This window comes from Pacificibacter marinus, from assembly GCF_900109555.1.
Lineage (GTDB): Bacteria > Pseudomonadota > Alphaproteobacteria > Rhodobacterales > Rhodobacteraceae > Celeribacter > Celeribacter marinus_C.
In genome coordinates this window covers 1-113,068 of record NZ_FNZV01000012.1, presented here as the reverse complement: position 1 = coordinate 113,068, position 113,068 = coordinate 1, and the positions used below count along the sequence as shown (strand labels likewise).

At 51.8% G+C, this 113,068-nt stretch carries 115 protein-coding genes, 3 tRNA genes and 1 riboswitch (1 of these 119 cut by a window edge); of the genes, 56 read left to right on the top strand and 62 right to left on the bottom strand.

Going from position 1 to position 113,068, the window contains the following annotated elements:
- Together truB and BM025_RS14775 are read left to right on the top strand one after the other, a co-directional pair.
- Positions 1 to 41, top strand: the end of a protein-coding gene (gene truB / locus BM025_RS14780) for a tRNA pseudouridine(55) synthase TruB (protein WP_085850298.1). The gene continues 865 nt to the left of window position 1, outside the view; the window shows 41 of its 906 coding nt (coding positions 866-906); the start codon falls outside the window, past its left edge; its stop codon occupies positions 39 to 41.
- A 33-nt stretch (positions 42 to 74) separates the two neighbouring features.
- Positions 75 to 584, top strand: a complete 510-nt coding sequence (locus BM025_RS14775) for a DUF1643 domain-containing protein (RefSeq protein WP_085850297.1) — start codon at positions 75 to 77, stop codon at positions 582 to 584.
- A 7-nt stretch (positions 585 to 591) separates the two neighbouring features.
- Here the strand turns inward: BM025_RS14775 and BM025_RS14770 are convergent, their stop codons facing one another.
- A complete protein-coding gene (locus BM025_RS14770; protein ID WP_090875405.1) occupies positions 592 to 2,034 on the bottom strand; it encodes a calcium-binding protein in 1,443 nt (480 codons plus the stop codon).
- Between the two features lie 158 nt (positions 2,035 to 2,192).
- Here BM025_RS14770 and BM025_RS14765 point away from each other — a divergent pair, with 158 nt between their 5' ends.
- Together BM025_RS14765 and rpsO are read left to right on the top strand one after the other, a co-directional pair.
- On the top strand, positions 2,193 to 2,477 hold the full coding sequence (locus BM025_RS14765) for a DUF5665 domain-containing protein (RefSeq protein ID WP_085850296.1): 285 nt from the start codon (positions 2,193 to 2,195) through the stop codon (positions 2,475 to 2,477).
- A 151-nt stretch (positions 2,478 to 2,628) separates the two neighbouring features.
- Entirely contained in the window at positions 2,629 to 2,898 is a 270-nt protein-coding gene (gene rpsO, locus BM025_RS14760; RefSeq protein ID WP_085850295.1) for a 30S ribosomal protein S15, read from the top strand.
- Between the two features lie 238 nt (positions 2,899 to 3,136).
- On the opposite strand, the gene BM025_RS14755 is transcribed toward rpsO, so the two are convergent.
- Entirely contained in the window at positions 3,137 to 3,847 is a 711-nt protein-coding gene (locus BM025_RS14755) for an SGNH/GDSL hydrolase family protein (RefSeq protein WP_085850294.1), read from the bottom strand.
- A 363-nt stretch (positions 3,848 to 4,210) separates the two neighbouring features.
- Between BM025_RS14755 and pnp the strand changes: the two genes are divergently transcribed.
- The 3 genes from pnp (at position 4,211) to BM025_RS14740 (ending at position 7,797) form a co-directional block, all read left to right on the top strand.
- Positions 4,211 to 6,346, top strand: a complete 2,136-nt coding sequence (gene pnp, locus BM025_RS14750; RefSeq protein ID WP_085850293.1) for a polyribonucleotide nucleotidyltransferase — start codon at positions 4,211 to 4,213, stop codon at positions 6,344 to 6,346.
- A gap of 132 nt (positions 6,347 to 6,478) precedes the next feature.
- Positions 6,479 to 7,348: a glycosyltransferase family 2 protein gene (locus BM025_RS14745; RefSeq protein WP_085850292.1), complete on the top strand. Its 870-nt coding sequence runs from the start codon at positions 6,479 to 6,481 to the stop codon at positions 7,346 to 7,348.
- Positions 7,349 to 7,494: 146 nt separating this feature from the next.
- A complete protein-coding gene (locus tag BM025_RS14740; RefSeq protein WP_139204584.1) occupies positions 7,495 to 7,797 on the top strand; it encodes a hypothetical protein in 303 nt (100 codons plus the stop codon).
- Positions 7,798 to 7,908: 111 nt separating this feature from the next.
- Here the strand turns inward: BM025_RS14740 and BM025_RS14735 are convergent, their stop codons facing one another.
- Together BM025_RS14735 and BM025_RS14730 are read right to left on the bottom strand one after the other, a co-directional pair.
- Positions 7,909 to 8,562, bottom strand: coding sequence for a peroxiredoxin (locus tag BM025_RS14735; RefSeq protein ID WP_085850290.1), 654 nt, complete (start codon positions 8,560 to 8,562; stop codon positions 7,909 to 7,911).
- A 110-nt stretch (positions 8,563 to 8,672) separates the two neighbouring features.
- A complete protein-coding gene (locus BM025_RS14730; protein ID WP_085850328.1) occupies positions 8,673 to 9,320 on the bottom strand; it encodes an RluA family pseudouridine synthase in 648 nt (215 codons plus the stop codon).
- A 181-nt stretch (positions 9,321 to 9,501) separates the two neighbouring features.
- Between BM025_RS14730 and BM025_RS14725 the strand changes: the two genes are divergently transcribed.
- Both BM025_RS14725 and BM025_RS14720 read left to right on the top strand, forming a co-directional pair.
- Complete coding sequence (locus BM025_RS14725) at positions 9,502 to 9,846, top strand: STAS domain-containing protein (RefSeq protein WP_085850289.1); 345 nt, start codon at positions 9,502 to 9,504, stop codon at positions 9,844 to 9,846.
- Complete coding sequence (locus tag BM025_RS14720; RefSeq protein ID WP_090875403.1) at positions 9,836 to 10,327, top strand: ATP-binding protein; 492 nt, start codon at positions 9,836 to 9,838, stop codon at positions 10,325 to 10,327. Before BM025_RS14725 ends, BM025_RS14720 begins: the two co-directional genes overlap by 11 nt.
- Before the next feature lie 27 nt (positions 10,328 to 10,354).
- On the opposite strand, the gene hspQ is transcribed toward BM025_RS14720, so the two are convergent.
- A complete protein-coding gene (gene hspQ / locus BM025_RS14715) occupies positions 10,355 to 10,681 on the bottom strand; it encodes a heat shock protein HspQ (protein ID WP_085850287.1) in 327 nt (108 codons plus the stop codon).
- Between the two features lie 85 nt (positions 10,682 to 10,766).
- Between hspQ and BM025_RS14710 the strand changes: the two genes are divergently transcribed.
- Both BM025_RS14710 and BM025_RS14705 read left to right on the top strand, forming a co-directional pair.
- Positions 10,767 to 11,648 (top strand): AEC family transporter, encoded by an 882-nt coding sequence (locus tag BM025_RS14710; RefSeq protein ID WP_085850286.1) that lies wholly within the window; start codon positions 10,767 to 10,769, stop codon positions 11,646 to 11,648.
- A gap of 87 nt (positions 11,649 to 11,735) precedes the next feature.
- Entirely contained in the window at positions 11,736 to 12,320 is a 585-nt protein-coding gene (locus tag BM025_RS14705) for a transglycosylase SLT domain-containing protein (protein ID WP_085850285.1), read from the top strand.
- 3 nt (positions 12,321 to 12,323) lie between these two features.
- On the opposite strand, the gene BM025_RS14700 is transcribed toward BM025_RS14705, so the two are convergent.
- From BM025_RS14700 to BM025_RS14685, 4 genes are all read right to left on the bottom strand, one after another.
- A complete protein-coding gene (locus tag BM025_RS14700; protein WP_342027563.1) occupies positions 12,324 to 12,977 on the bottom strand; it encodes a LolA family protein in 654 nt (217 codons plus the stop codon).
- Between the two features lie 37 nt (positions 12,978 to 13,014).
- Positions 13,015 to 15,948: a DNA translocase FtsK gene (locus tag BM025_RS14695; RefSeq protein WP_085850284.1), complete on the bottom strand. Its 2,934-nt coding sequence runs from the start codon at positions 15,946 to 15,948 to the stop codon at positions 13,015 to 13,017.
- 12 nt (positions 15,949 to 15,960) lie between these two features.
- Positions 15,961 to 17,142: an aminotransferase class I/II-fold pyridoxal phosphate-dependent enzyme gene (locus BM025_RS14690; protein WP_085850326.1), complete on the bottom strand. Its 1,182-nt coding sequence runs from the start codon at positions 17,140 to 17,142 to the stop codon at positions 15,961 to 15,963.
- Between the two features lie 129 nt (positions 17,143 to 17,271).
- Positions 17,272 to 18,600 carry an amidase gene (locus BM025_RS14685; protein WP_085850283.1) on the bottom strand — a complete coding sequence of 443 codons (1,329 nt, stop codon included), beginning with the start codon at positions 18,598 to 18,600 and terminating at the stop codon, positions 17,272 to 17,274.
- 97 nt (positions 18,601 to 18,697) lie between these two features.
- Between BM025_RS14685 and BM025_RS14680 the strand changes: the two genes are divergently transcribed.
- The gene (locus BM025_RS14680; RefSeq protein ID WP_085850282.1) at positions 18,698 to 19,921 is read left to right on the top strand and encodes an FAD-dependent monooxygenase; all 1,224 of its coding nucleotides are present in this window, start codon (positions 18,698 to 18,700) and stop codon (positions 19,919 to 19,921) included.
- Between the two features lie 6 nt (positions 19,922 to 19,927).
- Here BM025_RS14680 and BM025_RS14675 read toward each other — a convergent pair whose 3' ends face one another.
- From BM025_RS14675 to BM025_RS14655, 5 genes are all read right to left on the bottom strand, one after another.
- Entirely contained in the window at positions 19,928 to 20,116 is a 189-nt protein-coding gene (locus BM025_RS14675; protein ID WP_085850281.1) for a Trm112 family protein, read from the bottom strand.
- A complete protein-coding gene (locus tag BM025_RS14670; RefSeq protein WP_085850325.1) occupies positions 20,116 to 20,751 on the bottom strand; it encodes an LON peptidase substrate-binding domain-containing protein in 636 nt (211 codons plus the stop codon). The genes BM025_RS14675 and BM025_RS14670 overlap by 1 nt, the downstream gene beginning before the upstream one ends.
- 26 nt (positions 20,752 to 20,777) lie before the next feature.
- Complete coding sequence (locus BM025_RS14665; protein WP_085850280.1) at positions 20,778 to 21,683, bottom strand: thioredoxin family protein; 906 nt, start codon at positions 21,681 to 21,683, stop codon at positions 20,778 to 20,780.
- A gap of 55 nt (positions 21,684 to 21,738) precedes the next feature.
- A complete protein-coding gene (locus BM025_RS14660; RefSeq protein WP_085850279.1) occupies positions 21,739 to 22,527 on the bottom strand; it encodes an exodeoxyribonuclease III in 789 nt (262 codons plus the stop codon).
- Between the two features lie 101 nt (positions 22,528 to 22,628).
- Positions 22,629 to 23,012, bottom strand: coding sequence for a VOC family protein (locus tag BM025_RS14655; RefSeq protein WP_085850278.1), 384 nt, complete (start codon positions 23,010 to 23,012; stop codon positions 22,629 to 22,631).
- A 78-nt stretch (positions 23,013 to 23,090) separates the two neighbouring features.
- Here BM025_RS14655 and soxR point away from each other — a divergent pair, with 78 nt between their 5' ends.
- Entirely contained in the window at positions 23,091 to 23,525 is a 435-nt protein-coding gene (soxR, locus tag BM025_RS14650) for a redox-sensitive transcriptional activator SoxR (protein WP_085850277.1), read from the top strand.
- Between the two features lie 67 nt (positions 23,526 to 23,592).
- Here the strand turns inward: soxR and BM025_RS14645 are convergent, their stop codons facing one another.
- The 4 genes from BM025_RS14645 to BM025_RS14630 all read right to left on the bottom strand — a co-directional run bounded on the left by BM025_RS14645 (position 23,593) and on the right by BM025_RS14630 (position 26,682).
- Entirely contained in the window at positions 23,593 to 24,378 is a 786-nt protein-coding gene (locus BM025_RS14645) for a transporter substrate-binding domain-containing protein (RefSeq protein WP_085850276.1), read from the bottom strand.
- Between the two features lie 36 nt (positions 24,379 to 24,414).
- Positions 24,415 to 25,110: an amino acid ABC transporter permease gene (locus tag BM025_RS14640; RefSeq protein WP_085850275.1), complete on the bottom strand. Its 696-nt coding sequence runs from the start codon at positions 25,108 to 25,110 to the stop codon at positions 24,415 to 24,417.
- The gene (locus tag BM025_RS14635) at positions 25,107 to 25,784 is read right to left on the bottom strand and encodes an amino acid ABC transporter permease (RefSeq protein ID WP_085850324.1); all 678 of its coding nucleotides are present in this window, start codon (positions 25,782 to 25,784) and stop codon (positions 25,107 to 25,109) included. The genes BM025_RS14640 and BM025_RS14635 overlap by 4 nt, the downstream gene beginning before the upstream one ends.
- Before the next feature lie 211 nt (positions 25,785 to 25,995).
- Positions 25,996 to 26,682 carry a response regulator transcription factor gene (locus BM025_RS14630; protein WP_085850274.1) on the bottom strand — a complete coding sequence of 229 codons (687 nt, stop codon included), beginning with the start codon at positions 26,680 to 26,682 and terminating at the stop codon, positions 25,996 to 25,998.
- Between the two features lie 168 nt (positions 26,683 to 26,850).
- Here BM025_RS14630 and ribA point away from each other — a divergent pair, with 168 nt between their 5' ends.
- On the top strand, positions 26,851 to 27,939 hold the full coding sequence (gene ribA, locus BM025_RS14625) for a GTP cyclohydrolase II (RefSeq protein ID WP_085850273.1): 1,089 nt from the start codon (positions 26,851 to 26,853) through the stop codon (positions 27,937 to 27,939).
- Positions 27,939 to 28,436: a L,D-transpeptidase family protein gene (locus BM025_RS14620; protein ID WP_085850272.1), complete on the top strand. Its 498-nt coding sequence runs from the start codon at positions 27,939 to 27,941 to the stop codon at positions 28,434 to 28,436. Before ribA ends, BM025_RS14620 begins: the two co-directional genes overlap by 1 nt.
- 29 nt (positions 28,437 to 28,465) lie before the next feature.
- Here BM025_RS14620 and BM025_RS14615 read toward each other — a convergent pair whose 3' ends face one another.
- On the bottom strand, positions 28,466 to 29,128 hold the full coding sequence (locus BM025_RS14615) for a YggS family pyridoxal phosphate-dependent enzyme (RefSeq protein WP_085850271.1): 663 nt from the start codon (positions 29,126 to 29,128) through the stop codon (positions 28,466 to 28,468).
- 216 nt (positions 29,129 to 29,344) lie between these two features.
- Between BM025_RS14615 and BM025_RS14610 the strand changes: the two genes are divergently transcribed.
- From BM025_RS14610 to BM025_RS14590, 5 genes are all read left to right on the top strand, one after another.
- The gene (locus BM025_RS14610) at positions 29,345 to 30,442 is read left to right on the top strand and encodes a porin (RefSeq protein WP_085850270.1); all 1,098 of its coding nucleotides are present in this window, start codon (positions 29,345 to 29,347) and stop codon (positions 30,440 to 30,442) included.
- Positions 30,443 to 30,601: 159 nt separating this feature from the next.
- Complete coding sequence (locus BM025_RS14605; protein ID WP_085850269.1) at positions 30,602 to 31,165, top strand: DUF3576 domain-containing protein; 564 nt, start codon at positions 30,602 to 30,604, stop codon at positions 31,163 to 31,165.
- A gap of 111 nt (positions 31,166 to 31,276) precedes the next feature.
- Entirely contained in the window at positions 31,277 to 33,838 is a 2,562-nt protein-coding gene (gene leuS / locus BM025_RS14600) for a leucine--tRNA ligase (protein WP_085850268.1), read from the top strand.
- Positions 33,825 to 34,310, top strand: coding sequence for an LPS assembly lipoprotein LptE (locus BM025_RS14595; protein WP_170842200.1), 486 nt, complete (start codon positions 33,825 to 33,827; stop codon positions 34,308 to 34,310). Before leuS ends, BM025_RS14595 begins: the two co-directional genes overlap by 14 nt.
- Positions 34,307 to 35,332: a DNA polymerase III subunit delta gene (locus BM025_RS14590; RefSeq protein ID WP_085850266.1), complete on the top strand. Its 1,026-nt coding sequence runs from the start codon at positions 34,307 to 34,309 to the stop codon at positions 35,330 to 35,332. Before BM025_RS14595 ends, BM025_RS14590 begins: the two co-directional genes overlap by 4 nt.
- On the opposite strand, the gene BM025_RS14585 is transcribed toward BM025_RS14590, so the two are convergent.
- The 3 genes from BM025_RS14585 to BM025_RS14575 are packed head-to-tail and all read right to left on the bottom strand — an operon-like array spanning position 35,298 to position 37,866.
- Positions 35,298 to 36,503 (bottom strand): TIGR03862 family flavoprotein, encoded by a 1,206-nt coding sequence (locus BM025_RS14585; protein ID WP_085850323.1) that lies wholly within the window; start codon positions 36,501 to 36,503, stop codon positions 35,298 to 35,300. The two genes, BM025_RS14590 and BM025_RS14585, sit on opposite strands and share 35 nt — an antisense overlap.
- Entirely contained in the window at positions 36,503 to 37,117 is a 615-nt protein-coding gene (locus BM025_RS14580) for an enoyl-CoA hydratase/isomerase family protein (protein ID WP_085850265.1), read from the bottom strand. Before BM025_RS14580 ends, BM025_RS14585 begins: the two co-directional genes overlap by 1 nt.
- Positions 37,114 to 37,866: an SDR family oxidoreductase gene (locus tag BM025_RS14575; protein ID WP_090875409.1), complete on the bottom strand. Its 753-nt coding sequence runs from the start codon at positions 37,864 to 37,866 to the stop codon at positions 37,114 to 37,116. Before BM025_RS14575 ends, BM025_RS14580 begins: the two co-directional genes overlap by 4 nt.
- Before the next feature lie 114 nt (positions 37,867 to 37,980).
- Between BM025_RS14575 and BM025_RS14570 the strand changes: the two genes are divergently transcribed.
- From BM025_RS14570 to BM025_RS14560, 3 genes are read left to right on the top strand one after another with little or no spacing between them, the layout of a single operon-like run.
- Positions 37,981 to 39,492, top strand: coding sequence for a hypothetical protein (locus BM025_RS14570; protein WP_085850263.1), 1,512 nt, complete (start codon positions 37,981 to 37,983; stop codon positions 39,490 to 39,492).
- A 57-nt stretch (positions 39,493 to 39,549) separates the two neighbouring features.
- Complete coding sequence (locus tag BM025_RS14565; protein WP_085850322.1) at positions 39,550 to 40,896, top strand: TldD/PmbA family protein; 1,347 nt, start codon at positions 39,550 to 39,552, stop codon at positions 40,894 to 40,896.
- Positions 40,889 to 41,668 (top strand): inositol monophosphatase family protein, encoded by a 780-nt coding sequence (locus BM025_RS14560; RefSeq protein ID WP_306455995.1) that lies wholly within the window; start codon positions 40,889 to 40,891, stop codon positions 41,666 to 41,668. The genes BM025_RS14565 and BM025_RS14560 overlap by 8 nt, the downstream gene beginning before the upstream one ends.
- On the opposite strand, the gene BM025_RS14555 is transcribed toward BM025_RS14560, so the two are convergent.
- Positions 41,665 to 42,894 (bottom strand): glycosyltransferase family protein, encoded by a 1,230-nt coding sequence (locus tag BM025_RS14555; protein ID WP_085850261.1) that lies wholly within the window; start codon positions 42,892 to 42,894, stop codon positions 41,665 to 41,667. The two genes, BM025_RS14560 and BM025_RS14555, sit on opposite strands and share 4 nt — an antisense overlap.
- Positions 42,895 to 42,897: 3 nt before the next feature.
- Positions 42,898 to 43,704 (bottom strand): HAD-IIB family hydrolase, encoded by an 807-nt coding sequence (locus BM025_RS14550; RefSeq protein WP_085850260.1) that lies wholly within the window; start codon positions 43,702 to 43,704, stop codon positions 42,898 to 42,900.
- A 161-nt stretch (positions 43,705 to 43,865) separates the two neighbouring features.
- Between BM025_RS14550 and BM025_RS14545 the strand changes: the two genes are divergently transcribed.
- The 3 genes from BM025_RS14545 to lpxK are packed head-to-tail and all read left to right on the top strand — an operon-like array spanning position 43,866 to position 46,399.
- Positions 43,866 to 44,111 carry a DUF4170 domain-containing protein gene (locus BM025_RS14545; RefSeq protein WP_085850259.1) on the top strand — a complete coding sequence of 82 codons (246 nt, stop codon included), beginning with the start codon at positions 43,866 to 43,868 and terminating at the stop codon, positions 44,109 to 44,111.
- Between the two features lie 12 nt (positions 44,112 to 44,123).
- Positions 44,124 to 45,410 (top strand): 3-deoxy-D-manno-octulosonic acid transferase, encoded by a 1,287-nt coding sequence (locus BM025_RS14540; protein WP_085850258.1) that lies wholly within the window; start codon positions 44,124 to 44,126, stop codon positions 45,408 to 45,410.
- A complete protein-coding gene (lpxK, locus tag BM025_RS14535; RefSeq protein WP_085850257.1) occupies positions 45,407 to 46,399 on the top strand; it encodes a tetraacyldisaccharide 4'-kinase in 993 nt (330 codons plus the stop codon). Before BM025_RS14540 ends, lpxK begins: the two co-directional genes overlap by 4 nt.
- Before the next feature lie 3 nt (positions 46,400 to 46,402).
- On the opposite strand, the gene BM025_RS14530 is transcribed toward lpxK, so the two are convergent.
- Together BM025_RS14530 and BM025_RS14525 are read right to left on the bottom strand one after the other, a co-directional pair.
- Positions 46,403 to 47,074: a DsbA family protein gene (locus BM025_RS14530; RefSeq protein WP_085850256.1), complete on the bottom strand. Its 672-nt coding sequence runs from the start codon at positions 47,072 to 47,074 to the stop codon at positions 46,403 to 46,405.
- On the bottom strand, positions 47,071 to 47,562 hold the full coding sequence (locus tag BM025_RS14525) for a DUF721 domain-containing protein (protein ID WP_244515786.1): 492 nt from the start codon (positions 47,560 to 47,562) through the stop codon (positions 47,071 to 47,073). Before BM025_RS14525 ends, BM025_RS14530 begins: the two co-directional genes overlap by 4 nt.
- A gap of 176 nt (positions 47,563 to 47,738) precedes the next feature.
- On the opposite strand from BM025_RS14525, the gene mutY reads away from it, so the two are divergent.
- Together mutY and BM025_RS14515 are read left to right on the top strand one after the other, a co-directional pair.
- Positions 47,739 to 48,788 (top strand): A/G-specific adenine glycosylase, encoded by a 1,050-nt coding sequence (mutY, locus tag BM025_RS14520; RefSeq protein WP_085850254.1) that lies wholly within the window; start codon positions 47,739 to 47,741, stop codon positions 48,786 to 48,788.
- Between the two features lie 42 nt (positions 48,789 to 48,830).
- A complete protein-coding gene (locus tag BM025_RS14515; protein ID WP_085850253.1) occupies positions 48,831 to 49,970 on the top strand; it encodes an alkane 1-monooxygenase in 1,140 nt (379 codons plus the stop codon).
- A 245-nt stretch (positions 49,971 to 50,215) separates the two neighbouring features.
- Here the strand turns inward: BM025_RS14515 and BM025_RS14510 are convergent, their stop codons facing one another.
- The 3 genes from BM025_RS14510 to BM025_RS14500 form a co-directional block, all read right to left on the bottom strand.
- Positions 50,216 to 51,316: a site-specific DNA-methyltransferase gene (locus BM025_RS14510; protein ID WP_085850252.1), complete on the bottom strand. Its 1,101-nt coding sequence runs from the start codon at positions 51,314 to 51,316 to the stop codon at positions 50,216 to 50,218.
- A 135-nt stretch (positions 51,317 to 51,451) separates the two neighbouring features.
- Positions 51,452 to 52,063, bottom strand: a complete 612-nt coding sequence (locus tag BM025_RS14505; RefSeq protein ID WP_085850251.1) for a ribonuclease HII — start codon at positions 52,061 to 52,063, stop codon at positions 51,452 to 51,454.
- Between the two features lie 128 nt (positions 52,064 to 52,191).
- Complete coding sequence (locus BM025_RS14500; protein ID WP_085850250.1) at positions 52,192 to 52,704, bottom strand: hypothetical protein; 513 nt, start codon at positions 52,702 to 52,704, stop codon at positions 52,192 to 52,194.
- Positions 52,705 to 52,880: 176 nt separating this feature from the next.
- Here BM025_RS14500 and BM025_RS14495 point away from each other — a divergent pair, with 176 nt between their 5' ends.
- Positions 52,881 to 53,183: a hypothetical protein gene (locus tag BM025_RS14495; protein WP_085850249.1), complete on the top strand. Its 303-nt coding sequence runs from the start codon at positions 52,881 to 52,883 to the stop codon at positions 53,181 to 53,183.
- Positions 53,155 to 53,856 carry a winged helix-turn-helix domain-containing protein gene (locus BM025_RS14490; RefSeq protein ID WP_085850248.1) on the top strand — a complete coding sequence of 234 codons (702 nt, stop codon included), beginning with the start codon at positions 53,155 to 53,157 and terminating at the stop codon, positions 53,854 to 53,856. Before BM025_RS14495 ends, BM025_RS14490 begins: the two co-directional genes overlap by 29 nt.
- A gap of 76 nt (positions 53,857 to 53,932) precedes the next feature.
- On the opposite strand, the gene BM025_RS14485 is transcribed toward BM025_RS14490, so the two are convergent.
- Positions 53,933 to 54,009: transfer RNA gene (locus BM025_RS14485), tRNA-Arg, on the bottom strand.
- Between the two features lie 316 nt (positions 54,010 to 54,325).
- Here BM025_RS14485 and BM025_RS14480 point away from each other — a divergent pair.
- Together BM025_RS14480 and ilvD are read left to right on the top strand one after the other, a co-directional pair.
- The gene (locus BM025_RS14480) at positions 54,326 to 55,375 is read left to right on the top strand and encodes a LacI family DNA-binding transcriptional regulator (RefSeq protein WP_085850247.1); all 1,050 of its coding nucleotides are present in this window, start codon (positions 54,326 to 54,328) and stop codon (positions 55,373 to 55,375) included.
- Positions 55,376 to 55,539: 164 nt separating this feature from the next.
- Positions 55,540 to 57,381 (top strand): dihydroxy-acid dehydratase, encoded by a 1,842-nt coding sequence (gene ilvD / locus BM025_RS14475; RefSeq protein ID WP_085850246.1) that lies wholly within the window; start codon positions 55,540 to 55,542, stop codon positions 57,379 to 57,381.
- Between the two features lie 191 nt (positions 57,382 to 57,572).
- Here ilvD and BM025_RS14470 read toward each other — a convergent pair.
- Positions 57,573 to 57,648, bottom strand: a tRNA-Lys gene (locus BM025_RS14470).
- A 103-nt stretch (positions 57,649 to 57,751) separates the two neighbouring features.
- On the opposite strand from BM025_RS14470, the gene dapF reads away from it, so the two are divergent.
- The 3 genes from dapF to BM025_RS14455 are packed head-to-tail and all read left to right on the top strand — an operon-like array spanning position 57,752 to position 60,527.
- A complete protein-coding gene (gene dapF, locus BM025_RS14465; RefSeq protein WP_085850245.1) occupies positions 57,752 to 58,600 on the top strand; it encodes a diaminopimelate epimerase in 849 nt (282 codons plus the stop codon).
- Entirely contained in the window at positions 58,600 to 59,862 is a 1,263-nt protein-coding gene (gene mtaB / locus BM025_RS14460) for a tRNA (N(6)-L-threonylcarbamoyladenosine(37)-C(2))-methylthiotransferase MtaB (protein WP_085850244.1), read from the top strand. Before dapF ends, mtaB begins: the two co-directional genes overlap by 1 nt.
- Entirely contained in the window at positions 59,859 to 60,527 is a 669-nt protein-coding gene (locus BM025_RS14455) for a glutathione S-transferase (RefSeq protein ID WP_085850243.1), read from the top strand. The genes mtaB and BM025_RS14455 overlap by 4 nt, the downstream gene beginning before the upstream one ends.
- 10 nt (positions 60,528 to 60,537) lie before the next feature.
- Here BM025_RS14455 and BM025_RS14450 read toward each other — a convergent pair whose 3' ends face one another.
- Entirely contained in the window at positions 60,538 to 61,203 is a 666-nt protein-coding gene (locus BM025_RS14450) for an outer membrane protein (RefSeq protein ID WP_085850242.1), read from the bottom strand.
- Positions 61,204 to 61,453: 250 nt separating this feature from the next.
- On the opposite strand from BM025_RS14450, the gene petA reads away from it, so the two are divergent.
- Genes petA through BM025_RS14435 form a run of 3 tightly spaced genes read left to right on the top strand, consistent with a single transcriptional unit; the run spans position 61,454 to position 64,163 of the window.
- A complete protein-coding gene (gene petA / locus BM025_RS14445) occupies positions 61,454 to 62,017 on the top strand; it encodes a ubiquinol-cytochrome c reductase iron-sulfur subunit (protein ID WP_085850241.1) in 564 nt (187 codons plus the stop codon).
- Between the two features lie 11 nt (positions 62,018 to 62,028).
- Positions 62,029 to 63,354 (top strand): cytochrome b, encoded by a 1,326-nt coding sequence (gene petB / locus BM025_RS14440; protein WP_085850240.1) that lies wholly within the window; start codon positions 62,029 to 62,031, stop codon positions 63,352 to 63,354.
- Positions 63,355 to 63,371: 17 nt separating this feature from the next.
- Complete coding sequence (locus BM025_RS14435; protein ID WP_085850239.1) at positions 63,372 to 64,163, top strand: cytochrome c1; 792 nt, start codon at positions 63,372 to 63,374, stop codon at positions 64,161 to 64,163.
- Positions 64,164 to 64,217: 54 nt separating this feature from the next.
- Here the strand turns inward: BM025_RS14435 and BM025_RS14430 are convergent, their stop codons facing one another.
- Genes BM025_RS14430 through thiB form a run of 3 tightly spaced genes read right to left on the bottom strand, consistent with a single transcriptional unit; the run spans position 64,218 to position 67,400 of the window.
- The gene (locus BM025_RS14430; RefSeq protein WP_085850238.1) at positions 64,218 to 64,913 is read right to left on the bottom strand and encodes a thiamine ABC transporter ATP-binding protein; all 696 of its coding nucleotides are present in this window, start codon (positions 64,911 to 64,913) and stop codon (positions 64,218 to 64,220) included.
- Positions 64,900 to 66,450 carry a thiamine/thiamine pyrophosphate ABC transporter permease ThiP gene (locus BM025_RS14425; RefSeq protein WP_085850237.1) on the bottom strand — a complete coding sequence of 517 codons (1,551 nt, stop codon included), beginning with the start codon at positions 66,448 to 66,450 and terminating at the stop codon, positions 64,900 to 64,902. The genes BM025_RS14430 and BM025_RS14425 overlap by 14 nt, the downstream gene beginning before the upstream one ends.
- Positions 66,426 to 67,400: a thiamine ABC transporter substrate binding subunit gene (thiB, locus tag BM025_RS14420; protein ID WP_085850236.1), complete on the bottom strand. Its 975-nt coding sequence runs from the start codon at positions 67,398 to 67,400 to the stop codon at positions 66,426 to 66,428. The genes BM025_RS14425 and thiB overlap by 25 nt, the downstream gene beginning before the upstream one ends.
- 43 nt (positions 67,401 to 67,443) lie before the next feature.
- A riboswitch (TPP riboswitch) is annotated at positions 67,444 to 67,545 on the bottom strand.
- Positions 67,546 to 67,646: 101 nt separating this feature from the next.
- Between thiB and aroC the strand changes: the two genes are divergently transcribed.
- Entirely contained in the window at positions 67,647 to 68,750 is a 1,104-nt protein-coding gene (aroC, locus tag BM025_RS14415; RefSeq protein WP_085850235.1) for a chorismate synthase, read from the top strand.
- Position 68,751: 1 nt separating this feature from the next.
- Here the strand turns inward: aroC and BM025_RS14410 are convergent, their stop codons facing one another.
- From BM025_RS14410 to BM025_RS14400, 3 genes are all read right to left on the bottom strand, one after another.
- Positions 68,752 to 69,612, bottom strand: coding sequence for a DMT family transporter (locus BM025_RS14410; RefSeq protein WP_085850234.1), 861 nt, complete (start codon positions 69,610 to 69,612; stop codon positions 68,752 to 68,754).
- Between the two features lie 80 nt (positions 69,613 to 69,692).
- Complete coding sequence (locus BM025_RS14405; RefSeq protein ID WP_085850233.1) at positions 69,693 to 69,980, bottom strand: HU family DNA-binding protein; 288 nt, start codon at positions 69,978 to 69,980, stop codon at positions 69,693 to 69,695.
- A gap of 130 nt (positions 69,981 to 70,110) precedes the next feature.
- Positions 70,111 to 71,589 (bottom strand): AMP nucleosidase, encoded by a 1,479-nt coding sequence (locus tag BM025_RS14400; protein ID WP_085850232.1) that lies wholly within the window; start codon positions 71,587 to 71,589, stop codon positions 70,111 to 70,113.
- Between the two features lie 137 nt (positions 71,590 to 71,726).
- Between BM025_RS14400 and BM025_RS14395 the strand changes: the two genes are divergently transcribed.
- Complete coding sequence (locus tag BM025_RS14395) at positions 71,727 to 72,590, top strand: SDR family oxidoreductase (RefSeq protein WP_085850231.1); 864 nt, start codon at positions 71,727 to 71,729, stop codon at positions 72,588 to 72,590.
- Here the strand turns inward: BM025_RS14395 and dxs are convergent, their stop codons facing one another.
- From dxs to BM025_RS14370, 5 genes are all read right to left on the bottom strand, one after another.
- A complete protein-coding gene (gene dxs, locus BM025_RS14390) occupies positions 72,591 to 74,519 on the bottom strand; it encodes a 1-deoxy-D-xylulose-5-phosphate synthase (RefSeq protein WP_085850230.1) in 1,929 nt (642 codons plus the stop codon).
- Between the two features lie 14 nt (positions 74,520 to 74,533).
- Entirely contained in the window at positions 74,534 to 75,400 is an 867-nt protein-coding gene (locus BM025_RS14385) for a polyprenyl synthetase family protein (RefSeq protein ID WP_085850229.1), read from the bottom strand.
- Entirely contained in the window at positions 75,400 to 75,642 is a 243-nt protein-coding gene (locus BM025_RS14380) for an exodeoxyribonuclease VII small subunit (protein WP_085850228.1), read from the bottom strand. The genes BM025_RS14385 and BM025_RS14380 overlap by 1 nt, the downstream gene beginning before the upstream one ends.
- A 103-nt stretch (positions 75,643 to 75,745) precedes the next feature.
- Positions 75,746 to 76,441 carry a response regulator gene (locus tag BM025_RS14375; protein WP_085850227.1) on the bottom strand — a complete coding sequence of 232 codons (696 nt, stop codon included), beginning with the start codon at positions 76,439 to 76,441 and terminating at the stop codon, positions 75,746 to 75,748.
- The gene (locus tag BM025_RS14370; protein WP_085850226.1) at positions 76,438 to 76,944 is read right to left on the bottom strand and encodes a MarR family winged helix-turn-helix transcriptional regulator; all 507 of its coding nucleotides are present in this window, start codon (positions 76,942 to 76,944) and stop codon (positions 76,438 to 76,440) included. Before BM025_RS14370 ends, BM025_RS14375 begins: the two co-directional genes overlap by 4 nt.
- Before the next feature lie 168 nt (positions 76,945 to 77,112).
- Here BM025_RS14370 and BM025_RS14365 point away from each other — a divergent pair, with 168 nt between their 5' ends.
- Complete coding sequence (locus BM025_RS14365; protein ID WP_085850225.1) at positions 77,113 to 77,982, top strand: branched-chain amino acid aminotransferase; 870 nt, start codon at positions 77,113 to 77,115, stop codon at positions 77,980 to 77,982.
- A gap of 66 nt (positions 77,983 to 78,048) precedes the next feature.
- Complete coding sequence (locus BM025_RS14360) at positions 78,049 to 78,543, top strand: hypothetical protein (protein WP_085850224.1); 495 nt, start codon at positions 78,049 to 78,051, stop codon at positions 78,541 to 78,543.
- A 15-nt stretch (positions 78,544 to 78,558) separates the two neighbouring features.
- Here BM025_RS14360 and queG read toward each other — a convergent pair whose 3' ends face one another.
- The 5 genes from queG to BM025_RS14335 all read right to left on the bottom strand — a co-directional run bounded on the left by queG (position 78,559) and on the right by BM025_RS14335 (position 87,372).
- On the bottom strand, positions 78,559 to 79,590 hold the full coding sequence (gene queG, locus BM025_RS14355; RefSeq protein WP_085850223.1) for a tRNA epoxyqueuosine(34) reductase QueG: 1,032 nt from the start codon (positions 79,588 to 79,590) through the stop codon (positions 78,559 to 78,561).
- Positions 79,591 to 79,618: 28 nt separating this feature from the next.
- Positions 79,619 to 80,284 (bottom strand): FtsZ-binding protein FzlA, encoded by a 666-nt coding sequence (fzlA, locus tag BM025_RS14350; RefSeq protein ID WP_085850222.1) that lies wholly within the window; start codon positions 80,282 to 80,284, stop codon positions 79,619 to 79,621.
- Positions 80,285 to 80,335: 51 nt separating this feature from the next.
- On the bottom strand, positions 80,336 to 81,106 hold the full coding sequence (gene mtgA / locus BM025_RS14345) for a monofunctional biosynthetic peptidoglycan transglycosylase (RefSeq protein ID WP_085850221.1): 771 nt from the start codon (positions 81,104 to 81,106) through the stop codon (positions 80,336 to 80,338).
- Positions 81,107 to 81,227: 121 nt separating this feature from the next.
- Entirely contained in the window at positions 81,228 to 85,763 is a 4,536-nt protein-coding gene (gene gltB / locus BM025_RS14340; protein ID WP_085850220.1) for a glutamate synthase large subunit, read from the bottom strand.
- A gap of 175 nt (positions 85,764 to 85,938) precedes the next feature.
- Positions 85,939 to 87,372, bottom strand: coding sequence for an NAD(P)-dependent oxidoreductase (locus BM025_RS14335; protein WP_085850219.1), 1,434 nt, complete (start codon positions 87,370 to 87,372; stop codon positions 85,939 to 85,941).
- A 228-nt stretch (positions 87,373 to 87,600) separates the two neighbouring features.
- On the opposite strand from BM025_RS14335, the gene BM025_RS14330 reads away from it, so the two are divergent.
- A complete protein-coding gene (locus BM025_RS14330; protein ID WP_085850218.1) occupies positions 87,601 to 88,407 on the top strand; it encodes an undecaprenyl-diphosphate phosphatase in 807 nt (268 codons plus the stop codon).
- 55 nt (positions 88,408 to 88,462) lie between these two features.
- Here BM025_RS14330 and BM025_RS14325 read toward each other — a convergent pair whose 3' ends face one another.
- The gene (locus tag BM025_RS14325) at positions 88,463 to 89,449 is read right to left on the bottom strand and encodes a complex I NDUFA9 subunit family protein (RefSeq protein WP_085850321.1); all 987 of its coding nucleotides are present in this window, start codon (positions 89,447 to 89,449) and stop codon (positions 88,463 to 88,465) included.
- Positions 89,450 to 89,590: 141 nt separating this feature from the next.
- Between BM025_RS14325 and BM025_RS14320 the strand changes: the two genes are divergently transcribed.
- Positions 89,591 to 89,677 (top strand) — tRNA-Leu (locus BM025_RS14320).
- A gap of 342 nt (positions 89,678 to 90,019) precedes the next feature.
- On the opposite strand, the gene BM025_RS14315 is transcribed toward BM025_RS14320, so the two are convergent.
- From BM025_RS14315 to BM025_RS14285, 7 genes are read right to left on the bottom strand one after another with little or no spacing between them, the layout of a single operon-like run.
- The gene (locus BM025_RS14315; RefSeq protein ID WP_085849798.1) at positions 90,020 to 91,222 is read right to left on the bottom strand and encodes an NnrS family protein; all 1,203 of its coding nucleotides are present in this window, start codon (positions 91,220 to 91,222) and stop codon (positions 90,020 to 90,022) included.
- Positions 91,223 to 91,241: 19 nt separating this feature from the next.
- Entirely contained in the window at positions 91,242 to 91,484 is a 243-nt protein-coding gene (locus tag BM025_RS14310) for an NnrT protein (protein WP_085849797.1), read from the bottom strand.
- Positions 91,481 to 91,654 (bottom strand): protein NnrT, encoded by a 174-nt coding sequence (locus BM025_RS14305; RefSeq protein WP_085849796.1) that lies wholly within the window; start codon positions 91,652 to 91,654, stop codon positions 91,481 to 91,483. The genes BM025_RS14310 and BM025_RS14305 overlap by 4 nt, the downstream gene beginning before the upstream one ends.
- A 1-nt stretch (position 91,655) precedes the next feature.
- Complete coding sequence (locus BM025_RS14300) at positions 91,656 to 93,563, bottom strand: nitric oxide reductase activation protein NorD (protein ID WP_085849795.1); 1,908 nt, start codon at positions 93,561 to 93,563, stop codon at positions 91,656 to 91,658.
- A 17-nt stretch (positions 93,564 to 93,580) separates the two neighbouring features.
- Complete coding sequence (locus BM025_RS14295) at positions 93,581 to 94,381, bottom strand: CbbQ/NirQ/NorQ/GpvN family protein (protein ID WP_244515780.1); 801 nt, start codon at positions 94,379 to 94,381, stop codon at positions 93,581 to 93,583.
- On the bottom strand, positions 94,378 to 95,733 hold the full coding sequence (locus tag BM025_RS14290; protein WP_085849794.1) for a cbb3-type cytochrome c oxidase subunit I: 1,356 nt from the start codon (positions 95,731 to 95,733) through the stop codon (positions 94,378 to 94,380). Before BM025_RS14290 ends, BM025_RS14295 begins: the two co-directional genes overlap by 4 nt.
- Positions 95,734 to 95,744: 11 nt before the next feature.
- Positions 95,745 to 96,197, bottom strand: a complete 453-nt coding sequence (locus tag BM025_RS14285; protein ID WP_085849793.1) for a c-type cytochrome — start codon at positions 96,195 to 96,197, stop codon at positions 95,745 to 95,747.
- Positions 96,198 to 96,331: 134 nt separating this feature from the next.
- Between BM025_RS14285 and BM025_RS14280 the strand changes: the two genes are divergently transcribed.
- Positions 96,332 to 96,598: a DUF1858 domain-containing protein gene (locus tag BM025_RS14280; RefSeq protein WP_085849792.1), complete on the top strand. Its 267-nt coding sequence runs from the start codon at positions 96,332 to 96,334 to the stop codon at positions 96,596 to 96,598.
- Here BM025_RS14280 and BM025_RS14275 read toward each other — a convergent pair.
- On the bottom strand, positions 96,546 to 97,247 hold the full coding sequence (locus BM025_RS14275; protein WP_085849809.1) for a Crp/Fnr family transcriptional regulator: 702 nt from the start codon (positions 97,245 to 97,247) through the stop codon (positions 96,546 to 96,548). The two genes, BM025_RS14280 and BM025_RS14275, sit on opposite strands and share 53 nt — an antisense overlap.
- Before the next feature lie 186 nt (positions 97,248 to 97,433).
- On the opposite strand from BM025_RS14275, the gene BM025_RS14270 reads away from it, so the two are divergent.
- From BM025_RS14270 to BM025_RS14220, 11 genes are all read left to right on the top strand, one after another.
- Positions 97,434 to 97,862: a pseudoazurin gene (locus tag BM025_RS14270; RefSeq protein ID WP_085849791.1), complete on the top strand. Its 429-nt coding sequence runs from the start codon at positions 97,434 to 97,436 to the stop codon at positions 97,860 to 97,862.
- Between the two features lie 76 nt (positions 97,863 to 97,938).
- Entirely contained in the window at positions 97,939 to 99,159 is a 1,221-nt protein-coding gene (gene nirK, locus BM025_RS14265) for a copper-containing nitrite reductase (RefSeq protein WP_085849790.1), read from the top strand.
- Between the two features lie 15 nt (positions 99,160 to 99,174).
- On the top strand, positions 99,175 to 99,939 hold the full coding sequence (locus BM025_RS14260; protein ID WP_085849789.1) for a formylglycine-generating enzyme family protein: 765 nt from the start codon (positions 99,175 to 99,177) through the stop codon (positions 99,937 to 99,939).
- Between the two features lie 174 nt (positions 99,940 to 100,113).
- Positions 100,114 to 101,433 (top strand): SIP domain-containing protein, encoded by a 1,320-nt coding sequence (locus BM025_RS14255; protein WP_085849788.1) that lies wholly within the window; start codon positions 100,114 to 100,116, stop codon positions 101,431 to 101,433.
- Positions 101,434 to 101,744: 311 nt separating this feature from the next.
- Positions 101,745 to 102,356, top strand: a complete 612-nt coding sequence (locus tag BM025_RS14250; protein WP_085849787.1) for a ribonuclease D — start codon at positions 101,745 to 101,747, stop codon at positions 102,354 to 102,356.
- Positions 102,357 to 102,419: 63 nt separating this feature from the next.
- Positions 102,420 to 103,382, top strand: a complete 963-nt coding sequence (locus BM025_RS14245) for a KpsF/GutQ family sugar-phosphate isomerase (protein WP_085849786.1) — start codon at positions 102,420 to 102,422, stop codon at positions 103,380 to 103,382.
- A gap of 10 nt (positions 103,383 to 103,392) precedes the next feature.
- On the top strand, positions 103,393 to 103,992 hold the full coding sequence (lptC, locus tag BM025_RS14240; protein WP_085849785.1) for an LPS export ABC transporter periplasmic protein LptC: 600 nt from the start codon (positions 103,393 to 103,395) through the stop codon (positions 103,990 to 103,992).
- A 75-nt stretch (positions 103,993 to 104,067) separates the two neighbouring features.
- On the top strand, positions 104,068 to 104,517 hold the full coding sequence (gene lptA / locus BM025_RS14235; protein ID WP_085849808.1) for a lipopolysaccharide transport periplasmic protein LptA: 450 nt from the start codon (positions 104,068 to 104,070) through the stop codon (positions 104,515 to 104,517).
- Entirely contained in the window at positions 104,517 to 105,254 is a 738-nt protein-coding gene (lptB, locus tag BM025_RS14230; RefSeq protein WP_085849784.1) for an LPS export ABC transporter ATP-binding protein, read from the top strand. Before lptA ends, lptB begins: the two co-directional genes overlap by 1 nt.
- A gap of 251 nt (positions 105,255 to 105,505) precedes the next feature.
- Positions 105,506 to 106,081 carry a ribosome hibernation-promoting factor, HPF/YfiA family gene (gene hpf / locus BM025_RS14225; RefSeq protein WP_085849783.1) on the top strand — a complete coding sequence of 192 codons (576 nt, stop codon included), beginning with the start codon at positions 105,506 to 105,508 and terminating at the stop codon, positions 106,079 to 106,081.
- A 49-nt stretch (positions 106,082 to 106,130) separates the two neighbouring features.
- Positions 106,131 to 106,595: a PTS sugar transporter subunit IIA gene (locus BM025_RS14220; RefSeq protein ID WP_085849782.1), complete on the top strand. Its 465-nt coding sequence runs from the start codon at positions 106,131 to 106,133 to the stop codon at positions 106,593 to 106,595.
- Positions 106,596 to 106,603: 8 nt separating this feature from the next.
- Here BM025_RS14220 and BM025_RS14215 read toward each other — a convergent pair whose 3' ends face one another.
- The 5 genes from BM025_RS14215 to galE form a co-directional block, all read right to left on the bottom strand.
- A complete protein-coding gene (locus BM025_RS14215; RefSeq protein WP_085849781.1) occupies positions 106,604 to 108,013 on the bottom strand; it encodes a nodulation protein NodH in 1,410 nt (469 codons plus the stop codon).
- A gap of 3 nt (positions 108,014 to 108,016) precedes the next feature.
- Positions 108,017 to 109,714, bottom strand: coding sequence for a DUF5927 domain-containing protein (locus tag BM025_RS14210; protein WP_085849780.1), 1,698 nt, complete (start codon positions 109,712 to 109,714; stop codon positions 108,017 to 108,019).
- The gene (locus BM025_RS14205) at positions 109,711 to 110,643 is read right to left on the bottom strand and encodes a glycosyltransferase family 2 protein (RefSeq protein ID WP_370738066.1); all 933 of its coding nucleotides are present in this window, start codon (positions 110,641 to 110,643) and stop codon (positions 109,711 to 109,713) included. The genes BM025_RS14210 and BM025_RS14205 overlap by 4 nt, the downstream gene beginning before the upstream one ends.
- A 288-nt stretch (positions 110,644 to 110,931) precedes the next feature.
- Positions 110,932 to 111,951, bottom strand: coding sequence for a glycosyltransferase family 2 protein (locus tag BM025_RS14200; protein WP_085849778.1), 1,020 nt, complete (start codon positions 111,949 to 111,951; stop codon positions 110,932 to 110,934).
- 12 nt (positions 111,952 to 111,963) lie between these two features.
- Positions 111,964 to 112,950: a UDP-glucose 4-epimerase GalE gene (gene galE, locus BM025_RS14195; RefSeq protein WP_085849777.1), complete on the bottom strand. Its 987-nt coding sequence runs from the start codon at positions 112,948 to 112,950 to the stop codon at positions 111,964 to 111,966.
- Positions 112,951 to 113,068 lie beyond the last annotated feature (118 nt).

The window sequence follows — 113,068 nt, the reverse complement described above, 5'->3', positions numbered from 1 at the left end:
AATCAGGCGAAGTTCATCCAACCCGAGTTTTCAATCTGTAACGGTCTTGGCGAGCCACAAATAGGTGAAACGTCATGATCACCCGCACACACACCAAAGGCGACGCCCCCTCAACCGCAGTCTATTCGGATTGCGAAAAATACCGCTATGCGTTGACGCGCATTTGGGAGCCTGCGGGGACCAAAGCGCTGTTTGTAATGCTCAATCCATCCACCGCCACAGAAGTTCAAAATGACCCCACAGTGGAACGCTGTGAACGTCGCGCACGGACGCTTGGCTTTGGATCATTCTGCGTGACCAACATTTTTGCGTGGCGCGATACTGATCCCCGTAAAATGCGGGCGGCGACTGATCCTATTGGACCAGAGAATGACACGATAATTCTGGATTTTTCAAACTGGGCCGATACGATCATCTGCGCTTGGGGCACGCACGGTGCACATATGGAGCGCGGCACGCAGGTCGAACACCTGCTGCGCCAAACCCAAAAACCACTATACCACCTTGGCCTGTCCAAAGCTGGGCACCCCAAACATCCACTTTACATCGCTTACAGCGAACAGCCACAGCTATGGGTAGGTTAGCGTTTCTCTAAGCGCGAAAATCGACGACAACATCATTTTCAGCCACATTTGGGACACCGTAAATCACGGCTATGACGTCACCATTGATGGAAATTTGAGACGAAATACCATCTTCCGTTTGAGACACTTCAAGATCGAACTCATTCGATATTTCCGCCTCGTGCGGCAGGCTCACGCGCAAGATATCTTCGGCAGTGTCAAAATCTGTAATTTGAGCAAAGGCGTCGTCGACGATGCCATCAGCGTATAGCCAAAATGTGTCTTGCCCACTTCCGCCTTCAACCGTGTCTTGGGCATCAAGGATGAGCACATCATCCCCAGCACCACCAGACAGGGTGTCTGCGCCAAGTCCGCCAATAAGAATTTCATTAGCGTCACCACCCGCGAGCGTATCATTTCCAACGCCACCATCAATAAGATACTCAGACCCTATGTCATCGCCACCGAAAATCGTATCTGCGCCCGCGCCACCTGAGATGATTGCAGTGCCTTCGCCAGCATAAATCGTGTCATCGCCATGGCCCGCATGGACAATCGCAGCATCATCGCCCAGCGCAATCGCGTCATCATCATCACTGCCAGTCACTTGATGTAACGTATGATCTGTTTCAATCAAAAATATATCACCTGAAGAAACGATGCTGGCATCGAACCCGCTCTGAATCGGCTCATCATTCAAAACCAACGTTCCGCCGCCAGCGGCCAAGACGTGTTCTACAACTTGACCATCTTCATCTTCGGCTGATGTATTCGGTGTCAGCGCGCCCTCAGCGGAGTCGTGTCGTCCAGAGGCTGCGCCGGGCGTATCAGGATCATCAGGCAAGGTTGCATATTCACCATTACCATCATCGATGTTCGGCTCTGCAGGGATATCAGGGTCATTTGAAATGGTCGCGCTAAAATCGCCAAGACTTTCAAGATTATAGAGTGTTTCAACGCCTGTTTCTTGTGATGTTATGCCAATGGAAATATTTTGTGCTGGGATCTCATCCAAACCGACAAAATGTAACGTGGTTTCCGTGTCCCCGTCTGAATAAGAGAGGCTCATACCGAAAGAATCACCTACATCATTTTGCAGTGTTTCAACGATAAAATCACCATTACCATCGTCCGTCAGATGTAAGGTGATCTCATTTTCGCCCGCGATGAAGTTTTCAAACGTCGTCTCTGACCCGTCCGCGACAGCGTGATAGGGGGTGGACGAAACCATGTCATCCTCTGCATCATCACCTAAATCACCGCTCTCGTTTAGGGCACTATCACCTGCAGTGAACACACCTGTGGAGAAGGTATTTAAGCTTGGCAAAAGATCACCGTTCACATCATCAGTGGCAGCGGTTACGTCAGTGGTCGCATCAGTATTTGATGACTCGTCAGAATCTGGTGACACGCTATCGTCATAGACGAACGCCGCTGGTAGAATTCCCAAAAGTGCCAATGCCCAAAGCATGACTCACCTCATACAACTTGCTTCGAAGCAAGCCTTAGCACGAAAGCCTTAAAGTTTCGAAGAGTATTCTCAAAAATACTGATATAAATATCTGTTAATAAAGGTTAATTTTTAATGATACGCGACGCGAAGCACACTCGAAAGCACTGGAAACGATTATGAGCGACACCATGAAAGACCTCTCACACGACCTTGAAACTCTCAGTGGGGAGGTGGCGCGGCTGAATGCACATCGATTTATCCGGATACACGACTCCACTTGGCGATTGATGTGGTTCAACTTTTTACGTGGTTTGGCGTTTGGATTTGGATCCGTAGCCGGCGCGACGATTGTGGTTTCAATCGTGGGCTTTTTCTTGAACCAGATCGAGGTGATCCCGATCATCGGCGACTGGGCCAAACAGATCGCTGCTGAGATCATGAATGAAATCCCCGGCAACTGACACAAAGCCCGACAACGCAAATCTCTTTCCTTTTGCACAGAATCCGCCTATACGCGCTCATCCGCTTGGCAACAGGCAGATATTCATGGGCCTTGCTGGACGACATCCCGGCCTGCGCCGTCTTCGTACCCTAACCTATAAGGAGACCACGATGTCGATTACTGCAGAAGAAAAAGCACGCGTTATCAAAGAGTTCGGAACTAAAGAAGGTGACACTGGTTCACCCGAAGTTCAAGTTGCAATTCTTTCCTCACGCATCGCGACTCTTACAGAGCACTTCAAAACACACAAAAAAGACAACCACGGTCGCCGTGGCCTTTTGATGATGGTTGCGCAGCGCCGTAAGCTTCTCGATTACGTCAAAGCCAAAGACGTTGCACGTTACCAATCGCTCATCGAGCGTCTTGGCCTGCGTCGCTAAACGCCTGCGCTTCGGCGCGGATTAGGTTAGAAAAACGCGTCCTTCGGGGCGCGTTTTTTTGTGCCTTTATCTCGTCTTAAAACCTGAAAATTCAGCGTAAAAAACCGCGTATGATACCTGTCAGGACTCTGTCGGGTATAGGTATGCGCTTTGTCGGCTATGTGTATGGCATCCACCTGACACACTGCCGATGCGTGTTGTTTCACATCCGCCACGTCCCAAAACCAGCACTGTCGCGTTAACGGGTGCGATCCGCTTTTTGGATCACCTTTGCAACGCGCTGTCCGATAAGGTTTGATGCTTTGATCGACGGGTGAATCATATCAACACCATGCATTGATCGGTCTCCCGTGGCGACCATATCGGCCACAGAGACAAAAAACACGCCCTTGTCCTTGGCGGCCATGATCGCAAGACGGGCTTCAAATGCGTTTCCATAGGGCAAACAGGCATCAATAATCGAATCAACCCCAGGACTGCGCAGATAGCCGATATAGATCACGCGCGCGCCAGTCTTGCGAATGGTCGAGATCAATTTGGGAATTTCACCTGATTGCCCAGACGGATCAACCATTCGCGTCATACGCTTATTGCAGTAACTACAGCCACACCCCAAAAACAGATCATTCCCACCACCAGTCAGAATGACCCATTCAGGTGACGTTTGGCTGAGAGCACTGGCGTATTGCGCTGCAATCTTAAATCCAAGCGCCCCAGAAATAGGCAAGGCGTGAATGATTTTAGCGCCCCCCACCGCGCGATTGATCACAGGTTCACCAAGTGCGCGCCCCACGGTATCGGCAATGGATCTGCCACTCACGGCATGCCACGCCATCAATGAATCGCCAATCGCAAGGATTTTCGGCTTTCCTGCCTCATCCGCCAGCACAGCGCTGGGCAGAGAAAGTGCCGCAAAACACAGGCAAAGACTGAGTAAAATAGTGCGCATGTGTTTTGGCCTTTGATCTTTTAAAAGGGGCGCGATTTTGCACCGCGTGTTACCTAGTATTTCGCAGGTTAGGACCAAGATCAAAACAAATCGTTTATGCGCAAGCATGCGCCAACTGCACCAAACGCGCCGATCCAACCCAGCGGTTGCCCACAATCAAGCAAGCTTGTGCTTGTGTAAGGTGCCATCACACAGATGGCTTCCCAAACACACGTAATTCGTGTATGGGCGGTCTATCTGAGACGTAGCGCGATGATCCCCGCGCTGTGAAGAAATGATAAAGGGGTCGGCGGCAATGGGGCCGCCATGCAAAACGGGAGACCCGACAGGGGTCGGGAGTGCTCCCAATTAGGATGCTAATTCATGTTCAATGAAGTTAAAAAATCAATCCAGTGGGGCGAAGAAACGCTGACACTGGAAACAGGTAAAGTTGCGCGTCAAGCCGACGGTTCAGTTATCGCCACTTTGGGCGAAACATCTGTCATGGCCAACGTGACCTTTGCCCGTAAGCAAAAGCCAGGTCAGGACTTTTTCCCACTGACTGTGCACTACCAAGAAAAATACTACGCGGCTGGTAAAGTTCCAGGTGGATTTTTCAAACGCGAAGCCCGTCCAACTGAAAAAGAGACATTGACTGCGCGTCTGATTGACCGCCCAATTCGTCCTTTGTTTGTACCAGGCTTTAAAAACGAAGTTTTGGTTATGTGTACAGTTTTGTCACACGATCTTGTCAACGACCCTGACGTTGTTGCGATGATCGCTGCCTCTGCGGCTTTGACTATTTCTGGCGCGCCTTTCCGTGGTCCTATCGCCTGTGCGCGTGTTGGATACGAGGATGGTGAATACATCTTGAACCCAACTGTCGACGACATGCAGGACCTGCGCAACAACCCTGATCAACGTCTTGATCTGGTTGTGGCTGGTACCAAAGATGCCGTGATGATGGTTGAATCTGAAGCATACGAGCTGAACGAAGAAGAGATGCTTGGCGCTGTGAACTTTGCCCACGAGCAAATCCAGCCTGTCATCGACTTGATCGTTGAGTTGGCCGAATCTTGTGCAAAAGAGCCATTCGAATTTGACGCGCCTGATTACTCTGAGTTGTCTGCAGCTGTTGCTGCGGCTGGCGCGGACGCGATGAAAGCGGCTTACACAATCACAGACAAACAAGAACGCGTTGCGGCTGTGTCTGCTGCCAAAGAAGCTATCATGGCGACTTTGACAGAAGAGCAGCGTGAAGATGCGAACCTTGGGTCTGCGTTGAAAGGCCTTGAGTCTTCTGTTTTGCGCGGTGTGGTTGTTAAAGAAAGCAAACGCATCGACGGTCGCGCATTGGACGAAATTCGCCCAATCGTGTCAGAGACTGGCATTTTGCCACGTACGCACGGGTCTGCATTGTTCACACGCGGTGAAACGCAAGGTTTGGTTGTGACCACATTGGGCACAGGCGACGACGAGCAATTCATCGACGCGTTGCACGGCAACTTCAAATCCAACTTCTTGCTGCACTACAACTTCCCTCCCTATTCAGTAGGTGAAGTTGGTCGTGTGTCTGGCCCAGGTCGTCGTGAAATTGGTCACGGTAAACTGGCATGGCGTGCGCTTCAGGCTGTTTTGCCTGCTGCGACTGATTTCCCATACACAGTACGTGTTGTGTCTGAGATCACTGAATCCAACGGTTCGTCATCAATGGCGTCTGTTTGTGGTGGCTCTTTGTCCATGATGGATGCGGGCGTTCCGCTTAAATCCGCTGTGGCTGGTGTTGCTATGGGTCTGATCATGGAAGACGATGGCGAGTACGCTATTTTGTCTGACATCTTGGGTGACGAAGATCACTTGGGCGACATGGACTTTAAAGTGGCTGGTACTGAAAACGGTATCACGTCATTGCAAATGGACATCAAGATTGCGGGTATTACACCAGCGATCATGCAAAAAGCCTTGGCACAAGCCAAAGCGGGTCGTTTGCACATCTTGGGCGAAATGAACAAAGCTTTGTCTGGCGCGTCTGCGTTTTCTGAGCACGCTCCTAAGATTGAGACCATGCAGATCCCAACGGACAAAATCCGTGAAGTGATCGGTTCCGGTGGTAAAGTGATCCGTGAAATCGTTGAATTGTCTGGCGCAAAAGTCGACATCAACGACGAAGGCATCATCAAGATCGCGTCTTCCGATGCTGAAGCGATCAAAAAAGCCTACGACATGATCCATTCAATCGTTGCAGAGCCTGAAGAAAACAAAATCTACAAAGGTAAAGTTGTCAAAGTCGTCGACTTTGGTGCCTTTGTGAACTTCTTCGGCAAACGTGATGGTCTTGTGCACGTGTCACAAATCGAAAACCGTCGCTTGAACCACCCATCTGACGTTCTCAAAGAAGGCCAAGAAGTTTTCGTTAAACTCTTGGGCTTTGACGATCGCGGCAAAGTGCGTTTGGCCATGAAAATGGTTGATCAAACAACTGGCGAAGAGATCGCAGAAGAAAAAACTTCAGACGCATAAGCTCTGATTTCGCTTTAAAGTTTGGGCCTCGATGGAAACATCGGGGCCTTTTCCATTTTTAGGTCTGCTTGTGTTAATTCGGTAGGACGAGTACCTCTATTACAAAGCAACATGCATTTTATGAGTTTTCCTATGTCGCAATTCACGCCCTCAGATGTCACCATTATAACCGTTAGCTACAACAGCAGCGGCATTTTGAAACAAATGCTGGCCACTGTGCCGGTGGGTTGTAACGTCATCATCGTGGACAACGCCAGCAAAGACAAAGACGCCCTGCGCCCCTTGGCTGCGCACCATGGTGCTCAGTTGGTTGAACTGCCCGAAAACATCGGCTTTGGACCAGCCTGCAACGCAGGTGCGCAAGCGGCAAAAACGGAATTTATCTTTTTCCTAAACCCTGACGCGCAGCTCAAAGATGGGGCCATTGATGCATTATTGGCCGCCGTGACGCGTCACCCCAACGGGGCCGCTTTTTCCCCAAAAATCATGAACGCGAATGGGTCTGCCTTTTTCAAACAGCGCTCTGTTTTATTACCGAAATCACAGTGGCTACCCAAAGGTTGGCCGACAGGCGAAGTGCAACTGCCCGTTCTAGCAGGATCAGCGATCTTTTTACGTCGTGCTGATTTTACGCCGTTTGACCCCAATATTTTCATGTACCACGAGGACGATGACTGGTCGATTAACCACACCAAAACCACCGGCCCGTTGATCTTTGTTCCAGATGCAAAGGTCTTGCATGATGCGGGCCATTCATCGGGGCGATCACCGCAGATTGCCAACTTTAAAGCCTATCACCTTGGGCGTTCACGCGTTTATGCGATGAGAAAACATGGAGTGCCTTTCGCGGCAACAAGGTCGATACTGGCAGCGGGTTTGGGCCTCATATCGCCACTGGTCCTTTTGTCAAAACGCAAACGCGCGAAAGCGATTGGGTTTTGGCGTGGCGTCACCTCTGCTATGTCCAATCAACACCCTAAGCTGGCGAAAGTCGGGACATAATTAGGGCGTATAGTTAAGCAGATCATCGGCTTTCCCTATTATATTTATCACACCTTCATCACAACATGGCGGTATGATCACGTGACCTCGAAAAGGCTAAAATTCATTCAAGTGCTACTGTGCGTGGTCGCAAGGTTGCTATTTATTTGATCTTTCCACTATGGGTCTTATGCCTTGTCGATGGGCCCAAAGCTATTGAACTCAAAAGTGTTTGTCCCGTTTTGGAAAAGCTGATCTTAACTGTTGTTGCCCGCTATGGTGCAGCCTATGTGGCACCGCGATTGATGATCGAACTGTTTGGTTTTCAATTTCTAAAGAAGGCGCCTGTAAAAGCGAACAAGCAAAACTCTGACACCTCAAAGCAGGTCGCAGAAACGATTTCTGGGCCTTTGGGCGAGGCGATCAATCGTGAAGTTGATGCCATACGTACGGCAAAACATTACAACTAAAACGCGGCAGGCTTTGTTAAAAGCCCGCCGCAATTTCCCGTTTAGATGTTCATGTGTTGAAGTGGTGTCTCAACATTGATTGACCCCCAAATACACACATGAACAGCGTGCTTATTTAGGGTCTTTGGCCATCCGCAGGTATGGCAGTTTAATGTCCAGCTTGCCGTATTTGGCTTCTGCAGCCGCGTTATCGAGCGATAGGGCCACAACAACGTCTTGGCCTGTTTGCCAGTTTGCAGGTGTTGCAAGCGGTGCGCCGAATGTTTTTTGCAGCGCATCCAAAGCCCGCAGAATCTCAGCAAAGTTACGGCCAACAGACATTGGGTATGTCATGGTCAGTTGCACTTTTTTATCGGGCGAGATGATGAATACGGAGCGCACTGTGGCGCTGTGTGCTGGCGTGCGCCCGTCTGGCATATAGGCATCTGCAGGCAGCATATCGAAGGCTTTGGACACGGCCAAATCGCTATCAGCGATGATAGGGAAACCCGCGGTCGTGCCAGCGAAAGATTCGATATCTTTTTTCCAACCTTTGTGTTCTTCAACGCCGTCAACGGACACGCCGATCACTTTGGTGCCACGTGCGGCCCATTCATCGCTAAGCTGTGCAACTGCGCCAAATTCTGTGGTGCACACAGGCGTAAAGTCTTTGGGATGAGAGAATAAAATCGCCCAAGAATCGCCGATCCAATCGTGAAACGTAATTTCGCCTTGGTCGGTTTGAGCCGTGAAATTAGGAACTGTATCGTTGATGCGCAGACCCATTGAAGCCTCCTTTAAAAGTGTGTCTCTATGTTTATAAACATAAGCAATCGCGGGATCATTGTAAGCGGTTCACACAAGAAAAAGACAACGTTCTGAACTATCGAACAGATCTAGAACGGGCATTTCGCGGTAAAACTGACACCTGCGCCACCATCGGGGTGACGAAATTTTAGGTTTTCTGAATGTAGCATCAAACGTGGTGCATCCCGCGCCTCGCCTGTGGCATACAAAGGATCGCCAATAATCGGATGCCCCAAGAACAACATATGAACCCGCAACTGATGTGACCGACCTGTGTGCGGATACAACCGTACCCGCGTGCCTGTTTCATCATAACGCAGCACCCGCCAATCGGTTTGAGCCGCGCGTCCTGTTTCATGACAGATTTTTTGCAAAGGACGGTTTTCCCAATCCACGATAATGGGCTGATCAACGGTGCCAGTTCTCTCTTCGAGACGCCCCCAAATACGGGCGACATATGTCTTTTTGGTCCGGCGTTTTTCAAACTGTTGACCAATGTGTTTTTGCGCATGCGGCGTGAGGGCAAAAACCATCACTCCACTGGTGTCACGATCAAGCCGGTGAATCAGCAAAGCCTCTGGAAAGGCCCCCAAAATACGCGCCATCAGGCAGTCAGACATATGCGCGCCTTTTCCAGGCACAGACAAAAGCCCCGAGGGCTTGTTCACAATCAAAATCTGGTGGTCTGCATGCAGCACGTCCAGCGGGACTTGGGGGGGATTATATGTATCGCTCATGCGCAGCCGATAGCATATTCCCCCGCGCTTGGCCAACATCTGTTCATTCGGCTGAGCCCCCATTTTTCCTTTAAATTTCTAACTAAATATCAGGTCTAGATGCGGAACCTGTGTGGTTTCGCATACGCGTTGGTAAGTATTTCCACCTAAATTGAGGGCCATCAAAGACAAAGGGTGCAAAATGAAATTAAACCACAAAGACTTCAACGGTGCGCGTCTTGTGACCGTCTGCGAAGATCGAATTGATGCCGTCTGCGCCATTCAGTTTAAAGACGAAATGCGCAAACTGACGGATGAAGGGCCCAATCGTGTTGTGCTCGATATGTCACAGGTCCAGTTCCTAGACAGTTCGGGTTTGGGTGCTGTAGTTGCCGTCCTCAAAGCCAAAAAATCGGAGCAATCCTTGGAACTGGCGTCGCTGCAACCCGCAGTTCACAAGGTCTTTCGTCTCACGCGAATGGATACGGTTTTTTCAATTCATGACGATGCCACCGCAGCGATTGAAAGCGTGGCGAATGCGTCCTGAAAGAATACCGGATACCACATTTGACGGTGCCCCTGCACCTTGCGGTGAGGATGGCGTCTTACGCTTGGTCATTCCTGCAAATGAACGCGCCGTACGGCGTGGCCTTATGTGCATAAAATTAGGTCTCAAAAATCTGAATTTGGACGCGGACGATTGGAGCACGCTAGAGCTCGTAGTCGCGGAAATATTCAACAACATTGTTGAACATGCCTATAAAAAACCCAGCACTGGGCTTATTGAAACGCAAATGAATTATAGCAAAGGCCAGTTGCAATGCGAAATTGTCGATACAGGTTGCCCAATGCCAAACGGCACTCTCCCACAAGGGATGCAAAAAAGCTTGGACTGCGACATTGCTGATTTACCTGAGGGTGGCTTTGGCTGGCTTTTAATTCGCCAACTCACATCCCATCTCAATTATGACCGCGCAGCGGGACACAACATTTTAACGTTTCAATTATCGCTCAACGGTGACACCTAAAAAGATATGAACGCTGCAAACAAACGGTTAGTTCATTTGAAAATGCAAAGGATAGGTGCCATCCTCAAATGGCCCAAAAAGATCTGTCAAATCAGGGTGCTCCACCGGAACCCCAGAATAGTCAGCAATCAAATTTTGCTCTGAGACATAGGCAACATAGTAACTCTGATCATTCTCAGCCAACAAATGATAGAACGGCTGGTCCCGATTCGGACGACTGCCTTCTGGAATGGCATCATACCATTCTTCTGTATTCGAAAATATTGCATCTACGTCAAAAACCACGCCACGAAAGGGATGCTTTCGATGGCGAACAACCTGTCCGAGATGATACTTGGCGCGCGTCTTCAACATGACATTGCAACCCCCGTTGTCCGTTATTAGACTTTTCCCACCAGCGGTGTCCACGGGGGACAACCGATTATTCAGGAAACAGTTTGTGAACCTAATTTTGACAGTCTTGGAAATCGTGTCACCAGTCTTCCTTTTAGCGGCAATCGGATTCATCTGGGTAAAGACAGGTCACGAGTACAGAATTGAATTTGTCACAAAGCTGGCGATGACGCTTTCGGTGCCTGCCCTTATTTTTACAGCTTTGGTCAAAGCAGAAATTGAACCGACAGCTCTGACCAAACTCTTATTTGCGTCAATCCTTGCCTACGGCAGCGTTACGGTCGTGATGTATGCTGCGGTCAAAATCCTACGACTTGAGACACGAACATTTCTAAATCCGCTCATCTTTGGCAATGTTGGAAATTTGGGCTTGCCGCTCGCATTCTTTGCATTTGGTGACGAGGGCCTCAGCTATGCCATCATCATATTCGCGGTTATGGCCATGTGGTCTTTCACATTCGGGGTCTACATAACAGCTGGCGGTGGATCGGTTGGAAAAGCTATCAAAGAACCTCTTGTGGGGGCCACGTTGCTCGGCTCTATTTTTCTGTGGCAAGGGTGGACCCTTCCAACCTTTATGATGAACACGCTCGAACTGCTCGGCCAAATTGCCATTCCGGTTATGTTGATCACCTTGGGTGTCGCCGTTGCGCGCCTTGCGCCACGCGGTCTTGGCAAAGCTGCGGTTTTATCTGTGTTCAAAGCGTTATTATGCACGGGAATCGCCGTCGCTGTCGGACGCTGGTTTGAACTGACATCCGTGCCCTACGCTGTTTTGATTCTTCAAATCACCACGCCAGTTGCAGTCACATCGTATCTTTTGGCCGAAAAATACGGGGCCAAAGCCGATGAAGTCGCAGGGCTGGTGGTGGCGTCGACACTTTTGTCGGTATTATACCTTCCGCTTTTGCTTGCATTTGTCGTTTGATCCACAAATCGCTCACACACAGGAAAGCCATTTTACGAAAGCGCAAAAAAGCGGTAGAACTATAAAAAACAACACATGAGAGCAGTCATGAAAAAAGGTCTTCGCGCATTGGCACTGTTGGTGCTGGTTGCTGCATGCGGCAGCGGTAATTTTTCTGCGCCCCGTAATCTTGAAAACGCATGTTCCATCGTGCAACAACGCCCAACTTATTTGCGGGCGATGAAAAGCGCCGAGCGCAAATGGGGCATTCCCGTGAATGTTCAAATGGCGGTGCTGTACCAAGAAAGTAAATTTATTGGTAACGCACGCACGCCGTATCGTTTTGTTCTTGGCGTTATTCCCATGGGCCGACAAAGCTCTGCGTTTGGCTATGCTCAAGCGCTTGACGCAACATGGGACGAATACCGAAAAGAGCAACGTCGCATGGGTGCAAGACGCGATCGCATCACAGATGCCACCGATTTCATGGGCTGGTATATGAACGAATCGACGCGCAAGCTTGGCATCGCCAAATATGACGCGCGTTCGCAATACCTTGCCTATCACGAGGGTCGCACTGGTTACAGCCGCGGCAGCTACAATTCCAAACCTTGGTTGCTGCGTGTCGCGACTGAAACAGGTCAGCGGTCAAATACGTATTTTGCGCAACTCAAAGCGTGCCGCAAACTGTAGCACTCATTCAAGAGGCGTTCCTCTGCGGCGCGCCTCTGATCTGATATTGAAATCAGCATCGCGGACCGTCCCGCCTAGGCGCATTTTTGTGAGCTGAACGGTGGTTGATCCGCCGCTTTCGTCGTTGATCACCCAAGCTTTCAAGATCGGCCTATCGCCAAAAACCAAGTCAATTGATCCATATTCAGGGTGTTCAGGGTCTTGAGCACGCACAATCGTGTCGCCATTTTGTTCTGTGTGCGACACCACCATTTTGGCACGCGTCAAATCCACATTATTGGCCAAGATCAAGGAAAGCGGTGTTTTTGACATCGGAAAGCGTTGTGGGGGCTCATTCGATCCGGGGTCAAAAACGGCCACTTGGCCACCAGAGCCCAACACCAATGGATCGTTTACTCCGCCATAAGACAGCCGCATCCGTCCGGGGCGTTTGAGTGTCAAAACACCCTGGGACGATGACCCATCATCGTTGTCTTGCACAAAGTCGGCTTGCACCGTGCCAAGTGAATTGAGATAGCCTGACAGCTCTTGCAAAGACAGCTTTTCAGCCATCGCAGGAAGAGCGAAACAGACAGATGCTATGACGGGCGCGAGTGCGTAACGGAACGTTTTCATACATCCAATATACGCACTCTTGCGGTCAGTATCATCTGCCATTTGTTCACATAACGCGGAAATCGCCGTGATGAGCTGATTACTGCTCTGGCACCAGAATTTCGCGTTTTCCGACATGGTTGGCTGATGACACGACGCCTTCGTCTTCCATTTGTTCAACAAGACGGGCAGCTTTGTTATAGCCAATCGCCAATTTACGCTGAATGTAGGATGTTGAACATTTACGGTCTTTGATCACGATGGCCACAGCGGTGTCGTACAGGGCATTTTCGGTGTCCGTGTTGCCGCCCGTTGACAGGCCTAGCACCGCATCAATGCTGCTTTCTTTATCAGAGGACGGCCCCTCAACAACGCCACCAACATAAGAAGGTGGGCCATAAGATTTGAGGTAGGATACGACTTTCTCGACTTCTTCATCAGAACAAAACGGTCCATGCACACGGGTGATTTTTGACCCGCCCGCCATGTAAAGCATGTCGCCCATGCCCAACAATTGCTCAGCACCTTGTTCGCCCAAAATCGTCCGACTGTCGATTTTCGAACTCACTTGGAATGAGATACGCGTTGGGAAGTTAGCCTTGATCGTACCAGTGATGACATCCACCGATGGACGTTGTGTCGCCATAATGATGTGAATACCCGAAGCACGCGCCATCTGCGCAAGGCGTTGAATACAGGCTTCTATTTCTTTACCAGCCACCATCATCAAATCGGCCATCTCATCGACAACGACCACAATGTAGGGAATTGTTTCGGGTTTGAATTCTTCGGTCTCAAAGATGGGATCACCGGTTTCCTCGTCAAATCCGGTTTGAACAGTGCGCGAGAACATTTCGTCTTTGGCCAGCGCTTCTTTCACGCGACCATTGTAACCATCGATGTTGCGCACACCCATTTTGGACATCTTGCGGTAGCGGTCTTCCATTTCCGCCACGGTCCATTTCAAAGCCACGACAGCCTTTTTCGGGTCAGTCACAACCGGCGACAACAGATGCGGAATGCCGTCATAAACGGACAGCTCAAGCATTTTCGGATCAATCATGATCATCCGACACTCATCCGGCGTCAGCTTGTACAAAAGCGACAAGATCATCGTGTTGATCGCCACAGATTTACCGGACCCCGTAGTCCCCGCAATCAAAAGGTGAGGCATCTTAGCAAGGTTGGCCACGATGGGATCGCCACCAATATCTTTGCCCAAAGCCAGCGGCAATTTCATGTTGCTGTCACCAAAATCGCGGGCTGACAAGATTTCACGGAGCACAACTTTTTCACGATTTTCATTCGGCAACTCAATGCCGATCACCGTTCGACCGGGCACAGTGGACACACGCGCAGACAAAGCAGACATCGAGCGTGCGATGTCATCCGCCAAACCAATCACACGCGACGCTTTCAAACCGGGTGCGGGTTCAAGTTCATACATCGTCACAACTGGACCGGGACGCACAGAAACGATTTCGCCTTTGACGCCGTAATCATCCAAGACGTTTTCAAGCATCCGCGCGTTTTCTTCGAGTGCATCGTCAGACAAAGTATAGCGTGCAACTGAATCTGCGTTTTCCAACAAAGACAGAGGCGGTGTTTGGTATTCGGCCTCTTTAGGGTCGAATTTCAATGCGGGCTGTGCTTCGGCTTGGGCCTGTTTTGATGCAGTGGTGGGCTTGCGCACAGGATGTTGCACAACACGTTTTTGTTCAGGGGTCGTCACTGCAGGCTCATACCGCGCGGCATTGGGTGCTGCATATTCTGGTGTATCAAGCTCGGGCGCGTCGTTCACAAATTCATCGTCATAAACCAAAAGCTCGTAACCTTCAGGCTCATAACTGATCTGCGCATCTGTTGGATCGGGGATGTCGCCAGCATCAAATGCAGAACCCGCGTGATCCATCGGCGTTGGTTGCGCAATCAACATGGGCTTTGGACCCTTTTTGTATTTCGCAACTGCCGCCTGCGCTGCAGACAAAGGAGGCTCGACACGTGTCGCCCCCGGCAAAATAGCGCGTGATCCAATCCGTGAACGGGCATTGACCACATTCGAAATTTTGCTGCGAATACGATCATCAAACCCGCCATCCAGTTCAAAATCTGGTGCGAGTTCAGGTTCAATCAGTTCAGACTGAAGGTGTGCATCAGGTGTGCGCTTTAACAGATTTGGCATCTTGGCGAATAAGCCCGACTTTTCTGCAAAATCAGATGCCTCAACACCGTCTTGCGGCGCAGTGTCATAGGCCACATCAGCACGCACAACACGTGGAGCTGCAGCGTGCTCGGCCTCAATAAAAGCGCGATTTTCGGCATCAATGCGTTGTTTTTCAGCACGACGCGCCGCTTTGGTTTCAGCATATCTTTGCCCTGTGACAACAGATCCGCGTACCGCTTTACCGAACAGATGCACAATCAAAGAATACAGGCTGACAAGGCCAAGCAGCAAAAAGCGGCCCACCGATACCAGTTCGCGGCGTGTGAAGCCAAAGACAAATACAGTCATGCCAACAGCGGCAAAAAATGCAAGAAAGGCCAAAGTTTTGAGCGCCAAGGATGGGCTCATTGGCAAAATCTGCATCAAAGCGGCCAGAACTGTGTCACCGAACAGCCCGCCATGGCTTTGGGCCACACTGCTTGCATAAGTCGACGCATAAACGGCAATCAGTGCGATCGAAATCGGCGCAAACACCACGCGAGACAAAACGCGATCGGCGCCGCGATGACCGATGAATCGCACGCCCCAGACGGCCAAAACAGCGGCAATCCCCCAAGACGCAACACCCACGATAATCATCAAAGGTGAGGCAATGGATGCCCCAAAGCGGCCTAAAATATTATGAACGGGGGCGTCTGTGGCCGACAGCCAACTTGGATCTTCGGGCACATATGACCCCAACATCAAAGCCATGACCAATCCGGCCAACAACAGCCCTATGCCAACAAGTTCTCGCCCCCTGCGTTCAAGAATCGCTTGGGTGTTTCTGTCAAAGAGTGGATCACGACCGCGTGCCTGATAGGATGCCATATTCGCCTCTTTCTAACCGTACAAACAGTCACGGATCATCGTCAGCCCGCGCTGTGTCTCTGCTTTTGGGGCCACCAAAGCGACCCGAATGTAATTTTTACCCGGGTTTTCCCCGTTCACGTCTCGTGCCCAATAGCCGCCAGGGACGACCCGAACACCTGTCTCGGTCCACAGTTTCAGTGCGGCTTGTTCTCCGTCTTCGACAGGAAGCCACAAAAAGAAACCTGCTTCGGGTGACTGAGCCCCCGCGATGCCCGAAAACACCACATCAGCCATATCGAGCTTTTCAGCATAAAGCTGACGCGATGCAACCACATGTGCTTCATCTGCCCAAACCCGTGCCGATACGGCTTGGATAGCTTGGGGCAAGGGCGCGCCGGAATAGGCTCTAAGCTGTTTAATTTGTTTTATATTCTCAGGGCCAGAGGCCACAAATCCAGAGCGCAACCCCGGCAGATTAGACCGCTTTGACAGCGAATGGAAAATCGCCACACGTTCAGGGTCGGCCCCCATTTCATTGGCCACTTCAAGGGCACCAACGGGGGGATCAAACCGATAAATCTCGGAATAACATTCATCCGCGAAGATTTTGAAATCATGCTTTTCGGCAAGCGCAATCAAATCTTGGTAATAGGCGCGCGTCGCGACAGCACCCTGCGGATTGGACGGGCTGCAAATATACGCAATCGTGGTGCGGTCTAAAACGTCAGCAGGCAAACCAGCGTAGTCTGGCAAAAACCCAGTCTCGCGCGTCGCCGGCACATACACAGGCTCGGCCCCCACCGTCACGGCGGCCACGGCGTAGACTTGGTAAAACGGATTGGGAATCAAAACGACAGGCGTTTTGCCATTTTTGCGTTCAGGCGACAAAGCGATACACGCGTTCATCAAGCCTTCGCGTGTACCATTGAGCGCCATCACCTGTGTGGCAGAATCAACTGTCACGCCAAAGCGGGTTTTAATCCATGTCGCAATAGCCCCAAGCAAATCAGGCGTGCCAAAATTATCTGGGTACTTGGCGAACAGGCCTAGGTTTTGAGCCAAAACATCGCCAATGAAATCAGGCATCGGATGGCGTGGTTCGCCAATCGTCATATGCACGACATCACCGCCCGGCGCATGCGCGTCGAGAAGGGTCCGCAAACGCGGAAACGCATATTCAGGCAGGTTCGAAAACCGCTCGGGAAACGTCATGATTGCTGCTACTGCCTCGTATTTACGGATCATTTTGCCCGCTTGTTTTGAGGTACGATAACGTCTTAGGGCCAAACGGTCCAGAAAAAGACGTGGCTTTTATGTCGCCACGCCTATGATCTGTGACTTTTAGGACAATGCTATTTGCGCCGCAGCCCCCAAACGCAAGAGCGCGACTTCGGTATTTGGCGGCGTTTGCAAGAGCACTCCGACAGAGGGAATACCCGTTGGCAAGGTCAATCCTGTCAGCCCCATCAAGTTCCCGATCCGCGTGTTGCGCAAAGCAAGCAGGTTTTCAGTGACGTAATAATCCGCATCTGACAAAAGCCGATCCACATTGGGCGGCAAAATCGGTGCGGTCGGCAAGATCACCGCATCATAGCCAGCTGTCGCGGCAAGATATTCGGCGCGGTACATTTCAAGCGCGCGCCCTGCCGAAAAATAATCCACGCCAGACACCGAACCACCCGCCCGAAAGCGATCCAAAATCGGGCCGAACATCACGTCAGGGTTGGCCTCAATCGTGTCACGCCATGCGCCGTAAGCCTCAACTGGAAACAAAATACCGGACAGCGCCATGGCTTTTTCAACCACATCAATCGCACCACGTTCAATCACAGCACCAGCGTCTTTGAAACGTGACACAGCATGATCAAACCCCGCGAGTGGGCTGTCGCGAATGTCATCAAATGCAGTGGTTTCCAAGATCAAAAGCCGCTTACCTTTAAGTGTGGCCCCGCGCAAATCTGCTGCGGGACTTGCATCCAAAATCGCAAACACCTCGGCCGCGTCTTCAACTGTGCGCACCAATGGACCCACTGTATCAAAGGACTCAGCAAGCGGCACAACGCCTTCTTTAGACAAACGTTTTCCTGATGTTTTCAACCCAACCAAATCGTTCCACGCCGCCGGAATACGAACAGATCCGCCTGTGTCCGTGCCAATCGCACCAGAGGCCAAACCAAACGCGACAGAACCAGCAGCCCCCGAAGACGACCCACCAGACACCGCTGCATGATCATTCACGCAGGGCGTTGTGGCCGTCACAGGGTTCAGGCCAAGACCCGAAAACGCGAGCTCGCTCATATGCGTTTTTCCAAGCATCACAAGACCTTGAGCAGATGCGCGCCGCACCATTTCTGCATCTTTTTGGGGCACGCGCCCTTTAAGCAAAGCAGAACCCGCTTCTGTCGCGGTGCCGGCCGTATCAAACAAATCTTTCCACGATACAGGCACCCCGTCCAAAAGCCCGCGCCGAATGCCAAGCTTGGCACGTTTCGACGCGGCAGCGGCTTCAGCCATAGCGCGATCTCGGGTCAGACGCGCATAAATGCGAGGGCCGAATGGATGGGCCTCTGCGGCATCTAAAAACTGCGTGGTAATATCAATCGGATCAAGGGCCCCTGCCCCAATCGCGCGACCAAGGTCGCACATAGAACGTTTTGTCAGCTCTGTCATTTGGGAGACTCCTTTCAAGGCGGCACGTATTTTATTATCGCACGCTAGCGGCACAAGAACGCATGGACAATCCCGCAATCCGCACCATATTGGGCGCATGACATATACAAGCGATATTTTGATTGTTGGTGGCGGCCTAAACGGCCCCGCTTTGGCGCTGGCCTGTGCAAATGCGGGGCTTTCGGTGACCGTGATCGACAGGCTTGCCACAGGAACACTGGCCAGTGACACATTTGATGGGCGCGGCTATGCGCTGTCTTTGTCGTCTCAAAGATTGCTGAATGCTATTGGCCTGTGGGACACGGTGCGCGACACAGCGCAGCCCATTTTAGAGGTCAAAGTGACGGACGGCAAAGCAGGCGAAGGCCCCGCGCCGTTCATGTTGGAATTCGATCACGCAGAAACAGATGACGGGCCAATGGGCTACATGCTTGAGGACCGTTTTTTACGTCGCGCATTCTTGGATGCATTGGCTTCACACCCCAAGATCAGCCAGATCGAAGGCATGGTGACGACACAAAACGTAGGTCCAGCGGGGGCGCAACTCACGTTAGCCGACGGCACAGTTTTAACTGGCGCCTTGATTGTGGGCTGCGATGGTCGCACGTCCGGCACCGCCCAACGTGCAGGCATCAACCGCACAGGGTGGGGCTACAAACAAACAGCGCTGGTCTGCGCCATTGCCCATGAAAAACCCCATGGCGGATGTGCGCATCAGTTTTTCATGCCAGCCGGACCTTTGGCAATTCTGCCATTGCCCGGCAATAAAAGTTCAATCGTTTGGACTGAAAAAGACAGTGTTGCCCAAGACATTCAGGCGCTGGACGACGCCGACTATTTGGCCGTCTTAAAACCTAGGTTTGGTGATTTTCTGGGGGATATTTCGCTGGCGGGCAAACGGTTCAGTTACCCATTGGGGCTGACCTTGGCGAATGCATTTACCGCACCACGCATCGCGTTGGTCGGGGATGCCGCACATGGCATGCACCCTATCGCAGGCCAAGGATTGAACGCTGGATTAAAAGATGTCGGCGCTTTGGCAGAGGTGCTGGTCAACGCGTTTCGACGCGGAGAAGACATTGGTCGTATCGATGTTTTGGGGCGCTACCAGCAATGGAGACGCTTTGATGTGGCCGCGCAAGCTGTCATGACAGATGGGTTCAACAAACTGTTTTCCAACGACAATCCACTTTTGCGGTTTGGGCGCGACATTGGTATGGGGGTTGTGAATGCGATCCCATCTATGCGCCGCGCTGCAATGCGCGAAGCCGCAGGGGTCAGTGGTGATTTGCCAAAATTGATGCAAGGCAAACCACTTTAAACTGTATTAATCGTCTAAGGTCCGCGCCTCATCTGCTAGCATAATTGGAATGCCATTGCGGATCGGATAGGCTAATTTCGCAGATTTCGACACCAGTTCTTGCGCGTCAGCATCGTAAGTGAGAATGCCGCGCGTGAGTGGGCACACCAGCGCTTCAAGCATTCTGCGGTCGAATGGAATGGTTTCAGTCGTCATCACATCATTTCCTCGTCATTGCCGCCGCGCAGGGCGAATTCCATGAGTGTTATAAGCGTTTCACGGCGGGTGGAAAGAGACGGAGCTTCGAGCAGTGCTTGTTTGTCTTCTGGGCCAAACGGGCAGAGCACTGACACAGAGTTGATCAGCATTTCATCTTCTGCTGCTGCAAGACTGTCCCAATCGACGTTTAGATCTTCGTCGATAAAATAGCGCCGCAGCACACTTAGAATCGCAGGCCGATCAAGTCCTGCGTCATGTTCCGGCGAACCTAGGTCACGGTCAAACCCCGACCAATCCACATGCGCACGGCGATAGGGCACAAACCCATCGATTTCATCGCCAACACGGCACCGCGACACCCCAGTCAACGTGATCATGTACCGCCCATCAGCGGTTTCAGAAAACGCCGTGAGACGCCCAGCACACCCGATCGCATTCAGTCGATTCCCCGCCAGTCCGCCACGCGGCTGCACCATAACGATCAAGCGTTCGGGCGTTTTCATGCAATCTTCGACCATTTGCAGATAGCGCGGCTCAAAGATATGCAGCGGCATAGGGGAGCGCGGCAGTAAAAGTGCGCCAGGCAAAGGAAAGACGGGAAGCACATTGGGCAGATCAATTGATGTTTTCATACCCATAAGCTAGCCCGCCGATCTCATCAGACAAATATCATTGAAGACAATTTGCGACGCCCGTTCAACACAATAGGATCATTGGGTTTTAGACTATCGAACACCTTGAACAATTGTTCTTTGGCGGCCCCTTCATTCCAATCGCGATCCTGTTTAAACGCCGCCAAAAGCGCGTCAACAGCACCCTGGATATCTCCGTCCGCATGCAATGCTGTTGCCAGATCAAGGCGCGCTTGCATGTTGGCGGGATCGGCCTCAACCGCAGCACTCAATTCAGCAACCGGACCGGCATTTTCAGCTTCACGAGCCAAAGCGATTTGCGCAAAAACGGCTTCGATCAAGGCATGCTTTGAGATTTCAACAGGCACACCGTTGAGCACAGCCTCTGCTTCGTCCAATGCATTTTGCGCGACATGGCACTTGGCCAAACCTGCAAATGAAGGTGCGTTTTTCGGGTCTTCTTCTAGAATCGCGGCATATGTTTGCGCGGCATCATCAATATCGCCAGCCTCAAACATTTCATCTGCGGCCTCGACAGCGGCATCCAACCCACCATCGTCACCCAGATCAAGCAACTTGGCGACAAAGGCGTCGATTTCAGATTGCGGCAATGCCCCTTGGAAACCATCGATAGGTTTGCCTTCCCAAAAGGCAAACACAGTTGGCACAGATTGCACGCGCATTTGGCCCGCAAGCATTTGGTTTTTGTCCACATCGACTTTTGCCATGCGCACTTTGCCACCAGCGGCGTTGACCGCAGCTTCCAAAGCCGGCCCAAGTGTTTTGCACGGGCCGCACCAAGGCGCCCAAAAGTCCACGATCACGGGGACCGTGTTCGACATTTCGATCACTTCAGCCATGAAGTTTTCTTCTGTCACGTCGATAACATGCGCACCCGCGTCTGGGGTGGCGGATTGCCCGAGTTCGATCATCAGGGTCTCTCCTTTAAATAGTCTTGATCTTTATATGCGCGCGTTTGCGGTAAATTTAAAGGTCGAAGGTTGCAAAGACTGGTGCATGATCAGATGGCTTTTCCCATCCACGAGCTGTGCGCAAAACACGGCTGGAATGTGCAGCATTTGAAATATCGGACGTGCCCCAGATGTGATCCAGTCGGCGACCTTTGTCGGCCACATCCCATTCTTTGGCACGATAAGACCACCAGCTGTACAAAAGCCCCTCGGGAATATCTTGGCGGGTGATGTCAATAAAACCGCCAGCCTCTTGGGTTTGTACAAGGTGTTCGACCTCAATCGGTGTGTGCGATACGATTTTCAAAAGTTTCTTGTGATCCCAAACGTCGTCTTCGCGGGGCGCAATATTCAAATCACCTACAAGAATGGACTTTTCGGGTTTATTGGCATGAAAGGCATCGCGCATTTCAGTCAAGTAATCGAGTTTTTGACCAAACTTTTCATTGATTTCGCGATCAGGTTTGTCACCACCTGCGGGCACATAAAAGTTGTGAATGGTGACACCATTTTCCAGCTTACCTGCAACGTGGCGCGCATGGCCCAGCGCGGCGTAGTCTTCACCACCAGCATCAACGATTGGCAGTTTTGACAAGATTGCAACACCGTTGTAGCCCTTTTGCCCGCGTGCAACCATGTGAGTGTAGCCCAGCGCATGAAACCCCTCGAGTGGAATTTTATCAACGGGAGATTTGCATTCTTGCAGGCACAAAACATCTGGCGCCTCTTCCGCGAGAAGCTTAAGCACAATCGGCTCACGCAGACGCACAGAGTTGATATTCCAAGTGGCGAGGGTGAATGACATTTACGGCCCTTTCGAGATATCCAATACGAGACACGCGGTCTCTTGATTTATCTCATAGGTTAAAGAGCCTTTGCCCCCAACGCCACCCAGAAGACGCGCAATCAATCGTATTGCACCACCTCGAATTCAATGCCGCTGGCATCTTCGAAATAGAACCGCCGCCCCGGTTCGTAATTCGCATGTGACTTTGGTATAAAACCGGCCTCTTTGACACGGGCTTCAACAGCATCCAGATCGGGCACCACAACTGCAATGTGATTCAGACCACCAATTGTATTGTAGCAATCTATCGGCCCTGCTGGCGCTTTTGGTGGCTGATAGAGTGCCACATAACTGTCGGTGCCCCCGACATGCGCAGAGTGCCCATTGTGGATAGAGGCGCCATGCCAGCGCACATCCCAACCAAAGACAAATTTCATCCAATCTGCTGTGGCCTGCCAATCGCGGACCGTGACGTTCACATGCTCGAGTTTCACTTGTGTCATATTTCTCTCCAAACGTTTGAGTTGCGTCTGTGAGGGAACTGTGTAATTTCTAAAGCTCACTTTAGGTCAAGGTTTATTATGGCACTCGGGACAGAACTTTCCATTGGGCAAGTTGCGCAGCGCACCGGCGTCGCAGTGTCAGCCTTGCGGTATTATGAAACGCAGGGGCTGTTGCAGGCCAATCGCAACGCTGGTGGGCAACGGCGGTTTGCGCGCGCCACGTTACGGCGCATTTCGTTTATCATTGCAGCCCAAAAGTTTGGATTTTCCATTGCGCGCATTCGAGAACTGTTTGTGAATTTGCCAGAAAATCGCACGCCCAATGAGACCGATTGGAGCAAGATCGCCTTAGAGTTTCGGGCCGAACTGGATGCGAAAATCGCATCGCTGGAAAAGCTACGTGACAATTTAGATGGCTGTATTGGCTGCGGCTGTCTATCGATGAAGAAATGCGCGCTTTATAATGCGGACGACAAAGTTGCTGCTCATGGCGCTGGCGCACAGCTTTTGTAAGAGCACCTCGTAGACAGCAAAAAGGCCCCAACTTGCGGGGCCTTTCCATCACGCAATGACGTGTAACTTAAAATGTTGGCAGGGGTGGAAGAGGCTGACCAAACCATTCTTCGGAAATAGCATCCAATTCGCCACCCAGTTTCTTGTGCAAAATAAAGACGTTGACCCACTGTAGCAAATCAAAGTCGCCTTTTTTGATACCGATAAACGCAGGGCTTTCTTTCAAGATTAGCTTTGTATCAATGCTGACATCTGGCGAATCAACCGCCAACTGCGCTGCAGCGGTGTTTCCCGTCACAAGCACATCTACTTGACCCGACGTATAAGCCGCCAAGGTTGCAGCATCGTCACCAAAGCGAATGATATTTGCATCTGAAGGGGCGATTTTTGACAACTCGAGATCCTCAAGATTGCCGCCAGTGACACCCACTGCCATGCCAGAGAGGTCTGCAGCAGACGTGATCATTGTGTCTTCAGACGCAAAAACGCCTGAGTAAAACGGCGCGTATGCAGCTGAGAACCATATCGACTTGGCGCGCTCCGGGTTCGCCCCTAAGGAAGAGATGATCAAATCAACGCGGCCTGTTTCCAAGAATGGGATACGCTGTTTGGACACAACGGGCACGATCTCAAGATCAACACCTAGATTTTCAGCCATGAGTTTAGCAACGTCGACGTCATAGCCAACATGCTCGCCCTCGATACCCAGTGAACCGAAAGGCGCAAAGCTTTCAGGCACCGCGATTTTAATTACTCCAGCGGACAAAATGTCAGCCAAGTCAGCCTGCGCAGGGGCACTAAAGGGCACCGCAAGAATGGCCGCAGCGATAAGCGATTTAAACGTCGTTTTCATATGAAACTAACTCCTAGTTGGTTTGATTGAGCGGCTTTAGGCAGCTTTTTTGGATGTGGAACCAAGGCGCTTTTCCAACCAGCGCGACCACAAAGACAGCGGGTAGCACAGGGTGAAATAAATCAGCGCCATGAGAGGGAAAATGATGAAGGGTTCCGACCCTTCAACGGGGGCGTTGGCCCAACGTTTGCCAATCGCCATAAGATCATGAAATCCGATGATATAGGCCAGCGAGGTGCCTTTGATAATTTGCACCATAAAGCCCACGGTGGGGGCCAACGCGATACGCAACGCTTGCGGCAAAACCACTTTGCGCAGGGTGATGAAAAACCCCATACCAATGGCACGCGCGCCTTCCCACTGTCCTTGCGGTACGCTTTCAATCGCGCCACGCCAAACATCGGCAAGATAGGCAGACGAATACATCGTAAGTGAAAAAATCGCAGCGACCCATGGATTAACGTTGATGCCAAGCAAAGCTGGCACCCCAAGTCCAGTGAGGAACAACAGCATCAACAACGGCGTCGATTGAAACAACCAGATATAGCTGATGGCAAGACCTCTAGTGGTTTTGCTTGGCATGACCCGCATCAAGGTGATCAAGCCCCCCAACAAACCGCCACCGACAAAAGCGATCAGCGACAGATATATAGTGTACTGCGTCGCTTCGATCAGTTGAAACAAGATGATGCCGTCAGGTTTGCCCATTAGGCTGACAAAAAAATCTTTCATCGTGCGGTCTTCCAGCGAAAGGCCCGCTTTTCAACCAGCTGCATCAGCGCTTTGAACGCCAGAGAAATGAGAATGTACAAAATGGTCAGGGTGAAAAACACCTCGAACGATCGGAATGTCCGACTGTCGATATACAGACCGGCTTGGGTCAGATCGCGCACACCGATTTCAGAAATCACACCTGTGGTCAGGAATAAGAAAATGAACTGCGAATTGAGCGAAGCAAACATTTGCGCCACAGATTGCGGCACGATGATTTTGATGAACTGGATATAGCGCGGAATACCCAAAGCCTTGGCGGCGTCATGTTGGCCTTCGTCAACAACTTGAAACCCTGCACGCAGAATTTCCGCGAAATAGGCTGAAAAGTTTAGGGTCAGTGCCAAAACGGCATGCGCCCAAAACGGCCAAACATACCCAAGCAGTTGCGGTAATCCGAATGCGACAAAAAACAGCTGCACAATCAAAGGCGTGTTGCGAATGAAATCCACATAAGCCGCAGCGATATACCGCAGCACTGGGATTTTTTCATAGCGCGCAGCAGCCAAGCCCAGCGCTAGGATGAATCCCAAAACCGCGCCTGCAAGCGTCAACATCGCACTCAAGGCCACGCCTTCGGCCAAAAGCCAAACATATTCCGAGTTTCGGTAAATTTCAAAAAACCGCAGTTCCATAAATGCCCAACTGTTTGCTGCAAATAAACGCAAAAAGTCTGCGCACTGGTCGACCAAAGATGCGCAGACAGACATTCACAAGACTGGGAAGGCAGATCAGGAACCTACATTCTGGCTTGCTGGAAAAGGTGGCAAAGTTTTCGGCACGCGCATAAAAAATAGGCTTCAACCGAAACGGCGAGGCCTATTTTTAGAAAAACATGCGCTGATATTAAGCAGCTAAGCGGTATCCGCCCGATTCAGTCACCAAAATGCGTGCATTTGAGGGATCGGGTTCAATCTTTTGACGCAAACGATAGATATGCGTTTCCAAAGTGTGCGTTGTCACACCCGCGTTATAGCCCCAAACCTCGTGCAGCAACACATCGCGCGGCACCACTGTTTCGGTTGAGCGGTACAGGTACTTGAGAATATTGGTTTCTTTTTCGGTCAGGCGGATTTTCTTTTCATCCTCAGTCACCAACATCTTTTGCGCAGGTTGGAACGTGTATGGCCCAAGCTGGAACACTGCGGCCTCAGATTGCTCATGCGTGCGCAGCTGCGCACGAATGCGTGCCAAAAGCACAGGGAATTTAAACGGCTTTGTCACATAGTCATTGGCACCAGCATCCAACCCCAAAATCGTGTCGGCGTCAGTGTCGTGGCCTGTGAGCATCAAAATTGGGCATTTCACGCCGCTTTTGCGCATCAACTTGCACAACTCACGTCCATCCGTGTCTGGCAGCCCGACATCAAGCATCACAAGATCATAGTGCTGATCTTTGATTTTCTCCATACCGGTCGCGCCACTGTCTGCTTCAAAGACATCGAAATCTTCGGTCATCACCAGCTGTTCGCTCAACGCCTCGCGCAGATCGTCATCGTCATCAACCAGCAGTATCTTTTTGAGAGTGGTCATTTTAAATGCCCTTTTTTGTGTGTCTCTTGTCAAAGATGTGATGTGCGCTCACGCTTTCGACAAGATTTGCAACAACACTCTCACGCAACCGTGTGAATATGACGGTAAATGTTTCATTTTGTGACAAAGATCACTACATGATCCCCCAAGTTATCAGTGGAACTGACTATGAGCCTTGCCCCAAGCCTGCCTGAACTCATCGCCCGCGCCCGTGCAGATTTACGCATGGGGGTGCCCATTGTGTTGCGATCTGCCACGGGCACGTCTGTGGCCATTGCCGCGGAAAACCTGTCAAATGATCGGCTGATCTCGCTCGCATCACTTGGAGATGTAGTTTTGGCAATCACCGCACGTCGCGCTGAAACGCTCAAAGCCCCCGCTTATGACAATAACATAGCCCGCTTTGAGGTGCCAAAAAGCGCCACCAAAGAATGGATCCAAGCAGTCGCAAGCCCCGAAGGCGACCTTGCCACACCAATGAAGGGTCCCTTTGTCAGCCAACGCGGTGGCTGTGCAGAGCGCCACCGCGCCGCAATCAAGCTTACGAAATCGGCTCGATTGCTGCCCGCAGCTATTTTGGTCGACACCTCAGAAGCACTCGATTTAGCTGCTGCGCATGGATTAACGATTGTGCCCGTTGAAGATGCCAGTCCCTATATGGCTTTGCTCGCGCCCTTACACGATATCATCCACGCCCGCGTGCCACTTGCTGCCAGCGAAGCAGGCCGCGTTCATGTGTTTCGCCCTGATGATGGTGGTGAAGAACACTTTGCCATTGAAATTGGCAAACCAGATCGCGACGCGCCTGTATTGGCACGCTTGCATTCCGCATGCTTCACTGGTGATTTGTTTGGCTCGCTCAAATGCGATTGCGGCCCACAGCTTCATGCAGCCCTGACACACATGGGAACCAACGGCAGCGGTGTTTTGCTATATCTCAACCAAGAAGGGCGCGGCATTGGCCATGCCAACAAAATGCGCGCCTATGCGTTGCAAGACCAAGGCTATGATACCGTTGAAGCCAACCATAGGCTTGGCTTTGAAGACGACGAGCGCGATTTTCGCATCGGTGCTGCTATTTTGAAAGAAATGGGCTTTCACTCTGTCAACCTGATGACCAACAACCCCGCCAAAATTGCCCGCATGCAAGAACAAGGTATAGTAGTCGTGCACCGTGTGCCGCTTGAAGTTGGCAAAAACAGCCACAACAGCGCTTATCTTGCGACCAAAGCCAAAAAGTCTGGGCATCTTTTATAATGCACCCCTTTTCACAAACCGACATCGTGGTGGGCAAATGGGGCGCGCGCTTTATGGGGCGAAAATTTCCCTGCGCGATTGGCAAAGGTGGGATCACATCCAACAAACGCGAAGGCGACGGTGCCAGCCCGCGCGGCACACATTATATGCCGGGCATTCTTTATAGAGCCGATCGCACACCGCCGATCACAGGGGAAATGATTCTGCCCCACGATCTGTGGTGTGATGCACCCGATCACCCCGATTACAACCAACTGGTCAAAGCGCCCTTTGGGCACAGTCATGAAAACCTGCGGCGCCGGGATCGTCTCTATGATCTTGTGATCCTTACAGACTGGAACTGGCCAAACGCCACAGCGCACAAAGGCTCAGCCATATTTGTACACCGCTGGCGCAAACCCCGTCACCCAACAGAGGGCTGCGTGGCATTTCGCCCAGATCATCTGCGTTGGATTGCCCAGCGCCTCACGCCCCGCACCCGACTTATTATACGCTAACTTTTACGCCAAGCCTGACGACGACGGGCCTATGCATCCGCTTCATAGGTGCGCGACCCAAAGATGGCAGAGCCCACACGCACATAGGTCGCACCATGGGCAATGGCACATTCGAAATCACCAGACATCCCCATAGACAATCCATCCAACCCGTTGCGTTTGGCAATCTCGGCCAAAAGCGCAAAGTGTTTGGCGGGGCTTTCTTCCGCGGGGGGGATGCACATTAATCCCTCAACCGGCAGGTCCAAATCACGGCACATCTTGATAAACGCATCCGCATCTGTGGGCAGCACGCCCGCCTTTTGCGGCTCTGCGCCTGTGTTCACCTGTATATAGAGACGCGGACATTGCCCTGTCTCGCCAGCGATCCGTGCAAGGGTCTGCGCAATTTTAGGACGATCCACAGTATGGATCACATCAAACAGGTCCATCGCTTGGCGCACCTTGTTTGATTGCATCGGCCCAATCAGGTGTAACTCAACCCCTGAGAACCTTTTTTTGAACTCTGGCCACTTCCCCGCGGCCTCTTGCACGCGATTCTCGCCAAAAATACGGTGACCAGCGCTTAAAACTTGTTCGACCCGCGCATTGGGCTGAACCTTGGAAACAGCAATAAGTTGCACCGTTTTGGGGTCTCTGCCCACGCGAATGGCCTCTTTTTCGACCCTATCTTGAATAGTTTTCAGACCCATGGCTGTCTCTAACCCCAATAAAACTTGATCATTTACATGTACCTAGGCCGCAAAACACGCTTGATGCAACACGTGTGTGACCAAGTTGCACCATTAATCTGCAGACCGCACAACTCAGCCCCGCATCTCTTGACCCATGGCGGCTTTAGTCGCAATTGTCTCGTCATGTGCTGGACGACCTAGCATGAACAATTTTTTCAATCCACGAGGGTAACAATGAAAAATATTCTTCTCTCCTCCGCTGCCATCGTCGCCTTCGCTGGCGCTGCAGCTGCTGAAGTATCATTCTCTGGTACTGCTACTTTGGGCTACAACGATGAGTACGCTGACGGCGTTTACTCAGACGTTGACCTAGACATCACAATGTCACAAGAGCTCGACAACGGTTGGACTGCTTCTTTGACATACGGCGTGGAGCTCGAAAACTTCGAAGCTGGCACTGACACTGACTTCACTACAGATGACAACCTCACAGTGTCTTTGTCAAACGGCACATACGCTTTGACATTCGGCGACACAGAGTACGCTGCTAAAGAATACTGGTCCGGCGTTTCTGAAATGGACGAAGATCGTTTCTCCGAAGTTGACGGCGAAGATGTTCTTAAAGTTTCCGGCATGTTCGGCGGCATCGAAGCTGGCATCTCTACAGGCGTAGACACAGACACTGGTGACACATACCAGACTTCAGTCGGCGTTAAAGGCGAAATCGGCGCTGTAAGCTTCTCTGCTGCTTACCAAGAAGAAACTGATGGCACCGTTCTAGGCACATCTGCAGACGCGGTTGCCAATGGCGACTACAGCGACTACGAAGTTTTGGCGTTGTCTGTTGGTACATCATTCGCTGGTGCTGACGTAACTGTTGCTTACGCACAATCAACACTTTTGGGTGCTAAAGAAGATTCAACAGGTATCGAAGTTTCTTACCCAGTTGGCGACGTTACTTTGGGCGCATTCTACGTGTCTGAATCAGCTCTCGACGACAACTACGGTATGTCTGTGGCATACGCTGCGAACAGCATCGAAGGTAAAGTTTACTACAAATCACTTAACGGCAGCGACGAGTTCGGTCTCGGCGCGTCTTACGACTTGAACAACGGTCTTGTTCTTTCTGCTGGTTACATCGACGGTGACAGCACAACAGACGACGACTTTGCAACATACGTAACTGCTGAATACGACCTTGGCGGCGGCGCATCTTTGTTCGCTTCTTATGCTGACCAAACAAACGTCGGCGGCGGTGACGACATCGACACTGTTGTAGGTGGCTACGAGTTGAAAGACGGCGCAACAGTTGCTCTTTCCTTCAAATTCTAAGTCTCTAAGACTTTAGACTTTTGGGGCCGCTCCTTTGGGGGCGGCCCTTTTCGTTTGCGCTCATCCCTGCTTTCCAAGCCGATGACACCGCCAAAGGTCTTGTTCATCCTAAAATTGAACGATACGGTTGCCACGATTGATCGTTAGGGAAACCACCGTATGCTCCGCCTGAAACACACCGCTTTTCTTGGCCTCACGGCCGCTCTCACGTTGACCGGTTGCGGCAACGGCAGTTTTGGGTCCATAGGCGACAGCTTTGGCTCAATCGGGTCTGGACCTTTCTCAGGCGGCGGACGCACCACACAGGTCAACGGCGAAACCGTAGACACCCGTAAAACAGGGCAAACTGTGGAATTGCCAAACGGCGAAACCATCGTGATCGAACAAGCCAAGAGCCGCAAAGTGTTAGGCGGTGGACGCGGATCACTTGAAGCTGGCGTACAAGTCAACAAATACATTTGGAACGCAGCGCTTGATGTGTTGTCCTTTTTGCCCGTGCAATCCGCCGATCCGTTTACTGGCGTCATCATCACAGGGTATGGCACGCCTCCCGGTGGCGGACGCGCCTATCGCGCTGTCATTCATGTGACCGACCCTGCACTTGATGCGCGCACGTTGAACCTATCTCTTTACACCCGTGGCGGCGCTGTAAGCAGTGACACCATTCACGCGGTTGAAGATGCTATTTTGACCCGCGCACGCCAATTGCGCACCGAAAAATAGGCTTTGGCCTTGGTGATCAAACGCGCACTTTACCACTGGGCGCTGACGTTTTAAGACCACGCGCCGGGCCAGTTTGCCCGGCGTTTTGATGAAAGTCCGAAGGATACACACATGAGCCGCTATTCCCCTGCCGATCTTGAACCAAAATGGCAGAAGGCCTGGAATGAGGGCGAGGTTTTTCTCGCCAAGCGTGATGAAAGCAAACCCAAGTACTATGTGCTTGAGATGTTCCCTTATCCATCGGGCCGCATCCATATTGGCCACGTGCGCAATTACACGATGGGCGATGTTGTCGCGCGTTATAAATCGTCAACGGGTCACAACGTCTTACACCCCATGGGATTTGATGCGTTTGGGATGCCTGCGGAAAACGCCGCTATGGCATCGGGCGGACACCCGAAAACGTGGACATATGCCAACATAGACACGATGGTCGATCAGATGAAACCGCTGGGGCTGTCGATTGACTGGACCCGCATGTTTGCCACCTGCGATCCTGAATACTATGGTCAACAACAGTCCATGTTCATCGATATGCTGGACAAAGGCTTGGTCTACCGCAAGAACGCTGTGGTCAATTGGGACCCGATAGACATGACGGTTCTCGCCAATGAACAGGTCGAAGACGGGCGTGGTTGGCGCTCTGGTGCTTTGGTGGAACGCCGCGAGTTGACGCAGTGGTTCTTTAAGATTTCCGATTATTCAGACGATCTGTTGAGTTCGATTGATAAGCTCGACAATTGGCCCGACAAAGTCAAAACGATGCAGAAAAACTGGATCGGAAAATCGCGCGGATTGCAGTTTGCCTTTTCGCTGATTGATGGCCCCGCTAATCAAGACCGCGTCGAAGTTTACACCACGCGCCCAGATACCCTGAACGGCGCGTCCTTTGTGGGGATTTCAGCGGATCACCCCTTGGCCAAACAACTGGCCGAAGAAAATCCAGACATCGCAGCATTCTGCGAAGAGTGCCGCAAAGGTGGCACCACTGCAGAAGCGATTGAAAAGGCCGAAAAGCTGGGACTTGATACAGGTCTAAAAGTGCGCCATCCGTTTGATACGGCTTGGGAATTGCCTGTTTATATCGCCAACTTCATTTTGATGGATTACGGCACAGGTGCTGTCTTTGGGTGCCCTGCACATGACCAACGTGATTTCGAATTCGCAACCAAATACGACTTGCCGATAAACGCCGTGTTTGGCCCAGTAGAGGGCGAAGCAAAGGCTGATGAAGCTTACGTTCCGCTCAAAACTGAGAAAGTACGCTACACGCGTGGCTTCAGCGGTGAAGAAATTCAAACAGGCGAAGAGGCTGTCGAAGCCGCAGTTGATTTTTGCGAATCCAACGGTGTTGGTCATGGCGTAACTAAGTATCGCTTGCGCGATTGGGGCTTGTCGCGTCAGCGGTATTGGGGCTGTCCGATCCCTGTTGTGCATTGTGATGCCTGCGGCGTGGTGCCTGAAAAGAAAGAAAATCTGCCAATTGAGCTGCCTGATGATGTGACTTTCGACATCCCCGGCAACCCACTGGACCGCCATCCAACTTGGCGTCAATGTGCTTGCCCTAATTGTGGTGCAGATGCTCTGCGAGAAACCGACACGATGGACACATTTGTGGACAGCTCTTGGTATTACGCGCGTTTCACAGCGCCCCACGCGACAACCCCAACCGTGGCAGCAGATGCCGAATATTGGATGAATGTCGACCAGTACATCGGCGGCATCGAACACGCGATTTTGCACCTGTTGTACTCGCGTTTCTTTGCCCGTGCGATGAACGAAACCGGCCACCTGCCAGACAGCGCCCGCGAGCCGTTCAATGCGTTGTTCACCCAAGGCATGGTCACCCACGCGATCTATCAAAACGCGGAACGCACTGATGAGCATGGCCGCGCGATTTACCACTACCCCGAGGAAGTTGAAGAACGCGACGGCGAAACTGTTGTCGCGGCAACAGGCGAAAAGATCACGGTGATCCCATCCGCCAAGATGTCGAAATCCAAGAACAACGTGGTCGATCCGGTTGAGATCATAAAACAATACGGCGCAGACACTGCGCGGTGGTTTGTGCTGTCAGACAGCCCGCCTGAACGCGATGTGGAATGGACGGCTTCAGGTGCTGAAGCATCCGCTAAACACCTGACCCGCGTACATCGTTTGGCAGCAGAACTTGAAGATACGCCAGAGCAAGGCCAAGGCGATGAAGATCTGATTCGCGCAACGCACAAAGCCATTGTCGAGGTAACCTTGGGCGTTGATAGTTTCGGGTTTAATGCATCTATCGCCAAACTCTACGGTTTCACCAATGCCATCGCCAAATCAAAGGCTGGCCGCGATGCAAAACGTTTTGCCCTCAAAACCCTTGCGCAACTGATGTCCCCAATGACACCGCATTTATCTGAGGAAATGTGGGCCATTTTAGGCGGCGCAGGCATGATCGTTCATGCGCCTTGGCCCGTCGCGGATGAGGCCATGTTGGTCGAGGATTCCGTGACAATGCCGATCCAAATCAACGGCAAACGTCGCGATGAAATCACTGTGCCCAAAGACATGTCGAAAGAAGAGGTTGAAAAGCTTGTTCTGAAAGCCGACGTTGTCGTGAAGGCGCTCGATGGCGGGCAGCCGAAAAAACTCATCGTGGTTCCGGGTCGTATCGTCAATGTTGTTGTTTAATCGCAGAACTTTTTTACTCTCTGTCGTGGCCCTCGCGGGCTGCGGCTTTCAGCCTGCTTACGGCCCAAATGGCGGTGCCACTGCGCTGCGCGGCATGGTGCGGGTCGCACAGCCCGAAGACCGCGAATCCTATACGTTGGCACATAAGCTGGAAGACATCTTTGCCCAACCTCAGGCTGAAAAATACCTTTTGACGTATAAGATCACGACCAGTGAGGACGCGGTCGGGATCACGCCGGATCAAGAAATCACGCGCTATCACGTCAAAGGCTCCGCCAAATATGCGCTGACAACTGTGGCAGATGGTCAAACAGTGGCATCGGGTGAGGCTGCCAGCTTTACCGCCTATTCCGCAACGGGATCGACCGTGTCGTCTGTAACGGCGACGCGCGATGCGTATGACCGTTTGATGTCAATTTTAGCTGACCAAATAGCGGCGCAAATCCAAGCAAAAATAGCGATACAAAAATGAAACTCTCCCCGCGCGAAGCTGTTGGATATTTCGCGAAACCAGACCCTAAAAAAGCTGGCGTTTTGTTGTTCGGGGCAGATGCGATGCGGGTCGCGTTAAAACGGCAAGATTTAATTGCAGCACTTGTCGGCCCGCAAGGCGAAGAAGAAATGCGCCTAACGCGAATCTCTGCCGCAGAATTGCGCAAAGACAAAGCCATGCTGGCAGATGCGATCAAAGCTCAAGGGTTTTTCCCCGGCCCACGTGTCGCGTTTGTCGAAGATGTTACGGAACAGCTTGCCAGCACCATCATTGAAAGCATGTCAGACTGGCGAGATGGCGATGCGCAGGTCGTTGTCACCGCAGGTAATCTCAAGGCCACCTCAAAACTGCGCAAATTTTTTGAAACACACCCAAATGGGTTTGCGGCTGCGATTTATACTGATCCACCGTCCCGTGGGGAAATTGAAGCCACGTTGAAGAAATCAGGCATCGGCACGATTTCAAGCGAGGCAATGTCAGACATCGAAACCCTATCCCGCAGTTTAGACCCCGGCGATTTTCGTCAAACGTTAGAAAAACTTGCGCTGTACAAGATCGGTGATCCGGCAGCGGTGACCAGCGAAGACATTGCCAACTGCGCGCCCGCCACGATTGAAGCTGAAGTCGATGACGTGCTGAACATTGTGGCCGAAGGGCGCACTGTTGAGTTGGGCCCCATAATGCAAAAAGTCGAAGGCCAAGGCATCGATCCCGTGGCTCTGTCGATTTTCACCATGCGCCATTTTCGCGCGTTGCATTCAGCCGCGTCTGATCCGGGCGGCGCTGCCTCTGGGATTGCTCGCGCCCGTCCGCCTATTTTTGGCCCACGGCGTGATCGCATGACCAAGCAGGCCCAAAACTGGGGCATGTATAAACTTGAGGTCGCTCTGGGCGTGCTGACGGACACGGACCTAACGCTCAGATCATCGTCGCGCGCGCCAACTATGGCCGTTATGGAGCGTGCGCTTATTCGTCTTTCGATGCTTGCACAGCGGCGATAGCGCCAAGTCCCGCAGCTCTGCCTGTTGCGAAACAGGCCGTCAAAAGATAACCGCCAGTGGGCGCTTCCCAATCCAACATTTCACCACAGGCAAAAACTGTTGGAATTTGAGTGAATTCAAAAGTGTCGCTCAACGATGTGAACCGCACACCGCCTGCAGTTGATATGGCTTCATCCATGGGCCGTAACGACACATCTGGTATCTTGAGGCCCTTTAAAATCGGGGCAATATCGGCAGGCAGCGGGCGTGCAAATTCCATCACCAAAGCGATTTTTTCTGGCGTCAGTCGCAGCATTTTGCGCAAAGCATTGGCAAGACTGTCTTTCGATTTTCGCCGCATTAGGGTCGATTTTACTTGGTCCATAGACATGTCTGGCAGCAAGTCGATCACCAATTCATGCCCTTCACGCACACCGCGCGACACCGCATAGATACCGCCGCCTTCAAGGCCGCGCTGCGATATGATAAACTCACCTCGAGAGGCATACGGGCCACTGCGCAATGCGACGCCTTTCACGGCTGCACCAAAATGGCGGTTCATATGAGAACTCCACGTATGTGACAGCGCCGCATTTGCGGGTTCAAATGCAGCGGTAGTTTGACTTGTCAGCAAAGATGCCCAACGCCCATCAGACCCTAACTTGGCCCAACTTGCACCGCCCAGCGCCAAAACAGTTGCTTTAGCATGGACGCGGCGGAGGCCATCTGGCGTTTCAAACAGGGCGCCATTTTCAAGATCAACCAAGCGCCACTTGCGGCGCAGGTCCGCCCCATAGCCATCAAGTCGGCCAAGCCAAGCGCGCAACAAAGGCGACGCTTTCATCGCTTTTGGAAAGACACGCCCCGTCGACCCTGTAAAGACGGGTTGCCCTAAGCCTTCTGCCCAATGCATCAATTCGTTGGATCCAAACGCATCCAATGCGGCTGAAAGCGCTGTTGGCAAAGGTATAAAATTTTTCTGGAACGCTTGCTGGTCTTCATTTTTGGTCAGGTTCAATCCCGACTTTCCCGCCATCAAAAGCTTGCGCGCGGGGGAAGGCATGGCATCAGCAATCACAACCTGCACACCTGCACGGCCCAGCTGTTCGGCAGCCATAAGACCCGCAGGACCAGCACCAATCACAAGAGCATCAACAGTTTCGCTTGGCACATCAGCGCCCGCATCAGACATCATAGAGAACTTAAACCTTTGATAGCTTGGATATGTGATACCTCGGCCTGCAAAACTTGTGCGCACAGATTATGTACTGCTTGGTCTAGCTGATCAGGTGCGACACTACGATCAATTAAGCCCCACGACAGCGCCTCTGCCGCGTCAATTTTTTCACCGGCCATAAGGATCATTTTAGTGCGTGCGGGACCGATCAATTGCGTCAATCGTTTTGCATCTGAGGGTTGTGGCAGAAAACCCAACCGCATCACGGGATAAAAGAATTTTGTCTGTGGAACACTCAGACGGATATCGCACGCCAAGGCCATGCCAAAAGCGCCGCCAGCCAGCGTTCCATTCAGCGCACAAACAGTCATGCACGGCAAGTTCGCAATCGCAGTGGACAGAGTTTCCCAAAGATCAGACACTGCCAGACCTGCGCGCGCCTCATCTAGATCAGCACCTGCACAAAAGATTGATCCAGCCCCTGTGAGCACCAGTACTTTTGCGTTCCCATGGGCGTCCCCCGCAATATCAATCAACCGCTCAAGCATCTGCGCTGTCAGTGCATTGGCTTTCTCAGGCCGATTTAGAGTCACTGTCCAAAGATCACCTTGGCGTTTCAAATCAATCATGTGGTCAATCCTATCAGGCGGCGTATCGTTTCATCGCGTAATGAAATCTCTTGGCCTCGAAATGCGTCGGCATCAGGGCCGCACATCCACAGCAGCGCTTTGGCGGGCCAATCCGCGGGAATATGCGTGCTCCAATCAAGCTGACTGACAGCATTGATACCAGAGGCCTTGATCTCGCGCTGCATTTCGGTGGCCACTGTTCCCGGCGACAGTCCAAGTACACGAATGCCATTGGCGCGCTCTTCGAGGTCCAGCATACGGGTGAGCATCGCAGCCCCCGCTTTTGATGTGCAATAGGCGCTCCACCCTTCGACAGGTCCATGCGCCGCGCCGGAAGACACCGACAACACAGTGCCGCCCCCACGCGCAACCATATCTGGAACGATCAATCGCATAGCACCAAACACCGCCTTGAGGTTGATCTCTATGGCTTTGCTCCACTCTTCGACATCCATATCAATCATCTTGCCAATCGGATGAATAACGCCCGCGTTGTTCACAAGAATATCAATCGGCCCAAGCGTTTTGCGTGCTGTATTTACAGCCACCTCTAGGGCCGCTGAGTCGGAAATATCGCACGGCAGCGCCAAGGCGTTGGGGCCTATATCTTGCGCCAAAGCTTCGAGTTCTTGCGCACTACGGGCCAGTAGGGCAACTTTCGCCCCTGCATCGGCGAAAATTCGCGCTGTCTGTGCACCAATGCCACGACTGGCGCCGGTTATGAGTGCGGTTTTTCCAGTGAGATTGATCATCTTAGCCCTTTGATTTATTGCAACTGTACTGCGCATTTGTATTGGCATCCAGCCTTGACCCTCACTCCACTTGCATGAAACTCTGGCGCAAAGTTTTCATTGGATATTCTTATGACACATCGTATTTCATTTTTGATTTCTGCAGCACTTACTTGTTCAGCTACAGCCAGCTTTGCAGACGTTTCTGCCCACGATGTGTGGAACAATTGGCAGTTTTTTGCCCAAAGCATGGGACAAAATTACACGGCGCGCCTTGAGCAAGACGCCGACACATTGGTGGCCTATGACGTTTTGATCAATGCGTCGGACCTCGCTATGGACGGCATGACCCTAACAGGCAGCTTGCCACGGATCATGTTGCAAGACCTGCCAAATGGCACTGTAAAAATCACGATACCAGAATCTGGCACCTACATCACTGTCATAAAAGGCGAGCCAATGCTTGGCTTTGATGCGTTCGAAGTCCGCAGCACGATAACCATGGACAATACCGTTATTGCCTCAGGCACCCCAAACGAAATTTCTTACAATATTTTGCCAGGCACAGTGACTTACGGAACTGAAAAACAAATCAAAGACGGTATCGCAATTGTGCCCGAACAGATGGTAACCCTGCTGGGGGTACATGGAACAACGACTGCTAAGATTGCTGATGGCACTCTTATATCTGGCATCGATATTCAAGCCGATGCTGTGACAGTGGAAAGCAATGGCACGACAGAGCTTGCGACAATGGAAAGCAGCTTTAAAGCTGCACCCTTTAACATCACGGCAGCCTTCACCAACAGCACCACAGCTGGGAACGCCCCAACAGATTTTATGAAATCCCTTGAGGGCAATTTCAGCTATGGTATCGGAAACACAACGTTTGAAATGACCAACGGCGATGCAGCTCAAATGATGCACATTGTTGGGGAAACACAAGAAGCCCAGATCAACGCCACCATTGCTGACGGATCGTTGACTTACGCAGGCACAACAACCAATACCGAAGTTGTGGTGGATGGATCTGCCATTCCGTTCCCTCAAATTGATTTTGGTGTTGGAACTGTTGAATTCGGCCTGACCATGCCGCTTTTAGCCAACAGCCAACCCAAACCTGTCGGTCTCAAGTTGGCGATTGATAAGCTACGCTTGCCAGAAATCGCTTGGATGATGCTCGACCCTCAAGATCAGATGGCCCATGATCCGGCAGCACTGACACTAGACCTGACTGGCAACATGGTGTCTAAAATCGACCTTATAAACCCTTCTGCCATGCTGGATTTGGCAGATGGCCATGAGCCGTTTCAACCCATTGACTTGATGCTCAACAAGCTTTTCGTGTCGATTGCCGGTGCAACATTGACAGGTTCAGGCGACGCGATCTTTGTCGAAGATGTTTCAAAAAAGTTTGGGCGCGCCCCCTTTGAAACCGCGAATGCAACCTTGTCGCTCACGGGTGGTATTACCTTAATTGATACACTGACCCAAAGTGGGATTATTCCACCACAAATGAGCACAAGTGCCAAAATGATGCTCGGTATTTTCGCACGCCCCGGCGATGCTCCAGATACATATATCTCTGACATCGCCCTACAAGGCGACGCTTTGACCATCAACGGCCAACCCCTGCCATTTTGATAAACTTGCGCAGTGCGCAGCATCAAAGTACAGGATCAAAGCCAAACCGAGGACGCCATGCACAAAGATTTGTCACACCTGACCGCAGCCTTGCTGCACGCCGCAAAGACACACGGGGCCGACGCAGCTGACGCCATTGCGGTGACGGGCACATCGGTATCGATAGATGTGCGCGCAGGCGTGCTTGAACACGCCGAGCGATCAGAAGGCGTCGACATTGGACTGCGCGTATTTGTAGGACAAAAGCAGGCTTGCGTCTCTGCCTCTGACGTGCGCAACGAAACGATCGAAACCATCGCCGAGCGCGCTGTGGCGATGGCAAAATTGTCTCCCGATGATCCCTACATTGGACTGGCCGAGGCAAATCAACTCGCGACTGATCGCGATTGCAGCGCATTGGAAATGTTCGACCCGACAGATGAGCCCGCCGCAGCCGATCTTGAAGACGACGCACGGCGCGCCGAAGCCGCCGCGCTTGAAAACGACGGAATTTCACAAGTTCAAAGTGCATCAGCTGGATATGGACGCAGACAGGTTCACTTGGCAGCAACCAACGGATTTTCTGGTGGATATGAACGATCAGATCGCGGCCTGAGCTGTGTTGCGATTGCGGGCGCAGGTTCAAATATGGAGCGTGACTATTTTGGCGACAGTCGGATTTTTCAAGCCGATCTGATGAGTCCCGAAGACATTGGCAACCGTGCCGCACAAAATACATTGTCCCGTGTTGGCGCACGCAAACCCAAGACAGGAACGTTTCCTGTGCTGTTTGACGAACGCATTTCATCGACCCTGCTTGGGCATCTTTTGGCCGCCGTCAATGGTGGCGCAATTGCGCGTGGGTCCAGTTGGCTGCGTGACAGTCTGAACGAACAGGTTTTGCCCACAAACTTGAACATCACTGAACAACCGCACCGCAAGCGCACCTCAGGTTCGCGCCTGTTTGATGCCGAGGGCCTGCCCACACGTGAACGCGCCATCGTTGAAAATGGTATCTTGATGGGATGGACGTTGGACTTGGCCACCGCTCGTCAACTTGGGCAAACCAGCACATCAAACGCATCGCGCGGGGTCAGCTCTCCACCATCGCCGTCGCCCACAAATGTGTCCATGACACAAGGTGACCGTTCCCGAGATGCTCTGATCAAAGATATGGGCACTGGGCTTTTGGTCACATCCATGATCGGGTCATCCATCAATCCGACAACCGGCGATTACTCACGTGGCGCATCTGGGTTTTGGGTTGAGAACGGCGAAATCACATATCCCGTGAACGAATGCACAATCGCTGGTAATTTGCGGGACATGTTGAAAAGCATTATTCCAGCCAATGACGCTCGCATGCATTTGAGCCGCGTTGTTCCATCGCTTTTGGTTGAAGGCATGACCATTGCCGGTGCTTAACGATCTGGACCTTTTGATAAAAGCGGCGCAGGCGGCGGGTGAAATTGCACGCCCTTTTTGGCGTAAACACCCGAAAATATGGGATAAAGGCGATGGTGCTGGCCCCGTGACCGAAGCGGACCTTGCCGTTGATAAAATGCTGCATGACACGCTTTTAACCGCGCGCCCTTCCTATGGGTGGCTGTCTGAAGAAACCACTGACACCGATACCCGATTGTCGAAAGAGCATGTTTTTATTGTAGACCCGATAGATGGCACTCGCAGTTTTATTGAGGGCGACCACAACTGGGCGCACTCATTGGCGGTTGTAGAAAACGGCGAAGTGGTTGCAGCCGTCGTGTATTTACCAATGCGCAAACGCCTATTTGCCGCGCAAAAGGGTCTTGGAGCCACACTCAATGGTGCCCCCCTTAAAACAAGCACAATGCAAGAGCTTGATGGGGCGCGCTTGCTCACGGCACGTCACAATCTAGTCCCGCAATTCTGGCAAAATGGATGCCCCGATTTCGTACAAAAATTTCGTCCATCTTTGGCCTACCGCATGTCTTTGGTGGCCGAAGGGCGCTTTGATGCGATGCTGTCATTGCGCAACACGTGGGAATGGGATGTTGCGGCCGGCACGTTGATAGCAAATGAGGCTGGCGCTCAGGTCACAGACCGCAACGGGGATGCGCCGGTGTTCAACCAAAGCACCCCCGCTTTTGATGGGTTCATCGCGGCAAATCCCGTGCTTGCATCCAGTATCGCCGCACGGCTTATGCGAAAAACTTAGACCGCCTCAGAATACTCTTTCATATCCTCCGCAACAGCTTGGATCATCGATGTGGTGATATCAGGATCAGCGGCATGCACACGCGACCAGTTGGGAATAAAAGGCGTCTCCATAGGATTGTCCAAAAACACCTGCCCTGCTCGCATGATATTTGACGCAAACAATTCGACTGTTTTCTCTTCCACGTGGCGGTCCACATGCAGCCCATTCATTTGCGCGTCGTTGAAATAGGTTTCGATCAAATCCAACGCATCGCGAAAATAGGTTGCCTTGATTGAGCGGAAAATCTCTTCGGAGAACACCGTGCCATCCGCCGCCAACTTGCGGTACAGCGCTTTACAAATATCGACAGACATCCGCGATAGGCCTGCGGTGGCGTCTTCTTCGGACAAGTCTTGATGCTTGTGATCATAACGATCTGACACTTCAACCTGACAGACAGAACGCGGCGACAGATTACGCCATGCTTCTGACAAAAGCCCGATTTCCAGACCCCAATCGGACGGAATACGCATATCTGGCAAGATAGATGTGCGCATCGCAAACTCACCCGCAAGCGGATAGCGAAAGTCCGAAATAAAGTCCAAATACTCGCGCGGACCCAAAACTTTTGCCATTGCGCTTAAAATCGGCGCAACCAAAAGCCGCGACACGCGCCCGTTGAGTTTCCCGTCGGCCACCCGCGGATAGAACCCTTTGGACATCTGATATGGGAACCGCGGATTGGTCACAGGATATACCAAACGCGCCAACATATCGGCACTATAGGTCAGCACATCGCAGTCATGCACCGCAACCACTGCACTGTCGGCTTGCGCAATCGTGTAGCCCATGCAGAACCAAACATTGCGACCTTTTCCCGGTTCACTAGGGGACAGTTTCAGCTCTGTCAAACGTGCGTCTACTTGGGATAATCTTGGACCATCGTTCCACAAAACAACATGATCCGCTTTGAGTTTGGAAAAGAATTTCAACGCATATCTATACTGTTCTTCGGTGGCGCGATCGAGTCCGATGACGATCCGATGAATAAAATCAACCTTGTTCAACTCATCAATGATGTCCGGCAAAGCTTCGCCTTCCAATTCAGAAAACAACGAGGGCAAAATCAACGTGATTTTACGCGTGGAGGTAAAGGCTTCCAGTTCACGCACCAGCGCATCCGGTTGATTGACGCGCAGATTGTGTAACGTGGCGACATGCCCGCCTTGGTGAAAATCTGCCATAGTCTATTCCTTTTCTTCGTACATTTTTTCGAGACGCGCGAGCACCTCGATGTTCCAACCTTGGGGGCCTGCCAAAGTTGTTCTGATAATGGGCTGCGCGGCCTCTGCTGCAAGCGTTGGTATACTTGGGCCATGTGTATTTGAGATGATGACCCCAAAGTCGGCGGCGCATATCATTTCGACATCATTGGGTGCATCGCCCAGTGCCATAGTCGCTGGTTTAGGGTCGAAATTTACGGTGATCTGCGCCATCCAATCCGCTTTTGTTGCACCAAAAGACAGCGTCAAATACCGCCCGCCGCGCCGTGCAGAGATACCTTGTTCAGCCAGTATTTTCAAAAATTGATCCAGTTGTGCATCTGTGCCGGACCACACACCAGGTTCGGAAAATTGGCGTTGCTGTGCGGCCTTAGCTTGCTTCACCGGCAAGCCCGTCATCTGTGCACAGTGTTCAGGGCTCCAATCAGAAAACCCTGCAAAACACGTTCGTAAATCAGACGACATCTGCGACAAGGCTTGCGCGATTTGGGAATGTTGCGACGCGTCTTGCGTGGGTTGCGCAAAGGCAGGCAACAGACCCGCACCATTTTCCACAATGGCAGGGCAATGCTCAAATCCAAGCTCTTGTCTAAGATCAACCATTTCAAATGCAGTCTTTGAACTTGCAAGGATCAAAGGCACCCCAAGCGATTTCATCAACGTTAACGCAGGTTGCGCAGGGGTCCATGTATAAGTGTCGTGATCAAGCAAAGTGCCATCAAGATCTGTAAAGACGATGAGTTTCGTGGGGGTGTTAAATGCCTTGGTCATATATCAATGATGAGCTTAGCTTTGGAGAAAGGACAACAGCCATCGCCTATTTTTTTCGCACAAAACCCATATAGCTTATTTTTTAATCAACCTCACCGTGCCGCTTGACCATACACCGCATATGACTAGGGTGCGGCTTAGATCCTCATACGGAGAGAACAATGACACAACGTTTGCATTTGGTGTTTGGCGGCGAATTGGTCGACCCATCAACAACAACTTTCCGAAACGTAGACGACATTCATGTGGTCGGCATTTTCCCAGACTACGCCACAGCGCATTCCGCATGGAAAGCTGAAGCCCAGCGCACCGTGGACAACGCTCATATGCGCTATTTCATTGCGCACCTGCACCGCCTGCGCGACGAAGAAGCTGGCACGTCTTCCACTGAAGAGCTTGGGAAATAAGGGGTAGGCCACATGGCCAGACCGCTTTCTCTCATTGCGTATGCGGCCTTTTCATCTCGCTCTGAAACGGCTGTTCAAGCTTTGCTTGAGCAACAGCTGGCGGCTGGCGCTGTAGCGCAGGCCGAAGCATTTCAGCGCCTTGCTCAGAATGCACCAACACGACCAAAAGGTAGTGTGATTTGGCTAAATGCAGGCTCGCCGCGCGCAATTGCCTCTGCGATCGAATTGTTTCGACGTCTAAAGGATGAGCGGCCTGATCTTAGCGGGATTTTGACCACGACGCTTAAATCCCCCCTGCCCCATGTGCTTCCTGACGATCTTTATATGGCGCACGCCCCCGATGAACGGCTGTCTATAGTGCGGCGTTTCTTGGACCACTGGGCACCAAATTGCTTGGTTTGGGTCGGCGGTGCCTTTCGTCCTGCATTGATCGAACAAGTGCAAGCGCGTGGAATCCCGTCTATTTCATGCGATGCACCTGATGGGGCATACGCGCTAGACATCCCGCAAACCATTCCAGGATTACGGGTTGCGGCGTTAGGCATGTTCGAACATGTTTTCGTTGGACGTGCCGCCAATGCAGCCCTGTGGCGGCGTGCAGGATTGAGCATAGACAGCATCGAAGTGCTCGGACATTTGGAAGAGGGCGGCAGAGCCCCCACCGTGAACGAAGCCGAACTGGACGCCCTTTCTCAAGAGATAGGCATACGCCCCGCTTGGTTTGCAGCCCACATCACGGTTGGCGAAATTAATGACGTGATATGCGCCCATAAAACTGCTTTACGCCGTGCCCATCGATTGCTTTTAATCATCTCAACCGACAGCAATGACGCAGCATCCCAAATTGAAATGTACTGCGCCGAAATAGGCTTAAACGCTATAACGCGCACAAGCGCAGCTCAAATTTCAGAAGCTGTGCAAGTTTTGATCGTCTCAAACGCATCCGAAGACGGTCTATGGTATCGGTTAGCACCCGTATCATTCCTAGGCCACTCTCTCACCAATAGTGGCGGCTGCGATCCCTACCCCGCTGCGACTTTCGGATCGGCCATTGTACATGGACCTAACGTTGCAAATCATACCAGCAGCTATGATCGATTTTTAGCCGCAAGCGCTGCGCGCCGCATCAAGGCAGGAACGCAGCTTGGCGAAGCAATCACTGAACTTTTAGCCCCTGATACCGCGGCTCTTATGGCCAGCGCCGCATGGCAAGTTTGCTCTGAAGGTGCCGAAGTTACAGACCGCGTGGCCGAGTTAATACACGAAATTTTAGACCTGCGCGAAGGGATGCCTTCATGAACCCGCCCCTGTTTTGGCACAAGCCCCCAAACGCCGCGGGTTGGAAGGCCCATGCTCTAGTACCTCTCGCACGGCTTTACGCCTGGGGCACAGCACGGCGCGTTGCGCAACCCGGCTTCAAAGCGTCCGTGCCTGTGATCTGTATTGGCAACATCAACGCTGGCGGTACGGGCAAAACGCCCACCGTCATTGCGCTGGTACAAAAACTGCAAGCCATGGGGAAAACCGTTCACGTTGTCTCACGGGGCTACGGCGGCAAATTGACTGGCCCCATTCGCGTTGTTGAGCGCACGCACAGCGCAGGCGATGTCGGGGATGAACCTTTGTTGATCTCTGCTTTTGCCCCCGTTTGGGTGGCCAAAGATCGTGCTCTTGGGGTTAAGGCCGCGCAAGAAAATGGTGCCGATGTTATTTTATTGGATGACGGGATGCAGAACCCATCCGTCATCAAAGACGTAACATTCGTAATTGTAGATGCTCATCGCGGCTTTGGAAATGGGCGTGTCATGCCTGCGGGACCGTTGCGCGAACCTGTTGATGTCGGCCTAAAGCGTGGTGACATTGTCATCTCTATTGGCGATCAGGATGCGCAAAATCGGTTTGATACCACATGGGGCGACCACATATCTCTGCCACGCGTTCAAGCCAGCCTGTCAGTGATTGAAACCGGTATGGACTGGGCCGGTCTGCGCGCTTTGGCATTTGCAGGCATTGGGCACCCTGAAAAATTCTTTGCGACGCTCGAAACGCTTGGCGCCACATTGGTGCGGGCTGAACCGCTGCGAGACCATCAACCTTTGTCACTAGCCTTGATGAAACGGCTTGAAATCGAAGCCGCAACCTTGGACGCTCAAATGGTCACAACGGAAAAAGACGCAGTGCGATTGCCCCGCGCCTTTCAAATGAAAGTGCTAACGCTACCAGTGCGCCTAACAATTCAAGATGAGACCCCAATCGACGCCATATTGGCGAAGATTGGGATCACTTAGTGCTTAAGCTTCTAAAAGAGCATCAAGCTTTTGAGCCAAATCATCATAAGACATATTGGAGTTTTTCTCGCCATTGATGATCAATGTCGGCGTACCGCTTACGTCGTACTCGGCCACTTCTCTTTCGAATTTCGCAACCATCGCTTGCGCCATAGCACCGTCGTTCATGCATGCATCAAGGTCGGCATCCGACAGACCGGCTTTCTTGCCAATGGTGCGTAGGTTTTCAACGATTTCCATCGCATCTTTACCACCAGCAATCCAATCTTGTTGCTGCTCATACAGCATGCCTTGAATACCAAAGTACCGCAGATCACCACCGCAGCGTGCAACCATAGCAGCCCAAAGACCGTATTTATCGAAATAAACTTCGCGGTACACAAAGCGCACTTTGCCAGTGTCGATGTAGTTTTCTTTGAGTTGCTCAAACACAGTCGCATGAAAATTAGCACAGTGCGGACAGGTGTAAGATGCGTATTCAATCAACTCGATTGGGGCATCAGCTTCGCCCATCACCAAGTCTTTCACCATAGACGTATCAACATCAGCCGCGTCTTGGGCGCTTGCAGGCTCGACTAGAAAATCAGTAACCTGAGGCTTTGAAGTGTATATGTACGCCCCCCCAACACCGAGTGCGGCAAGAGCTGTGGTCATCATAAAATTACGTCTGTTCATCGGTCTACCTTTTTCAGTGTATTGTCGGCACGGTGCAAAAAGCTGCTGGCCAATTTTTCAAGCGCACGGCGCAAGTTTTCATCCTGCGCCCCTGCGGACAACTCATGCGCTTCGGCCAAAACTTTTGGGCTTGGCTGGCTGCGCGGCTTTTCTTTCACATGTTCAAACTGCACCCGACCTTCAGAGAAACCAGTGGGCGCTGTTTGGGTGATATGAATACGACTGATCGCACTGTACCCGTAAACGGCATTCACCCGATCTTGGATCTTGGGCAGCTCAGCTTGCAACATCGGGGCATAAGAGCCTGTGGTCAAAAGCACCAAAGTCGCCCCAAAACCACCCTTGGCATAGCTCACCTTAATAGGTCGTGCCATAGACGCCGTGCTTTCACCCACGATTTCAACCCAATGGGTCAAAAGGCGCATCTCGGAAAACCCACGCGTTTCGGTCGCCTGACGAATGCGCGACTGCAAAAGACCCGAAGTCATTTCGAATCCCTTTTTGCGTCGCTTTATTCCAGCGGCCGGCGTCTTTTTCTGTGTGGCTTTTGCTTTACGCATCTGGTGTATCCAATCTCAAGCTCTATTCTAACTTGAGGGCCAAGCGTTACCAGACAAAACCCGATGACGCGCACTAAAGATTACGTGACGGAGTGAAACACGAGATGAATCATGGGGAATTGGCCACGTCTTTGCTTGCTTGGTACGATAAAAGTGCGCGTGAAATGCCGTGGCGTGTGGGGCCTGCGCAACGCAAAGCTGGAATCAAGCCTGACCCATACCGAATCTGGCTATCAGAAGTGATGCTACAACAAACCACCGTAGCGGCCGTAAAAAAGTATTTTGAACGTTTCACGTCTCTTTGGCCCACCGTAAATGATCTTGCCGCAGCACCTGATGATCAAGTCATGGGTGAATGGGCGGGCCTTGGGTATTACGCCCGTGCGCGCAACCTTTTAAAATGCGCCCGCGTGGTCGCCACCGATCATGGCGGGATTTTCCCACAAGATCGCAAAACACTTTTGTCACTGCCCGGCATCGGGCCTTATACAGCCGCATCCGTCGCCTCGATTGCTTTTGATCTGCCTGAAACTGTGGTGGATGGAAACGTCGAACGCGTGATGTCGCGACTGCATAACGTGCATGACCCGCTGCCCCTATCGAAACCTCAGCTGACCGATTTGGCAACACGCACCACACCAAAAAAACGTGCGGGCGATTATGCGCAAGCGATCATGGATTTGGGCGCGACCATTTGCACACCCAAGTCCCCTGCGTGCGGTATTTGCCCGTGGTTTGCGCCCTGTATTGCACGCACAAAAGGCACGGCTGCGGAGTTGCCAAAAAAGGTAGCGAAACCAGTTAAACCCACGCGCAAAGGGTTTGCCTATATCGCACGAACCCCTTCAAAAGCTTGGATATTAGAACGGCGTCCTGAAAAAGGATTACTGGGCGGTATGCTTGGCTGGCCCGGATCACAGTGGGCGACAGAGGCACAACATGAACCACCGTTTGATGCAGACTGGACAGAGCTGGGTGAGATCAAACACACCTTCACGCATTTCCATCTTTTCTTGCGCGTGATGGTCGCGTCAGACATCCAAAATATATCAGAATCCCATATCACATTAGGGGCCAACGAATTTAAATCTTCGGATTTGCCAACAGTCATGCGAAAAGTATTCGATATAGCGCAACCCAATTTTACGGATTGATATATACTGTGCGCATCACGGCCAGATGCAAGGAATTTAGCGATGAATATGTCCACGATTTGCACCCGTAATGCACTGCCATTTTGGTTGTCGCTTGGCGTTGTACCCTTGCTTTGGATTGGCGCTTTGCACGGTGGCTGGATGACCTTTTTGGTGCCAATCTACGCTTGGTATTTGTTTTCAATTCTCGACCGTCTTTTGGGCATGAACACCGACAATCCTGATCCCGATACGCCAGACAGTGAACTTAGCCTTTATCGGCTCGTCACGTTGATCTGGTTTCCGGTTCAATTCGTGATGATTTATGGGTTGATCTACTTCGTCACCCATACGGATCACCTGTCGCGCACAGAGATCATTGTGCTGTTCTTTAGCCTTGGCGTGTCCTCTGGCACAATCGGCATAGTCTATGCCCATGAGCTTTTGCATCAGGGCAATAAACTAGAGCGCTGGCTTGGGGATTTACTATTGGCATCAGTGCTTTATTCGCATTTTCGGACCGAACATTTACTGGTGCATCACAAGCATGTCGGCACACGGCGCGATGCGGTGACGGCGCTATACAATGAAGGATTTCATCACTTTTTCTGGCGTGTTCTGTATGAGGGGCCTATGTCTGCTTGGGCTGCGGAAAAGGCGCTTTTGGCACGGCGCGACTTGCCTGCCTTGCACCCGCGCAACCCACATTTTCGCTATTGGATATTGCAACTTTGCATGTTGATTTTGGCCGTATTACTTGGCGGAACAGCCGGATTTTTCCTATTTATTTGGCAGGCTTTCATTGCCGTTTGGCAGCTTGAATTGACCAATTATGTGGAACATTACGGCCTCACGCGCAGGCACCTTGGCGACGGAAAATATGAGCATGTTCAACCACATCACAGTTGGAATGCGGCGCAGATGGCGACCAATTGGTTGTTGATCAATTTGCAGCGCCATTCCGATCATCATTACAAGCCAGATCGTCGTTTCCCGCTACTGCAAAACTATTCCGAAGATGACGCGCCGCAGTTGCCCTATGGCTATCCTGTGATGACGTTTGCGGCCATGGTGCCGCCTTTGTGGCGACGCGTTATGAACCCGCGTGTCAAAGAATGGCGTAAGCAGTACTACCCTGATATTGCTACATTTAAAGACTGGGAGCCCTACAAACAGGGCACCAATCCCCTGCCCCGATTATAAAAGTACGCCCATAAAAAAGCCCCGCCATAAGGCGGGGCAAGGAGGATGCCGTGGAAGTCAGACCACAGGCATCAGGCGGTAACTTTTTGTGCGCAAACAGGGCGCAACCCTGCCCAAAAGGGCGGTCTGCGATCCGTCTGTTTGGCATATGCTATATGTATGGCAACTGTATGCTAACTGTCGGGCAGATCTAACCGACCCCCTTTTACGGAGGATCGATCAAACCAAATTGTTGGAAAGTGCCCTTAGTTCATTTCCGCGCGAATTTGCTGACGTAGCAAATCGATTGGCACGTTTTGTCCATCGCGCTTGTAGGTCCAATAGGTCCAACCATTACAGCTGGGCGCGCCTTCAAGATGCGCCCCAACTTGGTGGATAGACCCTTTGACATCATTGCCCACGAGCGTGCCATCGGCGCGCACTTTGGCTTTATGACGACCATTCAAAGACGACAGTTCTTCGCCAGGGCGCAACATGCCGCGTTCGACCAATTGGCCGAAAGGCACACGTGGCTCGGCACGTTTCGATGTTGAGACTTTCAAAGCCTCGCTGTCGAATTTGCGGATGGATTTAAGACGCTTTTCAGCAACCTTGCGGTATTTTTCTTCGCGCTCGATGCCGATGTAATCACGGCCAAGCATTTTCGCGACGGCGCCCGTGGTGCCTGTGCCAAAGAATGGATCAAGCACAACATCACCGGGGTTGGTGGTCGCGATCAAAAGACGGTGCAAAAGGCTTTGTGGTTTTTGCGTTGGATGGGCTTTGTCGCCATCTTCGTTTTTCAAACGCTCGCCGCCGTTGCAGATTGGCAAAACCCAATCAGAGCGCATTTGAATGCCTTCGTTGAGGGCTTTCAGCGCTTCGTAATTAAAGGTGTATTTCGCGCCTTCGTTTTTCGAAGCCCAGATCAGCGTTTCATGCGCATTGGTAAAGCGCTTGCCGCGGAAGTTTGGCATCGGGTTTGATTTGCGCCACACAACGTCGTTGAGCAACCAATAGCCTTGGTTTTGCAATTCCGCGCCAAGGCGGAACACGTTGTGGTAAGAACCGATCACCCAGATCGCGCCATTCGGTTTGAGAAGGCGACGCGCGGCTGCAAGCCATTCACGGGTGAAATCGTCATAAACTTTAAAGCTGTCGAATTGGTCCCAAGAGTCGTCAACCGCGTCAACTTTGGAATTGTCAGGGCGATGCAAATCGCCGCGCAATTGCAGGTTATAGGGCGGATCAGCAAAGATCAGGTCAACGGAGCCTTCGGGAAGACTGTTCATCGCCTCGATGCAATCACCGGACATAATAGTATTGAGCGGAAGCACGGGTGCTTCCTTGCGTGTATTTTTAGTCATGTTCTGCCTCACAGAAACGCCCTTACGAGCGATATAGTCGCACCATTTTTGGTGTCGTTTTGTAAGGCCTAAGATGATTCATCCGGGATTCGAGGTCAATTTCTTTATTGAATCAAGGTGTTATAAAAATGCTTGCTACAACATCTTGTGTATAGGTTTGAACGAACGTCTATGGTGTGGGGTCACACCGAATTTGGCCAAGCCTTCCAAGTGCAGTTTGGTGCCGTAACCTGCGTTCTTTTCCCATCCATAACCGGGGTACTGTTGCGCCAAATCCACCATCAGCCGATCACGCCATGTTTTTGCAACAATAGAGGCGGCAGAAATCGACAAAGATCGCGCATCGCCTTTGACAATCGCTTCGGCATTCCCCCCGAACGCAGCGGGGATTTTATTGCCATCGACCAAAACATAGTCCGCTTGGGTTTTCAGGCCTGCCACGGCACGTTCCATCGCACGTAAAGAGGCTTGTAAAATATTGATCTCGTCGATTTCTTCGACGGAACAGGACGCAATAGAGACATCTGCGACTGCAAGAATTTGATCATACAGAGCCTCGCGCCGTTTTGCGGTCAACTTTTTAGAATCATTCATCCCCTCGGGAATGCGATTCGGATCGAGCCACACAGCGGCAGCCACAACAGGGCCGGACAGCGGGCCACGGCCCACTTCGTCAACGCCAACAATACGAGAATAACCGCGACCCGCGGCCGCCGTTTCGAAAGAAAAATCAGGTGTATATATCATACCCCCTGTGAAAGCGGATGCGCGGCACAAGGGCAAGGAGAATCATAAAAAGGGCGGGTGGAACGCATGAACCACCCGCCAAGTGACGCGAGACATGGGGACATGACGCACGCGTATTCTATTTCAATTTAGCGCAAAGACCCTTTGCCGTGGTATCCGCCTTTGCCGTCAGATTGTGTAACGCGGTATCCGAAGTTGTTGAGGCACCCGACGTCATAGGCATCTGCGCGGCCACGTTTGGTGCGCACCACTGTTTCGCAGGCACGTGGCAATGCCACGGCAGAGCGGCGATTTTTCATCACGCAGTTTTCCATGGCGACGGTTTGCAGACGATTTCGGTTGCCTTGCACGCTGACCACGCAACTGCTGGGGATATCGAAAGACGAGCGACGATCAACGCGGGGCGTGTTGTGGCGATCGTGCTGAGATTTGACAGGGGCTGCTTTGGATTTAGAGGAATGGTTTTCGATCGCTTTGCCAACCACAAACAAGGTCAAGAGCCCGCCAATGGCGCGGGCCACGTCAGCATCACCAGCCCGTGCGGGGGCGACGGAGAGACCAGAGATGGCCAAGGACAAAGCCACCAGACCTGCGGCGAATTTCGGTGTACGTTTCTTTGACGTGTGGATTGAAGTCTTCATGAGACATCCTTTCTTGTTGCTGGCACCGCACAGATTGGAACCGTGCAGAGTGTCGATGGAACAGGAATGGATCACAGGGACGATGCCGCACAATATCAGCGAAATGATATCGCTTATCAGCGGCGCACGCGGTCTTTGATATTGAATAACATTGGTGAATTGCGCAGAGTTCAAGCATGACACACACACGCGCATTCCCCCGTATTTTGGCCACAGCACTGGCGTTAGCTTTTGTGCCGATGGCCAGCCACGCTGCCTGTTATGCTGAATACAAAGCAAAGCGGGACAACCCTTTGAAACTGCATTACGGTATAGCCAAACTGAGTGATGCCCAATGCACCAAGAGTGCGGCTCAAGCTGCATTGACACCGCGCCTTGCGGCTGATGGTTGGGTGTTTTTATCAATTGTCGGCTTTGTCGATGAGACTGATTTGCAAGGAAAAAAAGAAAGTGCTGGAGCCTATTTCCTCCGTTACTGAGAGCCATAAATCTGGGCGCGTTTTGACGCTTGGGATTGTGGCTATTGTGTTGATTTTGCTTATTGCTGCGGGGCTTTTGTTTGCCAATTTACCCGATGCCAATGCTTTCAATGCGCGGGTTGAAACGATCTTTGTTGAGAACGACAATCTGACATCAAACGCTGAGATCAAGCTGTTGGAAATTCTGGCGCAATCGGGCACTGCGTTTTCCGATACGTTGACCAGTTACCGCGTTGTCATCTTTGTGTTGATGTTGTTTGCCACGGCTTTGCTGGTGGCGTCTTTGGTGTTTTTGTTGACGATTTTAGGTCTCAACCGACGCATGTCAGAGATTGAAAAGCAGGGTATTCAAATTTCATCTTTGTTGATTTCGCGTGCTGAAAATACGGTCTACCTTAACAACATGGAATTCAAACTGACCGGCGCGGCGATTGAAACGCTGTGCGTTTTGGCCGAAGCGCGTTTGGACGATGATGTGCTCAGCGGGGCCGAGATTGAAGGCGTTGTGTCTGGGCGAAATGCTGTTGACTGTGATGAAGCTGCGGGTGCGACGCGCATCAAACGATTGCGCGATACACTTGGAAACCAAATGATGAGTGAACTCTTGGTTAAGAACATTGCACGCAAAGGCTACATGCTGTCTGTGCCGCGCGATGTGATTAAAATGGTCTAACGCACAACGCATTCTCAAGCGACACGCACGACAGGATTTAGTCCACCACCTCAGCCGCCAAGAAAACTGCACATAATGGTGATCCCGACTGGATTCGAACCAGTAACCTGCCCCTTAGGAGGGGGCTGCTCTATCCAGTTGAGCCACGGGACCACGCGCGCCCTGTTTAGCGCTGAGGGATACAGAAACACAATATCTGTCTGACGTGATTAAAAACACGCGAACATGGCAATCGCATTAAATGTCTTGGGAATAAGGTAAGGGGGAGCGAATTTGGCCCACCACTCCCCCTCTAAATCCGAGACCGCACTGAGAGTTAGAGAGCTTGCAGGACGATTCGGATGTTATTTTAGAGCAAAACCAATGATTTCGCCCTGTTAGCGTTAACATAGCGGTTTCGTGTCGCGTGGACAAGGCTGATTTTCCATGTATTGTTGCGCGCGTATCTAGCAGTGAAAGCACGCATACTATGACGCAAACGCCCGTTCGCCCCATTCCCAAACGCCCCCTGACACTGCGAGACGTTTCTGAGGTCTCTGGGGTTTCTGAAATGACCGTAAGCCGCGTGTTACGCAATCGCGGGGATGTGTCTGAAGCGACTCGTGAAAAGGTGCTTAAAGCGGCCCGCGATCTTGGCTATGTGCCCAATAAAATTGCAGGGGCGCTGGCGTCATCTCGGGTCAATCTGGTTGCTGTGATCATCCCATCGCTGTCGAATATGGTGTTCCCCGAAGTGATGACCGGAATTTCGGAAATTCTGGACGACACCGAATTGCAGCCAGTCGTTGGCGTGACCCATTACAAACCAGAGCGCGAAGAAGCCGTGCTGTACGAAATGCTGTCGTGGCGTCCCTCTGGCGTGATTATCGCGGGACTTGAACACACGGAAGCCGCCAAAGCGATGTTGGGGGCCGCGGGCATTCCGATTGTTGAGATTATGGATACTGACGGTGTCGCGATTGACGCTGTCGTTGGAATTTCGCATCGCCGCGCTGGGCGCAAAATGGCGCAGGCGATTGTGGATGCAGGATATAAAAAGATCGGTTTTCTTGGCACAAAGATGCCGCTTGATCACCGTGCACGCAAACGGTTTGAGGGTTTTACAGAAGCACTTGCCAAAGCGGGTTTGGAAGTTGCAGATCAAGAATTTTACTCTGGCGGGTCCGCGCTGGCCAAGGGCCGCGAGATGACCGAAACCATTTTAAACCGCACCCCTGATTTGGATTTTCTCTATTATTCAAATGACATGATTGGGGCTGGTGGACTGCTGTACTGTCTGGACAACGGCATCGATGTGCCTGGCCAGATTGGATTGGCGGGCTTTAACGGCATTGAATTTTTGGACGGCTTGCCGCGCCAATTGGCGACAATGGATGCCTGCCGCGTTGAAATTGGCCGCGCTGCCGCACAGATTATTGTGGACCGCGCCTCTGATCCTGCTGCTGTCGGCAAAGAAGTGGTATCGCTTGATCCGTCTTTGGATTTTGGCGACACGCTTAAACGGATTAAAAAGGTCTAAGAGCATTCCAGCATTGGCATCAGGGCCTGAAATTCGGGTTCCTACAATTGATGCTTATGTAATTTGGTGTACCAACTGGAAACACCCGCCCGAACAGCGTATGTATCACTAGAAATTTGAGCCAGAGGTTCAATACGTCTCAAGCGAATACGAAAGTTAGAAAAATGCCCCATTACAAATCCCGCCGCTCCACCCACGGTCGCAACATGGCAGGGGCCCGTGGTCTCTGGCGTGCCACAGGTATGAAAGATGGTGATTTCGGCAAGCCGATCATCGCGGTTGTGAACTCATTCACGCAATTTGTACCTGGTCACGTGCACCTGAAAGACCTTGGTCAAATGGTCGCCCGCGAGATCGAAGACGCTGGTGGCGTGGCGAAAGAATTTAACACGATTGCTGTGGATGACGGCATCGCGATGGGCCATGATGGGATGCTCTATTCCCTGCCCTCACGCGAATTGATCGCCGATTCTGTTGAATACATGGTCAACGCGCATTGTGCTGATGCGATGGTGTGTATTTCCAACTGCGATAAAATCACCCCCGGTATGATGATGGCCGCGATGCGCCTGAACATTCCGGTGATTTTCGTATCAGGTGGCCCGATGGAAGCTGGTAAAGTGACCATCGATGATCTTGAGATGAAAGTCGATTTGGTTGACGCGATGGTTGCCGCCGCTGATGACAGGTTCACCGATGCGCAAGTCAAAGACATTGAAGAGAACGCCTGCCCGACCTGCGGGTCCTGTTCTGGGATGTTCACGGCCAACTCAATGAACTGTTTGGCCGAGGCACTTGGTCTGGCATTGCCGGGCAACGGATCTACGCTGGCGACGCACGTCGATCGCAAACGCTTGTTCTTGGAAGCGGGTCGCAAGATCGTTGAGATCACCAAAGCGCATTACGAAGACGAAAAGCCCGGCCTTTTGCCACGCGACATCGCCAGCTTTGAAGCGTTCGAGAATGCTATGTCTTTGGACATCGCGATGGGCGGGTCGACCAACACAGTGTTGCACCTTTTGGCCATCGCACATGAGGGCGGTGTGGACTTTACCATGGCTGACATGGACCGTCTGTCACGCAAAGTGCCGTGCCTGTGTAAAGTTGCGCCAAATACAATCAACGTGCACATGGAAGACATCCACCGTGCGGGCGGGATTTTTGGCATCTTGGGCGAATTGCACCGCGGCGGTTTGTTGCACGGTGATGTGCCGACTGTTCATTCGGATTCGATGGCACAAGCAATTTCCAAATGGGACATCAAAGTCGCCAACACACCCGAAACCAATTCGTTCTATCGCGCAGCCCCCGGAGGCGTACGCACCACACAGGCATTCTCGACAGACAACCGCTACAAAGAGCTGGATGACGACCGCCAGAATGGTGTTGTGCGCTCAGTCAAAAACGCATTTTCAAAGGATGGCGGCTTGGCCGTTTTGTACGGCAACATCGCTGAACACGGCTGCATCGTAAAAACGGCTGGCGTGGATGAAAGCAATCTTGTGTTCCACGGCAAAGCCCACGTGTTCGACAGCCAAGACGACGCTGTGCAAGGCATTTTGACTCGCAAGGTCGAGTCTGGCGATGTGGTTGTGATTCGGTTTGAAGGTCCGCAAGGCGGCCCTGGCATGCAAGAAATGTTGTACCCAACGTCTTATTTGAAATCCAAAGGCTTGGGCAAAAAATGTGCTTTGCTCACAGACGGGCGATTCTCAGGCGGGACATCTGGCCTATCGATTGGTCACGTGTCACCAGAAGCGGCAGAGGGCGGCTTGATTGGCTTGATCCAAAATGGCGATCCGATTGAAATCGACATTCCAAACCGCAAAATCCACTTGGCCATCCCAGACGCCGAGATTGCCAAACGTCGCGAAGCTGCTGGTCCACTGCCATGGAAACCTGCTGCGGATCGTCCACGCTTTGTCTCAACGGCGCTTAAAGCCTATGCGGCCTTTGCATCGTCAGCGGCCAAGGGTGCTGTGCGTATTTTGCCTGACGACGCATAAATCTGTCACGATACATTAAAATCAAACAAACCGTTTTGCGCCGTCCCTTATTGGGGCGGCGTTTTTTATAGCTCAGGGCAGTGTGATGACGTGGGAATGGAAGTCATGAAATGAATTCTGAAATGTCAGGGACTTAAAACAAAAAAACGCCCAAGGGGCGTCTTTTTAAAAACCACATCTAAAAGAAGAAGTGGTGAGCCCTGATGGGTTCGAACCATCGACCTACTGATTAAAAGTCAGTTGCTCTACCGGCTGAGCTAAGGGCCCACTTCTTAGTGGTGGGGCGGATTTACCGTCACACACTGGGGGCGTCAAGCACAAAACCGAGATTATCTTTTAAAAGATGTCACTAAGGTTTATATGCCCGCTTATGCACAATGAACCAAACCCTACCCGCTCGCCCATCTCAAAGCTTTCTTTCCTGAAAATGCATGGGCTTGGCAATGATTTCGTCATTATCGATTCGCGTGGACGCGACGCGCAGATTACCCCTGCGCTGGCCAAAGCTATTGGTGATCGCAATCGTGGCGTGGGATTTGATCAGCTTGCCGAGATTCGCACATCTGAAAGTGCCGACATTGATTTGGACTTTTGGAACAACGATGGATCGCGTGCAGGTGCTTGTGGCAACGCCACCCGATGTGTCGCGCGCCTTATGATGGATGAGACTGGCAAAGACACAATTCTCATCCGCACCGAACGCGGACTGTTGCAGGCTGAGCGCGCGGGCACCGAAGTCTCTGTGAACATGGGGCTTCCGATTCTGGAATGGGACCAAGTGCCATTGGCGGCCAACGTCGATGTTGAACACTTGCCTCTTGCGGGAGATCCTGTGGCTGTTGGCATGGGAAATCCGCATGCCGTGTTTTTTGTGAACGACATCACAGACATTGATTTGCCCACTCAAGGCGCCACGATTGAACATGATCCGCTGTTTCCTGAACGTACCAATGTGGAATTTGCCGAAGTGCGCAGCCGCAGTGAGATTCGGATGCGCGTATGGGAACGTGGTGCGGGCATCACGCTGGCTTGTGGCTCTGGTGCCTGTGCGACGGTGGTTGCGGCGTCGTTGCGTGGTCTCACAGACAAATCCGTGCGGATGGAAGTGGACGGGGGCTGGCTTGCCCTAGAGTGGCGCGATGATGGCGTCTGGATGACAGGCCCGACCACGCTTGTGTTTGCGGGCGAATTTGACGCCACATTTTTGGAGCAGGTCTAATGTCTGCCAATGCCCCTATTTTTGCGACACTTGGCTGTCGTCTGAACGCCTATGAAACCGAGGCGATGAAAGAACTGGCAGCAAGCGCTGGCGTGCAAGACGCTGTTGTGGTCAACACCTGCGCTGTGACGGCCGAAGCTGTGCGCAAAGCCCGCCAAGAGATTCGCAAGTTAAAGCGCGAAAATCCTGAGGCGAGAATTATTGTCACGGGATGTGCCGCGCAAACCGAACCTGCGACCTTTTCCAGCATGGATGAGGTCGATGTGGTCATTGGCAACACCGAGAAAATGCAAGCCGACACATGGAACGCCATGGGGCCGAATTTCATTGGCGAGACTGAGCGCGTGCAGGTTGACGACATTATGTCAGTCACTGAAACCGCAGGGCATTTGATTGATGGCTTTGGCACGCGGTCCCGCGCCTATGTTCAGGTGCAAAACGGCTGTGATCACCGCTGTACGTTTTGCATCATTCCCTATGGTCGCGGCAATTCGCGGTCTGTGCCTGCGGGCGTTGTGGTCGATCAAATCAAACGTCTGGTGGACAAAGGCTATAATGAGGTCGTGCTCACTGGGGTTGATTTGACGTCATGGGGCGCTGATTTGCCTGCCGAGCCACATTTGGGTGATTTGGTCATGCGGATCTTAAAACTGATCCCTGATTTGCCACGCCTGCGCATTTCATCGATTGATTCGATTGAAGCCGATGACGCGTTGATGCAAGCCATCGCCACCGAGCCCCGTTTGATGCCGCATTTGCACCTATCACTTCAGCATGGCGATGATTTGATTCTCAAACGTATGGCGCGCCGTCATTTGCGCGATGATGCGATTAAATTTTGTGAAGACGCGAAAAAATTGCGCCCCGACATGACCTTTGGCGCTGATATTATTGCAGGGTTTCCAACGGAGACTAACGCGCATTTCGAAAACTCGATCAAACTTGTGTCTGAGTGCGATCTAACGTGGCTGCATGTGTTTCCCTATTCCAAACGCGAGGGTACGCCAGCTGCCAAAATCCCAACTCAGGTGAATGGCAACATTATCAAAGACCGCGCAGCACGATTGCGCGCGGCGGGCGATGCACAGGTGCAAAAGCATTTGCAGGCGCAAATCGGGCGCACACATCATATTTTGATGGAAAATCCGAACATGGGCCGCACCGAACAATTCACCGAAGTGCGCTTTGAAACCGCTCAAACTGAGGGAGCCTTGGTCACGGCCAAAATCCTAGGCCTCAACGGCACACAGTTGGTTGCATGACCCACGACACCTTGGCCATGCCCGTTTTGTATAACTTTCGCCGCTGTCCGTATGCCATGCGAGCACGATTGGCGTTGCTCAGTGCGGGAATCACCGTTGAAGTGCGCGAGATTATTTTACGCGACAAGCCAGCACATATGCTTGAATTGTCTCCAAAAGGCACCGTGCCTGTGCTTTGGCTTGGGGATCGCGTGATTGACGAGAGCCGTGATATTATGGACTGGGCGCTTGGGCAAAACGATCCTGATGGATGGTTGAATATGCCGTCTGAGGGCGCTGCGTGGATCGCCAAGATTGAAGGCCCGTTCAAAAACGCGCTGGACCGCTACAAATATGCGACTCGGTTTGAAAATATTGATGCAAAAGTCGAACGTGGCATCGCGCGGGAAATTTTAGGGACCGTCGACGCACAGTTGCGTCAGCGCAAATGGCTGTTTGGGGACCGACCTTGTTTGGCTGATATGGCGACGATCACATTCGTACGTCAATTCGCCAATGTGGACCGCAGCTGGTTTGACGCCGAGCCGTGGGACGGTGTCAAAAGATGGCTTGAACAGTTCTTAGACAGTCAGATGTTCGCAGATATCATGGGGAAATACCCCCTTTGGCACGCAGGCGCTGCTGTGCAGACGTTCCCCAAATCGCTTGATCTGACACATTTTTAGGCAAAGCCTTTTAGAATAAGAATCCCAAACCAATGTTCAAAGCATTGGTGATCACGTTGGTTTCAAAAGAACCACCATTGTCCAAATCGACATCATTCATAGAATAGGTGCCCTGATATTCCGCAAAGGCGGACCATTTTTCATTGACCTCATAGTTCACGCCTGCCGTTGCGCGCACGGCAGGGCCGGTGATTTGGTAGCCATAGGTATGGACGCCACCTGCAGCCTGAATATCGGCATGCGGCATGGCAAACCCGACACCACCCCCAACATAAGGCGTGACTTTATCACCCCATTGCCTAGGCCAGCGGCGCATGGCGTTGATCGTGATGATATTCAAACCATCGGTGAACTCGAACCGATCATAACCGTTGGCAGCTAAGGTCGAATCATCTGCGTAAACTTTGGCGTGGGTGAATTCAGCCCCCCAACCAAAGGTATCAGACGTCCAGAGAATGGCGCGCACACCGTAATAAGGTGGGGCGACAAAACTATTACCGTCCCATCCAGCTGTGAACTCATCAGTCCACGTTGCCTCAGGATCGTTGCCCTCGACAGAGGAATGGGGCGCAGTTTGGTAACCAGTGTAAAAAGAAAGCTCTGTTTCCGCCTGCGCGCCGACACATGGAAAGATCAAAAGGCTGGCCAAAACAACATTCAAAGTGAATCGGGTCATGCGTCCATCTCTGCGAATAAGGAACACTGCATCGTTTCTTGTTTCATCGTAATCGCTCCAGTTTAGTGCTTCAAGCCACTCAAAGGTCGCATGAACTGTGGTGCCGCGACAACGCGCCCCTATATGAAACCGATTGTATGCTGGACGTGAGACGAGTCCGCAGCTAAAAGCGCCTCAGAAGGGCTCCGGGAAACTGTGGCCTTTGCATGCATTGGCCGGATGACCGGCTTGAGACAATGGAGAATTGCTCGTGTCCCACGCAGACGAACACGTAGGCAACCGCCGCGACTTTTTGTACTACGCCACAGCTGGCGCTGGTGCTGTCGCCACGGGCGCCGCAGTATGGCCGCTGGTCAATCAAATGAACCCCTCAGCTGATGTTAAGGCGCTTGCCTCTATTCGCGTTGACATAGGTGATATCGAAGTTGGCACGCAGCTGACGGTCAAATGGCGCGGCAAGCCCGTATTCATTCGCCGCCGCACGCAAGACGAAATCGACGCCGCACGCGCCGTTGATTTGGCCGACCTGATCGATGACAGAGCTGAAAATGACAACGTCGCAGCTGACTCAGACGCCTCAGACGCAAACCGGACGCTGGACGAAAACGGCGAATGGTTGGTGATGATGGGCGTGTGTACGCACCTTGGGTGTGTACCGCTTGGCGATGGCGCTGGCGACTTTGGTGGTTGGTTCTGCCCATGTCACGGCTCTCACTACGACACCGCTGGCCGCATTCGCAAAGGTCCAGCTCCACGCAACCTGCCTGTTCCAGTAGCCGCCTTTGATGGCGACACTGAAATCGTATTGGGCTGAGGGAGAAACTGATGTCTGGTATTCCGCACGACCACTACGAACCTAAAACAGGTATCGAAAAGTGGATCAACGGCCGTCTTCCTATTATTGGCCTTGTTCACGCGACGCTCACTGCGCCGACACCAAAAAACCTAAACTGGATGTGGATCTGGGGCATTGTCCTTGCGTTCTGTCTGGTTTTGCAAATCGTCACCGGTATCGTTCTGGTGATGCATTACACGCCACATGTCGACATGGCGTTTGCCTCTGTTGAACACATCATGCGTGACGTGAACGGCGGCCATATGCTGCGTTACTTGCACGCAAACGGCGCGTCTTTGTTTTTCATCGCTGTGTATCTGCACATTTTCCGCGGTCTTTACTATGGCTCATACAAAGCCCCGCGCGAAATCACATGGATCATCGGCATGCTCATTTATCTCTTGATGATGGCAACTGGTTTCTTAGGCTACGTTTTGCCTTGGGGTCAGATGTCATTTTGGGGAGCGACTGTGATCACCGGCTTGTTCGGCGCGATCCCATTCGTGGGCGAAGCCTTGCAGACGTTCCTTTTGGGCGGACCTGCTGTTGATAACGCCACGCTGAACCGCTTTTTCTCGCTGCACTATTTGCTGCCCTTCGTGATTGCCGGCCTTGTGATTGTTCACATCTGGGCGTTCCACCACACAGGCAACAACAACCCAACAGGTGTTGAAGTGCGTCGCGGCTCTGTCAAAGAAGCCAAGAAAGACACACTGCCATTCTGGCCATACTTCGTGATCAAAGATCTCTTTGCACTTGGCGTTGTCTTGGTCGTGTTCTTTGCGGTCGTTGGCTTTATGCCGAACTACCTTGGCCACCCAGACAACTACATCCCTGCCAACCCACTTTCGACGCCTTCACACATCGTTCCTGAATGGTACTACTTGCCGTTCTACGCGATCTTGCGTGCGTTCACTGCGGATGTTTGGGCTGTTCAGTTTGTGTCCTTCCTCACAGGCGGCATCGTTGATGCGAAATTCTTTGGTGTGCTTGCGATGTTCGGTGCGATCTTTGTCATGGCTCTTGTGCCTTGGCTCGACACATCGTCAGTACGTTCAGGTAAATACCGCCCCATGTTCAAATGGTGGTTTGCCCTGCTTGCAATCGACTTTGTCGTTTTGATGTGGGTTGGCGCGCGTGACACTGAGTTCCCACATGACTGGATCTCATTGATCGGTGCGACATACTGGTTTGCTTACTTCTTGGTAATCCTGCCGCTTTTGGGCGTATTCGAAAAACCATTGCCACTGCCAGCGACCATCGAAGATGACTTCGTTGCTCACTACCCTGGCGCTGCCAAAGACTCGGCAGAGTGAGAAAGGACTTAGGAATTATGTTTAAGAAACTTACTCTCTCCGCATTTGTTGCACTGGCGCTGAGCGCTGGTGGAGCAATGGCAGCCGGCGACGCAGGTCACACACATGATGTGGACTTCAGCTTCGAAGGCCCGTTTGGCAAATTCGACCAAAACCAACTTCAACGTGGTTTGCAGATCTACACTGAAGTTTGTTCTGCCTGTCACGGCCTAAAGCACGTACCAATTCGTACACTTGCAGATGAAGGCGGGCCACACCTGCCAGAAGATCAAGTGCGTGCTTACGCCACTCAGTTCGATATCTATGATGCAGAATTGGACGATGATCGCCCTAGAAAACCAGCTGACTTTTTCCCAGAATCGTCATTGTCCAACGCACCTGACTTGTCTTTGATGGCAAAGGCGCGCGCGGGCTTTCACGGTCCAATGGGCACAGGCATCAGCCAGTTCCTCAACGGCATCGGCGGCCCTGAGTACATCGTCTCAATTCTCACTGGTTACACCGGTGAAGAAAAAGAGTCCGCAGGCACGACATTCTACGAAAACACCGCCTTTCCTGGTGGCTGGATCGCTATGGCGCCCCCGCTTTACGGTGAAGACGTTGAATTCGCAGATGGCCATTCCAACGAACTGCACCACGAATCGGAAGATGTTGCATCTTTCTTGATGTGGACAGCAGAGCCAAAAATGATGGCGCGTAAACAAGCAGGCTTTATCGCCGTTACAATGCTGATTTTGCTCACTGTCTTGCTGTACCTCACAAACAAGAAATTGTGGGCACCGCACAAAGGCAAAAAGTTCGATCTGTAAATTTACAGACGATCAAAGACAAAAGGCGCTCCTTGCGGGGCGCCTTTTTTGTATCTAATCGCCAACGTAATCTTTGAAGCCTTGAGGCGGGTGATTGAGAAAATCGGCTAAAGGCAGTGGTGCTTGGCACATCCCCTCTTCCACCCAGATCACGTCATCGGCAAAGTGTTCAACATCTTTGATATCATGGCTCACCATTAAAAGCGTCGCCCCTGCGCGCGCGCCAATATCACGTGCTAAATCAACCATATCCGAGCGCATTGATGGCCCGAGCGCTGAAAACGGTTCATCCAGCAAGATCAGGGGCTTTTGCTGCACCAACAATCGCGCCAAAGCCACACGGCTTTGTTGCCCGCCAGACAATGCGGCGGGGCGGCGTTGGCCAAAATCACCAAGCTCGACAGAGCGCAATGCATCATCAACCTGCTCGGTCTGTTTGGGCGATAATTTCAAACTCGGCTTGATCCCAAGTCCGACATTTTGAACCGCCGTCATATGTGGAAATAGATTGTTGTCTTGAAACACAGTCGCAATGGGTCGCTGGCTTGGCGGCTGGTCTGTGATGTCGAGCCCCTGCCACAGCACCCGCCCGCTTGTCGTGGCCAGATACCCGCCAAGCACGGACAGCAGCGTGCTTTTACCTGCCCCTGACGGACCCAAAACAGCAACGCGCCGCCTCGTGGGGATGTCAAAATTGGCCTGCAAGCGAAAGTCATCTTGCTGTACGACGACATTCTTAAGACACAGCATGCGCCCGCCCCCCTCTGTCAAAAAGATAAAACAACACAAGGCTCAACAGCAGCAGCAAGAGTGCCGCACCCATAGCTTGGTCCATGCGATATGCGCCCATGAGACGGTAAATTTGCAATGGCAAAGTGGCCCCATCTGGGCGTGCAAACAAGGTCACAACGCCCAAGTCCCCCATCGACAACGCTGCGGCCAGCCCAGCGGAAAATCCCATTGGCGCACGAATACGCGGCAAGATCACCAGCCTCAAACGTGCCCACCCGACAAGACCAAGACTGTCGGACAATAGCCCAAACTGTTGCTCACTTGATCGCACGGCGGGCCCAATGGATCGCAAAACAAACGGCAGCGACATGACCGCATTCACCAGCGCAGTCACCGCCAAAGCGATGCTTGCGGGATCAACATATGGGAACACCAAAATGAACAAGCCCGTTCCCATGACCAATGGCGAGGCAGCAACACTTAGCATGCCGACACCCTCTAACCATTGCCACCTAATGGCAGCAAGCGCCAAGGCCAGCGCGAACACCAGCGACAGACCTGCCGATGTAACGGCAGTCAAAACCGACCGCAACGCCGCTGTCCAAACCGCTTCAGGCAATGACATCACACTTGATGCCCCCTGCATCACAATCGCCAACAAAGGCACGATCAAAAACAAAGACGCCATAACGATCCACACCGCATCAAGCACTTTGAGTCTGAAACGCCCCGTATCAAATCGTTGAACGATCCGATCCTGCCCGCTCATCACAGCTTGTGGAACATGCAGCCAAAGCGATGCGATCGCAGCAATCGCGCAGATCACAAATTGGATGCCAGCCAAAAGGGCCGCTTTGCCAATATCAAAGTCAAATTTGAACGCTTGATAAATGGCCAACTCAACAGTTGTCGCTTTTGGCCCCCCGCCAAATGTCAGCGCCACGGCAAAACTGGTTGTACAGATCAAGAAAATAATTGCCAAAATCCCAGGCGCAAGTGTGCGCAACATCGGCCATTCAATATGGTGAAACGTGTCTTGCGAGGTGAAATTCAGCGCACCTGCCAATCTGAATTGCTCTGCTGGAATAGACACCCAACCGTGTAGCAAAAGACGTGTCGCAAGGGGCAGGTTAAAAAACACATGTGCCAACAGAACGCCATGAAATCCATAGATCGAAATAGGCTCTAACCCGGCTAAATTTAGTAAATAAGCAACGATACCAGACCGCCCGAACACAGCGGTTAGTCCCAAGATCGCAACGATCACGGGCAAAATAAACGGCGCGCCCAGCAGGGTGATCAATGCACCGCGTCCCCAAAAGGAGCGCCGCGCCAAAGCCCGTGCCACAGGAATTGCAAGGCCTACGGACAGCACTGCAGACCAGAATGCCTGCACCACAGTAAACCTCACAGAGGCCCAATCAAAGTGATCAAGTGCTCCGAAACTGTCCGCACGCAGCGCCACAGTCAGCAAAGTGCCGAGGCTAAAAAACGTCACCAATCCAGCGACAATCAGCCCCGGCCAAGGGTTTATTGCGAGAACGCGGCGCGCCATTCAGCGATTGCCTCATCCCGAAGCGCTGCGGCTTCGTCTTCATTCAGAAAAATTGCTTTCTCAGGGTAATTGAGTTGAGAAAACTCGGTCGGCCATTGCTCTTTTGGCAAAGCAGCAGGGTAAGACCAGTTGGCGGTTGGGATCAGTTTTTGAAACTTTTCATCCATGATGAACGCCATGAATTGATCTGCAAGTTCAGGTTGGTCAGTCGTTTTCAACTTGGCGGCCAATTCAACCATGAAGTAATGCCCTTCGTCGAAAAGAGCCGCCGATTTGGACTGATCTTCTTCGGCAATGATGTGGTAGGCGGGCGATGTTGTGTAAGACAGCACCATATCGACTTCGCCGTCTGTGAACATACCATATGCCTCAGACCAGCCTTTGGTCACAGTGGTCACTTTGGGCGCTAGTTTTGCCCATGCTGCCTCGGCATCATCGCCAAACACCTGCTTGCCCCATAGAATCAAAGCCAGACCAGAAATAGACGTACGCGGATCTTGGATCGCAATTTTCCAATCTTCTTCGCTGTTCACAAGCTCGGCAAAGCTGGTGGGCGGATTGGTGATTTTGGTGTTGTCGTAAACAAATGCCGTATAGCCCCAGTTAAAGGGCAAAAACGTGTCATCTGTCCAATCAAGTGGCAAAGTCAGCGGTGACATGTCGACGCCATGCGGCACAAACAGACCCGATTCCCGCGCTTTTTTGGTCACATCAGAATTAAACCCAATCGCGATGTCGGCATTTGTGCGTGCGCCTTCGAGCAGCAAACGAGGTAACAGATCGCCCGTGACATACTCGATTTCACAATCGCATGTTTCCTCAAACGCCGCTTTGATTGCAGGGCCTGGACCCCATTCAGATCCAAAGTAATCTGGTGCATAAATGGTCAAAGGATCAGCAAAAGCTGATGTGGCCATAAGGCTGGCGGCAAGTGTTAGGCTATATTTCATAGCTCGCTCCATTCAAAAAATGGGCGAAGAAAAAGGTCGCATCCTATGAGGCGAATACCTTCCCTCCGCCGGTTTTAGCCGGGTCAGGTTCTACGGGTCCGCTTGCGCATCTCAGCCACATCTGGTGGCACCCCGAGGTAAGCCGCAATCTAGCGTTAATCGTACAAAGCGCAAGCCCCAGACGCCGTGCCCCCTTTTCGAGCGGCTCAACACCCGTTAAACGAATAGGCGATCAAGGAGCACACCATGAGCATGAACACATTCGGTCACCTATTTCGTTTCACCACTTGGGGCGAAAGCCACGGCCCAGCCTTGGGCGCGACTGTCGATGGGTGCCCCCCGGGTATTGAGTTGAACGAAGAGATGCTACAAATCTGGCTTGATAAGCGTAAACCGGGCACGTCAAAATATACAACCCAGCGGCGCGAGGCCGATCAGGTTGAGATACTGTCAGGTGTGTTCGAAGGTAAAACCACAGGCACGCCCATCCAGCTGATGATCCGTAACACCGATCAGCGCTCTAAAGACTACGGTGATATTTCTGAAAAGTTCCGCCCCGGTCATGCTGACATCACCTATTTCCAAAAATACGGTATTCGCGATTACCGAGGCGGTGGGCGCTCTTCTGCGCGCGAAACTGCTGCACGTGTTGCAGCTGGTGGTATTGCGCGTGCGGCGCTGGCGCAGTTGATCCCAAGCCTTGAGATTAAAGGGTATATGACCCAAATCGGCCCAAATGGTATCATCGGCGAACGGGATATGTCGGAAATCGACAACAATCCGTTTTGGGTGCCCAGCGCTGTGACTGCCAAAAATTGGGCGGATTATTTGGATGACATCCGCAAATCAGGCTCATCGGTCGGCGCTGTGGTCGAAGTTGTAGCAAAAGGCGCACCAGCGGGTCTTGGCGCGCCTATCTATGCCAAAATCGATACGGATTTGGCCTCTGCCATGATGTCAATCAACGCCGTCAAAGGTGTGGAAATTGGCGAGGGCATGAATGCCGCGATGCTGACAGGAAAAGAAAACGCTGACGAAATTCGCATGGGCCCTGATGGACCTGAATATATGTCGAACCATGCCGGTGGTATTCTTGGTGGTATTTCGACAGGCCAAGATTTGGTCGTGCGCTTTGCGGTGAAGCCAACAAGTTCGATCCTAACATCACGCAAGACGGTCACGAAAAGCGGTAAGGACACGGATTTGATCACCAAAGGGCGTCATGACCCTTGTGTCGGCATCCGCGCCGTGCCCGTGGGCGAGGCGATGATGGCCTGTGTGATATTGGACCACTTTTTGCTGCATCGTGGTCAGAATGGCGCGGAACCTTTGGGCGTGTTTGGAAAGTAAGTTAAGCTTTTGACAACTGCACTGCCAAGATGCCGATCATAATCGTCACCACTCCAACGATATCCCAAACATTCACGCGTTCGCCCAGCAGGACTGCGGCGATCGCGACCCCGAAAAACGGGTTCAAAAAGTGAAAGGCCGCGCCTTTGACTGTTCCGATACGCTCGACCAATTTAAACCAAAGCCATGTTGCGAAAAGGCCGGGCACAAACGTCGTATAAAGCATCGCGACCACGAGACTGGTCGACATGGTAACGTGGTAAACATCCACCAAAGGTGACAAGAACGCCAGCACCACACTGCCAATCAAGCTTTGCAGCCCCACCACCATCAACACATTGGGTCCAGCACCGACAGACCGCAAAGACAGTGTCGCAACAGCAAGTGCAATGGTGCCAACGACACACATCAAAATACCAACCATATCGCTGCCAGCAGACAGGCGTGTGCCCATAATCAGCAAAACACCCAAGAACCCGATGCCCAAACCAAGTGCAGCTACGGGGCGCGGCCTTTCATGCAAAAAGAGCGTTGAAATTAACGCAACGACGAGCGGCATTGATGACGCCAGCACAGAGGCCAATGATGCTTCGACAGAGCGCATCGCCAGAAAATAAAGACCCAGATAGGCTGCGTTTTGGCACACGCCAAAAATAATGATCGCCCGCCACTGTTTGCGTGTGAAATGCCAATTCTGGCCCAAAGCGCGCGCCAAAAGAACACCTGCAATACCGGACATCAAAAAGCGCAGCGCAAGCGATGCCAAAGCGGGGGCATCTGCGACAATAATACGAGCCGATGTAAAGGCAGAAGACCACATCAAAACAAAAGCCAAGCCCATCAAAAGTGCTTTAAAATCCATTGGTCTTTCTCAATTCATTTATTAAAACGAAAAGGGCCGCGCAAATGCACGACCCTCCCAAATAGCAAAGCGAGTGAATTTTACTCGTTCACGCTATCTTTAAGCGCTTTTGCAATTGTCATTTTTACAACTTTGTCAGCATCTTTTGGCATTTGCTCACCCGTTTGTGGGTTACGCACCATACGTGCTGGACGTTCGCGACAATAGATTTTGCCAACACCAGGAAGGGTCACGGCGCCGCCAGCAGAAACTTCGCGCGTGATGATCGCAGTTACAGCTTCAAGAGCAGCACCAGCAGTTTTTTTATCTGCGCCCAGTTCTTCTGCCAAAGCAGCAACGAGCTGGGTCTTAGTCATTGGTTTCGACATGTCTGTATCTCCTCATCTCCCCCATGGATTAGGGGGTTATCGAGCATTTCTAAGCCAATATAGTAGGTCCACACAACGCTTAGTGTGGCAAACCATGACATTTTCATAACTTTTACGGCATTTTTCCGCTTTAAAGGAACGCAGTTTCCTCAAATGAACGCAATTTGCGACTGTGAATCCGCTCGATAGGCATTTCTCTTAAGATTTCCATCGCGCGAATACCGATCAACAAATGCCGTGACACTTGGCTTTTGTAGAAATCAGACGCCATGCCAGGCAACTTAAGTTCGCCATGCAAAGGTTTGTCAGACACACACAAAAGCGTTCCATAAGGCACACGGAACCGAAATCCGTTAGCGGCGATTGTCGCGCTTTCCATATCCAATCCAACAGCACGCGATTGCGACAAGCGCTGCACAGGACCTGATTGATCCCGCAGCTCCCAGTTGCGATTGTCGATTGTTGCAACCGTGCCAGTACGCATGATCCGCTTCAGCTCGTATCCTTCAAGCTGCGTCACCTGCGCCACCGCCCCTTCAAGCGATGTTTGAATTTCGGCAAGCGCAGGAATAGGCACCCAAACAGGTAGATCAGCATCCAGAACGTGATCTTCGCGCAGATAGGCGTGGGCCAAAACAAAGTCGCCAAGGCGCTGAGAGTTTCGAAGCCCCGCACAATGTCCCACCATGATCCACGCGTGCGGGCGAAGCACTGCAATGTGATCCGTGGCTGTTTTGGCGTTGGACGGACCAACCCCGATGTTCACCAACGTGACGCCAGATCCATCTGCCCGCTTCAAGTGATATGTCGGCATCTGCGGCATCTTTTCGACGGGATCGATCGGTGTCTCAGGGTCCGTGATTTCAACATTTCCAGTGCTGACAAAGCTTGTGTAGCCGCTATCTGGATCGGCCAGCTGAGTGCGCGCATAGGCTTCGAATTCTGACACGTAGAACTGGTAGTTCGTGAACAGCACATGGTTTTGGAAATGATCTGCATCGGTGGCGGTGTAATGAGACAACCGCGCCAACGAATAATCGATGCGCTGTGCTGTAAAGGGCGCCAAAGGGCCAGACCCATCTTCGTAATGAAACTCAGACCCGTTGACGATATTATCATGCGTGGTCGACAAATCAGGAACGTCGAAAACATCCCGCAACGGATAATCCATCACGCCTTCTTGTGGGACAGTGATGCTGTCATCATTTGCCACGGCAAAATGAACCGGCAAGGGCGTTTGCGATGGACCAATACCTACTTTTATGTCGTGGTTTGCGATCAATTGCTGCAACTGAAACGTCAGATAGTTTCGAAACAAATCAGGGCGCGTGATCGTGGTCGAATAAATTCCAGGCTTTGACACATGGCCAAATGACAACCGACTGTCTGACGACGCATAGGACGCGACGACAACGCGAATCTCTGGGTAATATGCACGGTACCTTGCAGTTGGTTTTGCCCCACCAGCAACACGTGAGAATTGCGACGTCAAAAATGTCGTTGCCTCGACGTATAGCTCTTCAAGCCGCTGAACAGCTGCGGCGGCATCCGAAAAAAGCTCTGGGGCACGATGGGGAGGCGTTTCAAGCTTAAATCCTGTATCAGACATATCTACGGTTCCTCAAATGCGATCTTCAATTGGTGTCACGGCCTTGATCCTTGACCTTTGGGTGTGCATTGTCACCAACTCCAAGGGCGACGCAAGCCCAGTGCGCACGCTAGTACATTCTTATCGGACATCACATCATGCCAGATCATCTCTTTTCATACGGTCACGGTTATTCTGCCCAAGCTCTCGCGGCCCTTTTGCTGCCCCTAAACTGGGACATCACAGGAACAACGCGCAGGTTGGACAAGGCTCTAACCTTGCGCAAAACAGGCATGACGTGCCGTGTACTGCCAGACGAAACGATTCATGATGATCTGCTCAAGGCCACTCATTTTTTAACATCGGCTGCGCCCACGGATGCAGGTGATCCATTTTTGGCGCAGCACTTGGAAAGCCTAAAAGATGCTGCAAAAAATTTGAAATGGGTCGGGTACCTGTCGACCACTGGCGTTTATGGCAACCATGATGGTGATTGGGTGGATGAAACCACCCCCCTGACCCCCGCGACCAAGCGCGGTAAAGCACGTGTCGAAGCCGAAGCACACTGGATCGCGGTGGCCAAAGACCTTGGCCTAAACCTAAAGATTTTCAGACTTGCGGGGATATATGGCCCGGGGCGCGGACCTTTTGCCAAAGTGCGAAACGGCACTGCACGGCGTATCATCAAGCAAAATCAGATTTTTTCACGCACCCATGTCGAAGACATTGCGCAGGTTCTTTTAGCGTCGATACATCGTCCCGATTCCAGCCAAATATTCAATGTGTGCGATGATATGCCCGCCCCACCCGAAGACGTTATTGGCCATGCTGCCGAACTGTTGGGATTACCGATCCCCGCCACTGAAGACTTTGAGACCGCGCAGATGACACCGATGGCCCGCAGCTTTTATGCGGAAAGCAAAAAAGTGCGCAATGATCGGATCAAAGATGCGTTGGGCGTGTCGCTGATTTACCCTGACTACCATTCGGGCCTTAAAGCGCTCTTGGCCGCTGAAAGCTGATCAGGCGCGCTTGGCAGAAATGTCGGTGATTCCCAAAACATGCAGCACTTTGGCTTCAATATCTGCAGCGTTCAACCCTGCCGTGGCGTACATATCTTCGGGGCTGGATTGATCGATAAACGTATCGGGCAGCACCATTGATCTGAACTTTATGCCACGATCAAACACGCCCTCATTGGCAAGAAAATCGGCAACATGTGACCCAAATCCACCGATAGCGCCCTCTTCTACCGTAATCAGGGCCTCGTGATTTTCGGCCAAAGTGCGAATAAGTTCATGGTCCAAAGGCTTGGCAAACCGCGCATCTGCAATGGTGGGCGTAATGCCTTTTTGGGCCAAGCTTTCGCACGCTTTGCGCACAGCATCCAAACGGGTGCCAAACGACAAAATAGCAACGCGCGCGCCCTCTTGAATGATGCGCCCTTTACCGATTTCAATCGGCGTGCCGCGTTCTGGCAGCTCAATACCAACACCCTCACCACGTGGATACCGAAACGCGATAGGTCCATCATCATGGGCCGCAGCTGTCGCCACCATGTGTACCAATTCGGCCTCATCCGCAGCGGCCATCACAACAAATCCGGGCAGATTTGCGAGAAACGCAACATCAAAAGACCCTGCATGCGTGGCACCATCAGCACCGACCAAACCAGCGCGATCAATCGCAAACCGGACAGGCAAACGCTGAATCGCAACATCATGCACAACTTGGTCATAACCGCGTTGCAAAAACGTTGAATACATCGCGCAAAAGGGCTTCATCCCACCAGCAGCCAAACCAGCCGCAAAGGTCACGCCATGCTGTTCGGCAATGCCCACGTCGAAACAGCGTGATCCATAGCGTTCAGCAAACAAATTGAGCCCTGTGCCATCAGGCATCGCAGCCGTTACAGCGCAAATCTTGTCATCCTCAGCCGCTTCTTGCAGCAGGGCTTTGGCAAAGACCGACGTGTAAGACGGGGCATTGGGGGTCGATTTCTGTTGTTTTCCGGTCAGCACATCGAACTTACTTGTCGCGTGACCTTTGTCGAGCGCACGTTCGGCGGGGGCGTAACCTTTGCCCTTTTTGGTAATCGTATGGATCAAAACTGGGCCAGTGGCACGGGTTTTAACTGTGCGCAAAACCGACAAAAGCTGATCCATATCGTGACCATCAATCGGGCCAACATAGGAAAATCCAAGCTCTTCAAACATCGTGCCGCCAACAGTCATGCCCTTGAGCATTTCCTTGGCGCGGCGCGCACCCTCTTGAAAGGGCGGCGGCAACAAAGACACCGCGCCCTTGGCGGCAGCTTTCAATTCTTGAAACGGTTCGCCCGCATAAAGGCGGGACAGATAGCTGGACAGCGCCCCGACAGGTTCGGCAATCGACATTTCATTGTCGTTGAGAATCACAAACAACCGCTTGCCCAAATGGCCCGCATTGTTCATCGCCTCAAACGCCATGCCCGCAGACATGGACCCGTCACCGATTACAGCAATTGCATCGCCCAGCGCGGGATCAGGCGCACCACCCAAATCGCGCGCCACAGAAAATCCAAGCGCGGCAGAGATAGACGTCGAACTGTGGGCAGCCCCAAAGGGGTCAAATGGACTTTCCGAGCGCTTGGTGAAACCAGACAACCCATGCTTTTGGCGCAAGGTGCGAATTTTATCGCGACGCCCTGTCAGAATTTTATGGGGGTAACACTGATGCGACACATCCCAGATCAGTCGGTCTTTTGGCGTGTCAAAAACGGCATGCAGCGCGACCGTCAATTCGACGACTCCAAGACCCGCGCCCAAATGCCCACCTGTTTCCGACACCGCTGAAATGGTCTCGGCGCGCAGTTCACTGGCGACGCGTTTCAGCTCTGAATCGGACAAGACCTTCAAATCCGCAGGGATTGAAACTCGGTCAAGCGTTGGGGTGTCGGGACGATCAGACATGCGCTTTAGCTTTCTTAGGTTTCGCGGGAAATAACGAACCGAGCGATATCCTGCAAGGTTTCTGCGCGCGCGCCAAACGGGCTAAGTGCCGCACAGGCGTCATCCACCAAGGCGGAGGCGCGTTTTTGTGCCCCCTCAAGCCCCAGCAAAGACACGAATGTCGCTTTGCCAGCGTCCTGATCTTTGCCCACGGCTTTTCCGGTTTTATCTGTGTCACCAATCACGTCCAAAATGTCGTCTTGGATTTGAAAGGCCAGCCCGATCGCTTGTGCGTAACGTGCCAAAGGCGTTTGATCCGCGCCAACAAGCATAGGGCCGGCGATTGCGGCCCATTCAATCAGCGCCCCTGTTTTATTTGCCTGCAATTCAGTGATCGCAAACAAATCAAGCGGGGTCTTGGTCGTTTCCGCCGCGATGTCTTGGGCCTGCCCAAGAACCATGCCTTGCGCACCAGCGGCGCGGGCCATGGCGGCAATCAAATTGAGTCGAACATCGCTCGACTCAGATGTTTCTGAGCGCGCCAACAATTCAAAAGACAGGGTCTGCAAAGCATCGCCAACAAGTACAGCTGTGGCTTCATCCCATTTTTTGTGAACAGTCGGTTGGCCGCGCCGCAAATCATCATCGTCCATGCACGGCAGATCGTCATGCACCAAACTATAGGCATGCATCGCTTCAATCGCTGTGGCGGACCAAACAGATTGCAGAGGATTAATGTCGTAAAGCGCAGCGCTTTCGAGCACCAAAAACGCTCGCAATCGCTTGCCGCCGCTCACAGCATAGCGCATGCCAAGTTCAACGGGGGATTGCCCCATCGGGGACAAAACAGCATCGAAACATGTGTCAACCAGCTGACAACAACGATCAAGTTTAGCGTGCATCAGAGGCCTTCAACAGGTTGCGCAGATGCCGGTTTTCCATCGCTGCCAACCGAGATTTTTTCAACTTTTTCAGTCGCATCTTTCAACTTGGCTTCGCAATGCGCCTTTAACGTTGCGCCACGTTCGTACAGTTTGATGCTGTCTTCAAGCGCCACTTCACCGTGCTCAAGCTTGGCAACGACTTGATCAAGCTCTGCCATCGCCGCTTCAAAGCTCATTTCAGACACAGGTGTTTCGGTCATATCAGCATCTCCTGAAAAACTATTCCTTACTCATCTAGGCCTACCTACAAGGGATTGCCCCCTGTTGGCCAGTTCCAGATCAAGCCTTTGGCAGGAAATTTCCCTATTCGGGGCTCAACATATATCCAGATCCACGTACAGTTTGCAAGAAACGGGGTTGGCGCGGATCGGTTTCAAACTTGCGACGCAGGCGTGTGATTTGAACATCCACGGCACGCTCTTGCGCTTGGCCCCCATCGCGCCCGAGCTTTTCAACCAACTCACTGCGCGAGACAGATTCACCAAGCGTCGCGGTAAAGATACGCATAAGCTGTGCTTCGGTCTGCGTCAGACGTACAATTTGATCGCCTTCCCACAATTCACCACGCTCAATGTCATATCTAAAATTACCCAGATGCAGATACTTGGGCAAAGCTGCCACATCTTCAACCTGCGGCACACGGCGCAAAACAGCGTTGATCCGCAATAGCAGTTCTTTGGGCTCAAATGGCTTTGCAAGATAATCATCTGCGCCCGCCTCAAGCCCGGAAATCCGGTCTTCCGTTTCGCCCTTTGCCGTCAAAAGCAAAATAGGCGTCGCCAAAGTTTGCCGCAAACTGCGCGTCAAAGTCACACCATCTTCGCCAGGCATCATGACATCCATCACGATCATATCGAACTCAAGCCCAGCCAAAAGACGCCGTGCATGGGCCGCATCGCGCGCCGCAGTGACGCAAAATCCGTTGCGGATCAAAAACTTTTGTAACAACTGGCGAATGCGTTCATCGTCGTCAACAATGAGAAGATGAATGTCACTCACAGAGTTTTCTCCTTTAACGTATCAAAATAGGTTCTTTGATCTGCGTCCATCATCGCCTCTAGCACATCTCGGAACCCCGCGACAGCTTCGGGGCCAGCCGTGCTAAACGCGACTCGCATACGCGCACGCTGTGCCTCAGACAATTCAGCCTCCAAAGCTTTGCCCTTGGGCGTCAAAAACAAATGCCGCTCACGCTTGTCTCTTTGCCCCACACGGCTTTCGACCAGTTCATCCGCGATAAGGGTGCGCAGAACCCTGTTCAAAGACTGTTTCGTCACTCCAAGCACACCAAGCAACGCGTTCACGGTGGTGCCTTGCGCACGGTTGATAAAGTGCACAGCGCGATGATGCGCACGCCCATACCCGTGTTTATCTAAAATTCTGTCTGGGTCTGCCGTAAAGCCGCGATAGGCAAAAAACATCGCCTCGATCCCTTTGCGCAGCTGTTCATCTTTCAAAAACAATAGGCTCTCACCGCTCCGTGTACTCTTACCGTCGGCCATACTGTCCTCATTCACAATTTACGTAATCTCTGAGCATTTTAAGTCAGCGACATTGACATTCCAAGCTTCAATTGATAGCGCATATCAGGTTTTGCGCAAGATAATGTCTTCGATATCCTATCTATACGCAACAATCGCAAAATGCACTAAAAGTTAAAGGATGGCGCAATGGCTGGTTCATACGAAAATCGCGATGGTAAAATTTGGATGGATGGCGCTCTCGTCGAGTGGCGCGATGCACAGGTTCACATTTTGACCCACGCTATGCATTACGCGTCGTCTGTGTTCGAAGGCGAACGCTGCTACAATGGCAAGATTTTCAAATCACGCGAACATTCCGCCCGCTTGATCAAATCAGGCGAATTGCTTGATATGCCAATCCCATATTCCATCGACGAAATCGAAGCTGCGAAATACGCGGTGTTAGAGGCCAATGGATGGACCGATGCTTATGTACGTGTAATTGCATGGCGCGGCGCGGGCGAAGACATGGGTGTTGCCTCAAACAAAAACCCTGTCCGCATGGCTGTCGCAGCTTGGGAATGGGGCGCTTATTACGGCGATGCGAAAAATGTGGGCGCGAAACTTGATATCGCAAAATGGAAACGCCCTTCCCCCGAGACAATCCCAACAGCCGCGAAAGCTGCGGGCCTTTACATGATCTGCACAATGTCCAAACACGCAGCCGAAGCTAAAGGCTGTTCTGATGCGTTGTTCATGGATTATCGCGGGTATGTCGCCGAAGCGACTGGCGCAAACATCTTTTTCGTAAAAGACGGCGAAGTGCATACGCCAATCCCAGACGCCATTCTCAACGGCATCACCCGCCAGACCATCATTCAAATGCTCAAAGACAAAGGCATCATTGTGCATGAGCGCGTGATCATGCCCGAGGAACTTGCAGGGTTTGAACAATGCTGGCTGACAGGCACAGCGGCCGAAGTCACGCCGGTTGGGCAAATTGGCGACCACATGTTTAAAGTCGGTGCGCTGACACGTGATGTGGCAGAATCCTATGAAAAGCTGGTTCGCAGCTAAAATTAGGAAAATCTAAAGCGTCTTTTGCTAAATCTCTGGCGTTAAATACGCCGGAGATACCAGTTGATGAAAAAAGACACCCTCATTGGAATGCTGATTGCAGCCTGCATAGTGCTTCCGGCCATGGCGGCGTTGGCTGCGTATTTCATTACAAAAAATCCACATTTTCGCCCACTTGGGGTCACCATACAAAAACTCGCAGACGCGGGGCTTATTGCTGAAACTGGTGAAATCATTGCGGTTGTCACGATTGGCGACCAAGCCCCCAAACGGATATCGAACCAAGACTACGCCGACGCGTTAAGGCTGCCGTTCGAACGCTACAACAGCGAAGTTCGGGTCAAGTTTCGATCCACCCCCCAAAGCTCTGCCGTGACAGTGACCTATATGGTTGGGCGAAACAAAATTGGTCCCTACTCATTTTCAGACGCTGCCAGCGGGATCAAAACAGCCGTCCATGCAGAGCGCCTGCTCAAAGCACACAAAATGGCGGCCTTACAAAAAGAACAAAAAGCCCAAGCGGAAAATTCTACTTCTTGGTTTCGCGTCTTTGAAGACTGATACCCCCAGCGCGCTTTAAAACTGCGCCAATGCCCAAGCGGCTGCATCAGCCACCGTCCCATCTGGGTCTGACAAAAGCGGTAGAATGCTCTCACGCAATTCGGGCTGATGTGAGTTTCCGATAGCATACAAAACGTTGCGAACGAAACGATTGCGGCCAATCCGCTTGATCGGAGATCCCGAAAACCGCAGGCGAAACGCGGCATCATCTAACGCGACCAGTTCGCTCAAAGGTGGCGAAACAAGATCCGCGCGCGCGTGGTATCGTATATCCGCAGCATCGACTGCAAACTTATTCCACGGGCACGCGGCCAAACAATCATCGCAACCATAGATACGATTGCCCAAAAGCGGCCGCAGTTCTGCATCAACAGGGCCATGATGTTCAATCGTTAAATATGAAATGCAGCGACGTGCATCAATTTGATAGGGCGCAGGAAATGCATCCGTCGGACACGCCGACAGACATGCTGTACAAGACCCGCAATGATCATGTTCAGCTGGATCAGGGTCGAAATTATGCGTGGTAAAGATCGCCCCTAAAAAGAACCAACTGCCCAAATCGCGACCAACCAAATTGGTATGTTTGCCTTGCCACCCAAGACCCGCCTTAGCACCAAGGGGCTTTTCCATAACCGGGGCCGTGTCGACGAACACCTTGATCTGCGTGTCTGGCCCCGCTTGATCAATAAGCCAACGTCCAACACGTTTTAGACGCTTTTTGACGATGTCGTGGTAATCACGATTGCGGGCATACACCGAAATAGCGCCTGTATCTGTGCGCGCAATAGCCGCCATCGGGTCATCGTCTGGCGTATAGGCTTCGGCCAACATGATCACTGACTTTGCCTCAGGCCACAGCGCAGACGGGTCACCGCGCCACGCCATGCGATCGGCCATCCACGCCATTTGTCCATGGCGCTCCAAGTCGACAAACTGTTGCAGCCTTTCCATGGCTTCGGGCAATTCAGGACGGGCAAAGCCGACCTGCGAAAACCCTTCGGCCAAGGCATGCTGACGCAGTGTTTCTTTGTCTATTTCAGCCAAATCATACGCCCCTTTGGGCTAGCCTAGCTCAAAAATCGAGATCAGCATAATGCTCAGGTGGCGGAAAGCCTGACACATGGTCGGCCAAAAGCGACCGAAATGCAGGGCGTGATTTTATTTTTGCATACCAATCTTTGACGACGGCCGAACGATTCCAATCCACATCGGAAATATAATCAAGCGACGACAAATGCGCAGCGGCAGCAAAATCTGCCAAAGTCATTGAATCGCCAGCAAGCCAACGACGCCGATCCAAAAGCCAAGCCATATAATCCAAATGATACTTGATCGCTTTGGATCCTGCTTTGACGTTTTTAGAATCCGGGTAACCAGACTTGGTCAACTTACGATTCACGCGCTCATACAAAAGATTTGATGTCACATCGTGGTGAAATTTATCATCAAACCAAGACACCAAACGACGTACTTCAAAACGACCCTCGGGGTCGTTTGGCATCAAAGATGGCGTTGGGTGCTTTTCTTCAATGTACTCGCAAATGGCCGCACTTTCGGACAAAATCATGTCGTCGATACGTAAAACTGGAACCTTTCCAGCGGGGTTGCGCCGCAGAAAATCGGGATCGCGTTCCCAATAACGCTCTTCGACAAGCTCCACTTCAAGTTTTTTTTCTGCCAAACTCAAGCGCACCTTGCGGCAAAATGGGGAAAGTGGAACGTGGAAAAGTCGGATCATTGGTACTACTCTTGTTGTTTTATCCCTAAGTGCCGTGAAAGCGCGGGCAGTTCAATCCTCGAAACAGCCAGAACGCCCATCGGCCTGAATTGTCGCCGCGCCATCAACAATTTGCGCGGCCCTTCGCCGAACGAATGGACCCGGACGCCCTGCATTGCGTAGCTTTGGCGCGGGTAAGACGGCTGCGAGTTGCGCGGCCTGTTGGGCAGTCAATTCTTCGGGACCAACCCCGAAATAAGCACGCGCAGCGGCCTCTGCACCAAAAATGCCTTGGTCAAATTCAGCGATGTTCAGGTACACTTCAAGAATGCGTCGCTTTGTCCATGTCAGCTCCACGATCGGCGTCACAATGGCTTCCAACGCTTTGCGCGGCCACGACCGCCCGTGCCACAAGAACGCATTTTTAACCACTTGCTGCGTGATCGTCGACGCACCGCGCCCGCTACCGTCATCAATAGCCGCACGAATCGCATTCAGATCAAACCCCCAATGCGTGCAAAAATTCGCATCCTCGGCGGCAACAACGGCCCGTGCCAAAACAGGAGCCATGCTTTCAAGCGGCACCCATTGATAATCAATGTCACCGTTTTCGCGACGCTCCGACATCATGTATGGCGTCGTCGGAATTGGTATAAAACTATAGGCCAAAATCCAAATAAAGCCGAGAAGACACACCCCAAAAACCAACCGCAAGACGCGCAGACGCTGGCGTGCCAAAAAACCCCGCGGTGCGGCGCTAGACTTTGCAACAGACTTCGCAGGCTTTTTGGGTTTTGTAGTTTTGCGCTGGGGCGCTTTGGATTTTTTGGGTGTTTTGACCATAGTGCAGTGATTCATGGTCTGGTGGGGGAGGTCAAGTCATCGCTGAAAAAACAACCGCATCTGAACACGAAAAAAGCCCCCAATTTCTTGAGGGCTTTTTGTCATTTTCTTGGTGACAGCCTTATTCAGCTGGGATTGCGCCTTTTTCCAACTGCAACGGCACCTTGAGATGCACCAGCATTTCTTTGGGGCACACTTGAATGAAGTTGGCTTTTTCAACATCCCAGTTCGACAAGATCTCAGTCGCCTTCACGGAACCTGTTTCGACAGCATGGCGTTCCACCAAGGACTTAAGCTCATGTTCCCAATGATCAACAGTGACGGGGCATGTCACCAGAGTTTCATGGTTCATCAACTCAAACGCAGTGCCTTCTGGATCATACAGATAAGCCATGCCGCCAGTCATCCCAGCGCCAAAGTTTGCACCAATTGGCCCAAGGATCACAGCGATCCCGCCTGTCATGTACTCACATCCGCTTGAGCCACAGCCCTCGATCACAACGGTCGCACCAGAGTTACGCACAGCGAAACGTTCGCCCGCGCGCCCTGCAGCAAAGAGATATCCATCCGTCGCGCCGTACAAAACAGTATTGCCGATGATGGTATTCTCAGAAGCCTTGAGCGGAGAATGCATCGGAGGACGCACAGAAATGATCCCGCCAGACAGGCCTTTACCGACATAATCGTTGGCATCCCCTGACACTTCGATTTTCAAACCGGGAGCCGCAAAAGCACCCAAAGATTGACCCGCAGAGCCTGTGAGTTTCACAGTCAGGTGGTCGGGTTGAAGATCGTTGCGCATGCCAAAGTTCTGCACGATGTGGCTAGAAGTGCGTGTGCCAATGGTGCGATGCGTGTTTTGCACCGCATAGGACAGCTGCATTTTTTCGCCATCGTTCAAGAAACGCGCAGCGTCAGAAACGATTTGCGCATCCAACGTATCAGGCACGGCATTGCGTGGCTTAGAGCGATCGTAAACGATTTTATCCGCGCCATCGACAGTGATCAAAAGCGGGTTGAGATCAAGATCGTCCAAGTGCGCAGACCCGCGAGACACCTGTGTCAACAGATCAGCACGACCGATGATTTCATCCATAGACCGAGCACCGATAGAGGCCAAAATATCGCGGACTTCTTGCGCGTAGAAGGTGATCAAGTTGACCACTTTATCGGCGTTACCAGTGAACTTTTTGCGCAGATCATCATCTTGCGTACACACACCAACAGGGCATGTGTTCGACTGACACTGACGTACCATGATACAGCCCATCGCGATCAAAGCAGCGGTGCCGATACCGTATTCTTCGGCACCAAGCATCGCGGCCATAACGATGTCACGCCCTGTGCGCAGACCGCCATCGGTGCGCAAAGTGACACGTTCACGCAGGTTGTTCATCGACAGAACCTGATGTGCCTCAGTCAGACCCATTTCCCATGGCAGACCTGCGAATTTAATCGAGGTCGCAGGGGACGCGCCTGTGCCGCCATTGTGACCAGAGATCAAAATGATGTCCGCTTTCGCTTTGGCAACACCCGCTGCAATCGTGCCAACGCCAGAAGACGCCACAAGTTTCACGGTGACTTTACACTTAGGATTGATCTGCTTGAGATCGTAGATCAACTGCGCCAAATCCTCGATAGAATAGATATCGTGGTGTGGCGGTGGTGAAATCAATGTCACGCCTTTGGTCGAATGGCGCAATTTAGCGATCAAGTCTGTGACCTTCATGCCTGGCAGCTGACCACCTTCGCCTGGTTTCGCGCCTTGGGCGACTTTGATCTCAAGCTCTTCACAGGCCAAAAGATACTCGGCTGTGACCCCAAACCGGCCAGACGCGACCTGTTTGATTTTCGCTGAAGCGTTGTCGCCGTTTGGTTCTGGCGTGAAATCATCGGGGCTTTCGCCACCTTCACCAGAGTCCGATTTCGCACCAATGCGGTTCATAGCGATGGACAACGTGCGGTGCGCTTCGGGGGACAAAGCGCCCAAAGACATGCCCGGTGTGACAAAGCGTTTGCGGATCGCGGTGATGGATTCCACCTCTTCCAATGGCACAGGTTTGCCAAGAGGTTTGACATCCAACAGATCGCGCAAGTGAATGGGCGGGTTGGATTTCATTTTGGCAGAATACTGTTTCCACATCTCGTAAGAGGCACGGTCACAAGCGGTTTGCAGCATGTGCATTGACTGCGCTTCCCACGCGTGGGTTTCGCCAGATTTACGCGATTTGTAGAACCCACCGATGGGCAAAGTGTTGCTGCCTAAAAAGCCCTGTGCGTGTACGGCTTTGATTTTCTTTTGAATGCCACCGATACCGATGCCGGAAATACGCGAATGCATGCCTGGGAAAAATTCCGCACACATCGCGCGAGACAGACCTACAGCTTCAAAGTTCAAACCACCACGGTAAGACGAGATCACAGAGATGCCCATCTTTGCCATGATTTTCAAAAGGCCTGCATCGACAGCCGCACGGTAACGCGCGACAGCTTCGGTCAATGTGCAATCCAAAAGGCCGCGTTCAATGCGGTCACTCAGGGAATCTTCGGCCAAGTAAGCGTTCACAATCGTAGCGCCACACCCGATCAGCACCGCAAAGTAATGCGGATCGATACATTCAGCAGAGCGCACGCCAAGCGAACAGAACGTCCGCAGACCTTTTTTAGTCAGCCAGCTGTGCACACCGGATGTCGCCAAAATCATTGGCATCGCCACGCGGTCCGCGCTTTGTGCTTGATCGCTCAAAACAATATGACCGCCACCAGAACGCACGGCCTCTTCAGCCTCTGCGCGGATACGATCTAACGCCTCGCGCAAAGCTGTGTTGCCACCATCCACAGGGAAGGTACAGTCGATTTCGGTCATGCCCGCGTTGAAGCTGCCTTTGAGCGCTTCAAATTGCGCATTGCCCACAAATGGACTGTCGAGCACCAAAATTTCAGTCTGAGCAGAGCTTTCGTCCAAAACGTTTTTGAGATTCCCAAAGCGCGTTTTGAGCGACATCACCCGATATTCACGCAAGGAATCAATCGGAGGATTGGTGACCTGCGAAAAGTTTTGACGGAAGAAGTGGCTCAACGGGCGGTATTTTTCGGACAAAACAGCAGAAGGCGTATCATCGCCCATAGAGGCCAAAGCTTCTTTGCCATCTTCGGCCATAGGCGCAAGAATTTGCTCAAGCTCTTCAATAGAATAGCCCGCAGCAATTTGACGTTGCTTCAACTCAGCACCGCTGAAAATCGCTTTTTCTTCAAGACCAGACAGCACAGGCTCGAGATCTTTGATCTTGCTCGCCCATTCGCCAAACGGCTGCGCTGCGGCAAGTTTGTCTTTCATTTCAGTGTCGTGATAGAGCTTGCCTTCGACCATATCGATCGCCAGCATTTGCCCTGGACCCAATGCGCCTTTTTCAACGACAGTCGCCTCGTCAGTTGGCACCATGCCCACTTCGGACCCAGCGATCACAAGACCATCCCCTGTCACGACATACCGCATCGGGCGCAAACCATTACGGTCAAGACCCGCACAAACCCAGCGACCATCGGTCATCGCCAAAGCGGCAGGACCATCCCATGGCTCCATCACAGAGTTCACATAAGAATACATGTCACGCCAAGCTTGCGGCAATTCAACCGCTTGCTGGGACCATGCTTCGGGCACCAACATTGTTTTAGCCATCGGGGCAGACCGCCCAGCGCGCACCAAAACTTCGAACACAGCATCTAATGCTGCGGAATCGGACGCGCCTTGTGGAACGATAGGTTTGATGTCGTCGGACGTGTCGCCAAAGGTGCTGGAAGCCATACGAATTTCGTGCGACTTCATCCAGTTCATGTTGCCTTTAAATGTGTTGATTTCACCGTTGTGCGCCAACATGCGAAACGGCTGTGCAAGCCACCACTGCGGAAATGTGTTGGTGGAATAACGCTGGTGGTAAATCGCAAAAGCAGATTCAAAACGCTCGTCCATCAAGTCAGGGTAGAATTCAGCAACCTGTTCGGCCAGCATCATACCTTTGTAAATGATCGAACGGCACGACAGCGAACACACGTACAATGACTGCACGCCAGCGGCCATAGCAGCTTTTTCGATACGGCGGCGAATGACATACAGCTCGCGCTCGAATGTTTCCTCGTCAACGCCTTTGGAATTCGAAATCAAAATCTGTTCGATCTCAGGACGTGTTGCGTTGGCTTTTTCGCCAAGGCATTCAACACTGACAGGCACATGACGCCAGCCGTAGATGTAGTAGCCCATCCGCAGCACTTCGGATTCAATGATCGTACGACAGGTTTCTTGAGCGCCAAAATTTGTACGTGGCAAGAAAATTTGCCCAACTGCGATCATCTCATTTTCGCGCGGCTTGTGACCTGTGCGTTTCACTTGATCATAAAAGAACGGCACTGGAATCTGAACGTGGATGCCCGCGCCATCACCGGTTTTACCATCAGCATCTACAGCGCCACGGTGCCAGATGGCTTTCAATGCAGAAATGCCGTTTTCGACAACCTTGCGAGATTTCAAGCCATCCACAGAAACAACAAGACCAACCCCACAAGAGGAATGTTCTTCTTCTTCACGGAAGAGAGAATTTTGTGCCATCCACTCGCGTTTTGCTTCTTCGCGTGCAGCCCAGCTTTCATCATATTTTGTCATGTCGGAACCCTTTCTTATGAGTGACCAAAAGGTCAGTGGGTCAGGGCAACTGCCCTTTTAAGACTTCGGGAAGGATCAAATGGGGGGCTCTTTTCCCGACATGTAGCAGACACATGCCAGACATAAACCCGACAGGGTGCAGCCACCTGTTTTTACCCATTTGATCCGTTAAGAATTACTCAGCAGCGACGCTGGCCGCAGCATTGACTTGTTCGACAATAGCATCGGCCGCTTCGCGTCCATCGCGGATCGCCCAGACAACCAAGGACGCACCACGTTGAATATCACCGCAGGCATAAACCCCTGGAAGCTTGGTTTCATGCGTTTTGAAATCAGCCAAAACTGTGCCCCAGCGCGTCACTTCCAAACCATCAGTATTCCAAAGTTTTGGAAGATCTTCAGGCTCGAACCCAAGTGCTTTGATCACGAGATCGGCGTCTTCAACATAGTCAGCCCCCTCGATCACTTCAGGGGATTGGCGACCTGATGCATCCGGCACGCCAAGGCGCATTTTTTGCACCATAACACCGCTTACAGGGTTGCCAGCAAAGCCTTTGGGGGCCGCAAGCCAGACGAATTCCACGCCTTCTTCTTCTGCGTTTTGCGTCTCACGTTGCGATCCCGGCATATTAGCACGGTCACGGCGGTATAGACATTTCACAGACGTCGCACCTTGACGGATCGCTGTGCGCACACAGTCCATCGCAGTGTCACCACCACCGATCACAACGACCTTTTTGCCTTCGGCATTCAGTTCGCCACTTTCAAATTCCGCCACAGTGTCGCCAAAGGACACTTTGTTGCTTGTGGTGAGATAATCAAGCGCACGAACGATACCAGCAGAGCCAGAACCGGGGCCTTGCAAATCACGTGATTTATACACGCCCGTTGCAATAAGAACCGCGTCGTGTTTTTGGCGCAGTGCATCAAATGTGATGTCTTCGCCAACACTACAATTCAGCACGAATTCAACGCCGGACTGTTTAAGTTGGTCGATGCGGCGCATAACCACGTCTTTTTCCAGCTTAAAGCTTGGGATGCCATAGGTCAGCAAGCCGCCAGCGCGATCAGAGCGTTCATATACAGTCACCTGCAGACCCGCGCGACGCAAACGATCCGCCGCAGCAATGCCACCAGGGCCAGAGCCGATGATACCAACGGATTCAGTGCGCTCGACATGGGGGGTGATTGTTTCAACCCAGCCCTTTTCCCAAGCCGTATCCGTGATGTATTTTTCAACCGCACCGATTGTCACTGTGCCATGACCGGATTGTTCGATCACACAGTTGCCTTCGCAAAGGCGATCCTGCGGACAAATGCGGCCACAAATCTCTGGAAAAGCGTTGGTCGCTTGAGAGAGTTCGTAAGCCTCCTTCAACCGGCCGCTTGCTGTCAGGCGCAGCCAGTCAGGGATGTTGTTATGAAGAGGACAATGTGATTGGCAATATGGCACACCGCACTGCGAACACCGAGAGGCTTGCTCTTCAGCTTTGTCCGAAATGAAATCGCCGTAGATTTCCAAAAAATCGCCCTTACGGTCGCCTGCGTCGCGTTTTTCGGGCATGTCCCGACCAACGTTCACAAATTTGAGCATAGGCTCTTTAGCCATGACACAATATCTCCGTGGGTTTGAGTATGGGTTTGGATGCTATGTACAAAGAAGTGATCAAAAAGAAAAGTCATAAGTGCTGTCCTATATATTGTTTCTTTTCACGTTGCGTCGAAAAAACCACGCCCTAAGTGAAAATATAGGTCATTACTTATGATATAATTTTAGCCTTCTTATTGAGAACTAAAGAGTTTATCATTTTTCCATCAGCGCACTAAGGACAGCCCCATGAGTCTATTCTACCTATTTCTCGTCGCATTGATTCAAGGAGTTACAGAATTTCTACCTGTATCCTCATCAGGGCACCTGATTCTATTGCCCTATTTCGTCGGGATAGATGATCAAGGACAAGCCATAGATGTGGCTGTTCACATAGGGACACTTGGCGCCGTCATCGTGTATTTTTGGAAAGATGTAAAAATTGGCCTTTTGGGTTTGCCGCGCATGCTCACTGGTAAAATTGATACCCCCGGCGCAAAGCTTGCCTTTCTTTTACTCATCGCCACGATTCCCGTTATCCTGCTTGGTCTCGTCCTGAAAATCACGGGACTGTCGGACGCAATGCGATCAATACGTGTAATCGGCTGGACGATGCTTTTATTTGGACTGGCGCTGTATTGGTTTGACCAAAAGGGTGCCACAGACAAAACCGAACAAGATTGGTCCCTGAAAGACGCAATAATTTTGGGTCTCTGGCAAGCCGTCGCATTGATTCCTGGCACCTCACGGTCCGGCATCACGATCACAGGCGCGCGCGCTCTTGGCTACACCCGAGAAGATGGTGCCAAAATTGCAATGCTTATGTCCATTCCAACCATATTGGCCTCAGGCATATTGCTTGGCGCTGAGGTTGCTGGAGATGCCGATTGGGAGTTGATGAAATACGCAGGGATCGGCGCAGCCTTTGCATTCATCGCGGCACTTGGAGCGCTGACATTAATGATGCGGCTTTTGAAATCCGTGAGCTTTACGCCCTACGTGATCTACCGAGTCATTCTTGGTATCGCCCTGCTGGCCATTTCTTACAGCGCATAAAAAAGGCGCGTCCGATATTCATCGAGCGCGCCCTATTTAAAATGAGATGCGGACCTTAGGTCTTGCGCAGATTTTTTGCGCTATCTCGGATTGCAGCATACTGACCCGTTGCGCGGTACACCCAAAGATACTCTGGCAAAATGACATCCATCGCCGTGGGCGCAATACCCAAGTCAGCAAAGCCTTTGGCATCGGCACCCACAATACAATCATTGGCAAGGTTTTTCACCTGATCACGTGTAAGCACTTTGTTGTGGAACAAGCCAAGCGTCAAAGCTTGGGCAACATCAAACCCCATTGCCATCAAGTTGCCCGCAAAAAACGGTAGATCGATAACGAGACGTCGACGCTGAATGATCTCTAGCATATTTGCCATCAAGCCTTTGAGCGTGTCCGTTTCCGGCCCGCCCAATTCGTAAATACCAGAAGACGCGTCGCCAAGCACAGCTTTCACAGCAGCCTGCGCAACGTCATCCACGTAAACAGGCTGAAATTTGGTCTCGCCGCCAATCAAAGGGAGGACAGGAGAAAAGTTCGTCATCTTCGCAAAACGATTGAAAAACTCATCTTCGACGCCAAAAATCACCGAAGGACGCAAGATCACAGCGTCAGGGAAAGACGCAAGAACCGCCTCTTCGCCTTGCGCTTTGGTTTGTTGATATTCGCTGGCCGCGCCCTTGTCTGCGCCAATGGCAGACAAATGCACAAACCGTCCTATGCCCTCTTCAGATGCAATACGAGCGATGCGCGCTGCGCCCTCGGATTGAACTGCAGCAAATGAATTTTTGCCTTTTTCGGCCAACACGCCAACACAGTTCACAACCACGTCCGCCCCTTGCATCGCAGCACGCACTGAAGCGTCATCACGAATATTGCACAGAACAGGTTCGACCTGCCCCACTGCGCCATAAGGTTTCACATGAAGCGACTCGTTCGGGCGACGTACCGCCACGCGCACGCGCCAACCTTCTTTCGCCATACGACGTGCGATGTAACGCCCAACAAAGCCAGCGCCGCCATAGATGGTGACCAATTTCGTCATCTGCATCTCCAATGCCATTTTCTATATTTTTCTTAGCTTTTCATGATCAAATGAACAAGACGCTATCAACGCATTCGAAAACTATCGAATCTGCGTTGACAGCCCCTCTACTCCTCTTTACATCGCCAAGTCACCACACCTGCCCAGGTGGCGGAATTGGTAGACGCGCTAGCTTCAGGTGCTAGTATTGGCAACGATGTGGAGGTTCGAGTCCTCTCCTGGGCACCATAACATCTCATATAAAGTGTTGTTTATCAAACAAATCATGGCGTTACCCCACCACCCGAAACACGATTTGGGACACTCTGGGGATACATTTCATGATCTTTGTAATGAAGTTAAAGTACATTGATAATCTATCAGGAGGCCGTAAGCGCTTCCGCAGAAGATATACTTTCACCTTTTAGCCCATAAACCTTTATTGCAAAATACTAGTCACTCATATGGATCTTTACCGTCGACGTCGCTGCTGCTCGTCGCGATTCACTGATGGCGCTGCAGGTTTTTGAGAGTGCAGACCGAGGCCGGCAATGAACTGTAATGTTTTACTCACCTCTGCCCTTAGGAACCTCACTCACGGATTGCCTTTTTAGTGCGCCACAAAAGGGGTCCATAAACGCCGACGAAACCGAAGAACGCCACGCACCAAAAAATACCAGTCACATCATAAAGCACCGTCATAGGCCAGATTCCCGCAAGGAACCGTGTGAGCGTGGCAGCTATAATCGCCCCATAAATCATCACGGTCCCCCGCCCCGCATGTAGCGGCTGTCCCGTATGGCCAAGGCTGGCACGGGTCATGACCGCAAGCGTCATCCCACCGATAGCCCCTGCCAACCAAAGATGCAGCGCGCCCGCCATCGACAGGACATCAGGCCACAAAATCGCCGCCCCCACGGCCAAAGCCCCCAACGGTGTAAATCCATAGGCGAGGTGCAAAATAAGAACCAATGGATCGCGCGCAGTATGTTGACCCTTCCACCGCGACAGACGTACCAAATGAAGACAACCGAAGCAGCAAAACCCAATACCAGTGAGCACCATAGTGGGCGCGGCGATCCACGCCAAAAAGGCACCAACACTGACCAACAACACAGCCTTATCAAACCGCTGCATCGGCGATGCTGGTCGGGCTGCATGCGCCTCGCGGACCAACCAATTGCGGGTAAACGATGGCACGATGCGCCCGCCAATCACCACGATCATTAAAATCACAGCACTGACCCCAAGGCGAAACCCCATCCCTTGCGCAGCATACGCGCCATGGGCGGCCTCTAAGTGGAACAGCAGATTGGCGAGGGTAAAGATGGCCAACAGCACAAGCACAATAAGATTGCGCCAGTTTTTACCCACCAAAATCTCACGCAATATTACGGCGGCTAGTGTAAGCGGAAACAAAAGATCAAGTGCAATACTGCTCCAGACTGGCATCGCAGCGGAGAATAAAACAGCCGCTCTCCCCACCGCCCAAATCCCGAACAGCCCAGCAAGGCGCCAACCGACAACTGGTAAACGCCCAGTCCAGTTGGGCACTGCAGTGAGCAAAAATCCTGCAATGATCGCACTGAGATACCCAAACAGAAAGGCATGTGCGTGCCATGTCACCGGATCAAAGCGCGTCGGCAAATTGATCGTCTCGGACAGGGCAAGGATCCAAAGCACCATTGCTCCGCCCGCCCAAAGTGCCCCAAATAGAAAAAACGGACGAAAGCCGTAGGAAAAAAGCACAGGGCCTTTCCAGTGACGCATTTGTTCTGCGGAAGAGTGAGCCATGAGAAAAATCCTTTTAAAATTAGCCCGCGCGATCCACGGCAGCTTCGGCCTCATCCATAAGGCGACGTATGTGGCAGGCAAAGGCGTAGGTCGCAGGAATGGCAATGAGCGCGCCCAACCCCAGCGCCACAAAAGTGGTGGCCACAGGCCCGCCGACCCAACTGCCCAGAAGAGAAGCAAAAAACACATTCACTGCCATCGCGGCCATACCAAACGGGTAAAGCAGCACAGCGATCTGAACGGACGAACAACGCGGGCTCATCGACGGTTCACCAGCCAATACACCACAAATAGCGCCGCCAAAAGTGTCAGGCTAGCGATGGTGTACCAAAACTCTGCCGTAGCCGATTGCGCCTGCGGAATAGGGCGGTCATAGGCTGTCGCAAAAGCAGGCAAGGCGGTGAGGGAAAAGAGGATGGATAAAAAGCGCATATTAACTCTCCTGTGTTAGGCTACGGTAAATATTGGGTAACGCCCGAATGAGGCGTTCAGGATGGGGTAAAAGCGTAAATCCGCCTCGGCCAAAAATGCGGGCAAACCAGTCTTGGCCATCTTCATCAATGACCACACCATGCAAGGTCTGACCCGCACGGCGAGCTTCGCGCACAGCCATATGGCTATCCTCGATACCATGTTGGCCCTCATAATGGTCCAAATCATTGGGCTTTCCATCGGTTAAAATAATCAACAATTTGCGCGCGGCCGTTTCTTTGGCCAGTTCGGCGCTTGCGTGACGGATCGCCGCCCCTAGACGGGTGTAATGGCCAGGTTTGAGAGCGGCGATATTAGACAGGATATCAGGCCCCATCGGCGCTCTAAATTCTTTGACACGCGTGAGAAATACACGATTACAACGCAGCGAAGAAAACCCCCAAATGCCAAACCTGTCCCCCGCCGCGTCAATGCCATAAGCCAGCGCAGACATCGCCTCGCGGGCCACATTGATCACTGAAGTGTCGCCCATTGCCGCCTCGGTCGAGCGCGATGTGTCTATCAAAAATGCCACGGCCAAATCGCGCTCAATCTGGCGGGTGTCTTGCCAAATCCGATCCGTGCCACGCCCAGTGGCGATCAAATCGGTCTGATTACAGATCACGGCATCCAAATCTAATTCTCCCCCGTCGATCTGACGCGGGCGCAAAATGCGACGCGGACGCAGGCTTTCAAATTGGCGCTGAACCGCACGCACATGGCGCAGGTCAGGATGAAATGTTTCTGCGCCGCAGGGGGCGGCAGGCGCATCCAACACGCGACAATGGCCCTCCATATAACTGCGCGTGCGGTGATTCCATTCGGGGTAGATGTGTATCCCCGCCAGTGCTTCATGCTCTACATCCGCAGGCGAGAGATCAAGGTGCAACCGCAACCGCGTAGCGGCTTTGCGGTCATGTTTGGTCAGGGTGACCTTGTCCTGATCATCGGCGGCTTTCTGGGCATTCTCATCGTCGTCATCATCGACAGATCGATTGATGTTCATCGATTCTACCCACGAAAGGATGGATTCAAATCGATGAATGATAAAACTATCCTTGCGCCGATTTTCGTCTAAATCTCGCCGCTCGCCAAGTTTACGCGAACCTGTAGCCGCAGTGGGCGCAGGCGCTACTGGGTCTGCGTGATCTTCTGTTGCCGCTGCGCCGGACTGTGGGCAACCGTACCTCAACCAGATTGGCACCGGCGCAAAAGACATATAAGTGCGCGTCTCAGGTAAGGCGCGGATGGTGTCGGGCGCTGGTTGTTCGGATTGCCCCCCAAGTTGATCGCACACGGCCTGTTCGATCATCATTTCAGCATCGGATCGCACCAGTGAGCGACGTTGCAACAAAGAAAGTTTGGCCATTTTCAAATAGGCCGAGCGCAACCCCGGACAGCGCGCATAAGCAAGATCACAGGCACTAGCATTGGCGCGGATTTGGGCGCAATCCATCGCCGGAGCGGATGGTTCTTCTGGAACCTCAAACTGGGACGCCTCAGTTACCGCAGCGAGTGCCGTGAGCCAGAAATAAGCACCGCGGTTTAATTCAGGGTCCGAAAAGGCCATAATCATCGGCGGCAAGTACAATCGCTCGCCATCGTAGCTGGCCACATATTCGCGGTCTTTGGCCGTACCAAGTTTACGTCGTACGGGCATCCGGTGACGGATTGGGGCGAGCGCTGCCTCTGCGATCTCTACCCCTGCCGCACCACCAAGCGCCCGAAAAAGAACCGCCAAAGAGGGTCGTAGCGCAGCCAAGGCAACTGCAGCTTCAGGATAGGATGTGGCAGCACCAATATTTCTGGCCATATCGTGCCATACATTGCCAACCGTTTCCTCGGGGTCCATCAGATCAAAGAGGTTCATCGCGCTTATCCCTGCCGTCATCCATAAATTGTTGAAATCAAATCGCGCAGGGCGATTTGAACGTCTGGCTCATCTGTAAGCGGCTCGATCACCGCGACATCCAAAGCCTGATCAACGCCCATACCACCTGCCATAAGTGTGGCGGCATAGGTCAACAAACGGGTTGAGACGCCCTCTTCCAGATCCATCCCTGAGAGCGCGCGGATGTGTCCGGCAAGCCGAACAAGTGGGGCAACACGGCCTGGCTCCAACCCACTTTCATGTGAGACCACTTTGATTTCCACTTCAGGATCGGGAAAATCGAACGACATCGATAAAAAGCGCTGCCGCGTCGATGGTTTGAGTCGCTTGAGAACGTTTTGATAACCAGGATTATATGAGGCCACGAGCATAAAGCCCTTTGGTGCAACAAGTTCCTCGCCCGTGCGATCAATCATCAAAGTGCGGCGCGTGTCGGTGAGCGGGTGAAGCACCACAGTCACGTCTTTGCGCGCTTCAACCACCTCATCAAGATAACAAATCGCGCCTTCGCGCACAGCCCGGGTCAACGGCCCATCGACCCATTCGGTTTGTCCGCCTTTCAACAGGTAACGCCCAATCAAATCGGCAGCAGAAAGATCGTCATGACACGCCACCGTGTAAATAGGCTTGCCCAGTTTGGCGGCCATATGTTCGACAAACCGAGTTTTTCCGCAGCCGGTCGGCCCCTTCAAAAGAAGGGGCAGGCCGTGGTCATAAGCGGTCTCGAACAGTTCGCATTCGCGACCGGTGGCGTGATAATAAGGCACGGAAGGTGTAGGTACAGCATGCAGTGTCATAGATCATTCCTCCAAAGCGTATTGGCTAAACCAGGCGCAATAATTTCACGATCGCGCACCACCAAATTGGCGTAGATGAACAACAGCGCACCAATCACCACGGCGGCCCCTGCCCCAAATCGCATCAGGTAAAAGATCGACAGGCTGTCTTGAACATCCATGTAATAATCCCCCACCACGCGTTGCATATGGGTTTGGATCGTACCTGCAAACGTCAGCACAATGGTCATGAACGCCATGCCCCCTGTCATCAGCCAGAATGAGGCCATGTTGAGCACTTGGTTGTAAGGCGCGCGATTGAGCAGCATCGGCATGGCATAAGTGAACATCGCCAAATTGAGCGCCACATAGGCCCCGTAAAAGGACAAGTGCCCATGCGCTGCGGTGATTTGCGTGCCGTGGGAATAGAAATTAACCCCGTGCAGTGTGTGCAAAAATCCCCAAACGCCCGCGCCAAAGAACGCTACGGTTGACGACCCAAGAGACCACAAAAGTGCAGCTTTGTTAGGATGGTTTTTGCGGCCTTTCCACACCATGACAAAAGCAAAGGACATCATCAAAAAGAACGGCACGACTTCAAAGGTAGAGAAAATCGACCCGACCCACTGCCAATAGCCCGGTGTGCCGATCCAATAGAAATGGTGCCCTGTACCAAGGATGCCTGAAAACAACGCAGTCGCAACGATGACATAAAGCCACTTTTCAACCACTTCACGGTCCACGCCTGTCAGTTTGAGCAACAAGAACGCGAGGATGGCAGCCATCACCAATTCCCATGTCGCTTCGACCCAAAGATGCACAACCATCCACCAGTACATTTTGTCCAAGCTGAGGTTGTCAGGGTTGATAAAGGCAAAAATCCACAGCAGCGACAAAAGCCACAACCCCATCAGCAAGACATTGGTGATGGCAGTTTTGCGCCCTGCCAGCACGGTCATGGAGATGTTGAACAAGAAAATGAGTGCCGCGACAAGAATGCCGAATTTGACCCACAAAGGTTGTTCCAAAAACTCGCGCCCACCATGGATGCCAACGAGGTAAGACCCCACTGCGCCCAAAGTGCCAACCACAAGGATGATCAGTTGTAGATAGGCAAGTTTGACCGAATAGATTTCGCGCTCAGATTCTTCGGGGACAAGAAAATAGGCAGCCCCAAAAAAGCCCAGCAACAACCAAACGATGAGGGCGTTGGTGTGGATCATACGGGTGATGTTAAACGGCAAAATTTCAGACAAAAAATTGGGGGAAACGTAAATCCAGCCCGCCAAAAGCCCGCCCAGAACCTGAATGGCAAACAGCCCCATCGCGCAGATAAAATAGGCTTTTGCCACCTGTTGTGATTGATATTTCATTGCGGGTCTCCTTAGCCTGCATCATTGGGCGGCCAGCCCTGTGTGTCGGTTTGATCGGCCCAGCGCAGAAAATCGGCGAGGGCGCGCATTTCTTCGTCAGTGATCTCGAAATGTGGCATTTGGCGGCGACCTTCGATGCCCGAAGGTTGCGCTTCCATCCAGCCTTGCAGGGTCTCAAACGCACCTTCGGAGTCATCATTGACGCCCCAACGGGTCATCACATTGCCCAGCTCTGGGGCAAAATAGGCCCCCTCGCCATGCAACGTATGACAGTTGATACAAGAGTGGCGTTCCCAGACATGTTTGCCCAAAGCGACCTGTTCGGTCAGGGGCATGCCCGCAGTGGATACTTTGACGATATATTTGTGGCTTTGTGCGGTGAGCGCGATGAACACCACGACGAAGAATATAGATCCCCCGTAGAAAATGTTGCGCGCCCGCGACTTGGTCAGGATCTCAGCCATCTGTGGGCCCCCTTAATGTCTCGGATGAACCAAGGGGTAGCCGCGATCAATTGTGCGAAGTTTGCGCCAGCGCAATGTTCAGGAACATTTTATATATTAGCTTGTTGGCATATGTTGAGAGGAAAGGTCTGTTCATGTCGCGCAAAACCCGTACTGATCCCGACCTAACTCAGCCTGATCTGACGCTTGAAGATTTGATGACACAGTGGCCTGACACAATCCCAGTGTTTTTGCGTCATAAAATGCTTTGTGTCGGCTGTATGATAACGCCGTTTCACACGCTCTATGACGCTTGCGTAGAATATCAATTGGATATGGCCGATTTTGTGGCCGAACTTGAATCGGCCATCAAGAACCCGAAACACCCCGACAGATCAACACAAGACGATGAGCGTCCGTGACGGTGATCCGTTTGCGTTTGCTTTGCACAAGCCCTTGTTTTTCCCAAGCACTTAAAAGACGGCTCACAGTGTGTAACGTGGTGCCGGTCATTTCCGATAGGTCCTGACGCGTGATCGGGAAATCAATCTCGATGCCCTCTTCCACCTTGCGTCCCGTTTGATTGATCAACCGCAAAAGCGCATTGGCCACCCGTTGCTCAACCTGTTGCGTCGCCATTTCCACAATACGGGTGTTCATTTCACCGATACGTTGCCCGACAGTCTTATAGGTTTCTGTTGAAAACCCATCATAGTCGCGCACAAAACCGTCCCAAACCCGCGTCGGCCAACTCAAAACGATCGCTTGCGAGGCGGTGACAGCGGTGGCGGGGTATGTGTCACGCCCCAATGCCTTGGCGATGCCAAAGAGTTGCCCTGCTGGAATATGAAGCGAGATCACCTGCTCGCCTGTGGGCGTGACGCGGATCACCCGAATATAGCCATCGAGCAACATATAGAACCGCTCTGCCTGCGCGCCTTCGTCAAAGACAGTGACACCTTCGTCATAGCGGCGCGAGGTGGCCAGATCGAGAATCTCACGGATGCGCCGCCGCTCCAACCGTGAAAACGGTGGAATATGCGTCAACAGGCTTTCATCAAGCCGAGGCAAAGTTTGGCGGTCAGTGGATTCGCTCATGCTCGTTTCTAATCACAGTTCCCAATCCCGTCCAATGCTACATCTCAGGCAGCAATATAAAATATATCAAGAAGCCTCAAACATTGCGCCAGCACAAAGAACTGGCCGCGGTTTTGATTAGGGTCTGGATCAACAACACACTTTTGAAAGGACACCACCATGCTTCGCCCACTGATGACCGCACTCGCCCTGATCACCCTCACAGGAGGGGCCGCCTTTGCCGAAGATTTTGAAGTCAAAATGCTCAACAAAGACGGGGATGATCGTATGGTTTTCGCACCAGACTTTCTCAAAATCGCAGCTGGGGACACCGTACATTTCATCCCCACTGACAAAGGCCACAACGCCGAAAGCATCAAAGGCATGGCCCCTGAAGGCAGCGCGCCGTTCAAGGGAAAAATCGGCAAACAAGTGGATGTCACCTTTGACACGGATGGGTTCTACGGCGTTGAATGCAAACCTCATTTCGCGATGGGCATGGTGATGACCATTGCCGTTGGCGATGTTGCTGCTCCTGACGATTTCCTTGCGGGCCGCATTCCACCAAAAGCCAAAGCACGTTTTGAAACCCAGCTTGGCAATCTTTGATCCCATCCTTTCGAAAACCAAAAACATCGACCCAACGCACAAGACATAACAACAACAAAACCTCTTGGAGGGTCTTATGACCAAGTTTATCAACCCCGGCCTCATCAAAACCAACCGCCGTAATGTCCTACGCGGCAGTATGCTTGCGGGGGCTGCCGCTATGACAGGTGGGGCTGCATTGGCCACGCCAAAGTCACGTACAGCCCCAATGATCACACCGCGCAAACCCGCAGCAAAATTCATCCAAGCTGAAGCACAGGCACAAACCGAAGCCCCAAGCGTGGATTTATCCGGCTACACCCGCGTCAAACAAGATCTCGTCGCCCCACCCTTTGCCCCTGCACATGAACAGGTTGCCACAGGAGGACCCAAGATTGTTGAAATCACCATGGAGACCGAAGAACGCCTGCTGACCGTAGACGAAGACACTGGCGCAGAAATCTGGGCGCTCACCTATAATGGCTCTGTGCCCGGTCCACTGATTATTGTGCATGAGGGCGACTATGTTGAACTCACCCTGCGCAACCCAGTCGATAGCATGATGGAACACAACATCGACTTTCACGCCTCAACAGGCGCGTTGGGTGGCGGTGGCTTGACCCATATATTCCCTGGCGAAGAGGCCGTGCTGCGCTGGAAAGCGACCAAGCCTGGCGTGTTCACCTATCACTGTGCCCCCGGCGGCGCGATGATCCCCTATCACGTCACCCACGGAATGAACGGCGCCGTCATGGTCTTGCCGCGCGATGGGTTAAAAGACCGCGACGGCAACCCGCTAAAATATGACAGCATCGCCTATATCGGCGAACAAGATTTTTACCTACCGATGAATGATGACGGCGATTACAAAACCTATGAAGTCGCGGGCGATGACTATTCAGACAGTATCGATGCCATGCGCACACTGACCCCCACACATTCCGTGTTCAACGGATCTGTTGGGGCTTTGACAGGGGAAAATGCGCTGCGAGCCAAAGTTGGTGAAACCGTCTTGATGATCCACAATCAAGCCAACCGCGATAGTCGCCCACACCTGATTGGCGGGCATGGTGATTTCGTCTGGGAAAATGGCAAATTTGGCAACCCTCCACAAACGGATATGGAAACATGGTTCATCCGAGGCGGGAGCGCAGGGGCGGCACTTTATACGTTCAAGCAACCGGGTGTCTACGCCTACGTCAATCACAACCTGATCGAAGCTGCTTTGCTTGGTGCCACGGGTCACTTTGTCGTCGAAGGGGCGTGGGACAACGCCCTAATGGAACAAGTCGTCGCGCCAAAAAGCATCGAAACATAAACAGGAGATATCCCGATGACCGTCCCCACTCAGACATCCCGCATTCTTAGGTCCCTTCTGGGTGTGTTGTCTGTGATGGGGGTGGTTTCTCTGGGCGGGGTCGCGTGGTGGATGCTGCGCGGCCCCGATTTCAATTATGTGCCACAAATGGCCGAACATGCGGTCGACCTGCCCGATGGCCATAAGGTTTTCGTGCAAAAATATGAAGTGACCGTTACAGAATGGAACCTATGTCATGCCGATGGGGCCTGTGATTTGGCGCTGCGTGCCCCTACGGGACTTGATATGGCTGAGACGCCCGCGACAGGGCTGAATTACGTAGATGTGTCGCAATATTTGGATTGGATCAACACCCACGCACGCCATAATTTTCGCCTGCCCACAACCGAAGAATGGGAATTTATGGCCAAAGACGTCCTACCCGACGAGCCTGATCCCATTTTCACCGATCCCGATCTAACTTGGGCCTCTGCCTATCTCACTGAGGGGCTCACTTCGCGGCGGCTACGCCTGCGTGGTAGCTTTTCGACCAGTTCACAGGGCGTTGTCGATCTCGATGGTAGCGTCTGGGAATGGACCCAAGATTGCTATGCAGGTGACGCTGGACAGGTGGACCTGTCCCGATGTCCAGCCTTTTTCGTCGGTGGAGAACATGTTGCAGTCATTCCCTACCTCGTCCGCGATCCTGCTCGTGGAGGATGTGCAGTGGGAAGCCCGCCCGCTCATCTTGGCCTGCGCCTCGTCACCGACGATGCCATCCGCTGCCTCGTATGTATGTAAAACCCTATCGCTGGAGGGGGTCAAATGCGCCAAATCTCGTATTTTTTTTACAATGGCTACGCCAGAATTAAATATTTGCGCAGCATAAAGGTCTTATGTTGGGATTTACCGAGTATCGGGAATTATATTTAGATATATCTTGATTTGAGATATATCTAAATATATATCGAACGTATGAAACACAAAAGACATATGGAAGACGGCCACCAAAAAGGCAGCAAAGGACACCATGGTGGGCGGCGCGCAAAGCGCCTGTTCGACTATGGAGAGTTGAGACTACTTGTCCTCGCGATGGTGCTGGAAAAGCCGCGTCATGGTTATGAAATTATCAAAACAATCGCAGATCGGTTCGAAGGACAATACACCCCAAGTCCGGGCGTGATGTATCCAACACTTTCGTGGCTCGAAGATGTGGGCTACATCACGCTTTCCCCAGAAGATGGGGGGCGAAAGCTGTCGCGGATCACACCAGAAGGCGAGTCCTTTGTGACTGCCAACCGTGCGGCAGTTAACGAAATCTTGACCCGTCGCATGACGGAAAACATGGCCTTCAATAAAGGAGGTGATGTGGTGATCGCAGCAATGGATCGTCTCAAAGGCGCGTTGCGCAGTCGACTTTCAGGCCCGACATCCGACCCGGACGATAAGACCGAAATCGCAGCGGCGATTGATGAGGCCGTACAAAAGATCACAGGTGGTATTGCGTCCAAAAGCGGTGCGCAACCCAAAGATTTTTCCAGCGACACCTCTGAGCAAATCATCACACGGCATAGGTTCGATACCAAGCGGCGCGCACTTACGGTCACCAAGGCCAGCTATCTAACGCCGCATATGATCCGCACCGTCCTCACAGGGGACGATCTGGATGACTTTGTAAGCCTTTCTTATGATGATCACATCAAGCTGTTCTTTGATCAAGGCGCAGATAAACCTGCAATGCGCGACTACACACCGCGCGCCTATGACACAAAGGCCAAGACCCTCACTCTGGACTTTGCCATACACGAAGCAGGGCCTGCAACAGATTGGGCGATACAGGCGCAAGAAGGCTCTGAGTTGACCATTGGTGGCCCGCGTGGGTCCGCCGTGGTGGCCCCCATTTTTGATTGGTATCTGTTGATCGGAGATGAAACGGCACTGCCCGCCATTGGCCGCCGTGTCGAAGAATTGCCCGAAGGGGTGGACGTGATTACGTTGACGTCTGTACCAGAAGTGGCAGATGAACAAGTGTTTGAGACGGCAGCCCATCACACTGCGCATTGGGTGCATCGTCCTATTGCGGACGCCGCCGACCCCGCGCCTGTGCTTGATGCTCTCAAAGGCCTGACCTTGCCCAAAGGCAAAGGGTTCGTATGGATTGCAACAGAAGCGAAAGTGGCCCGTGCCGTGCGCGACCACGTAACCGATGAGCTAGGGCATCCTATGACGCAGATGAAAGCCTCGGGATATTGGACCAGTGGCAAAGCAGCTGGCGAAGATAAAAGCCTCGCATAAGCAATCACACCACTGACATACCAAACGAGCGGTTTTCGGGCCGCTCGTTTTTGTTCAAGGCCGGTTTTTGAAAACCGTCAAAGAAGTTCGCTTACGTACCTAAAAGAAAATCCAGATCAGATTTCCAGCCCTTTAGGAGATGCAGCGGTAAAGGGTAGAATTGCACACTTGATATAACGCGCTGTTGTTCTCTAGCTTTTATCAACAGGAGCCAAATCCAACCAGCGGATGGGTTACTTTGTTAAACTTGCCCCCCCTCTAACAAGTGCTTATGTTTCATACCAACAATTTGAGTGCGCAAGGGACCTGACGTGGCAAATTTTCTATACCAAAACGATCTTCCCGATGATCTTGACCTTGGCTCTATGGTGGCCATCGACTGTGAGACCATGGGCCTTAACCCCCATCGTGATCGTTTGTGTTTGGTTCAACTGTCGGGCGGCGACGGAAATGCGCACCTTATTCAAATTATGCCCGGCCAAACAAAAGCACCGAACCTGTGCAAAATACTTGCCGACCCTAAGGTTTTGAAGCTTTTCCACTATGGTCGCTTTGACATTGCAGCGATGGAAAATGCTTTTGGCACACGCGCGCAACCTGTGTATTGCACCAAAATCGCATCTAAACTGGTGCGGACATACACGGATCGCCACGGTTTGAAAAATCTGCTGGACCAGTTGTTGAAAGTCGATATTTCAAAATATCAACAGATGAGCGACTGGGGCGCGCGTGATCTGAGCAAAGCCCAGCTTGATTATGCGGCATCTGACGTTTTGTACCTGCATAAACTGCGGGATCGGCTCAATGAAATGCTGGTCCGAGAAGGTCGCATGGAATTGGCACAATCATGTTTTGATTTTCTTCCTACACGTGCAGCGCTGGATCTTAAGGGGTGGCCTGAACTCGATATTTTTTCCCATTAAATTCTCAAGCTGCACCAAAGTACGATCACGCAAAAGCCCTATCGCCCTAAAGAAAGCCGAACCATGACACTCCCTCAAACATTTCTATCCGTGGGGCAACGCGTGATTCGCCGCGAAGCAGAAGCACTGACCACCTTGGCTGACACACTCGGCGAGACCTTTGTCACAGCCACGTCTTTGATATTGGGTGCCAAAGGTCGAACCATTGTGACGGGCATGGGGAAATCTGGGCACATTGCTCGCAAGATCGCAGCCACCTTTGCATCAACAGGAACACCGGCGCACTTTGTTCACCCTGCAGAGGCCAGTCACGGCGATTTGGGTATGATCGGCAAAGACGATGTTGTGTTGATCCTATCAAATTCCGGTGAGACACCCGAACTTGCCGACATGATTGCTTATACACGCCGGTTTCAAATCCCGATGATTGGTGTGGCGTCCAATCCAAACAGTTCGCTGATACGGGCCTGTGATGTGCCGCTGATTTTACCAAAAGCTGAAGAGGCCTGCGATCAAGGGATTGTTCCCACTACATCAACGACCATGACCCTCGCGCTTGGAGATGCTCTTGCCATTGCGTTGATGGATCATCGCAGCTTCACCGCAGATAACTTTCGGATGCTACATCCGGGTGGCAAACTAGGCGCACGCTTGACCAAAGCAAGCGATCTTATGAACACCGATCTGCCGCTGGTGCGTCCAGATACCCCGATGCAGGACACGCTTGATGTAATATCGGCCAAAGGTTTTGGTGTTGTGGGGGTTATTGGCCCAGACGGTGAACTCGCAGGAATCATCACCGATGGAGATTTACGCCGCAACATTGATGGGCTTTTGTTCAAAACAGCGGGTGACATTATGACAACAAATCCGTTGACGATTGCCGCTGATGCTTTGGCAGAAAAAGCACTGGCCCGCATGGATGAACGATCCATCACCTGCCTTTTTGTGCGGCATTCCGCCGAAGATGGCCGACCTTGCGGTATTCTGAAAATTCAAGACTGTCTTCGCGCAGGCATTGTGTAAAGACAGCCCCATGGCGCATTTTGATAATTTTCACTCACGTCTCGTTGCAAGGGCAAAGATTTTTCTGCCCTTGGCCAGCCTTGCGCTGCTTGCAACGCTTTTTCTATTCGCACGCGGCGGCGAGACGACCTATGATATTCCCTATGCACGGGTGGATATTGAATCTCTTGCCCGTGAACAACGGATCGATGGCCCGACATTTGCGACAGTGACAGACGATGGCGCAGAACTTGAAATATCAGCAGGTCGTGCGCGCCCTGATCCTTCAAACAAAAACGTCGTGAACTCAACACAAGTCCGCGCCGAATTGAGACTGCCAGACAAAAGTGCCGTTTCTATGATTGCAAATGACGCTGTGATTGACGGGCCAAGCCGCATCGCCGAGTTATCCGGCAACGTGCGCGTGCAAACGACAACGGGCTATGCCATTGAAACCGATTATATTGCGGCCACACTGAACCTCTCAAAGATTGAAAGCCCAAGCACGGTCACGGGACAGGCCCCTTCTGGAAATATTTCAGCAGGATCGATGGAAATTTCAAAGAACGAAGACAGTGGTGAGTACCTTCTTGTTTTCAAAAATCGCGTTAAGCTGATATACCAACCATAAGCAAATTTGGGGAACACTGTGCAAGCATTCAAATCACTTCTGACTTCGGCATGCGTCGCCGCTGGGTTGCTTATTATGCAAACCCCCGCTTTTGCTCAGGGGGCCGAGGTCACATTTGGTGGGCTAAAACACGACAGCTCACTCCCCGTTGAAATCACATCAGACCAATTGAGCGTTGATCAATCCACAGGCAAAGCGATCTTTTCAGGTGATGTCTTGATCGGTCAGGGCGCACTGCGCCTATCCGCAACGACGGTCGAGGTGATCTATGGTGCAAACGACGCTACCAAAATTTCAAAACTGATTGCTACAGGTGGCGTGACGTTTGTGAATGGCGGTGAAGCGATCGAATCACAACGTGCCGTGTATGACATCCAAGCCGCCACTGTCGCGCTCTCAGGTGACGTCATCTTAACCCAAGGGGCAAATGCACTGTCGGGGCAAAGCATGATAGTCGACCTTAAGACTGGTACAGGCCGGATTGAAGGGCGTGTAAAAACGATCCTTCAGCCAGGTCAGCAATAATGCCAGACTCTCAAGACTTGGGCTTGCGCGTGCGAAACCTGCGCAAAGGATACCGCAAACGTACCGTCATCAGAGACGTCTCGCTTGACCTCAATCGCGGTGAAGTGGTGGCTTTGCTTGGGCCAAATGGATCTGGAAAAACCACGTGCTTTTACTCAATCGCAGGTCTTGTGACCCCCGAAGCGGGTCAAGTTATCGTTGATGGACGCGACATTGCAAAACTACCGATGTACCGACGCGCAAAGCTTGGGATTGGCTACCTACCGCAAGAAGCGTCCATCTTTCGTGGGCTTTGCGTTGAAGACAACATTCTATCGATTTTGGAAATCGCAGAAAGTGATCCTTTGATTCGCCGAGAGCGGCTTGAAGAATTGCTCAACGAATTTTCAATCGGCCACCTGCGCCGCGCCCCTGCTCTGTCGCTATCCGGCGGAGAACGGCGGCGTGTCGAAATCGCGCGCTGCCTTGCATCAAATCCCTATTATGTTTTGCTCGACGAACCCTTTGCTGGTGTTGATCCTATTGCTGTTGGTGAGATACGCAGCTTGGTTTCCGACCTAAAAAATCGCGGCATCGGGGTCTTGGTGACGGATCATAACGTTCAGGAAACATTAGGAATTATTGATCGCGCCTATATCTTACATGACGGTCAAGTTTTGATGTCGGGCACCACGCGTGAAATCGTCGAAGACGAAACAGTTCGTCGCGTCTATTTGGGTGAAAATTTCCGCTTTTGATAACCCTCGTTTCAGCTTGTGGTTGACATCCACCCCCTTTGTGCAGCCAAATACACTTGATGCATAACCGTCGTTTCAAAGAATGTGGTTGGGCTGTCAAAGCTCGGAACCACACGGACACCGCCCCAACCAAAGGTTTGGGACACGTCCAACGTTTGTGCAGCAAAATCCCGCAATTAACAAAATCCAAAAACTCCCCTTTGCGTCACGTTTATATCGCCGGTGAGTTTAAATAAACAAAAGGAGGTATCATGCGGTACCAAATTAGCGGAAAGCAAATAGACATTGGCGAAGCTCTGCAAGGCCACGTCAAAACTGAACTTGGCGTCATTATTGAGAAATATGCAGAACGCCCAACTGGCGTGACCGTCATTTTTTCGAAAAGCGGTTCAGAATTCAACTGCGAGGCGGTGATTCACCTCTCAACAGGTCTCACGGCTCAAGCCCACGCGCATGCACACGATATCTACGCTGCATTTGACCAATGTGCCGCGAAAATGGAAAAACAATTGCGCCGCTACAAGCGCCGTTTGAAGGACCATCACTCGCATCGCGCCGAACCGGTTGAACTTGCGGGTGCTTCAGCGTATATCCTCGCCGCAACGGACCACGAAGAGGATCAAGAACCCGATTCCCTGCAGCCAATGATTATCGCAGAGACTGAGACGCACGTACCCACCTTGACGGTAGGCGAAGCGGTTATGCAGATGGAACTGGCAGGCGCACCTGTTGTTGTGTTTCACAAAGAAGGTAAGACCGGAGTAAATGTCGTTTACCGCCGCCCTGATGGGAATTTCGGCTGGATCGACCCAAATAACGCAAACTGAAAATCTTGGCCCGCCTTGCGCATCGGCCAAGGCGGGTAACAGTATACACATGGAACTTTCTGAAATTTTGCATCCCGAGGCCGTTAAGGCTTTTGGGAAACTGACCAGTAAAAAACGTCTTTTCTTGGACTTGGGCGAGGTTGCTGGTGCTTGTTATGGGCTGGAAGTTAATTCCGCCGTCAATGCGCTACAAGACCGCGAAAGCCTTGGGCCGACTGGCGTTGGCCACGGCGTAGCCTTGCCACATGCCCGCATTGAAGGACTGGACCGTGTCGTTGGTGCATTCTTTCGCCTTGATACACCGCTCGACTTTGATGCCGTGGATCGTCAGCCTGTTGATCTTATTTTCGCATTATTTGCGCCAGCGGAATCTGGTGTGGACCATCTGAAAGCGCTGGCACTTGTATCACGAACAATGCGCGACCCTGACACCTGTACCAAACTGCGCTCGAATGCAGATGCGACAACGCTTCATGCTATCTTGACAGCTGGGCCTGTGATCAAAGCCGCATAGGCGGCGCTTCAACGCCAGTCTGTGAACCCAAACATCATGTAGTCTTTTTGATAGGCACCGCGCACAGCAGCCTCAACATCTGCATCGTAGATGTCAGCAAGTATGTAAGGCGTATCTTGCGGCTGCATCATTGATACAGGCCACCCCTCTGCGCCGGGCAGTCGCAACAGATCCTGTGTCAATTCAGCTTCGCGAAAAATGTGATCGGGCAGTGCGAACTCTGAAAATCCATTGATGATTTCAGATTGTGATGCCCAGCTTCCATCCACTCGAATCGACGTTTGCCCCCCAAGGTTGCCTTTTATAAAATGCGCAAACTTGATGAAGGCCTCACGGTGCGTGGAAATAGAATATGTATCAGCATTGTTTGAAAGCGGTAATTTGTATGTGGTTCTAAGCTGTTCACGGATTTCGCCAAACGTGTGCTCACCAACAGTTGCGATGTGCTTGCAAAAGGCGCGATGCAACCGCACCACGGGATGCGACACCACGGTAAAACTTCGATGATTTTTACTGTTGCGTTTCCATTTGCGCAGCGTCTTTTGCGTAAATCCGTGGATCAAGCCAGCATCATCTGTGCCCAAATTTTCAAGCCAGTGCTTTACCGCATCTTCTGGCCCGCAGCGCACTGGCAAATACAAGAGGGGCGCCCCTTTTGCTGCGATAAATGTTGGGACGGCTGGTCCGCGGCGTGGCTCAAAGTTTGGCGTGTTGGACAGGTTGAAGTGATCAATTGATGAAAGGGCGCTCACCATTTCTTTGAAATTGATTACCTTGTCTTCTAGGCTCGATGGATTTTGAACTTTAGTTTTCTGAACTGTCTTGCTGCGCGCCTCAGCCACGCCTAAAAACTTTGCCAGACCGTTGATTACATCAATATCCTGTACATCCTCGTAAGAAATATAAAACGCGGTCTGCCCTGTCGTCTGTAGTCCTCGCAAAAGCTGCATTTGAAACTGCTTGACCGATTCGAGCATTCTATCAAATTCCAAACCGTCAAAGCTGACCTTTACACTTTTTGCGTCCTTTAAATCGCCAAGCCGCCACTGACCTGTTGCGCTCGCAATTTTAAGCGACACGTAACTTTCAAGCGGATTTCGCGTGAGAATAATTTTAGCACAGCGCGGATCATTCAAAATAGGTGCCAGCATGCGCGGATCATGGTCATGGAAATACCGAAAACCATCAAGTCCACTTGAGCGGTTTTTCAATCGCTCAAGAAGCTTCATCGGGTCCGCTTCGCGTTGCTCTAATGTGATCCCTTCGAAATCTGAATTGCTGGGTTTTCCAACAAAATGAGGATTATAGATTTCCCCCCAGCACGCGAGGTTCGGATAAGAATTCACATTCTCTTCTAGAAAGTTAGAACCCGTTCGCATCTCTGCGAAAATTACAAAATAATCAAAATGTTGGGACATGTGTTATTTTACCAAATAGGGTTTTTTACGATCATACAGCGGGGATTCAATATCAGACACCATGGGAAAATCTCCCATCAAATGTGGGTGCATACCCTGATTTTTCAGATTTTGCAGAAACTGCCCAAACCCAGTCAAATCACGCATACGAGGGGCTTGGGCTAAACGGCGCACATTGCGCGGACTAATTTCATCAATGATTGCTTGCAAAGGCTCTAGGCGGCTCTCGATGAAATCCGCCATCGTCCAAATGCGTACACGTGCTTTGGCGTGCCGTGAGCGCAGGACTTCTAGGTGCTGGGTTTCAATTTTCTGCAACCGCGCCGCTTCGCGCCGAATTTCAGAAAAATCTAGATTTGAACGAAACAACGTGACAGCCCAAGCACCAGAAATCACAGAAATTTGTGCATTGTCGTCAGTTGCGATCAACCAGTTGATTTCTTGATTGTCGCGTGGCCCATACATAAAACACTGCCGCTCACCGCGCGTGTTCCAAATCAGGTTGGTTAGAAAACCGCAAGGATTGTAATCTCGCAAAGTGGCGTGGTGTGACATCGCACCTGAAAATATCTTTTGGTCACCAGAAAATTCAGCGCCCTCTGGCGCAAACAAATGGCCATGCACGCGCTCCCCAACCGCCTGAGACAGCCAATCATCGAAATCCTCGAATAGATCCGAAAAGCCTTCAAAAATAGAATAGGGCGCACATGTTTTATTATGCCCCTTGCCCGGTCCAGGCTGACGACTTTGCATATAAAGACCGGCCCGTCCTTCAGTGCGACGTTCGACAGCTTTTGAAAAAATGCGATCAATCTTGCCCGGATTAGGCTCTGCCCTCTTCATCGAATTAGTCTGTGGGCTTAAAAATGTATCGTAAAGACGATCTGCTTTATTCCAAATTTTGCGTGCTACAAAGCAATCTGAACGCCGCAACAGTTGCAAGTGATCATCATAAAATGTATGGGGCTTGCCCTGATAATCAAATTTTGAAAGCGTCAAAGACCGGCTTTCAATATTATTGGAATACAGTCTGACAAGCGTTTGGTAATAGCTTTCGTCCGGAATCCATACTTTTTTAAAGTAGGCATCATGGGCCTTGCGATCAGGGTCGGTTAGAATGGCATTCAGAGTTTGACGGGTCAAACACCACCACTGCGACCCCATATGCGGCACAAGGCCGTCAGGGATTTTACGCTTAAAGCCCACACGCCGCTGAAGCTTGACATAGCGGTCAAAAAGCTTTCGTTGCCTTTTCCAAGAGAACGGGAACCGTAACGTAAACCGTTCAAAATCAAGGCCGCCGACAGTCCAAGGTACGTCTTCGGTCGTGACGCTTTCGATAAAATTTGTCATCGGGCGATCGGCCAAATAGTGAATCAAATCGTCGACGGGGCGTAAAGGCAAACACGACCCTGACGACAGGTAAACATGACGCACCTCGGGAAAACTGTTCAACATCATTTCCGATGCATCTTGCGAGGCAGCCACCAAAGACCATGTGCCCCACTCGCAGGTATGCCTGTTCGAAAACTTTATATTCTCTATGTCTGAAAGGCTTTCGAAAAAGGAAATATATGCGTCCTGAGAAACGCGTTTATCGACATGAATGACAACGGGGCAACCATGGGCAGCAAGGTGCCGAGCCACTTGTTCGGCGCGGTTCAGTGTTTCATGTACAAGCATGACAAACCCCACGCTCATGCCCAATTTCCTTTTGATATAAGCCCCAAAATTTCGAGTTGACGCCAGTTTATATATTTTTCAGACCAATTGCACCACAACTCTGGGTCGTCCTGTAGTCTGTTGTGATAGGCTAAATATTCGCGGCTGCCCGCATAATGCTGGCGTCTTTTCAACTCTTCTTCGGTCTTTTGAACAAACGTGCTAAGGAATTTGGTGTGCAGCAATGCACCAGAGGCTTTTTCGCCCCCTTCTGTTGCGTAAACGTGGTTCAGACGGCGCGGTAAAAGCATGTGCGTGGAGTGCATATAGACATAGTCTTTGTGCCATTTTACCAGCGGGATTTTGTTTAAAGACGGCGCATTGACTGGGTCATCATTAAAGAAAACCCGCGCCCGAGGCCCACCTTGAATCCAAAGATTTTGGTACTCCGCGTTGGTCGACAACATATAGTTACCACTGTCAAACCATTGCGCGATTTTCATGGGATCCATACCCTCTTGGTAAGGCTGCGCATCAATTGGCCCTTTAGGGTACATATCAATCAACATTGCAGAAAAAGACTGGACACCGGAGTTATCAAGCCAATCAGTCAAAGCCAAAATGGGGCGCGTGTCGCAAAATGGAAAAACGAAAAATTCATCAACATCCACTGTCAAAGTCCAATGGTTGTGGCAATATTTTCGGGCAAGACCATTCATCCAATGTACACCATACAGTGCTTTTTTGTAGCTCGCGGCAGTATGCCAAAGTGACACGTCTTTTTCACCTATAAGATATTCACGCGACCCATCATCGCTGTCATTATCAATGAACAAGAAATGTTTCACACCAAGGTCGCGGTAATACTTCATGAAATAGGGTAAACGAATACGTTCATTGCGCAGCGTACACACCAAAAGGACGTCATCTTTTTGGATCGCAGTCGTATTGTTTTGGAGGCAAGTCAGCTGGCGGCTTTTCCGGTAAGCTCGGATCAACCGCTGTTTGCGGCGAAGCCTAAGGCGATATTGCTTTAGTCGACTCAACTTCAGCCCTTTTCCATTTTATACTGAGTACTACGCGCGTCCGTGCTCTGGACAAACTTTGAAATCTACAACAAAATTTCAGCGCTTATTCAGCGCCCCGTACATCACAAACATACGCCAACCTTGCTTTTCTCTATCTAAATAGGGACTTATTCCATTTTCGTAAACAATGCATTGTGAGGTTGGAAACATTGTTGCTCTGTTACAAGACTAAACCCAGCGCCCACGCGTCAATAGGCCTTCGTCTTCCAGCGCCTTCCACCCACGATAGATATGCGAGGTTTCGTCCCAAAATATAGGGTCAGACGCCACTTTATTGTAATAATCATTGTAGGATTCAGGATGCGTAAAATGCTCTTTGCGCAGCGGTTCAGCGGTTGAGTAAAGCAATGCTTCATTTAGAAATTTGGCGTGCAGCAACACCCCTGTCGGTAACTCATGGCGCGCATCAAATCCAATATTAAGCTGCGTGGGCAGTGCGATATGAGTGGAGCTGACATAGACATACCACCAACGCCATTTAATCAACGGGGTCTTATGCATATGCGGAGCAAGTTCCGGTCTGTCTTTGAAAAACTTACGCTTTCGTGGACCGCCTCGAATGGAAATATTCTTATATTTCGACTGAAACTCCCAATCGTAGCCTTGAGCATCGTAGTAGCCAAGCGCATCTGTAAAATGTGCACCGACAGTATACGGAGCCGCACTCAGCTGCGCTTTGGGGTAAAGGTCTAACATCAAAGCCGAAAAAATAGATACGCCATGGGCATCAAGCCAAGAGGTCATGTCTTTTAAATTTCGTGTCTCATGATGCGGGATAACCAATGCTTCGTCCGCATCAAGGGTTAAGCACCAATGGCCACGCCCATAGCGCATTTGTAGCCACGTAAGCCAATCCATGCCAAACCGCGATGCCCTATAGCTTTTGGGTGTGCGCCACAAAGACACATCGGGTTGTGCCTCTAAATAGGCCCCCGTCCCATCGTCACTGCCATTGTCCACCATCAAAAACTGCGAAACGCCAAGTGCCCTGTGGTGCTCAAGAAAATAGGGCAACCGCACCATTTCATTGCGTACAGTTGCGAAACACAAAATGTCACTGGGTTGAATGTCTTTGGTGCGATTGGCAACACAAGATAGTTCTCGCCGTTTGCGTATCGCACGCAAAAGTAGCCTACGGCGCCGTAAGCGCAGGCGATACTTAAGCCAAGCTTCTGCAATTAAGCTCATTTGGTTTTCTGGTTATTTTTCATAATGGCCAGTTTGATGCCAATTCCATGCATCTTCAATCATAGTTTTCATGTTGGATCGCTCAGGAAGCCAACCAAGTTCGGTGACCGCACGCTCTGATCCCGACACAAGCTTGGTGCAATCGCCGGCGCGGCGCGGCCCTTCGACATGCGGCACTTGTTTGTTGGTCACAACACGCGATTGTTCCAATACCTCACGGACAGAAAACCCTTTGCCCGTTCCGAGATTGAAAACACGACTGCCTTTGTCATTCTCAAGCCATTTAAGACCCAAAACATGCGCATCGACCAAGTCGCAAACATGCACATAATCACGAATACAGGTACCATCCGGTGTATCGTAATCGGTGCCAAAGATTGTTAACGCATCGCGTTTTTCCGTAATCGCATCAAGCATAAGCGGGATCAGATGTGTTTCTGGCTGGTGAAACTCACCAACTTCACCCTCTGGGTCGCAACCAGCAACATTGAAGTAGCGAAAGATAACGCTTTTCAGGCTATGGGACTGCTCAAAGTTTGCCAATATATCTTCGATGGTACGCTTGGAGGCCCCATAGGAATTGATCGGCAACTGCACTGAGTCTTCGTTCAGCACAATATTATCTTGATCGCCATAAGTCGCACAAGTCGACGAAAACACAAAGTTCAAACAGCCAGCATCTGCCGCTGCCTCAATCAACTGCAAAGATCCGATGACATTGTTGCGCCAATATTTTCCAGGGTCTTTCATGCTTTCACCGACTTGACTAAAGGCGGCAAAGTGCATCACTGTGATTGGCTGATATTTAGAGAATACCTCATCCAAGCGGGCGCGGTCCAAAAGGTCCCCCCGCTCAAACGGGCCAAACTTAACGGCATCCTCCCAACCGGTGGACAGATTGTCAAATGTGACAGGAACATAGCCGGCCGCACGCAATTTTTTACACGCGTGCGACCCAATATAACCAGCACCGCCGGTCACAAGAACATTTTGTGTCATCTTAGCCCTTACTGTGCCGCTCCGCGAGATGCAGACAATTCATCAAGATACTCTTGAAGTTCATCGCGCAACTCTGGACGCGACAGGCCAAATGAGATTGACGCCTGAAGAAAGCCTG

Coding starts and splice junctions, on each gene's coding strand:
- BM025_RS14430 (WP_085850238.1), bottom strand. CDS start 64,913: ATGCTGTGTCTTAAGAATGTCGTCGTACAGCAAGATGACTTTCGCTTG.
- dxs (WP_085850230.1), bottom strand. CDS start 74,519: ATGTCTGATCGTCCCGACACCCCAACGCTTGACCGAGTTTCAATCCCT.
- BM025_RS14400 (WP_085850232.1), bottom strand. CDS start 71,589: ATGTCTGATACAGGATTTAAGCTTGAAACGCCTCCCCATCGTGCCCCA.
- ribA (WP_085850273.1), top strand. CDS start 26,851: ATGAGCCTTGCCCCAAGCCTGCCTGAACTCATCGCCCGCGCCCGTGCA.
- BM025_RS14550 (WP_085850260.1), bottom strand. CDS start 43,704: ATGACCAAGGCATTTAACACCCCCACGAAACTCATCGTCTTTACAGAT.
- BM025_RS14495 (WP_085850249.1), top strand. CDS start 52,881: ATGACACACACACGCGCATTCCCCCGTATTTTGGCCACAGCACTGGCG.
- BM025_RS14525 (WP_244515786.1), bottom strand. CDS start 47,562: ATGACTTCGGGTCTTTTGCAGTCGCGCATTCGTCAGGCGACCGAAACG.
- BM025_RS14370 (WP_085850226.1), bottom strand. CDS start 76,944: ATGGCCGACGGTAAGAGTACACGGAGCGGTGAGAGCCTATTGTTTTTG.
- BM025_RS14745 (WP_085850292.1), top strand. CDS start 6,479: ATGTCGCAATTCACGCCCTCAGATGTCACCATTATAACCGTTAGCTAC.
- BM025_RS14720 (WP_090875403.1), top strand. CDS start 9,836: ATGCGTCCTGAAAGAATACCGGATACCACATTTGACGGTGCCCCTGCA.
- BM025_RS14585 (WP_085850323.1), bottom strand. CDS start 36,503: ATGTCTGATGCGGGCGCTGATGTGCCAAGCGAAACTGTTGATGCTCTT.
- BM025_RS14210 (WP_085849780.1), bottom strand. CDS start 109,714: ATGAGCGTGGGGTTTGTCATGCTTGTACATGAAACACTGAACCGCGCC.
- BM025_RS14640 (WP_085850275.1), bottom strand. CDS start 25,110: ATGAAAGATTTTTTTGTCAGCCTAATGGGCAAACCTGACGGCATCATC.
- BM025_RS14725 (WP_085850289.1), top strand. CDS start 9,502: ATGAAATTAAACCACAAAGACTTCAACGGTGCGCGTCTTGTGACCGTC.
- BM025_RS14605 (WP_085850269.1), top strand. CDS start 30,602: ATGCTCCGCCTGAAACACACCGCTTTTCTTGGCCTCACGGCCGCTCTC.
- fzlA (WP_085850222.1), bottom strand. CDS start 80,284: ATGATCCGACTTTTCCACGTTCCACTTTCCCCATTTTGCCGCAAGGTG.
- BM025_RS14545 (WP_085850259.1), top strand. CDS start 43,866: ATGACACAACGTTTGCATTTGGTGTTTGGCGGCGAATTGGTCGACCCA.
- BM025_RS14425 (WP_085850237.1), bottom strand. CDS start 66,450: ATGGCGCGCCGCGTTCTCGCAATAAACCCTTGGCCGGGGCTGATTGTC.
- BM025_RS14665 (WP_085850280.1), bottom strand. CDS start 21,683: ATGATCGAACTCGGGCAATCCGCCACCCCAGACGCGGGTGCGCATGTT.
- BM025_RS14660 (WP_085850279.1), bottom strand. CDS start 22,527: ATGTCATTCACCCTCGCCACTTGGAATATCAACTCTGTGCGTCTGCGT.
- BM025_RS14200 (WP_085849778.1), bottom strand. CDS start 111,951: ATGAGCTTAATTGCAGAAGCTTGGCTTAAGTATCGCCTGCGCTTACGG.
- BM025_RS14765 (WP_085850296.1), top strand. CDS start 2,193: ATGAGCGACACCATGAAAGACCTCTCACACGACCTTGAAACTCTCAGT.
- BM025_RS14770 (WP_090875405.1), bottom strand. CDS start 2,034: ATGCTTTGGGCATTGGCACTTTTGGGAATTCTACCAGCGGCGTTCGTC.
- BM025_RS14540 (WP_085850258.1), top strand. CDS start 44,124: ATGGCCAGACCGCTTTCTCTCATTGCGTATGCGGCCTTTTCATCTCGC.
- BM025_RS14450 (WP_085850242.1), bottom strand. CDS start 61,203: ATGACCCGATTCACTTTGAATGTTGTTTTGGCCAGCCTTTTGATCTTT.
- BM025_RS14295 (WP_244515780.1), bottom strand. CDS start 94,381: ATGACACTGCATGCTGTACCTACACCTTCCGTGCCTTATTATCACGCC.
- BM025_RS14630 (WP_085850274.1), bottom strand. CDS start 26,682: ATGACCACTCTCAAAAAGATACTGCTGGTTGATGACGATGACGATCTG.
- BM025_RS14365 (WP_085850225.1), top strand. CDS start 77,113: ATGGCTGGTTCATACGAAAATCGCGATGGTAAAATTTGGATGGATGGC.
- BM025_RS14510 (WP_085850252.1), bottom strand. CDS start 51,316: ATGACTAAAAATACACGCAAGGAAGCACCCGTGCTTCCGCTCAATACT.
- BM025_RS14675 (WP_085850281.1), bottom strand. CDS start 20,116: ATGACGACTGAAACCATTCCATTCGACCGCAGAATGCTTGAAGCGCTG.
- BM025_RS14670 (WP_085850325.1), bottom strand. CDS start 20,751: ATGAAAACATCAATTGATCTGCCCAATGTGCTTCCCGTCTTTCCTTTG.
- BM025_RS14395 (WP_085850231.1), top strand. CDS start 71,727: ATGCCAGATCATCTCTTTTCATACGGTCACGGTTATTCTGCCCAAGCT.
- BM025_RS14620 (WP_085850272.1), top strand. CDS start 27,939: ATGCACCCCTTTTCACAAACCGACATCGTGGTGGGCAAATGGGGCGCG.
- BM025_RS14380 (WP_085850228.1), bottom strand. CDS start 75,642: ATGACCGAAACACCTGTGTCTGAAATGAGCTTTGAAGCGGCGATGGCA.
- BM025_RS14685 (WP_085850283.1), bottom strand. CDS start 18,600: ATGACAGAGCTGACAAAACGTTCTATGTGCGACCTTGGTCGCGCGATT.
- rpsO (WP_085850295.1), top strand. CDS start 2,629: ATGTCGATTACTGCAGAAGAAAAAGCACGCGTTATCAAAGAGTTCGGA.
- BM025_RS14335 (WP_085850219.1), bottom strand. CDS start 87,372: ATGGCTAAAGAGCCTATGCTCAAATTTGTGAACGTTGGTCGGGACATG.
- BM025_RS14595 (WP_170842200.1), top strand. CDS start 33,825: ATGTTGTTGTTTAATCGCAGAACTTTTTTACTCTCTGTCGTGGCCCTC.
- BM025_RS14755 (WP_085850294.1), bottom strand. CDS start 3,847: ATGCGCACTATTTTACTCAGTCTTTGCCTGTGTTTTGCGGCACTTTCT.
- BM025_RS14735 (WP_085850290.1), bottom strand. CDS start 8,562: ATGGGTCTGCGCATCAACGATACAGTTCCTAATTTCACGGCTCAAACC.
- BM025_RS14705 (WP_085850285.1), top strand. CDS start 11,736: ATGAAAAAAGGTCTTCGCGCATTGGCACTGTTGGTGCTGGTTGCTGCA.
- BM025_RS14515 (WP_085850253.1), top strand. CDS start 48,831: ATGAATATGTCCACGATTTGCACCCGTAATGCACTGCCATTTTGGTTG.
- BM025_RS14255 (WP_085849788.1), top strand. CDS start 100,114: ATGAAACACAAAAGACATATGGAAGACGGCCACCAAAAAGGCAGCAAA.
- ilvD (WP_085850246.1), top strand. CDS start 55,540: ATGCCCCATTACAAATCCCGCCGCTCCACCCACGGTCGCAACATGGCA.
- BM025_RS14220 (WP_085849782.1), top strand. CDS start 106,131: ATGGAACTTTCTGAAATTTTGCATCCCGAGGCCGTTAAGGCTTTTGGG.
- BM025_RS14270 (WP_085849791.1), top strand. CDS start 97,434: ATGCTTCGCCCACTGATGACCGCACTCGCCCTGATCACCCTCACAGGA.
- BM025_RS14655 (WP_085850278.1), bottom strand. CDS start 23,012: ATGACACAAGTGAAACTCGAGCATGTGAACGTCACGGTCCGCGATTGG.
- BM025_RS14290 (WP_085849794.1), bottom strand. CDS start 95,733: ATGAAATATCAATCACAACAGGTGGCAAAAGCCTATTTTATCTGCGCG.
- BM025_RS14385 (WP_085850229.1), bottom strand. CDS start 75,400: ATGCACGCTAAACTTGATCGTTGTTGTCAGCTGGTTGACACATGTTTC.
- BM025_RS14590 (WP_085850266.1), top strand. CDS start 34,307: ATGAAACTCTCCCCGCGCGAAGCTGTTGGATATTTCGCGAAACCAGAC.
- BM025_RS14505 (WP_085850251.1), bottom strand. CDS start 52,063: ATGATATATACACCTGATTTTTCTTTCGAAACGGCGGCCGCGGGTCGC.
- petB (WP_085850240.1), top strand. CDS start 62,029: ATGTCTGGTATTCCGCACGACCACTACGAACCTAAAACAGGTATCGAA.
- BM025_RS14330 (WP_085850218.1), top strand. CDS start 87,601: ATGAGTCTATTCTACCTATTTCTCGTCGCATTGATTCAAGGAGTTACA.
- BM025_RS14260 (WP_085849789.1), top strand. CDS start 99,175: ATGACCGTCCCCACTCAGACATCCCGCATTCTTAGGTCCCTTCTGGGT.
- BM025_RS14360 (WP_085850224.1), top strand. CDS start 78,049: ATGAAAAAAGACACCCTCATTGGAATGCTGATTGCAGCCTGCATAGTG.
- BM025_RS14555 (WP_085850261.1), bottom strand. CDS start 42,894: ATGGCAGATTTTCACCAAGGCGGGCATGTCGCCACGTTACACAATCTG.
- BM025_RS14690 (WP_085850326.1), bottom strand. CDS start 17,142: ATGACGTTTCCCGAGCGGTTTTCGAACCTGCCTGAATATGCGTTTCCG.
- BM025_RS14565 (WP_085850322.1), top strand. CDS start 39,550: ATGCACAAAGATTTGTCACACCTGACCGCAGCCTTGCTGCACGCCGCA.
- BM025_RS14405 (WP_085850233.1), bottom strand. CDS start 69,980: ATGTCGAAACCAATGACTAAGACCCAGCTCGTTGCTGCTTTGGCAGAA.
- nirK (WP_085849790.1), top strand. CDS start 97,939: ATGACCAAGTTTATCAACCCCGGCCTCATCAAAACCAACCGCCGTAAT.
- BM025_RS14410 (WP_085850234.1), bottom strand. CDS start 69,612: ATGGATTTTAAAGCACTTTTGATGGGCTTGGCTTTTGTTTTGATGTGG.
- BM025_RS14500 (WP_085850250.1), bottom strand. CDS start 52,704: ATGAAGACTTCAATCCACACGTCAAAGAAACGTACACCGAAATTCGCC.
- BM025_RS14455 (WP_085850243.1), top strand. CDS start 59,859: ATGACCCACGACACCTTGGCCATGCCCGTTTTGTATAACTTTCGCCGC.
- BM025_RS14480 (WP_085850247.1), top strand. CDS start 54,326: ATGACGCAAACGCCCGTTCGCCCCATTCCCAAACGCCCCCTGACACTG.
- mutY (WP_085850254.1), top strand. CDS start 47,739: ATGAATCATGGGGAATTGGCCACGTCTTTGCTTGCTTGGTACGATAAA.
- BM025_RS14280 (WP_085849792.1), top strand. CDS start 96,332: ATGTCGCGCAAAACCCGTACTGATCCCGACCTAACTCAGCCTGATCTG.
- BM025_RS14285 (WP_085849793.1), bottom strand. CDS start 96,197: ATGGCTGAGATCCTGACCAAGTCGCGGGCGCGCAACATTTTCTACGGG.
- BM025_RS14775 (WP_085850297.1), top strand. CDS start 75: ATGATCACCCGCACACACACCAAAGGCGACGCCCCCTCAACCGCAGTC.
- lpxK (WP_085850257.1), top strand. CDS start 45,407: ATGAACCCGCCCCTGTTTTGGCACAAGCCCCCAAACGCCGCGGGTTGG.
- BM025_RS14645 (WP_085850276.1), bottom strand. CDS start 24,378: ATGAAAACGACGTTTAAATCGCTTATCGCTGCGGCCATTCTTGCGGTG.
- mtaB (WP_085850244.1), top strand. CDS start 58,600: ATGTCTGCCAATGCCCCTATTTTTGCGACACTTGGCTGTCGTCTGAAC.
- hpf (WP_085849783.1), top strand. CDS start 105,506: ATGCGGTACCAAATTAGCGGAAAGCAAATAGACATTGGCGAAGCTCTG.
- BM025_RS14245 (WP_085849786.1), top strand. CDS start 102,420: ATGACACTCCCTCAAACATTTCTATCCGTGGGGCAACGCGTGATTCGC.
- BM025_RS14695 (WP_085850284.1), bottom strand. CDS start 15,948: ATGGCATCCTATCAGGCACGCGGTCGTGATCCACTCTTTGACAGAAAC.
- lptB (WP_085849784.1), top strand. CDS start 104,517: ATGCCAGACTCTCAAGACTTGGGCTTGCGCGTGCGAAACCTGCGCAAA.
- BM025_RS14635 (WP_085850324.1), bottom strand. CDS start 25,784: ATGGAACTGCGGTTTTTTGAAATTTACCGAAACTCGGAATATGTTTGG.
- lptA (WP_085849808.1), top strand. CDS start 104,068: ATGCAAACCCCCGCTTTTGCTCAGGGGGCCGAGGTCACATTTGGTGGG.
- BM025_RS14315 (WP_085849798.1), bottom strand. CDS start 91,222: ATGGCTCACTCTTCCGCAGAACAAATGCGTCACTGGAAAGGCCCTGTG.
- aroC (WP_085850235.1), top strand. CDS start 67,647: ATGAGCATGAACACATTCGGTCACCTATTTCGTTTCACCACTTGGGGC.
- thiB (WP_085850236.1), bottom strand. CDS start 67,400: ATGAAATATAGCCTAACACTTGCCGCCAGCCTTATGGCCACATCAGCT.
- lptC (WP_085849785.1), top strand. CDS start 103,393: ATGGCGCATTTTGATAATTTTCACTCACGTCTCGTTGCAAGGGCAAAG.
- BM025_RS14610 (WP_085850270.1), top strand. CDS start 29,345: ATGAAAAATATTCTTCTCTCCTCCGCTGCCATCGTCGCCTTCGCTGGC.
- mtgA (WP_085850221.1), bottom strand. CDS start 81,106: ATGGTCAAAACACCCAAAAAATCCAAAGCGCCCCAGCGCAAAACTACA.
- BM025_RS14435 (WP_085850239.1), top strand. CDS start 63,372: ATGTTTAAGAAACTTACTCTCTCCGCATTTGTTGCACTGGCGCTGAGC.
- BM025_RS14700 (WP_342027563.1), bottom strand. CDS start 12,977: ATGGCAGATGATACTGACCGCAAGAGTGCGTATATTGGATGTATGAAA.
- BM025_RS14615 (WP_085850271.1), bottom strand. CDS start 29,128: ATGGGTCTGAAAACTATTCAAGATAGGGTCGAAAAAGAGGCCATTCGC.
- soxR (WP_085850277.1), top strand. CDS start 23,091: ATGGCACTCGGGACAGAACTTTCCATTGGGCAAGTTGCGCAGCGCACC.
- BM025_RS14730 (WP_085850328.1), bottom strand. CDS start 9,320: ATGAGCGATACATATAATCCCCCCCAAGTCCCGCTGGACGTGCTGCAT.
- BM025_RS14530 (WP_085850256.1), bottom strand. CDS start 47,074: ATGAACAGACGTAATTTTATGATGACCACAGCTCTTGCCGCACTCGGT.
- BM025_RS14570 (WP_085850263.1), top strand. CDS start 37,981: ATGACACATCGTATTTCATTTTTGATTTCTGCAGCACTTACTTGTTCA.
- BM025_RS14310 (WP_085849797.1), bottom strand. CDS start 91,484: ATGAGCCCGCGTTGTTCGTCCGTTCAGATCGCTGTGCTGCTTTACCCG.
- BM025_RS14325 (WP_085850321.1), bottom strand. CDS start 89,449: ATGACGAAATTGGTCACCATCTATGGCGGCGCTGGCTTTGTTGGGCGT.
- BM025_RS14305 (WP_085849796.1), bottom strand. CDS start 91,654: ATGCGCTTTTTATCCATCCTCTTTTCCCTCACCGCCTTGCCTGCTTTT.
- BM025_RS14300 (WP_085849795.1), bottom strand. CDS start 93,563: ATGAACCTCTTTGATCTGATGGACCCCGAGGAAACGGTTGGCAATGTA.
- gltB (WP_085850220.1), bottom strand. CDS start 85,763: ATGACAAAATATGATGAAAGCTGGGCTGCACGCGAAGAAGCAAAACGC.
- dapF (WP_085850245.1), top strand. CDS start 57,752: ATGCACAATGAACCAAACCCTACCCGCTCGCCCATCTCAAAGCTTTCT.
- BM025_RS14680 (WP_085850282.1), top strand. CDS start 18,698: ATGACATATACAAGCGATATTTTGATTGTTGGTGGCGGCCTAAACGGC.
- galE (WP_085849777.1), bottom strand. CDS start 112,950: ATGACACAAAATGTTCTTGTGACCGGCGGTGCTGGTTATATTGGGTCG.
- hspQ (WP_085850287.1), bottom strand. CDS start 10,681: ATGTTGAAGACGCGCGCCAAGTATCATCTCGGACAGGTTGTTCGCCAT.
- BM025_RS14580 (WP_085850265.1), bottom strand. CDS start 37,117: ATGATTGATTTGAAACGCCAAGGTGATCTTTGGACAGTGACTCTAAAT.
- pnp (WP_085850293.1), top strand. CDS start 4,211: ATGTTCAATGAAGTTAAAAAATCAATCCAGTGGGGCGAAGAAACGCTG.
- leuS (WP_085850268.1), top strand. CDS start 31,277: ATGAGCCGCTATTCCCCTGCCGATCTTGAACCAAAATGGCAGAAGGCC.
- BM025_RS14215 (WP_085849781.1), bottom strand. CDS start 108,013: ATGTCCCAACATTTTGATTATTTTGTAATTTTCGCAGAGATGCGAACG.